The organism is Citrobacter sp. wls829 (genome assembly GCF_005280825.1).
GTDB lineage: Bacteria > Pseudomonadota > Gammaproteobacteria > Enterobacterales > Enterobacteriaceae > Citrobacter > Citrobacter gillenii.
Genome location: NZ_SZWP01000052.1, coordinates 115,343 through 215,942 on the forward strand (window position 1 = coordinate 115,343; position 100,600 = coordinate 215,942).

General features: G+C 51.2%; 88 protein-coding genes, 1 tRNA gene and 1 pseudogene (1 of these 90 only partly in view). 59 read left to right on the forward strand and 31 right to left on the reverse strand.

Features of this window, described 5'->3' with window-relative positions:
- Nucleotides 1-473, reverse strand: partial view of a thioredoxin-disulfide reductase gene (trxB, locus tag FDW88_RS08375; RefSeq protein WP_096757696.1) — the start only. It extends 496 nt beyond the left edge of the window; only the first 473 of its 969 coding nucleotides appear in the window; its start codon is at nt 471-473; the stop codon falls past the left edge of the window.
- A gap of 584 nt (nt 474-1,057) precedes the next feature.
- On the opposite strand from trxB, the gene lrp reads away from it, so the two are divergent.
- The 10 genes from lrp (at nt 1,058) to FDW88_RS08425 (ending at nt 16,270) form a co-directional block, all read left to right on the forward strand.
- Nucleotides 1,058-1,552: a leucine-responsive transcriptional regulator Lrp gene (lrp, locus tag FDW88_RS08380; RefSeq protein ID WP_000228473.1), complete on the forward strand. Its 495-nt coding sequence runs from the start codon at nt 1,058-1,060 to the stop codon at nt 1,550-1,552.
- Between the two features lie 134 nt (nt 1,553-1,686).
- Nucleotides 1,687-5,577, forward strand: coding sequence for a DNA translocase FtsK (locus FDW88_RS08385; RefSeq protein ID WP_137362368.1), 3,891 nt, complete (start codon nt 1,687-1,689; stop codon nt 5,575-5,577).
- Nucleotides 5,578-5,688: 111 nt separating this feature from the next.
- On the forward strand, nt 5,689-6,300 hold the full coding sequence (gene lolA, locus FDW88_RS08390) for an outer membrane lipoprotein chaperone LolA (RefSeq protein WP_096757694.1): 612 nt from the start codon (nt 5,689-5,691) through the stop codon (nt 6,298-6,300).
- Nucleotides 6,301-6,310: 10 nt separating this feature from the next.
- Nucleotides 6,311-7,654, forward strand: a complete 1,344-nt coding sequence (gene rarA, locus FDW88_RS08395) for a replication-associated recombination protein RarA (protein ID WP_096757693.1) — start codon at nt 6,311-6,313, stop codon at nt 7,652-7,654.
- Nucleotides 7,655-7,746: 92 nt separating this feature from the next.
- Entirely contained in the window at nt 7,747-9,039 is a 1,293-nt protein-coding gene (gene serS / locus FDW88_RS08400; protein WP_096757692.1) for a serine--tRNA ligase, read from the forward strand.
- A gap of 229 nt (nt 9,040-9,268) precedes the next feature.
- A complete protein-coding gene (dmsA, locus tag FDW88_RS08405; protein ID WP_117341707.1) occupies nt 9,269-11,713 on the forward strand; it encodes a dimethylsulfoxide reductase subunit A in 2,445 nt (814 codons plus the stop codon).
- 10 nt (nt 11,714-11,723) lie between these two features.
- The gene (dmsB, locus tag FDW88_RS08410; protein WP_137362369.1) at nt 11,724-12,341 is read left to right on the forward strand and encodes a dimethylsulfoxide reductase iron-sulfur subunit DmsB; all 618 of its coding nucleotides are present in this window, start codon (nt 11,724-11,726) and stop codon (nt 12,339-12,341) included.
- A 1-nt stretch (nt 12,342) separates the two neighbouring features.
- Nucleotides 12,343-13,206, forward strand: a complete 864-nt coding sequence (locus tag FDW88_RS08415; protein ID WP_115258946.1) for a dimethyl sulfoxide reductase anchor subunit family protein — start codon at nt 12,343-12,345, stop codon at nt 13,204-13,206.
- Nucleotides 13,207-13,486: 280 nt separating this feature from the next.
- Nucleotides 13,487-14,635 (forward strand): MFS transporter, encoded by a 1,149-nt coding sequence (locus FDW88_RS08420; protein WP_137362370.1) that lies wholly within the window; start codon nt 13,487-13,489, stop codon nt 14,633-14,635.
- 213 nt (nt 14,636-14,848) lie between these two features.
- A complete protein-coding gene (locus FDW88_RS08425; protein ID WP_096757687.1) occupies nt 14,849-16,270 on the forward strand; it encodes an APC family permease in 1,422 nt (473 codons plus the stop codon).
- Nucleotides 16,271-16,318: 48 nt separating this feature from the next.
- On the opposite strand, the gene FDW88_RS08430 is transcribed toward FDW88_RS08425, so the two are convergent.
- From FDW88_RS08430 to ycaO, 5 genes are all read right to left on the reverse strand, one after another.
- Nucleotides 16,319-17,110, reverse strand: coding sequence for a hypothetical protein (locus FDW88_RS08430; RefSeq protein WP_164496606.1), 792 nt, complete (start codon nt 17,108-17,110; stop codon nt 16,319-16,321).
- Between the two features lie 97 nt (nt 17,111-17,207).
- Nucleotides 17,208-17,948, reverse strand: a complete 741-nt coding sequence (gene pflA, locus FDW88_RS08435) for a pyruvate formate lyase 1-activating protein (RefSeq protein ID WP_096757686.1) — start codon at nt 17,946-17,948, stop codon at nt 17,208-17,210.
- Between the two features lie 190 nt (nt 17,949-18,138).
- On the reverse strand, nt 18,139-20,421 hold the full coding sequence (gene pflB / locus FDW88_RS08440) for a formate C-acetyltransferase (protein WP_096757685.1): 2,283 nt from the start codon (nt 20,419-20,421) through the stop codon (nt 18,139-18,141).
- A gap of 59 nt (nt 20,422-20,480) precedes the next feature.
- The gene (focA, locus tag FDW88_RS08445; RefSeq protein ID WP_135322512.1) at nt 20,481-21,338 is read right to left on the reverse strand and encodes a formate transporter FocA; all 858 of its coding nucleotides are present in this window, start codon (nt 21,336-21,338) and stop codon (nt 20,481-20,483) included.
- A gap of 404 nt (nt 21,339-21,742) precedes the next feature.
- The gene (ycaO, locus tag FDW88_RS08450; RefSeq protein WP_115258945.1) at nt 21,743-23,503 is read right to left on the reverse strand and encodes a 30S ribosomal protein S12 methylthiotransferase accessory factor YcaO; all 1,761 of its coding nucleotides are present in this window, start codon (nt 23,501-23,503) and stop codon (nt 21,743-21,745) included.
- Nucleotides 23,504-23,638: 135 nt separating this feature from the next.
- Here ycaO and FDW88_RS08455 point away from each other — a divergent pair, with 135 nt between their 5' ends.
- The 13 genes from FDW88_RS08455 (at nt 23,639) to FDW88_RS08515 (ending at nt 38,626) form a co-directional block, all read left to right on the forward strand.
- The gene (locus FDW88_RS08455; RefSeq protein WP_117341710.1) at nt 23,639-24,331 is read left to right on the forward strand and encodes a DUF421 domain-containing protein; all 693 of its coding nucleotides are present in this window, start codon (nt 23,639-23,641) and stop codon (nt 24,329-24,331) included.
- A gap of 214 nt (nt 24,332-24,545) precedes the next feature.
- On the forward strand, nt 24,546-25,634 hold the full coding sequence (gene serC, locus FDW88_RS08460) for a 3-phosphoserine/phosphohydroxythreonine transaminase (RefSeq protein ID WP_137362371.1): 1,089 nt from the start codon (nt 24,546-24,548) through the stop codon (nt 25,632-25,634).
- 70 nt (nt 25,635-25,704) lie between these two features.
- Nucleotides 25,705-26,988 (forward strand): 3-phosphoshikimate 1-carboxyvinyltransferase, encoded by a 1,284-nt coding sequence (gene aroA / locus FDW88_RS08465; protein WP_137362372.1) that lies wholly within the window; start codon nt 25,705-25,707, stop codon nt 26,986-26,988.
- Nucleotides 26,989-27,159: 171 nt separating this feature from the next.
- Nucleotides 27,160-27,843, forward strand: coding sequence for a (d)CMP kinase (cmk, locus tag FDW88_RS08470; protein WP_045441261.1), 684 nt, complete (start codon nt 27,160-27,162; stop codon nt 27,841-27,843).
- Nucleotides 27,844-27,956: 113 nt separating this feature from the next.
- Nucleotides 27,957-29,630 (forward strand): 30S ribosomal protein S1, encoded by a 1,674-nt coding sequence (rpsA, locus tag FDW88_RS08475; protein ID WP_096757679.1) that lies wholly within the window; start codon nt 27,957-27,959, stop codon nt 29,628-29,630.
- A 159-nt stretch (nt 29,631-29,789) separates the two neighbouring features.
- Nucleotides 29,790-30,074: an integration host factor subunit beta gene (gene ihfB, locus FDW88_RS08480; protein WP_003035780.1), complete on the forward strand. Its 285-nt coding sequence runs from the start codon at nt 29,790-29,792 to the stop codon at nt 30,072-30,074.
- Between the two features lie 206 nt (nt 30,075-30,280).
- Nucleotides 30,281-32,545 (forward strand): ComEC family protein, encoded by a 2,265-nt coding sequence (locus FDW88_RS08485; RefSeq protein WP_137362373.1) that lies wholly within the window; start codon nt 30,281-30,283, stop codon nt 32,543-32,545.
- Nucleotides 32,546-32,581: 36 nt separating this feature from the next.
- Nucleotides 32,582-34,330 (forward strand): lipid A ABC transporter ATP-binding protein/permease MsbA, encoded by a 1,749-nt coding sequence (gene msbA, locus FDW88_RS08490; RefSeq protein WP_117341713.1) that lies wholly within the window; start codon nt 32,582-32,584, stop codon nt 34,328-34,330.
- Nucleotides 34,327-35,304 (forward strand): tetraacyldisaccharide 4'-kinase, encoded by a 978-nt coding sequence (gene lpxK, locus FDW88_RS08495; RefSeq protein ID WP_137362374.1) that lies wholly within the window; start codon nt 34,327-34,329, stop codon nt 35,302-35,304. Before msbA ends, lpxK begins: the two co-directional genes overlap by 4 nt.
- Before the next feature lie 41 nt (nt 35,305-35,345).
- Nucleotides 35,346-36,578, forward strand: a complete 1,233-nt coding sequence (locus FDW88_RS08500) for a winged helix-turn-helix domain-containing protein (RefSeq protein WP_137362375.1) — start codon at nt 35,346-35,348, stop codon at nt 36,576-36,578.
- Nucleotides 36,579-36,629: 51 nt separating this feature from the next.
- Nucleotides 36,630-36,812 carry a protein YcaR gene (ycaR, locus tag FDW88_RS08505; RefSeq protein ID WP_096757674.1) on the forward strand — a complete coding sequence of 61 codons (183 nt, stop codon included), beginning with the start codon at nt 36,630-36,632 and terminating at the stop codon, nt 36,810-36,812.
- Complete coding sequence (kdsB, locus tag FDW88_RS08510; protein WP_117341716.1) at nt 36,809-37,555, forward strand: 3-deoxy-manno-octulosonate cytidylyltransferase; 747 nt, start codon at nt 36,809-36,811, stop codon at nt 37,553-37,555. Before ycaR ends, kdsB begins: the two co-directional genes overlap by 4 nt.
- A 177-nt stretch (nt 37,556-37,732) precedes the next feature.
- The gene (locus tag FDW88_RS08515) at nt 37,733-38,626 is read left to right on the forward strand and encodes a YcbJ family phosphotransferase (RefSeq protein WP_096757672.1); all 894 of its coding nucleotides are present in this window, start codon (nt 37,733-37,735) and stop codon (nt 38,624-38,626) included.
- Here FDW88_RS08515 and elyC read toward each other — a convergent pair.
- On the reverse strand, nt 38,603-39,382 hold the full coding sequence (gene elyC, locus FDW88_RS08520; RefSeq protein ID WP_137362376.1) for an envelope biogenesis factor ElyC: 780 nt from the start codon (nt 39,380-39,382) through the stop codon (nt 38,603-38,605). The genes FDW88_RS08515 and elyC overlap by 24 nt on opposite strands.
- A gap of 135 nt (nt 39,383-39,517) precedes the next feature.
- On the opposite strand from elyC, the gene cmoM reads away from it, so the two are divergent.
- From cmoM to FDW88_RS08555, 7 genes are all read left to right on the forward strand, one after another.
- Nucleotides 39,518-40,297, forward strand: a complete 780-nt coding sequence (gene cmoM / locus FDW88_RS08525; RefSeq protein ID WP_096757669.1) for a tRNA uridine 5-oxyacetic acid(34) methyltransferase CmoM — start codon at nt 39,518-39,520, stop codon at nt 40,295-40,297.
- A gap of 3 nt (nt 40,298-40,300) precedes the next feature.
- Nucleotides 40,301-41,623, forward strand: a complete 1,323-nt coding sequence (gene mukF, locus FDW88_RS08530) for a chromosome partition protein MukF (protein WP_137362377.1) — start codon at nt 40,301-40,303, stop codon at nt 41,621-41,623.
- Complete coding sequence (gene mukE, locus FDW88_RS08535; protein ID WP_137362378.1) at nt 41,604-42,308, forward strand: chromosome partition protein MukE; 705 nt, start codon at nt 41,604-41,606, stop codon at nt 42,306-42,308. The genes mukF and mukE overlap by 20 nt, the downstream gene beginning before the upstream one ends.
- Complete coding sequence (mukB, locus tag FDW88_RS08540; RefSeq protein WP_137362379.1) at nt 42,308-46,768, forward strand: chromosome partition protein MukB; 4,461 nt, start codon at nt 42,308-42,310, stop codon at nt 46,766-46,768. Before mukE ends, mukB begins: the two co-directional genes overlap by 1 nt.
- 259 nt (nt 46,769-47,027) lie before the next feature.
- Entirely contained in the window at nt 47,028-48,779 is a 1,752-nt protein-coding gene (gene ldtD / locus FDW88_RS08545; RefSeq protein ID WP_137362380.1) for a L,D-transpeptidase, read from the forward strand.
- A gap of 177 nt (nt 48,780-48,956) precedes the next feature.
- A complete protein-coding gene (locus tag FDW88_RS08550) occupies nt 48,957-49,505 on the forward strand; it encodes a YcbK family protein (RefSeq protein WP_096757664.1) in 549 nt (182 codons plus the stop codon).
- 27 nt (nt 49,506-49,532) lie between these two features.
- A complete protein-coding gene (locus FDW88_RS08555) occupies nt 49,533-50,180 on the forward strand; it encodes an MBL fold metallo-hydrolase (RefSeq protein WP_096757663.1) in 648 nt (215 codons plus the stop codon).
- Nucleotides 50,181-50,269: 89 nt separating this feature from the next.
- Here FDW88_RS08555 and aspC read toward each other — a convergent pair whose 3' ends face one another.
- The 4 genes from aspC to pncB form a co-directional block, all read right to left on the reverse strand.
- Nucleotides 50,270-51,460, reverse strand: coding sequence for an aspartate transaminase (gene aspC / locus FDW88_RS08560; protein WP_135912320.1), 1,191 nt, complete (start codon nt 51,458-51,460; stop codon nt 50,270-50,272).
- Between the two features lie 183 nt (nt 51,461-51,643).
- Complete coding sequence (gene ompF / locus FDW88_RS08565; protein WP_135912319.1) at nt 51,644-52,732, reverse strand: porin OmpF; 1,089 nt, start codon at nt 52,730-52,732, stop codon at nt 51,644-51,646.
- 616 nt (nt 52,733-53,348) lie between these two features.
- The gene (gene asnS / locus FDW88_RS08570; protein WP_117341721.1) at nt 53,349-54,749 is read right to left on the reverse strand and encodes an asparagine--tRNA ligase; all 1,401 of its coding nucleotides are present in this window, start codon (nt 54,747-54,749) and stop codon (nt 53,349-53,351) included.
- Between the two features lie 167 nt (nt 54,750-54,916).
- Nucleotides 54,917-56,119 carry a nicotinate phosphoribosyltransferase gene (gene pncB / locus FDW88_RS08575; protein ID WP_115258931.1) on the reverse strand — a complete coding sequence of 401 codons (1,203 nt, stop codon included), beginning with the start codon at nt 56,117-56,119 and terminating at the stop codon, nt 54,917-54,919.
- Nucleotides 56,120-56,384: 265 nt separating this feature from the next.
- Between pncB and pepN the strand changes: the two genes are divergently transcribed.
- Entirely contained in the window at nt 56,385-58,997 is a 2,613-nt protein-coding gene (gene pepN, locus FDW88_RS08580; protein ID WP_137362381.1) for an aminopeptidase N, read from the forward strand.
- A 104-nt stretch (nt 58,998-59,101) separates the two neighbouring features.
- Here the strand turns inward: pepN and ssuB are convergent, their stop codons facing one another.
- Genes ssuB through ssuE form a run of 5 tightly spaced genes read right to left on the reverse strand, consistent with a single transcriptional unit; the run spans nt 59,102 to nt 63,353 of the window.
- On the reverse strand, nt 59,102-59,869 hold the full coding sequence (gene ssuB, locus FDW88_RS08585; protein ID WP_137362382.1) for an aliphatic sulfonates ABC transporter ATP-binding protein: 768 nt from the start codon (nt 59,867-59,869) through the stop codon (nt 59,102-59,104).
- On the reverse strand, nt 59,866-60,657 hold the full coding sequence (gene ssuC / locus FDW88_RS08590; protein ID WP_137362383.1) for an aliphatic sulfonate ABC transporter permease SsuC: 792 nt from the start codon (nt 60,655-60,657) through the stop codon (nt 59,866-59,868). The genes ssuB and ssuC overlap by 4 nt, the downstream gene beginning before the upstream one ends.
- Before the next feature lie 11 nt (nt 60,658-60,668).
- Nucleotides 60,669-61,814: an FMNH2-dependent alkanesulfonate monooxygenase gene (gene ssuD, locus FDW88_RS08595; protein WP_137362384.1), complete on the reverse strand. Its 1,146-nt coding sequence runs from the start codon at nt 61,812-61,814 to the stop codon at nt 60,669-60,671.
- A complete protein-coding gene (locus FDW88_RS08600) occupies nt 61,811-62,785 on the reverse strand; it encodes a sulfonate ABC transporter substrate-binding protein (protein WP_137362385.1) in 975 nt (324 codons plus the stop codon). The genes ssuD and FDW88_RS08600 overlap by 4 nt, the downstream gene beginning before the upstream one ends.
- Nucleotides 62,778-63,353, reverse strand: coding sequence for an NADPH-dependent FMN reductase (gene ssuE, locus FDW88_RS08605; protein ID WP_115258925.1), 576 nt, complete (start codon nt 63,351-63,353; stop codon nt 62,778-62,780). The genes FDW88_RS08600 and ssuE overlap by 8 nt, the downstream gene beginning before the upstream one ends.
- Before the next feature lie 243 nt (nt 63,354-63,596).
- On the opposite strand from ssuE, the gene pyrD reads away from it, so the two are divergent.
- A complete protein-coding gene (pyrD, locus tag FDW88_RS08615; protein WP_096757651.1) occupies nt 63,597-64,607 on the forward strand; it encodes a quinone-dependent dihydroorotate dehydrogenase in 1,011 nt (336 codons plus the stop codon).
- Between the two features lie 165 nt (nt 64,608-64,772).
- Nucleotides 64,773-65,315: a cell division protein ZapC gene (zapC, locus tag FDW88_RS08620; protein ID WP_117341729.1), complete on the forward strand. Its 543-nt coding sequence runs from the start codon at nt 64,773-64,775 to the stop codon at nt 65,313-65,315.
- Here zapC and FDW88_RS08625 read toward each other — a convergent pair.
- Entirely contained in the window at nt 65,312-66,418 is a 1,107-nt protein-coding gene (locus FDW88_RS08625) for a YcbX family protein (RefSeq protein WP_137362386.1), read from the reverse strand. The genes zapC and FDW88_RS08625 overlap by 4 nt on opposite strands.
- A gap of 98 nt (nt 66,419-66,516) precedes the next feature.
- On the opposite strand from FDW88_RS08625, the gene rlmKL reads away from it, so the two are divergent.
- The 6 genes from rlmKL to rmf all read left to right on the forward strand — a co-directional run bounded on the left by rlmKL (nt 66,517) and on the right by rmf (nt 74,442).
- Nucleotides 66,517-68,625, forward strand: coding sequence for a bifunctional 23S rRNA (guanine(2069)-N(7))-methyltransferase RlmK/23S rRNA (guanine(2445)-N(2))-methyltransferase RlmL (gene rlmKL / locus FDW88_RS08630; RefSeq protein WP_117341731.1), 2,109 nt, complete (start codon nt 66,517-66,519; stop codon nt 68,623-68,625).
- Between the two features lie 12 nt (nt 68,626-68,637).
- Nucleotides 68,638-70,545 carry an ABC transporter ATP-binding protein gene (locus FDW88_RS08635; RefSeq protein ID WP_137362387.1) on the forward strand — a complete coding sequence of 636 codons (1,908 nt, stop codon included), beginning with the start codon at nt 68,638-68,640 and terminating at the stop codon, nt 70,543-70,545.
- Nucleotides 70,546-70,559: 14 nt separating this feature from the next.
- A complete protein-coding gene (gene pqiA, locus FDW88_RS08640; protein WP_096757646.1) occupies nt 70,560-71,813 on the forward strand; it encodes a membrane integrity-associated transporter subunit PqiA in 1,254 nt (417 codons plus the stop codon).
- Between the two features lie 4 nt (nt 71,814-71,817).
- The gene (gene pqiB / locus FDW88_RS08645; RefSeq protein WP_117341732.1) at nt 71,818-73,458 is read left to right on the forward strand and encodes an intermembrane transport protein PqiB; all 1,641 of its coding nucleotides are present in this window, start codon (nt 71,818-71,820) and stop codon (nt 73,456-73,458) included.
- Nucleotides 73,455-74,018: a membrane integrity-associated transporter subunit PqiC gene (gene pqiC / locus FDW88_RS08650; protein WP_096757644.1), complete on the forward strand. Its 564-nt coding sequence runs from the start codon at nt 73,455-73,457 to the stop codon at nt 74,016-74,018. The genes pqiB and pqiC overlap by 4 nt, the downstream gene beginning before the upstream one ends.
- Before the next feature lie 256 nt (nt 74,019-74,274).
- The gene (rmf, locus tag FDW88_RS08655) at nt 74,275-74,442 is read left to right on the forward strand and encodes a ribosome modulation factor (RefSeq protein ID WP_003035871.1); all 168 of its coding nucleotides are present in this window, start codon (nt 74,275-74,277) and stop codon (nt 74,440-74,442) included.
- Between the two features lie 85 nt (nt 74,443-74,527).
- Here the strand turns inward: rmf and fabA are convergent, their stop codons facing one another.
- Nucleotides 74,528-75,046 carry a bifunctional 3-hydroxydecanoyl-ACP dehydratase/trans-2-decenoyl-ACP isomerase gene (gene fabA / locus FDW88_RS08660; RefSeq protein ID WP_003035875.1) on the reverse strand — a complete coding sequence of 173 codons (519 nt, stop codon included), beginning with the start codon at nt 75,044-75,046 and terminating at the stop codon, nt 74,528-74,530.
- A gap of 68 nt (nt 75,047-75,114) precedes the next feature.
- A complete protein-coding gene (locus FDW88_RS08665; protein ID WP_137362388.1) occupies nt 75,115-76,875 on the reverse strand; it encodes a Lon protease family protein in 1,761 nt (586 codons plus the stop codon).
- Nucleotides 76,876-77,060: 185 nt separating this feature from the next.
- On the opposite strand from FDW88_RS08665, the gene matP reads away from it, so the two are divergent.
- Nucleotides 77,061-77,513, forward strand: coding sequence for a macrodomain Ter protein MatP (gene matP, locus FDW88_RS08670; protein ID WP_096757641.1), 453 nt, complete (start codon nt 77,061-77,063; stop codon nt 77,511-77,513).
- Nucleotides 77,514-77,612: 99 nt separating this feature from the next.
- On the opposite strand, the gene ompA is transcribed toward matP, so the two are convergent.
- The gene (gene ompA, locus FDW88_RS08675) at nt 77,613-78,671 is read right to left on the reverse strand and encodes a porin OmpA (RefSeq protein WP_117341964.1); all 1,059 of its coding nucleotides are present in this window, start codon (nt 78,669-78,671) and stop codon (nt 77,613-77,615) included.
- Nucleotides 78,672-79,026: 355 nt separating this feature from the next.
- A complete protein-coding gene (sulA, locus tag FDW88_RS08680; protein WP_096757640.1) occupies nt 79,027-79,536 on the reverse strand; it encodes an SOS-induced cell division inhibitor SulA in 510 nt (169 codons plus the stop codon).
- A gap of 216 nt (nt 79,537-79,752) precedes the next feature.
- Here sulA and FDW88_RS08685 point away from each other — a divergent pair, with 216 nt between their 5' ends.
- Entirely contained in the window at nt 79,753-80,367 is a 615-nt protein-coding gene (locus FDW88_RS08685; protein WP_117341734.1) for a TfoX/Sxy family DNA transformation protein, read from the forward strand.
- Here the strand turns inward: FDW88_RS08685 and yccS are convergent.
- Both yccS and FDW88_RS08695 read right to left on the reverse strand, forming a co-directional pair.
- A complete protein-coding gene (gene yccS / locus FDW88_RS08690) occupies nt 80,345-82,498 on the reverse strand; it encodes a YccS family putative transporter (RefSeq protein WP_096759437.1) in 2,154 nt (717 codons plus the stop codon). The genes FDW88_RS08685 and yccS overlap by 23 nt on opposite strands.
- A gap of 18 nt (nt 82,499-82,516) precedes the next feature.
- Nucleotides 82,517-82,963, reverse strand: a complete 447-nt coding sequence (locus FDW88_RS08695) for a YccF domain-containing protein (protein ID WP_137362389.1) — start codon at nt 82,961-82,963, stop codon at nt 82,517-82,519.
- A 125-nt stretch (nt 82,964-83,088) separates the two neighbouring features.
- Here FDW88_RS08695 and helD point away from each other — a divergent pair, with 125 nt between their 5' ends.
- The gene (gene helD, locus FDW88_RS08700; RefSeq protein WP_137362390.1) at nt 83,089-85,143 is read left to right on the forward strand and encodes a DNA helicase IV; all 2,055 of its coding nucleotides are present in this window, start codon (nt 83,089-83,091) and stop codon (nt 85,141-85,143) included.
- A 31-nt stretch (nt 85,144-85,174) separates the two neighbouring features.
- On the opposite strand, the gene mgsA is transcribed toward helD, so the two are convergent.
- Both mgsA and FDW88_RS08710 read right to left on the reverse strand, forming a co-directional pair.
- Entirely contained in the window at nt 85,175-85,633 is a 459-nt protein-coding gene (gene mgsA / locus FDW88_RS08705) for a methylglyoxal synthase (RefSeq protein ID WP_137362391.1), read from the reverse strand.
- A gap of 93 nt (nt 85,634-85,726) precedes the next feature.
- Nucleotides 85,727-86,389 carry a DUF2057 family protein gene (locus tag FDW88_RS08710; protein WP_096757635.1) on the reverse strand — a complete coding sequence of 221 codons (663 nt, stop codon included), beginning with the start codon at nt 86,387-86,389 and terminating at the stop codon, nt 85,727-85,729.
- Between the two features lie 172 nt (nt 86,390-86,561).
- Between FDW88_RS08710 and FDW88_RS08715 the strand changes: the two genes are divergently transcribed.
- Nucleotides 86,562-86,975, forward strand: coding sequence for a CoA-binding protein (locus tag FDW88_RS08715; RefSeq protein ID WP_096757634.1), 414 nt, complete (start codon nt 86,562-86,564; stop codon nt 86,973-86,975).
- A gap of 49 nt (nt 86,976-87,024) precedes the next feature.
- On the opposite strand, the gene hspQ is transcribed toward FDW88_RS08715, so the two are convergent.
- Entirely contained in the window at nt 87,025-87,342 is a 318-nt protein-coding gene (gene hspQ, locus FDW88_RS08720; protein ID WP_005123508.1) for a heat shock protein HspQ, read from the reverse strand.
- Between the two features lie 57 nt (nt 87,343-87,399).
- Nucleotides 87,400-88,590 carry a 23S rRNA (cytosine(1962)-C(5))-methyltransferase RlmI gene (gene rlmI, locus FDW88_RS08725; protein ID WP_096757633.1) on the reverse strand — a complete coding sequence of 397 codons (1,191 nt, stop codon included), beginning with the start codon at nt 88,588-88,590 and terminating at the stop codon, nt 87,400-87,402.
- 94 nt (nt 88,591-88,684) lie between these two features.
- Here rlmI and yccX point away from each other — a divergent pair, with 94 nt between their 5' ends.
- Entirely contained in the window at nt 88,685-88,966 is a 282-nt protein-coding gene (gene yccX / locus FDW88_RS08730; protein WP_096757632.1) for an acylphosphatase, read from the forward strand.
- Here the strand turns inward: yccX and tusE are convergent.
- Nucleotides 88,963-89,292, reverse strand: a complete 330-nt coding sequence (tusE, locus tag FDW88_RS08735; RefSeq protein ID WP_096757631.1) for a sulfurtransferase TusE — start codon at nt 89,290-89,292, stop codon at nt 88,963-88,965. The genes yccX and tusE overlap by 4 nt on opposite strands.
- Before the next feature lie 88 nt (nt 89,293-89,380).
- The gene (yccA, locus tag FDW88_RS08740; RefSeq protein WP_096757630.1) at nt 89,381-90,040 is read right to left on the reverse strand and encodes an FtsH protease modulator YccA; all 660 of its coding nucleotides are present in this window, start codon (nt 90,038-90,040) and stop codon (nt 89,381-89,383) included.
- A gap of 271 nt (nt 90,041-90,311) precedes the next feature.
- Here yccA and FDW88_RS08745 point away from each other — a divergent pair, with 271 nt between their 5' ends.
- The 13 genes and pseudogenes from FDW88_RS08745 to FDW88_RS08805 form a co-directional block, all read left to right on the forward strand.
- The gene (locus FDW88_RS08745) at nt 90,312-91,940 is read left to right on the forward strand and encodes an ABC transporter substrate-binding protein (protein ID WP_137362392.1); all 1,629 of its coding nucleotides are present in this window, start codon (nt 90,312-90,314) and stop codon (nt 91,938-91,940) included.
- Between the two features lie 143 nt (nt 91,941-92,083).
- A tRNA-Ser gene (locus FDW88_RS08750) sits at nt 92,084-92,171 on the forward strand.
- 337 nt (nt 92,172-92,508) lie between these two features.
- Nucleotides 92,509-93,354, forward strand: coding sequence for a DUF6387 family protein (locus FDW88_RS08755; protein ID WP_137362393.1), 846 nt, complete (start codon nt 92,509-92,511; stop codon nt 93,352-93,354).
- Between the two features lie 169 nt (nt 93,355-93,523).
- A complete protein-coding gene (locus tag FDW88_RS08760; protein WP_137362394.1) occupies nt 93,524-93,736 on the forward strand; it encodes an AlpA family transcriptional regulator in 213 nt (70 codons plus the stop codon).
- Between the two features lie 19 nt (nt 93,737-93,755).
- The gene (locus FDW88_RS08765) at nt 93,756-94,073 is read left to right on the forward strand and encodes a hypothetical protein (RefSeq protein WP_137362395.1); all 318 of its coding nucleotides are present in this window, start codon (nt 93,756-93,758) and stop codon (nt 94,071-94,073) included.
- 85 nt (nt 94,074-94,158) lie between these two features.
- Nucleotides 94,159-94,455, forward strand: coding sequence for a hypothetical protein (locus FDW88_RS08770; RefSeq protein ID WP_137362396.1), 297 nt, complete (start codon nt 94,159-94,161; stop codon nt 94,453-94,455).
- A gap of 50 nt (nt 94,456-94,505) precedes the next feature.
- Nucleotides 94,506-94,742, forward strand: a complete 237-nt coding sequence (locus FDW88_RS08775; protein ID WP_137362397.1) for a hypothetical protein — start codon at nt 94,506-94,508, stop codon at nt 94,740-94,742.
- 54 nt (nt 94,743-94,796) lie between these two features.
- Nucleotides 94,797-95,162: a hypothetical protein gene (locus FDW88_RS08780; protein WP_137362398.1), complete on the forward strand. Its 366-nt coding sequence runs from the start codon at nt 94,797-94,799 to the stop codon at nt 95,160-95,162.
- A gap of 61 nt (nt 95,163-95,223) precedes the next feature.
- Nucleotides 95,224-95,523 (forward strand): DNA-binding protein, encoded by a 300-nt coding sequence (locus tag FDW88_RS08785; protein ID WP_249354880.1) that lies wholly within the window; start codon nt 95,224-95,226, stop codon nt 95,521-95,523.
- A gap of 45 nt (nt 95,524-95,568) precedes the next feature.
- Nucleotides 95,569-95,892: an antibiotic biosynthesis monooxygenase gene (locus FDW88_RS08790; RefSeq protein WP_137362399.1), complete on the forward strand. Its 324-nt coding sequence runs from the start codon at nt 95,569-95,571 to the stop codon at nt 95,890-95,892.
- Entirely contained in the window at nt 95,885-96,277 is a 393-nt protein-coding gene (locus FDW88_RS08795) for an amino acid-binding protein (RefSeq protein ID WP_137362400.1), read from the forward strand. Before FDW88_RS08790 ends, FDW88_RS08795 begins: the two co-directional genes overlap by 8 nt.
- A 1-nt stretch (nt 96,278) precedes the next feature.
- Entirely contained in the window at nt 96,279-96,980 is a 702-nt protein-coding gene (locus tag FDW88_RS08800; RefSeq protein WP_137362401.1) for a helix-turn-helix transcriptional regulator, read from the forward strand.
- A 51-nt stretch (nt 96,981-97,031) separates the two neighbouring features.
- A pseudogene (locus FDW88_RS08805) lies at nt 97,032-97,283 on the forward strand (GrpB family protein); the annotation flags it as partial.
- A gap of 1 nt (nt 97,284) precedes the next feature.
- Here the strand turns inward: FDW88_RS08805 and FDW88_RS22790 are convergent.
- On the reverse strand, nt 97,285-97,362 hold the full coding sequence (locus FDW88_RS22790) for a DUF4756 family protein (RefSeq protein WP_371414756.1): 78 nt from the start codon (nt 97,360-97,362) through the stop codon (nt 97,285-97,287).
- Nucleotides 97,363-97,506: 144 nt separating this feature from the next.
- Nucleotides 97,507-98,241, reverse strand: a complete 735-nt coding sequence (locus FDW88_RS08815) for a DNA-binding protein (RefSeq protein WP_137362402.1) — start codon at nt 98,239-98,241, stop codon at nt 97,507-97,509.
- Nucleotides 98,242-99,125: 884 nt separating this feature from the next.
- Between FDW88_RS08815 and FDW88_RS08820 the strand changes: the two genes are divergently transcribed.
- Both FDW88_RS08820 and FDW88_RS08825 read left to right on the forward strand, forming a co-directional pair.
- Entirely contained in the window at nt 99,126-99,458 is a 333-nt protein-coding gene (locus tag FDW88_RS08820; protein WP_004199736.1) for a hypothetical protein, read from the forward strand.
- Between the two features lie 505 nt (nt 99,459-99,963).
- Nucleotides 99,964-100,530 carry a hypothetical protein gene (locus tag FDW88_RS08825; RefSeq protein WP_137362403.1) on the forward strand — a complete coding sequence of 189 codons (567 nt, stop codon included), beginning with the start codon at nt 99,964-99,966 and terminating at the stop codon, nt 100,528-100,530.
- Nucleotides 100,531-100,600 lie beyond the last annotated feature (70 nt).

A 100,600-nucleotide genomic window follows, 5' to 3' on the forward strand; every position in this document is an offset into this window, starting at 1 on the left:
GCCGTGTTGCCACCGCCGATAACCGCTACCTTCTGGTTGCGATAGAAGAAACCGTCACAGGTCGCACAGGCAGAAACACCGCGACCTTTAAACGCTTCTTCAGACGGTAAGCCAAGGTAGCGAGCGGAAGCGCCGGTGGCGATAATCAACGCATCGCAGGTGTACTCGCCGCTGTCGCCGGTCAGACGGAACGGACGGTTCTGCAGATCAACCTTGCTGATGTGATCAAAAATGATTTCCGTCTCAAATTTTGTCGCATGCTCATGCATACGTTCCATCAGCAGTGGGCCCGTAAGATCGTGCGGGTCGCCAGGCCAGTTTTCGACTTCCGTCGTCGTGGTCAACTGACCCCCTTTTTCCATACCGGTAATCAGTACCGGTTGCAGGTTTGCGCGTGCAGCATAGACCGCAGCGGTATACCCGGCAGGGCCTGAACCCAGAATAAGAAGTTTACTGTGTTTGGTCGTGCCCATGAGATCCCCATAGTTGTTGGCAGGCAATGAACTGGATTGTAGGGAATTTGCAGGCGTAAAAAAAGAGTATGGAAATTTTGTTAACAATTTGTGCAATAGCGGGAGTCGATGATCGGTCAGACAGGCGGCACGGACGTCAACCAACGCACAGGTAACATGAAGTATGACGGGACATAACGATTTCTACTTAAAATCGGCCAGTTATAAGGCGATAAAATGACGATTTTCCATCACTCCCAATGAATAACTGGCATGTTGTACTAAAAATCGATGTTTTGCTTTGACAATCCCCTGCTGTTTTGCGAAAACATTCAAGGAAGAAAAAAACTGTGTCGTGTGTGTGCTGCATAATCATGCATCCAGATACCATGTTTACCGAGTTAGCGAAATCTACGCATGGTGTGGACAGATGCCATTCGTGATGTCGATAGCCGCCGACAGGCAACGGTCTTCTCACCATAAACCCAGACATTTCACACCGTAAATCCCTCTGGGTTTCGGGTATTGTGATGGGTAGCGACTCTGAACAGTGATGTTAGAAGGGTCAGGCAGGAGTAGGGAAGGAATACAGAGAGACAATAATAATGGTAGATAGTAAGAAGCGCCCTGGCAAAGATCTCGACCGTATCGATCGTAACATTCTTAATGAGCTGCAAAAGGATGGGCGTATTTCTAACGTCGAGCTTTCTAAACGAGTGGGACTTTCACCAACGCCCTGCCTTGAGCGTGTGCGTCGGTTAGAAAGACAGGGATTTATTCAGGGCTATACGGCGCTGTTAAACCCGCATTATCTGGATGCATCACTTCTGGTTTTTGTTGAGATTACTCTGAATCGTGGCGCACCGGATGTCTTTGAGCAGTTCAACACTGCAGTGCAAAAACTTGAAGAAATTCAAGAGTGTCATTTGGTTTCCGGTGATTTCGACTACCTGCTGAAAACACGCGTACCGGATATGTCAGCATACCGCAAGCTATTGGGGGAAACCCTGCTGCGTCTGCCTGGCGTGAATGACACACGTACTTACGTGGTAATGGAAGAAGTTAAACAGAGCAATCGTCTGGTAATTAAGACGCGCTAACACGGAACAGGTGCAAAATCGACGTAGTTTGATTACACTCCTGTTAATCCATACAGCAACAGTGCCGGGGCAACCCGGTGCTGTTGTCCGTTTTAGCATCGGGCAGGAAAAGCCTGAAACCTGGAGAGCCGTTTTTGAGCCAGGAATACACTGAAGACAAAGACGTCACATTGACGAAGTTAAGCAGCGGGCGCCGACTTCTGGAAGCGCTACTGATCCTTATTGCCCTTTTTGCCGTCTGGTTGATGGCTGCCTTACTCAGCTTTAACCCTTCGGATCCCAGCTGGTCGCAAACCGCGTGGCACGAGCCTATCCACAATCTTGGGGGAATACCCGGAGCATGGTTGGCGGACACGCTGTTCTTTATTTTTGGCATCATGGCCTACACCCTGCCTGTGATCATTGTTGGGGGCTGTTGGTTTACCTGGCGACATCAGGCCAGTGACGAGTACGTTGACTATTTCGCCGTATCGCTGCGCATCATTGGCGTTCTGGCGCTCATTCTCACCTCTTGCGGACTGGCGGCAATCAATGCCGATGATATCTGGTATTTCGCGTCTGGCGGCGTGATTGGCAGTCTGCTCAGTACCACGCTACAACCTCTGCTGCATAGCAGCGGGGGAACACTCACACTATTGTGCATCTGGGCGGCAGGTCTGACGTTGTTTACCGGTTGGTCATGGGTGAGCATTGCGGAAAAACTGGGCGGCTGGTTACTCAATATCCTGACCTTTGCCAGTAACCGCACTCGTCGTGACGATACCTGGGTCGATGACGAAGAATATGAAGACGATGAAGAGTCCGTCGACATCGCCGAAGGAAAACCGCATGAATCACGCCGGGCGCGTATTCTTCGTGGGGCATTAGCACGTCGTAAGCGGCTGGCCGAGAAGTTTACCAATCCGCTTGGTCGTCATACCGATGCTGCGCTGTTCTCCGGTAAACGGATGGATGACGAAGATGAAATTGAATACAGCGCCCGTGGTGTTGCCGCCGATCCGAATGATGTTCTGTTCTCGGGTAATCGCGCGACGCTGCCTGAATATGATGAGTTCGACCCGCTGCTAAGTGGTCACTCGGTGACTGAGCCTGTGACAGCCGCCGCAGCAGCCACGGCGACCGCGCAGGCCTGGAGTGCGCCAGCCGATCCTTTAATGCAAGCTCCGCTGGTTTCCGGTGGCATTCCTGTTCAGCCTGCACCGACTGCTGCATGGCAACCTGTGCCAGCGCCACAGGTGGCTGAGCCGGTTGTGACTCCTGCCTACGAAGGTTATCCGCAGCCTGCACAATATACTCAACCGACGGCACAGCCTTATGAGCCGTGGCAGCAGCCCGCACCGGTTGAGCCTCAGCCGCAATATGCTGTGCCGCCCGTTGTCGAACCTCAATACCAACAGCCGGTAGCTCCGCAGCCGCAAATGCAGCCGCAGTGGCAGCCGCCTGTTCCAGAACAAAGCTGGCAGCAACAGCCGGTACAGCAGCCGGTTCCTTCACCGGATCCTGTTTATCACCCGCAGCCGGCTTACCAGCAGGAATCCACATTCCAGCCGCCTGCGTATCAGCAGCCGCCTGCTTTCGTGCAGGAGCCTGTTGTTGAGCAACCGCCGGTTGTCGAGCCTGAACCGGTTGCGGAAGAGACGAAACCGGCGCGTCCGCCACTCTATTACTTTGAAGAGGTGGAAGAAAAGCGCGCGCGTGAGCGTGAACAGCTCGCGGCCTGGTATCAGCCCATTCCTGAACCACTGCAGGAACCTGAGCGAATTAAACCGTCAATGCCATCAATGCCAACTGCCGCATCTATACCGCCGGTTGAATCCGTCGCGGCCGTCGCGCCGCTGGCTGCCGGAGTGAAAAACGCCGCAATGGGCGCTGGGGCCGCTGCTGTTGCTGCACCTGTGTTTAGTCTGGCGGGTAGCGGTGCGCCGCGTCCACAGGTGAAAGAAGGCATTGGTCCGCAGTTGCCGCGTCCAAATCGCGTCCGTGTGCCAACGCGTCGTGAGCTGGCTTCATATGGTATCAAACTACCGTCGCAACGTATGGCCGAAGAGAAAGCGCGAGAAGAGCAGCTTGATACGGATTATACCGACGATGAAATTGAAGCGATGCAACAGGATGAGCTGGCGCGTCAGTTCGCCCAGTCGCAGCAGCATCGTTATGGTGAAGAGTATCAGGACAATACGCATCAGATTGAGGACGAAGAGTCTGCAGCAGAAGCGGAGTTGGCCCGTCAGTTTGCCTCTTCCCAGCAGCAGCGCTATTCCGGCGAACAGCCTGCGGGCGCTAATACGTTCTCGTTAGATGACTTTGCTTTCTCGCCGATGAAAGCACTGGTGGATGATGGCCCGCATGAGCCGCTGTTTACCCCGAGCGTTATGCCTGAACCAGAACCTGTGCCGCAGCAGCATTATCAGCAGGCGCCACAGCCTGTTGCGCCGCAGCAGCATTATCAGCAGGCGCCACAACCTGTTGCGCCGCAGCCGCAGGATAGCCTGATCCATCCATTATTGATGCGCAATGGCGACAGCCGTCCTGTTCAGCGTCCAACCACGCTGCTGCCATCGCTGGATCTGCTCACCCCGCCACCGAGTGAAGTTGAACCGGTGGACACCTTCGCGCTGGAGCAAATGGCGCGACTGGTGGAAGCGCGCTTAGCAGATTTCCGTATTAAGGCTGATGTGGTGAACTATTCACCGGGCCCGGTGATAACCCGTTTTGAACTGAATTTGGCTCCGGGTGTTAAGGCTGCACGGATTTCTAACCTCTCCCGAGACCTGGCGCGTTCACTGTCGACCGCTGCGGTTCGTGTGGTGGAGGTTATTCCAGGTAAACCGTATGTTGGGTTGGAATTACCGAACAAAAAACGTCAGACCGTCTACCTGCGCGAAGTGCTGGATAACGCGAAATTCCGTGATAATCCTTCTCCGCTGACCGTAGTGCTCGGTAAAGATATTGCCGGCGAACCGGTTACGGCTGATTTGGCGAAGATGCCGCATCTGCTGGTGGCGGGTACCACGGGTTCCGGTAAGTCTGTTGGGGTCAATGCTATGATCCTCAGCATGCTGTATAAGGCACAGCCGGAAGATGTGCGATTCATTATGATCGACCCAAAAATGCTCGAGTTGTCGGTTTATGAGGGCATTCCGCATCTGTTGACGGAAGTGGTTACAGATATGAAGGATGCTGCCAACGCGTTGCGCTGGAGCGTCAATGAAATGGAACGCCGCTACAAACTGATGTCAGCGCTGGGCGTGCGTAATCTGGCGGGTTACAACGAGAAGATCGCAGAAGCGGATCGTATGGGGCGCCCGATCCCGGACCCGTACTGGAAACCGGGCGATAGCATGGATGTTACCCATCCGGTGCTGAAAAAAGAGCCTTATATCGTTGTCCTGGTCGATGAATTTGCTGACCTGATGATGACCGTCGGTAAAAAGGTGGAAGAACTGATCGCTCGTTTGGCGCAAAAAGCGCGTGCGGCGGGGATCCACCTGGTTCTGGCGACCCAGCGTCCGTCGGTTGATGTGATTACCGGGCTTATCAAAGCCAACATCCCGACCCGTATTGCCTTTACCGTGTCGAGTAAAATTGATTCGCGTACCATCCTTGATCAGTCAGGTGCTGAATCACTGTTAGGGATGGGGGATATGCTTTATTCCGCACCAAACTCGACAATTCCGGTGCGTGTACACGGTGCCTTTGTGCGTGATGAAGAAGTTCATGCCGTTGTTCAAGACTGGAAAGCGCGCGGCCGTCCGCAATATGTTGAGGGCATCACTTCTGATAGCGAAAGCGAAGGCGGCGGCGGTGGTTTTGACAATGGGGAAGAACTGGATCCGCTGTTTGATCAGGCGGTGAATTTTGTTACCCAAAAACGCAAAGCCTCCATCTCCGGCGTCCAGCGTCAGTTCCGCATCGGTTACAACCGCGCGGCACGTATCATCGAGCAGATGGAAGCGCAGGGGATTGTCAGTGAGCAAGGGCATAATGGTAATCGTGAAGTGCTGGCGCCGCCGCCCTTCGATTGATTGCAAAGTTAAGTAATTCAGTATTTTCTACTTTCCTCATGCTGATTTTTGGCCTGGAATGGATAGCAGAGGGATCTCCCCGTCGGGAGTGACGAATTTTGAGGAATAACGATGAAAAAGATCGCAATCACCTGTGCATTACTGTCGAGCTTTGTGGTGAGCAGCGTCTGGGCTGACGCCGCCAGTGACCTGAAAAGCCGTCTGGATAAAGTCAGTAGCTTCCATGCCAGCTTTACTCAGAAGGTGACCGATGGTAGCGGCGCAGCGGTACAGGAAGGTCAGGGCGACCTGTGGGTTAAACGTCCGAACCTGTTTAACTGGCATATGACACAGCCTGATGAAAGCATTCTGGTCTCCGACGGTAAAACGCTGTGGTTCTTTAATCCGTTTGTCGAGCAGGCCACGGCAACCTGGCTGAAAGATGCCACGGGTAATACGCCGTTTATGCTGATTGCGCGCAACCAGTCCAGCGACTGGCAGCAGTACAACATCAAGCAAAACGGTGATGACTTCGTGTTGACTCCGAAAACCAGCAGCGGCAATCTGAAGCAGTTCACCATCAATGTGGGACGCGACGGCACTATCCATCAGTTTAGCGCCGTCGAGCAGGACGATCAGCGCAGTAGCTATCAGCTGAAATCTCAGCAGAATGGCGCAATCGAACCATCCAAATTCACCTTTACCCCTCCGCAGGGTGTCACGGTAGACGATCAACGTAAGTAGAGGCGTGTGAGTGGGTAATCTGTCGCTCGATTTTTCTGATAATACCTTTCAGCCGCTGGCCGCGCGTATGCGGCCAGAAAATTTAGCGCAGTATATCGGCCAGCAGCATTTGCTGGCTGCAGGTAAGCCCTTGCCACGCGCCATCGAGGCCGGGCACCTGCACTCCATGATCTTATGGGGCCCTCCTGGCACGGGTAAAACGACTCTTGCTGAGGTGATTGCCCGCTACGCGAACGCAGACGTTGAACGCATTTCGGCCGTCACCTCGGGTGTGAAAGAAATTCGTGAAGCGATTGAACGTGCGCGTCAGAATCGTAACGCCGGTCGGCGCACTATATTGTTTGTGGATGAAGTCCACCGCTTTAATAAAAGTCAGCAGGACGCCTTTCTCCCTCATATTGAAGATGGCACCATTACGTTTATAGGCGCCACGACTGAAAACCCCTCGTTTGAACTGAACTCGGCATTACTGTCGCGTGCGCGCGTCTATCTGCTTAAATCGCTCACTACCGACGATATCGAGCAGGTACTGGATCAGGCGATGGCGGACAAAGCGCGAGGCTACGGCGGCCAGGATATTGTTCTGCCGAATGAAACCCGTCGGGCCATTGCCGAGCTGGTGAATGGCGATGCGCGTCGGGCACTAAATACGCTGGAAATGATGGCCGATATGGCGGAAGTCGACGCCAGCGGAAAACGCGTTTTACAACCCACATTGCTGACAGAGATTGCCGGAGAGCGTAGCGCACGCTTTGATAATAAAGGCGATCGTTTTTACGATCTTATCTCGGCATTACATAAATCAGTACGCGGAAGCGCGCCGGATGCGGCCCTCTACTGGTACGCACGCATCATTACGGCTGGGGGCGATCCGCTGTATGTTGCACGCCGCTGTCTGGCGATCGCTTCTGAAGACGTGGGTAATGCCGATCCCCGAGCCATGCAGGTGGCGATTTCGGCATGGGATTGTTTCACTCGCGTTGGACCTGCGGAAGGTGAGCGGGCGATTGCCCAGGCGATTGTTTATTTGGCCTGCGCGCCGAAGAGTAACGCGGTGTATACCGCCTATAAAGCGGCGTTGGCAGATGCACGCGATCGTCCGGATTACGACGTACCCGTGCATCTGCGTAATGCGCCGACGAAGTTAATGAAAGAAATGGGCTACGGCCAGGAATATCGCTACGCGCACGACGAGCCGAATGCGTATGCTGCCGGCGAAGAGTACTTCCCGCAGGAACTGGCACAAACACGCTATTATCGCCCGACAAACAGAGGTCTTGAGGGTAAGATTGGCGAAAAGCTCGCCTGGCTTGCCGGACAGGATCAAAATAGCCCTATAAAACGCTACCGTTAGCGCGATCGTTGCGGTAATGTTGGCAATGTATCCCTGTGACTGCAGGCTGTGGTCACTTTCTCCCATTTTAATTCGATAAGCACAGGATAAGCATGCTCGATCCCAATCTGCTGCGTAATGAGCCAGACGCAGTCGCTGAAAAACTGGCAAGCCGGGGCTTTAAGCTGGACGTAGATAAGCTGCGCGCTCTTGAAGAGCGTCGTAAAGTTCTGCAGGTACAAACTGAAAATCTGCAGGCAGAGCGTAACTCTCGATCGAAATCCATTGGCCAGGCAAAAGCGCGCGGGGAAGATATCGAGTCTTTACGTCTGGAAGTGAACAAACTGGGCGAAGAGCTGGATGCCGCGAAAGCTGAACTTGATACCTTGCAGGCTGAGATTCGCGATATTGCGCTGACCATTCCTAACCTGCCAGCGGACGAAGTCCCGGTCGGTAAAGATGAAAATGACAACATCGAAGTCAGCCGCTGGGGCACGCCGCGTGAGTTTGATTTTGACGTTCGCGATCACGTTACGCTGGGCGAAATGCACGCGGGGCTCGATTTTGCCGCCGCTGTTAAGCTGACCGGCTCGCGTTTCGTGGTCATGAAAGGGCAGATTGCGCGTATGCACCGTGCGCTGTCCCAGTTCATGCTGGATCTGCATACTGAACAGCATGGCTACAGTGAAAACTACGTTCCGTATCTGGTTAACCATGACACGCTGTACGGTACGGGTCAGTTGCCGAAATTTGCCGGCGATCTGTTCCATACCCGTCCGCTGGACGAAGAAGCCGACAGCAGCAACTATGCGCTGATCCCAACGGCAGAAGTTCCGCTGACCAACCTGGTGCGCGATGAGATCATTGACGAAGATGCGCTGCCAATCAAAATGACTGCGCATACCCCATGCTTCCGTTCAGAAGCGGGATCTTATGGTCGTGACACCCGTGGTCTGATCCGTATGCACCAGTTCGATAAAGTTGAGATGGTGCAGATCGTTCGTCCTGAAGATTCGATGGACGCGCTGGAAGAAATGACCGGTCATGCCGAGAAAGTCCTTCAGTTGCTGGGTCTGCCGTACCGTAAGATCATTCTGTGTACTGGTGACATGGGCTTCGGCGCATGCAAAACCTACGATCTGGAAGTGTGGATCCCGGCGCAAAATACCTACCGTGAAATCTCTTCCTGCTCCAACGTGTGGGATTTCCAGGCGCGTCGCATGCAGGCACGTTGCCGCAGCAAGTCCGACAAGAAGACCCGTTTGGTGCATACGCTGAACGGCTCTGGTCTGGCGGTTGGTCGTACGCTGGTTGCCGTAATGGAAAACTACCAGCAGGCCGATGGCCGCATTCAGGTTCCGGAAGTACTTCGTCCGTATATGAATGGCCTGGAATACATCGGATAAGTTAGCTTTCCCTGCTAAAAAAGCGCCTGCGGGCGCTTTTTTTATGCCTGCTTGACGTCGAACAATAACCCTTACCCCATTAGTGGTAATACTACCTTCGAATGAAAGTCAGTATTTATCTCTGTCTTTACGCAAATTCACTATTTATCAGTCTGTATAACGATAATATCGATATATAAGTATCTATACAGCGTTTGTTTATTTATTGTGAGCAGCAGAGTGAGCCACTATGAAAACTAAGATCCCCGATGCCGTGCTGGCAGCTGAGGTGAGTCGTCGCGGTTTGGTCAAAACGACGGCGATAGGCGGGCTGGCGATGGCCAGCAGCGCGTTTACCCTGCCATTTACCCGTATTGCCAATGCTGCAGAAGCCATTAATCCGGCGCAGATCAATGAGAAAGTGATCTGGAGCGCCTGTACGGTGAACTGCGGTAGCCGCTGTCCGCTGCGTATGCACGTGGTGGACGGTGAAATCAAATATGTTGAAACCGACAACACCGGCGATGACAATTATGATGGCCTGCACCAGGTTAGAGCCTGCCTGCGCGGCCGCTCTATGCGCCGTCGTGTCTATAATCCGGATCGGCTGAAATACCCAATGAAGCGCGTGGGTAAGCGCGGTGAAGGTAAGTTTGAGCGCATCAGTTGGGATGAGGCCTATGACATCATCGCCACCAACATGCAGCGCCTGATCAAAGACTACGGCAACGAGTCTATCTACCTGAACTACGGCACCGGTACGCTGGGCGGAACCATGACACGCTCATGGCCACCGGGTAAAACGCTGGTCGCTCGTCTGATGAACTGCTGTGGTGGTTATCTGAACCACTACGGGGATTACTCTTCTGCACAAATCGCGGCTGGTTTGAACTATACCTACGGCGGCTGGGCGGACGGTAACAGTCCGTCTGATATCGAAAACAGTAAACTGGTTGTTCTGTTTGGTAATAACCCTGGTGAAACCCGCATGAGCGGTGGCGGGGTGACGTATTACCTTGAACAGGCACGGCAGAAATCCAATGCGCGAATGATTATTATCGATCCGCGCTACACGGACACCGGTGCGGGTCGTGAAGATGAATGGATCCCGATTCGTCCGGGCACCGATGCGGCACTGGTCAATGGCCTGGCGTACGTGTTGATTACCGAAAATATGGTTGATCAACCGTTCCTCGATAAATACTGCGTGGGGTATGACGAGAAAACTCTCCCGGCGAGCGCACCAAAGAATGGCCACTATAAGGCTTACATTTTAGGTCAGGGTAAAGACGGTATCGCGAAGACCCCGGAATGGGCCGCGCAGATAACCGGTATTCCTGCTGAACGCATCGTTAAGCTGGCACGTGAAATTGGCAGCGCCAAACCTGCCTACATCAGTCAGGGTTGGGGACCACAGCGTCACGCCAATGGTGAAATTGCCACCCGTGCTATTTCTATGTTGGCTATCCTGACCGGTAACGTCGGTATTAATGGTGGCAACAGCGGTGCGCGTGAAGGCTCTTACGATCTGCCGTTTGAACGTATGCCGACGCTGGAAAACCCGGTTGAAACCAGTATCTCGATGTTTATGTGGACGGACGCCATTGAGCGCGGCCCGGAAATGACGGCACTGCGTGACGGTGTTCGCGGTAAAGATAAGCTTGATGTGCCCATTAAGATGATCTGGAACTATGCTGGTAACTGTCTGATTAACCAGCACTCTGATATCAACCGCACGCATGAAATCCTGCAGGATGATAAGAAGTGCGAGATGATTGTCGTCATTGATTGCCACATGACGTCCTCGGCGAAATACGCGGATATTTTGCTGCCAGACTGCACAGCGTCTGAACAAATGGACTTCGCGCTGGATGCCTCCTGCGGGAATATGTCGTATGTGATTTTCACCGATCAGGCCATCAAACCTCGCTTTGAATGCAAGACCATCTACCAAATGACCAGCGAACTGGCGAAGCGCCTTGGCGTTGAGCAGCAGTTTACGGAAGGCCGTACTCAGGAAGAGTGGATGCGTCATTTGTATGAACAGTCGCGCAAAGCGATACCTGAACTGCCTACGTTTGAAGAGTTCCGCAAGCAGGGGATCTTTAAACAGCGCGATCCAGAAGGACATCATGTGGCGTACAAAGCGTTCCGTGAGGATCCTCAAGCCAACCCGCTCACAACGCCATCGGGCAAAATTGAAATTTATTCTCAGGCGCTGGCAGACATTGCGGCTACCTGGGAATTGCCTGAAGACGATGTGATCGATCCATTGCCAGTTTACGCCCCGGGCTTTGAAAGTTTAAGCGATCCGCTGGCGGATAAATTCCCACTGCAGTTGACGGGCTTCCACTACAAATCTCGCGTTCACTCGACCTATGGCAACGTGGATGTACTGAAAGCGTCCTGCCGCCAGGAAATGTGGATCAACCCGTTGGACGCGCAACGACGCGGTATTAGCAACGGCGACAAGGTACGCATCTTTAACGAGCGTGGCGAGGTGCATATCGAGGCGAAAGTGACGCCGCGTATGATGCCGGGCGTGGTAGCGCTAGGTGAGGGAGCCTGGTATGACCCGGATATGAAACGTGTGGATCAGGGCGGCTGCATCAACGTGCTGACGACCCAGCGTCCTTCTCCGCTCGCGAAGGGGAACCCGTCACATACGAACCTTGTTCAGGTTGAAAAGGTGTAAGGAGTAACCGATGACAACCCAGTATGGATTTTTTATTGATTCCAGCCGTTGCACCGGTTGCAAAACCTGCGAACTGGCCTGCAAAGACTACAAAGATTTAACCCCGGATGTCAGCTTCCGCCGTATTTACGAATATGTCGGTGGCGACTGGCAAGAAGACAACGGCGTTTGGCACCAGAACGTCTTTGCCTATTACCTGTCTATTGCGTGTAACCATTGTGAAGACCCGGCGTGTACCAAGGTATGTCCGAGTGGCGCGATGCACAAGCGTGAAGACGGTTTTGTGGTCGTCGATGAGGATGTGTGCATTGGCTGTCGTTATTGCCATATGGCCTGTCCTTACGGCGCGCCACAGTACAATGCGGCCAAAGGGCATATGACCAAGTGTGATGGCTGCCACGACCGTGTGGCCGAGGGCAAAAAGCCGATTTGCGTCGAATCATGTCCATTGCGCGCGCTGGATTTTGGTCCGATTGATGAACTGCGCAAAAAACACGGTGAGCTGGCGGCGGTTGCGCCACTACCGGGCGCACATTTCACCAAACCCAGCATTGTAATCAAACCTAATGCCAATAGCCGCCCGACCGGGGATACCACGGGTTATCTGGCTAATCCGAAGGAGGTGTAAGATGGGAAGTGGATGGCATGAGTGGCCGCTGATGATCTTCACGGTCTTCGGGCAGTGCGTGGTTGGCGGTTTTATTGTTCTGGCGCTGGCATTGATGAAAGGGGGCTTACGTCCCGACGCACAGCAGCGCGTCGTTGCCTGTATGTTGGGCCTGTGGGTGTTAATGGGCATCGGCTTTATTGCCTCCATGCTGCACCTGGGATCGCCGATGCGTGCTTTTAACTCCCTTAACCGCATCGGTGCCTCTGCACTGAGTAACGAAATTGCCAGCGGTTCGCTGTTCTTCGCGGTGGGCGGTATCGGCTGGCTGATGGCGACGTTGAAAAAAATGCCGTCTGCGTTACGTACTCTGTGGCTAATCGTCACTATGGTACTGGGCGTGGTTTTCGTTTGGATGATGGTGCGGGTGTATAACACTATTGATACGATCCCAACCTGGTACAGCCTCTGGACGCCGCTGGGCTTCTTCCTGACGCTGTTTTTGGGGGGGCCGCTGTTAGGTTATCTGCTGCTGCGCGTGGCTGGAGTAGACGGCTGGGCAATGCGCCTGCTGCCGGCGATTTCCATATTTGCGCTGGTGGTGAGTGCTATCATGGCGGTAATGCAGGGCACTGAACTGGCGACTATTCACAGTTCTGTTCAGCAGGCATCTGCATTGGTACCGGACTACGGCTCGCTGATGGCGTGGCGTATTGCGGCACTGGCTTTGGCGCTGTGCTGCTGGGTTGTGCCGCAGGTTAAAGGCTACCAACCGGCCGTACCGTTACTGTCAGTGGCGTTTATTTTGCTGCTTGTCGGTGAGCTGATCGGGCGCGGTGTGTTCTACGGTCTGCATATGACCGTGGGCATGGCGGTTGCCAGCTGACCTAAAGAATGCCGAATGGCGCAGCTAACGGCGCCATTCGGCAAATAAAAAATGCGATACATCCATGAAATATTTCGACTGAACGAAACGCGATAATTTTGTTTTAGATCAATTAAAACAAACAGATGTGTTTTCCTATTTTTTATCCATTCATATTAAGAATCAGTAATACGAATCGATCGTCATGAAAGCGCCTCAGGCCCCTGATTGCGCCGATTGACAATGTTTTTGGCAGTGGCATGATGCGCATGAAATTTGAACTTCCTCACGGTTTTTATTCATGTCTACCTATACCCGACCCGTTATGCTATTGCTGTGCGGGCTACTGCTGCTGACCCTGGCGATCGCCGTGTTAAACACGCTCGTCCCGCTTTGGCTCGCCCATGAAAATCTCCCGACCTGGCAGGTGGGTGTGGTCAGTTCGTCTTATTTCACCGGTAATCTGGTGGGGACGTTGCTGACCGGGTATTTAATCAGACATCTTGGCTTCAACCGCAGCTATTACATTGCCTCGTTTATCTTCGCCGTGGGGTGTATTGGGCTGGGTGTGATGGTGGGATTCTGGAGCTGGATGACCTGGCGTTTTATCGCCGGTGTCGGCTGTGCCATGATTTGGGTGGTGGTGGAAAGCGCGCTGATGTGCAGCGGGACCTCTCGTAACCGCGGACGCTTACTGGCTGCCTATATGATGGTCTATTACGTGGGAACGTTTTTAGGGCAGCTGTTAGTCAGTAAAGTCTCGACAGATCTCATGAGCGTTTTGCCGTGGGTTACTGGCACGATTCTGGCAGGCGTATTACCACTGCTCTTTACCCGCATTATGAATCAGCAAAGCGAGGAACAACATTTGACGCCGATAGCATCGATGTTGAGACTTCGTCAGGCGCGACTGGGCGTGAATGGCTGCATTATCTCCGGTATTGTGCTGGGCTCGTTGTATGGCTTGATGCCGCTGTACCTTAATCATCAGGGGGCCAGTAACGCCAGCATTGGTTTCTGGATGGCGGTGATGGTCAGCGCTGGTATTCTGGGACAATGGCCGATTGGTCGTCTGGCGGATAAATTAGGTCGCCTGCTGGTTTTACGCGTTCAGGTCTTTGTGGTGATCCTCGGTAGCATTGCGATGCTGAATCAGGCGGCAATGGCCCCTGCGTTGTTCATGTTAGGTGCGGCCGGTTTTACGCTCTATCCAGTGGCAATGGCCTGGGCCTGCGAAAAAGTGGAACATCATCAACTGGTTGCCATGAACCAGGCATTGTTATTAAGCTATACCGTGGGGAGCCTGCTGGGGCCGTCATTTACCGCGATGCTGATGCAGAACTTCTCAGATAGCCTGTTGTTTATCATGATCGCCAGCGTGTCGTTTATTTATTTACTGATGCTGCTGCGTAAAACAGGACACAAGCCCAATTCCGTGGCACATATCTGAAGCTATTTAACGATTACGGTGGGTTTCCATTCATACAAATTATGTATGTTTGGTGAGAATCCACCGTATTTAATTCCCCCTCATTTTTGCTGAAAAATAAACTGTGCAGAAGGTTATAGTTTTACATTCTGCCATTTCCGCCCGTTCATTTTACCGCGCATAATCCCTCGCCTTATTTATTGATATTTAAAATAACCCCACGAAGGATCGCGTATGGCCGGTGCACAGGAAAAACAGTTGCGATGGTACAACATCGCCTTGATGTCGTTTATTACCGTTTGGGGGTTTGGCAACGTTGTAAACAACTATGCTAATCAGGGATTAGTCGTTGTCTCCTCCTGGATTTTTATTTTTGCGCTCTATTTTATCCCTTACGCACTGATCGTCGGGCAGCTTGGCTCCACGTTTAAAGAGGGGAAAGGTGGCGTCAGTACCTGGATTAAACACACCATGGGGCCGGGGCTGGCTTACCTTGCCGCATGGACTTACTGGGTAGTGCATATTCCTTACCTGGCGCAGAAACCGCAGGCTATCCTGATTGCCCTGGGCTGGGCGCTGAAGGGGGATGGGTCACTCATTAAAGAATACACCGTCGTGGCGTTACAGGGGCTGACGCTGGCGCTGTTTGTCTTCTTCATGTGGGTTGCATCCCGTGGGATGAAGTCACTGAAAATTGTGGGTTCCGTGGCGGGAATTGCGATGTTTGTGATGTCGATTCTGTATGTCGTGATGGCGGTAACCGCGCCGGCAATTACGGATGTTGAGATCGCTACCACCAACATCACCTGGGAATCGTTCATTCCGCATATTGATTTTACCTATATCACGACGATTTCGATGCTGGTCTTCGCGGTGGGTGGCGCGGAAAAAATTTCACCTTACGTTAACCAGACCCGCAATCCAGGCAAAGAATTCCCGAAAGGGATGTTGATTCTGGCGATTATGGTGGCGGTATGTGCAATTCTCGGCTCGCTGGCAATGGGGATGATGTTTGACTCCCGGCATATTCCCGATGATTTAATGACCAATGGTCAATATTATGCTTTCCAGAAACTGGGCGAGTATTACGGGATGGGTAACACGCTGATGGTCATTTATGCGGTTGCCAACACGCTGGGGCAGATTGCTGCGTTGGTGTTTTCTATCGATGCGCCGCTTAAAGTCCTGCTGGGTGATGCGGACAGTCGATATATTCCTGCGCGTTTGTGCCGTACGAATGCGTCCGGCACACCGGTGAACGGTTATATATTGACGTTAGTATTAGTCGCGATTCTGATTATGTTGCCGACGCTGGGTATTGGTGACATGAATAATTTGTATAAATGGTTGCTGAATCTCAACTCAGTTGTTATGCCATTGCGTTATTTATGGGTGTTCGTGGCATTTATTGCCGTTATACGGCTGGCGCAGAAATATAAGTCAGAATATGTCTTTATTCGCAACAAAACGCTGGCATTAACCGTCGGAGGATGGTGTTTTGCCTTCACTGCATTTGCTTGTGTCACCGGGATTTTTCCAAAAATGGAAGCCTTTACCCCGGAGTGGACTTTCCAGCTGACGCTGAACATTGTGACACCGTTTGTACTGGTCGGATTGGGCTTAATTTTCCCGCTGCTGGCGAGAAGAAAGAGTTAAACGAGCGATAATAAGAAGGAGATAGCTAGGCTATCTCCTTCTGGCGGCTCAGGACAGCGGGGCAAGTTCGTCGGGAATGGTATATTGGTGACCGTCATAGCGCAGTAACCAGTTGGCTTTACCCGGTTTATCTTTCGCTGCGCATTGCTCATTGGCATCAACATAGCTCGTGGATGCCACGCTTTTCTCGGTTACCCGAATATCAACATACCCATTCTGCGAACCGGTATCCAGCGCCAGGCTGCGTTTACTGTCGCTGAAGGTTCCCTCGCAGTTGCCATCCCATTCTCCGCTGCTATTTTCCAGCACGATACCGTTTAGTATTGGCCGGAGCTGATTATTGTCGATGACATACAGCGAAAGTGCCGTTTCACTAAATGGATTGACCCGAGAACTGCCGGTGCGGGAGATACGCAAGCCGAATGCGGTCTGTTCAGGCGTAACCTTCCAGCGAGCGGTATCAAGTGCCAGGCCGGTGATGCGAATGGCATCGTCGCTCATTCTCTCTGGCAGGCGTAATCGTTGTTTTACGTCGAGTGTGGTGGAATCGAGCACCAGAAGCTCCATATCGCCGACGTTATCGTAATCGCTATACTGCTGTGTCATTAATGGTACAGCGGCCAGCGTCAGCTCAGGGTGCGCTGGCCAGATGCGGCAAATCGCGCTTTTGGGTGAATCACTGTGGGTGGTAATAACCCGGTTATCTTGAGTGATGGTGCCTTGCGACGTTGTCCTGGCATCCGGCCAGGCGTGCTGGATGATGGCATTAATATCGCAGTTGCTGGCGGCATTCGCGGCCTGAGCAGACAACAGTAACACTCCTGAGATGAATAACCGCATGACGTCCTTTCCTGTGTTGTGACCCGTTTGCCGAAGAGGTAAGTGCACATAACAAAACGGCCACCATGTTAGGCAGCCGTTTTACAAGGATGTAAACTCAATACATCACTTTATGACCATACTGTTCCAGGATACCTTTCACGCGATCCATGGTTTCTTTCTTCGGTGGCTTAACGCCATCCAGCTTATATTCTTCGCCCATCGCCACCCATTTGTGTTTACCCAACTCATGGTAAGGCAGTAATTCGATTTTTTCGACGTTGCCCATATCACGGGTAAACTCGCCCAGACGGTGTGCTGAGTCGTCATCGTCAGACCAGCCTGGTACGACGACGTAGCGGATCCACACCTTGATGTCTTTGTTAGACAGATAGCGTGCGAACTCCAGTGTACGATGGTTAGACACACCGACCAGGTTCTGGTGAATTTCGTCGTTCATCTGTTTGAGGTCGAGCATCACCAGATCGGTGACTTCCAGCAGTTCATCAATCACCGGATCGTAGCGGCGGACAAAACCGTTGGTGTCGAGACAGGTATGAATACCTTCTTTTCTACAGGCGCGGAACCAGTCACGAACGAATTCGGCCTGCAGAATAGCCTCACCACCGGATGCCGTTACTCCGCCACCGGAGGCGTTCATAAAGTGGCGATAGGTTACCACTTCTTTCATCAATTCTTCGACGGTGACTTCTTTACCACCGTGCGTGTCCCACGTATCACGGTTATGGCAATACAGGCAGCGCATCAGGCAGCCCTGGAAGAAGGTAATAAAGCGGATGCCCGGGCCGTCTACGGTGCCACAGGATTCAAAGGAGTGAATGCGACCAATAACTGACATTGCGGTGTATCTCCAGATGTGGCCCATCCGGGGCCAGAGTGAGTGCACAGTTATTAACTGTGTCGAGTCTGTTTTGGCAGTCATCCATAAGTATAGATAGCTGACGAAAGAGACTTAGTTGCTAAAAAGGCCCCACTTACGTGGAGCCTTTATTGTACGACATTTAACGCGTGATTTCAGTCAAAACCAATTACATGGTCTGAGTGAAAGTACGAGTAATAACATCCTGCTGCTGTTCTTTAGTCAGGGAGTTAAAACGTACTGCATAACCCGATACACGGATGGTCAGCTGAGGATATTTCTCAGGATGTTCCATCGCGTCCAGCAGCATTTCACGGTTCATGACGTTCACGTTCAGGTGCTGACCACCTTCGATGGACGCTTCGTGATGGAAGTAACCGTCCATCAGGCCTGCCAGGTTGGTCTTACGAACTTCGTCGTCTTTACCCAGTGCGTTCGGAACAATAGAGAAGGTGTAAGAGATACCATCTTTAGCGTAAGCAAACGGCAGTTTAGCAACGGAGGTCAGAGAGGCAACAGCACCTTTCTGGTCACGGCCGTGCATTGGGTTAGCACCCGGTCCGAACGGTGCGCCAGCACGACGACCATCTGGGGTATTACCCGTTTTCTTACCATACACAACGTTAGAGGTGATGGTCAGAACAGACTGAGTCGGGATAGCGTTACGGTAAGTAGTCAGTTTCTGAATTTTCTTCATGAAACGTTCTACCAGGTCAACCGCCATGTCATCAACGCGAGAGTCGTTGTTACCAAACTGCGGGTATTCGCCTTCGATTTCGAAGTCGATAGCCAGACCGTCTTCGTCACGAATCGGTTTAACTTTCGCATATTTGATTGCAGACAGGGAGTCAGCAGCAACGGACAGACCTGCGATACCACACGCCATGGTGCGAACAACGTCACGGTCGTGCAGCGCCATCAGAGCGGCTTCGTAGCTGTACTTGTCGTGCATGTAGTGGATGACGTTCAGTGCGGTGACGTACTGTTTGGCCAGCCAATCCATAAAGTGATCCATACGTTCCATCACTTCGTCGAAGTTCAGAACGTCACTTTTGATTGGTTCAGATTTCGGACCAACCTGGATTTTCAGTTTTTCATCAACGCCGCCGTTGATTGCGTACAGCATGGTTTTCGCCAGGTTTGCACGCGCACCGAAGAACTGCATTTGTTTACCAACAACCATCGGGCTTACGCAGCAAGCGATAGCGTAATCGTCGTTGTTGAAGTCCGGACGCATCAGGTCATCGTTCTCATACTGCAGAGAAGAGGTATCGATAGACACTTTAGCGGCGAATTTCTTGAAGTTCAGAGGCAGTTTTTCAGACCACAGAACGGTGATGTTCGGCTCCGGAGAAGGACCCATGGTGTACAGGGTGTTCAGGAAGCGGAAGCTGTTTTTGGTAACCAGAGTACGGCCGTCAACGCCCATACCGCCGATTGATTCAGTTGCCCAAATCGGGTCACCGGAGAACAGTTCATCATATTCAGGTGTACGCAGGAAACGAACCATACGCAGTTTCATGACCAGGTGGTCAATCATTTCCTGAGCGTCTTGCTCGGTGATTTTGCCTGCTTTGATATCACGTTCGATGTATGCATCCAGGAAGGTGGATACACGACCGAAGGACATTGCTGCACCGTTCTGAGACTTAACAGCGGCCAGGTAGCCGAAGTAGGTCCACTGGATAGCTTCCTGAGCGTTGGTAGCCGGACCAGAGATATCACAGCCATATTTAGCCGCCATTTCTTTGATCTGACCCAGTGCGCGGTGCTGTTCAGCAATTTCTTCACGCAGACGGATAGTTGCTTCCAGGTTTACGCCATTTTCCAGATCGGACTGCAGAGAGACGAACTGAGCGTACTTGTCTTTCATCAGGTAGTCGATACCGTACAGCGCAATGCGACGGTAGTCACCGATGATACGGCCACGGCCATACGCATCTGGCAGACCAGTCAGAATACCGGATTTACGGCAGTTCAGAATGTCTTTGGTATAAACATCGAATACGCCCTGGTTGTGGGTTTTGCGGTATTCGGTGAAGATTTTTTTCAGCATCGGGTCCAGTTCGCGATTGTACGCTTTGCAGGAACCTTCAACCATTTTGATGCCGCCAAACGGAATGATCGCACGTTTCAGTGGAGCTTCAGTCTGCAGACCAACGATTTTCTCAAGCTGCTTGTTGATGTAGCCAGCATCGTGAGAAGTGATGGTAGAAGCAACGGAGGTGTCAAAGTCAACAGGCGCGTGAGTACGGTTTTCCTGTTTAACGCCTTCCATCACGCTGTCCCACAGCTTGGTGGTCGCGTCAGTTGCGCCAGCCAGGAAGGACTCGTCACCCTCATACGGAGTGTAGTTTTTCTGAATGAAGTCACGGACGTTTACTTCATTCTGCCAATCACCTTTGGTAAAACCTTCCCAGGCTGTGGCTAACTTTTCATTAAGCTCGGACATGTAACACCTACCTTCTTAAGTGGATTTTTTATTTACTACGTGTAATGGGCATCAACAAATTAGTGATGATCGTTACCACGTAGGTAAATGACCCAGTATGTCAACCCGACTAACAAACCGCCGCCGATAATGTTACCGATCGTAACCGGAATCAGGTTATCGGTGATGAAATTCATCACGGTCAGGTGTGAAAAATTCTCCGGAGAAGAACCGACAGCGGTCCAGAATTCCGGTGTGGCGAAATCGCGTATTACGATACCCATAGGGATCATAAACATGTTTGCGATACTGTGCTCAAAACCGCTGGCAACAAACATTGCGACCGGCAATACCATGATAAACGCTTTGTCCATCAGGCTACGGCCTGAGTAGCTCATCCATACGGCCAGGCACACCATCAGGTTTGCCAGAATACCGAGGCTGACGGCTTCAACAAAGGTGTGATGCACTTTGTGATCGGCGGTTTGCAGGACATTTAGCCCCCATGCGCCGTTAGCGGTCATATATTCGCCGGAAAGCCACATCAGTAGCACAAAGAGCAAGCAACCTACCAGGTTGCCAACATAAACGTTGAGCCAGTTTTTTGCCAGTTGGCCCCAGGTAATACGTCCACTGGCCTTAGCGACGACAATCAGTACGGTTGAAGTAAAGAGGTCAGCGCCGCAGACAACACAAAGAATCAGTCCCAGGGAAAAGCAGATACCACCGATCAACTTGGCCATACCGAAAGGCATTGTTCCAGTACCGGTCGTGGCGGTGATATAGAAAACAAAGGCAATTGAAATGAACACACCGGCAGTAATTGCCAGATAGAACGTCTTAAGCGGATGTTTCGTTGCTTTATAGACGCCTGCTTCTTCGGCAACTTTGGCCATAGCAGCAGGAAGTATAAGATCAAAAGGGTTGTCAGCTTTCACACTAACTCTCTCTTTATTAAGTCGGCGACGAGATACTAACAAAGCATTATAGATGAGAATTTGATATAGATCATATCTCGCCTGGCTTATAGGCCCGTAAGACGCATGGTTTTTATGCGATTACGGAGTAACTTTTTGATTATTATAGTAAAAATAAATTTTAAAAATTATAAGGTGAGTTGAATTTTTTCCTTTCGCCTCCCGTTTAGCGGTTAATTAAAATGGAGTAATTGAGATAAAATGCAACACTATCAAGCTATTTTTTTTAATATCAACTACTAATTTTTAACCTTGTTTTTACATTTGTTTTTGATTAAGCAAAAATAAAAAAACGGGGCACAAAATGCGCCCCGTAATATAGCGTAGTCAATTGTTGAAGCCTACTCAGAGCAGGCTAATTGCCATTATTTTGACCAGTATGCTGCTTTTGCACGCTGCAGTTTTTCATAGGCTTTCAGCAGAGACTGATGCGCCGGGAAAGCCTGCAGATCGCTGTCGACGGACTGGAGGCCATAAAAAGGCGCTTCTCCGCTTAATGCCGCACTCGCCGCTTCAACCGCATCGGCACCGTACATACGGACAAAAGCGTTCAGATACTGCAGCGGCTGGCGATCGTCTTCCTGCGACAACAGCAGCAGCGTTTGCAGGCAACGGTAGTAGTTGGCGCGTTCGGCGCTAAAGACCGATGCGTTAAACTCCATTGTCCATTCGGTCCAAATCAGTGCCTGCTCCAGGTCACCGCCGGCCAGTGCCAGCATCACTTTCAGCTCACCAATACGCAGCGTAGACCAGCCGTTGTCTGAACCTGTTGCCAGACCCAGCAGCTCACGTACGCGGGTAAAGTCGTCAAAACCTTCTTCATCCAGTTGTTCGAGCAGGCTGAGATAGTCTTCTTTATCCCACTCGCTGCCCGGCAGAGAAAGAATGGTTTCACGCAGATGTGTGCCCATACCGTTGTTCGCTAACCACAGATCTTCAGCCGGATAGATATCAGACATCCCCGGAACGATGATGCGGCAGGCGTACACGCCCAGATGCTCGTAATCAGCGATATACACTTCTTTATCTTCGGTTTTGAAGATAGCCATCAGGGTGGCGAACTCTTCTTCCGTAGTGCCGGAGAAATTCCAGTCAACGAACGGATAATCGGCATCTTGCTTGAACAAATCCCAGGAGATCAGGCCGCTGGAATCGATGAAGTGGGTTTCGAGGTTGGTATGCTCAGCCACTTCTTCATCATCAAAGGTCGGGGGCATAAAGACATCAAGATCTTTCAGACCGCGGCCCTGCAACAGTTCAGTGACGGTTCGCTCCAGTGCCACGCCGAAGTCCGGGTGGGCGCCAAATGACGCAAAGCAGGTCCCGTTAGCCGGGTTAAACAGTACTACGCAGATAACCGGGTATTTGCCGCCCAGCGAGCCGTCATAGGCGAAAATTGGGAACCCTTCGGCTTCCAGTTTGGCGATGGACTCGACCACAGCCGGGTAACGCGCCAGCACGTCGGCTGGGATTTCCGGCAGACTGATGCTTTCTGCGATAATGCGGTTCTTCACATAACGTTCAAAGACTTCAGAAAGCCCCTGAACGCGTGCTTCATTTGGGGTGTTACCGGCAGACATTCCGTTGGAAACGTACAGGTTGCCAATGATATTCATCGGAATGTACACGGTTTGGTTATCAGACTGGCGGGTAAACGGCAGACCGCAAACGCCGCGTTCTTCATTGCCTGACTGCAGGTCGATCAGCATGCTGCCGGTCAGTTCATTTTCCGGATCGTAGAACGCGCGCAGACGGGCATCCAACAGACCTTCTGGAACGTCATCCTCTTCGGTTAACGGGAACCATTTTTCGTTCGGATAATGTACGAATGGACCGTTAGCGACAGTTTCACCCAGCCAGAAATCGGCAAAAAAGTAGTTGGTGGACAGACGCTCAAAATATTCGCCCAGCGCGGAAGCCAGAGCCGCTTTTTTCGTCGCGCCTTTACCGTTGGTGAAACACAGTGCGCACTCTTTATCGCGAATATGCACAGACCAAACGTTAGGAACGGGGTTTAACCATGAGGCTTCTTCAATCTGGAAACCAAGGTCGAGTAATTTTTGCTGGAAGCGGGCGATGGAATCTTCCAGCGCGGCATCTTTGCCGGGAATAAATGTTTGCGTCATGAAAATCACTTTTGTCGTACGGAAAGCGCGCAATGATACGGGTTTTATATGAATGGCGCTATCGCCGCCACTGCGGTGACGCAAATAAAAGCGTTGACTATGCTTTCACACGATAACCCACGTTAAGAGTACAAAATGAAAGCATTCGATTTACACCGTATGGCGCTGGATAAAGTGCCCATGGAGTTTCTGGGTGAGGTGGCGCTGCGCAGCTTGTATACCTTTATATTGGTTTTTCTGTTTTTAAAGCTCACGGGGCGGCGTGGTGTACGCCAGATGTCGCTTTTTGAAGTGTTGATTATCCTGACGCTGGGGTCGGCAGCGGGGGATGTGGCGTTTTATGACGATGTTCCGCTGCTACCGGTGCTGGTGGTATTCATTACCCTGGCGCTGCTGTATCGCTTAGTGATGTGGCTGATGGCACACAGTGAAAAGCTGGAGGATCTGCTGGAGGGTAAACCGCTGGTGATCATCGAAGACGGCGAACTGTCATGGTCGAAGCTCAATAACGCCAATATGACGGAATTCGAGTTTTTTATGGAATTGCGGTTGAACGGTGTGGAGCAATTAGGGCAGGTGAAGCTCGCTATTCTGGAGACAAACGGGCAAATCAGCGTCTATTTCTTTGCCGATGAAGACGTCAAACCCGGTCTCAGCATTCTGCCTAAACACTGTACGCAACGCTTTAAGGTGGTACCGGCGGCAGGGGATTATGCCTGCGTACGCTGTAGTGAGGTTATTCACATGCGCGCTGGGGATCATCAATTATGTCCGCGCTGTGCAAATCCAGAATGGACGAAGGCCAGTCGGGCAAAACGGGTCACCTGACAGCGAAAATATCGGTTTTGAGCCGTCAATCCGATAGATTCTGTTGTGTGACGAATGACACATTTTTCCCCTGACCCGTATTACCCATTGCGGCGCGTGTCGCTGAATGATAAAACCGATATCCACAGGAAAAACATATACCCAATGTCTGTCACAGGAATTATTGCCAACGACAGGATGTTGACCGGATAACAACACAACGTGGTGAGGGGAAATGACTCAGGTCTTCAATTTTAGTTCAGGCCCGGCAATGCTACCGGCGGACGTACTTAAACTGGCTCAACAGGATCTCCGCGACTGGAATGGTCTTGGCACGTCGGTGATGGAAATTAGCCACCGTGGTAAAGAGTTTATCCAGGTCGCAGAGGAAGCAGAGCAGGATTTTCGCGATCTCCTCAGCATTCCCTCCAACTACAAAGTGTTGTTCTGCCATGGCGGTGGTCGCGGTCAGTTCGCCGGGATCCCGCTCAATATTTTAGGCGATAAGACCACGGCAGATTACGTCGATGCTGGTTATTGGGCAGCCAGCGCCATTAAAGAAGCGAAGAAATACTGCACACCAAACGTGATTGATGCCAAAGTCACCGTTGACGGCCTGCGGGCGGTCACGCCAATGAGTGAATGGCAGCTTTCTGACAATGCGGCTTATCTGCACTATTGCCCGAACGAAACCATTGATGGTATTGCAATCGATGAGACGCCGAATTTTGCCAGTAACGTTGTGGTGACCGCTGACCTGTCTTCCACCATCTTGTCTGGACCGCTTGATGTTAGCCGCTATGGCGTAATCTACGCTGGCGCGCAGAAAAACATCGGCCCAGCGGGTCTGACGATCGTCATCGTACGTGAAGATTTACTCGGCAAAGCGCACGTGTCCTGCCCGTCGATCCTCGATTACACCGTCCTGAACGACAATGACTCGATGTTTAACACGCCGCCGACATTTGCCTGGTACCTCTCTGGTCTGGTCTTTAAGTGGCTGAAAGCACAAGGCGGCGTCAGCGCAATGGACAAAATTAACCAGCAAAAAGCGGAACTGTTGTACGGCGTCATTGATAACAGTGACTTCTATCGTAACGATGTTGCGAAGTCTAACCGCTCGCGCATGAACGTTCCTTTCCAGTTGGCTGACAGCTTACTGGATAAACTGTTCCTGGAAGAGTCTTTTGCTGCTGGTCTGCATGCGCTGAAAGGGCATCGTGTGGTCGGTGGGATGCGCGCGTCTATCTACAATGCAATGCCGCTTGAAGGCGTGAAAGCGTTGACCGATTTCATGATCGATTTCGAGCGTCGCCGCGGCTAATCTGCTGTTATTTTTCATCCCCACAGCCAGCCTGTGGGGTTTTTATATCTGTTTTTGAGAGTTAAGTTTCATGGAATCCCTGACGTTACAACCCATTGCGCGGGTAGATGGCACCATCAATCTGCCTGGTTCTAAAAGTGTTTCTAACCGCGCTTTGCTGCTGGCTGCATTAGCAAATGGCACCACTGTCCTGACCAACCTGCTGGACAGTGATGATGTCCGCCATATGCTTAACGCGCTGAATGCGTTAGGGATTAGTTATACCCTTTCTGCCGATCGTACCCGCTGCGAAATCATCGGTAACGGCGGCGCGTTACAGGCCGAAGGTGCAGTCGAACTGTTTCTTGGCAACGCCGGCACCGCGATGCGTCCGCTGGCGGCTGCGCTGTGTCTGGGGCGCAACGATATTGTACTGACGGGTGAACCGCGTATGAAAGAGCGCCCGATTGGCCATCTGGTCGACGCGTTACGCCAGGGGGGGGCAAACATTGATTACCTTGAGCAGCAAAACTATCCGCCTTTACGACTGCGCGGTGGTTTTATCGGTGGTCAGGTTGACGTGGACGGCAGCGTGTCCAGCCAGTTCCTCACCGCGTTGCTGATGACCGCGCCGCTGGCGCCGCAGGATACGACGATCGCAATTAAAGGCGAGCTGGTATCAAAACCTTACATCGATATTACGCTAAACCTGATGAAAACCTTTGGCGTTGAGATTGAGAACCAGAACTACCAACATTTTGTTGTCAAAGGTGGACAGCAGTACCAGTCCCCTGGCGCATACCTGGTGGAAGGGGATGCGTCGTCGGCCTCGTATTTCCTTGCAGCCGGAGCGATTAAAGGCGGTACGGTGAAAGTCACCGGGATTGGTCGCAACAGCATGCAGGGCGATATTCGCTTTGCCGATGTGCTGGAAAAAATGGGTGCGACCGTGACGTGGGGAGATGACTTCATTGCCTGTACGCACGGGGAATTACACGCCATTGATATGGATATGAACCACATTCCGGATGCGGCGATGACGATTGCTACCGCGGCGCTGTTTGCGAAAGGCACCACGACTCTTCGCAACATCTACAACTGGCGAGTCAAGGAGACAGACCGTTTATTTGCGATGGCGACGGAGCTGCGTAAGGTGGGCGCTGAAGTGGAAGAGGGGCATGATTTTATCCGTATCACGCCACCTGCTACGTTAACATTTGCTGATATTGCGACCTATAACGATCACCGCATGGCGATGTGTTTCTCGCTGGTGGCACTGTCTGACACGCCAGTCACTATTCTTGACCCTAAATGCACGGCCAAAACCTTCCCGGATTATTTCGAACAGTTGGCACGTATTAGTACACCTGCCTGATTTGATGGCCGCACTACCACGTGCGGCACATTCTGACATCCTCGATTGCCCATTTATTCTACACTCAGCTTCAATGATTCTGTATTTTTCACACAAAGATAACGATCGTTGACGTTGGCGCGTATAATGCGCGGCGTTTACGTTAACGTATGCCTGTTTAAGGAGAAAAAGATGACGGCAATTGCCCCGGTTATTACCATTGATGGCCCAAGCGGTGCAGGTAAAGGCACCTTGTGCAAAGCAATGGCGGAAGCATTGCAGTGGCATCTGTTAGATTCTGGCGCGATTTATCGTGTACTGGCGCTTGCGGCGTTACATCACCATGTTGATGTCGCCTCTGAAGATGCGCTGGTCCCGCTGGCGTCACATCTGGATGTGCGTTTTATCTCAACAGACGGCAATCTGGAAGTTATCCTTGAAGGTGAAGATGTTAGCGGTGAAATCCGCACTCAGGAAGTGGCAAACGCCGCCTCTCAGGTTGCCGCGTTTCCCCGTGTGCGTGAAGCGCTGTTGCGTCGTCAACGCGCCTTCCGTGAAGCGCCGGGATTAATCGCTGACGGACGCGACATGGGGACCGTGGTATTCCCTGACGCGCCGGTGAAAATTTTTCTGGACGCTTCCTCGCAAGAACGTGCGCATCGACGTATGCTACAGTTGCAGGAGAAGGGCTTTAGTGTTAACTTTGAACGCCTTTTGGCCGAGATCGAAGAACGCGACGACCGCGATCGAAACCGTGCGGTAGCGCCGTTAGTTCCTGCTGCTGATGCCTTAGTTTTGGATTCAACCCGATTAAGCATTGAGCAAGTGATTGAAAAAGCGTTACAATACGCGCGCCAAAAACTGGCACTCGCTTAAGTGCGACCGAATTTGCAGTACCCCCGTAGCAATGGAGTGTTAGCGGGTATGTTAAACAACCCCATCCGGCATGGAGCCAGGTGGACGTTAAATATGAAACCTGAAGATTAAACATGACAGAATCTTTTGCTCAACTATTTGAAGAATCCTTAAAAACAATTGAAACCCGTCCGGGTTCCATCGTCCGTGGTGTTGTTGTTGCTATCGACAAAGATATCGTACTGGTTGACGCCGGTCTGAAATCTGAGTCTGCCATTCCGGCAGAGCAGTTCAAAAACGCCCAGGGCGAGCTGGAAATCCAGGTTGGTGACGAAGTTGACGTTGCTCTGGATGCAGTAGAAGACGGCTTCGGTGAAACTCTGCTGTCCCGTGAAAAAGCTAAACGTCACGAAGCTTGGATCACGCTGGAAAAAGCTTACGAAGAAGCTGCGACCGTTACTGGTGTTATCAATGGCAAAGTCAAGGGTGGCTTCACTGTTGAGCTGAATGGTATTCGCGCGTTCCTGCCGGGTTCCCTGGTAGACGTTCGTCCGGTCCGCGACACGCTGCACCTGGAAGGCAAAGAGCTTGAATTCAAAGTAATCAAGCTGGATCAGAAACGTAACAACGTCGTTGTTTCCCGTCGTGCCGTTATCGAATCCGAAAACAGCGCAGAACGCGATCAGCTGCTGGAAAACCTGCAGGAAGGCATGGAAGTTAAAGGTATCGTTAAGAACCTCACTGACTACGGTGCATTCGTTGATCTGGGTGGCGTTGACGGCCTGCTGCACATCACCGACATGGCATGGAAACGCGTTAAGCATCCGAGCGAAATCGTAAACGTTGGCGACGAAATCACTGTTAAAGTGCTGAAGTTCGACCGCGAGCGTACTCGTGTATCTCTGGGCCTGAAACAGCTGGGCGAAGATCCATGGGTAGCTATCGCTAAGCGTTATCCGGAAGGTACCAAACTGACTGGTCGCGTGACCAACCTGACCGACTACGGCTGCTTCGTTGAAATCGAAGAAGGCGTTGAAGGCCTGGTTCACGTTTCCGAAATGGATTGGACCAACAAAAACATCCACCCGTCCAAAGTTGTTAACGTTGGCGACGTAGTGGAAGTTATGGTTCTGGATATCGACGAAGAACGTCGTCGTATCTCCCTGGGTCTGAAGCAGTGCAAAAACAACCCATGGCAGCAGTTCGCGGAAACCCACAACAAGGGTGACCGTGTTGAAGGTAAAATCAAGTCTATCACTGACTTCGGTATCTTCATCGGCCTGGACGGCGGCATCGACGGCCTGGTTCACCTGTCTGACATCTCCTGGAACGTTGCAGGCGAAGAAGCAGTTCGTGAATACAAAAAAGGCGACGAAATCGCAGCAGTTGTTCTGCAGGTTGACGCAGAACGTGAGCGTATCTCTCTGGGCGTTAAACAGCTCGCAGAAGATCCGTTCAACAACTGGGTTGCACTGAACAAGAAAGGCGCAATCGTAAACGGTAAAGTGACTGCAGTTGACGCTAAAGGCGCAACCGTAGAACTGGCTGACGGCGTTGAAGGTTACCTGCGCGCTTCTGAAGCTTCACGTGACCGCGTTGAAGATGCAACTCTGGTTCTGAGCGTAGGCGACGACGTTGAAGCTAAATTCACCGGCGTTGATCGTAAGAACCGTGCAATCAGCCTGTCTGTTCGTGCTAAAGACGAAGCTGATGAGAAAGATGCAATCGCAACTGTTAACAAACAGGAAGATGCAAACTTCTCTAACAACGCAATGGCTGAAGCTTTCAAAGCAGCTAAAGGCGAGTAATATCGAGTGCTTTAAATCCTTTGTGCTATTAACAGCACAAAGGGTAACGAGTAGCTTGACAGATTACAGGATTCGTCCTGTAATCAATGACAAAGGGCGGCTACGGCCGCCCTTAATCAATGCAGCAGCTAATTTTGCCTTTAAGGAACCGGAGGAATCATGACCAAGTCAGAATTGATCGAAAGACTTGCAACCCAGCAGCCTCACATTCCCGCGAAAGCGGTTGAAGACGCGGTAAAAGAGATGCTGGAACATATGGCCTCGACTCTGGCGCAGGGCGAGCGTATTGAAATCCGCGGTTTCGGTAGTTTTTCTCTGCATTACCGCGCACCACGTACCGGACGTAATCCGAAGACTGGCGATAAAGTGGATCTGGAAGGAAAATATGTTCCGCACTTTAAACCGGGTAAAGAGCTGCGCGATCGCGCCAATATTTACGGCTAAGTTTTTCACAAAACTTAACGTCGAGAAAAGCACCTGTAGGGGTGCTTTTTTCATTTCTGCTTGCCCATATTGGAACCCGCCTCTCAGTTAAATTGCACATTACATCCTTCGCGTAATAACAGCAGAACACACGCCGGAAAACGAAAAATTGCTGCCAGACAACCGCTGCGTTGTCCTGCACACTTCCTGTAACAGGGAGGTGTTTTGTGAAAATAACAACGGTCAGCTCGTGTGCATTGTGCGGTATTCTCCCGCTTACGGTATTACCCTCACTGCCCGAAATGCTGTACGTCAGCGGCCTGTTTTGCCTGGCGTGTGTGCTCTGTCTTATTCCGCACAAGTATCTGCATTATGCCGGGTTAACGCTGTTGTTCTTTCTCTGGGGAATACTGGCGGCGAAAGACGCTACCTGGGCGGGCAATACGCTCCCTGCTAACACTCAACAGGCCATAGTACAAATAACCGGCACTGACCATATGACCACGCACTATGGACAGATTACCCACCTGCAAGGGAGACGAATATTTCCGGCGCAGGGGATCGTACTGTATGGACAATACTTGCCTGGTGAGGTTTGTGCGGGTCAGAAATGGGCAATGACGCTTAAGGTTCGCGCGGTACACGGCCAATTAAATGAAGGGGGATTTGATAGCCAGCGCTATGCGTTAGCACAGCATCAACCGCTGACGGGACGCTTCCTGCAGGCAAGTGTCATTTCGCCACAGTGTAGCCTGCGTGCCCGTTATCTCTCTTCGTTGAATACAACGTTATCCGCTTATCCCTGGCAGCAGGTGATACTGGGCCTGGGAATGGGGGAGCGACTCTCTGTTTCGCAAGAGGTGAAAACCATTATGCGCGACACCGGAACGGCGCATTTGATGGCTATTTCCGGGCTACATATTGCCTTTGCCGCGCTTTTAGCCGCCGGGCTAATTCGCGGTGGGCAATTTTTTATGCCAACCCGCTGGATCGCCTGGCAGGTTCCGCTGGTGGGCGGAATCGCCTGTGCGACGTTTTATGCATGGTTAACAGGGCTACAGCCTCCCGCATTACGCACCGTGGTTGCACTGATTGTCTGGGGTGCGCTTAAACTGAGCGGGCGGCAGTGGAGTGGGTGGGCTGTCTGGACATGCTGTCTGGCTGCAATTGTGATGGTTGATCCCGTTGCTGTTCTCTCACAAAGCCTGTGGTTGTCCGCGTTTGCCGTTGCGGCACTGATATTCTGGTATCAATGGTTTCCACTGCCCGAATGGTCACTCTCCCGTGTGGGACGCGTAGTTCTCGAGCTGGCGCATCTCCAGTTAGGTATCACGCTCCTGCTTCTGCCAGTGCAAATCGCCCTGTTTCACGGTATCAGCCTGACCTCATTTCTGGCCAATTTGTTTGCCGTACCGTTGGTCACGTTTGTTTCTGTCCCGCTGATACTCGCGGGTATGATTGTGCACTTAACCGGGCCGCTGGTTGTCGAGACCGGGTGCTGGTATCTGGCCGATCGTTCGCTGGCACTCTTATTCTGGGCGCTCAATAGTCTGCCAGAAGGTTGGATCAACATTGACCAACGCTGGCAATGGCTTTCGTTATCGCCTTGGGCGATGCTCGTTGCATGGCGACTGAATGCATGGCGTACCTTACCGGTGGTCTGCATTTCGGCAGTGCTTTTGTTGAGCTTGCCATTCTGGCGACCTGCGCGAACGCAAGTGTGGCAGGTGTATATGCTGGATGTTGGGCAAGGACTGGCAATGGTCATCACCCGTAATGGTAAAGCGATCCTCTACGATACCGGGCTGGCATGGCCTGGGGGTGATAGCGCACAGCAGTTGATCATCCCCTGGTTACGCTGGCACAACCTGACACCTGAAGGGATCGTGTTGAGCCATGAACATCTGGACCACCGGGGGGGAATGGACTCGTTACTGAAAACCTGGCCAGCATTGTGGGTGAGAAGCCCGCTAGGATGGAAAGGCCATTTACCCTGTTTTCGCGGCGAGAGCTGGCAATGGCAGGGATTAACGTTCAGCGCTCACTGGCCGCTCCGTGGGACTAACGATCGGGGGAATAACCATTCCTGTGTGGTGAGAGTTGACGACGGCAAGCGCAGTTTTCTGCTGACCGGTGATATTGAATCTCCTGCAGAACAAAAAATGCTAAGTCATTACTGGCAGCATCTGCAGTCCACTTTTATTCAGGTACCGCATCATGGCAGCAATACTTCATCGTCATTAGCGTTTGTTCAGCGGGTTGCTGGGCAGGTGGCGGTAGCCTCAGCTTCACGCTATAACGCCTGGCGTCTGCCTTCCTGGAAAGTGAAGCAACGCTATCAGCAGCAGAGTTACCAATGGCTGGACACGCCTCATCAGGGGCAGGTTACACTGGACTTTTTCCCGGAAAATTGGCGGATACGCAGTTTGCGGGATCAGATTTTACCTCGTTGGTATCATCAGTGGTTTGGCGTGCCGGAGGATAACGGGTAGAATATGCGGCTATTCTAACAAATGCTGGTTTTTTGAATGCATAACGATAAAGATCTCTCTACGTGGCAGACGTTTCGCCGACTATGGCCGACCATAGCGCCTTTTAAATCGGGTCTGATCGTGGCGGGTATAGCGTTAGTCCTGAACGCGGCCAGCGATACCTTCATGCTATCGCTCCTTAAACCATTACTGGATGATGGTTTTGGTAAAACAGATCGCTCGGTGCTGATGTGGATGCCACTGGTGGTCATTGGACTGATGGTAGTACGTGGCTTAACCAGCTATGTCTCCAGCTACTGTATTTCCTGGGTGTCAGGCAAAGTGGTGATGACCATGCGCCGCCGCCTGTTTGGTCATATGATGGGCATGCCCGTCGCCTTTTTTGATAAACAGTCAACCGGTACGTTACTGTCTCGTATTACCTATGATTCAGAACAGGTTGCGTCATCGTCTTCGGGCGCACTGATCACCGTAGTGCGTGAAGGGGCCTCGATTATTGGCCTGTTTATCATGATGTTTTATTACAGCTGGCAGCTGTCATTAATTCTGATTGTGCTGGCACCCATTGTGTCGATTGCGATCCGCGTGGTTTCCAAGCGTTTCCGTAGCATCAGCAAGAATATGCAAAACACTATGGGGCAAGTGACGACCAGTGCGGAGCAGATGCTGAAAGGCCACAAAGAAGTCTTGATTTTTGGTGGTCAGGAAGTCGAAACCAAACGTTTTGATAAAGTCAGTAACAAGATGCGTTTACAGGGCATGAAGATGGTTTCCGCGTCTTCTATCTCCGATCCAATCATTCAGTTGATTGCGTCGTTGGCGCTGGCTTTCGTATTGTATGCAGCCAGTTTCCCCAGCGTCATGGAAAACCTGACGGCAGGGACCATCACGGTGGTCTTCTCCTCAATGATCGCTCTGATGCGTCCACTGAAGTCTCTGACTAACGTCAACGCCCAGTTCCAACGTGGTATGGCGGCGTGCCAGACCTTGTTCACTATTCTGGATAGCGAACAGGAAAAAGACGAAGGTAAACGCGTTATCGAACGTGCGACCGGCGATTTAGAGTTCCGTAACGTCACCTTTACCTATCCGGGTCGTGAAGTGCCTGCACTGCGTAACATCAACCTGCATATTCCGGCAGGAAAAACCGTTGCGCTGGTTGGGCGTTCAGGTTCAGGTAAATCCACCATCGCCAGTCTGATTACGCGCTTCTATGACATTGATGAAGGGCAAATTCTGATGGATGGACACGATCTGCGTGAATATACCCTGGCGTCCTTGCGCGATCAGGTTGCGCTGGTCTCGCAGAACGTGCACCTGTTTAACGACACGGTTGCCAATAACATCGCTTACGCACGTACGGATATCTACAGCCGCGAACAGATTGAAGAAGCGGCGCGTATGGCCTACGCCATGGACTTCATCAACAAGATGGATGATGGTCTGGATACGGTCATCGGCGAGAACGGCGTGTTGCTTTCCGGCGGTCAGCGCCAGCGTATTGCTATCGCCCGAGCCTTACTACGCGACAGCCCGATTCTGATCCTGGATGAAGCGACGTCGGCGCTGGATACCGAATCCGAACGCGCTATCCAGGCGGCTCTTGATGAACTGCAGAAAAACCGCACCTCGCTGGTCATTGCGCACCGTCTTTCGACCATCGAACAGGCGGACGAGATTGTCGTTGTGGAAGATGGGCTGATTGTTGAGCGCGGCACCCATAGTGAACTGCTCGAACAGCGCGGTGTGTATGCGCAATTACACAAAATGCAATTTGGTCAATGATCGCGCGTATCTGGTCCGGTGAATCGCCGCTGTGGCGGTTGTTACTTCCGCTCTCCTGGCTATATGGTCTGGTGAGCGGGGTGATCCGCTTATGCTATACGCTTGGGCTTAAACGTGCATGGCGCGCACCGGTGCCGGTTGTAGTAGTTGGAAACCTTACAGCTGGCGGCAATGGTAAAACGCCAGTCGTTATTTGGTTGGTTGAACACCTGCAGCAACGCGGCATTCGTGTGGGCGTAGTTTCTCGCGGCTATGGCGGAAAAGCGCAGGCGTACCCGCTGTTGCTGACGGCGGACACCACGACGGCAGAAGCGGGCGATGAACCGGTACTGATCTTCCAGCGTACCGGCGTGCCGGTTGCTGTTTCTCCGGTAAGAGCCGATGCGGTAAAAGCCATTCTTGCTCATCATGACGTGCAGATTATCGTCACGGACGATGGTCTGCAGCATTATGCCCTGGCGCGCGATGTTGAAATCGTGGTGATTGACGGTGAACGTCGGTTTGGCAACGGCTGGTGGCTTCCCGCGGGGCCTATGCGGGAGCGAGCGGATCGGCTTAAATCGGTGGATGCGGCTATCGTCAACGGTGGTATTCCACAGGCGGGAGAAATTCCGATGCGCCTTGAGCCGGGGCTGGCCGTTAATTTACGCACCGGCGAGCGCTGCGACGTTGCGCTGTTACCCAATATTGTTGCTATGGCTGGGATTGGCCATCCCCCGCGTTTCTTTGCCACCCTGGCGGCATGCGGGGCTAACCCACAGAAATGTGTCCCATTGGCAGACCATCAGTCTCTGACCTACAGTGACGTCAGTGCATTATTAGTTGCCGGACAAACGCTGGTGATGACGGAAAAAGACGCGGTGAAATGTCGCGCCTTTGCCGAGGATAACTGGTGGTACCTCCCTGTTGATGCGCATCTGTCGGGTGACCAGCCTGACGTATTACTTGATAGATTAACCTCGCTGGCTCGTTAACGGTTTCACGCTGCGGCAGCGACTGATTGATGAGGTTATCCATGTCGTTGCCGCACCTTTCCCTGACGGATGCTCGTCATCTTCACCTGGCAGCACAGGGCCTGCTGAAAAAAACACGTCGTCGGGCGACCCCGGCAGATATTCTCGCGACCATTACGCGCATGTCTTTACTGCAAATAGACACCATTAATATTGTCGCGCGTAGCCCTTATCTGGTGCTGTTCAGTCGCCTGGGCGACTATTCCCCGCAGTGGCTGGATGACTCGCTACTACGTGGCGAGTTGATGGAATATTGGGCGCATGAGGCGTGCTTCTTACCGCGCAGCGACTTTATGCTGATTCGCCATCGTATGCTTGCCCCAGAGAATATGGGCTGGAAGTACAAAGCCGCCTGGATGCATGAGCATGTCCATGAGATTGAACAATTGCTTCATCACATTCAGCAAAATGGACCGGTGCGTTCAGCCGATTTTGAGCATCCGCGCAAGGGAACCAGCGGGTGGTGGGAATGGAAGCCGCAGAAACGTCATCTTGAAGGACTGTTCACCGCCGGTAGGGTGATGGTGGTGGAGCGGCGTAATTTCCAGCGGGTCTATGATGTAACGCATCGGGTTATGCCGTACTGGGATGATGAACGAGACTTGCTTTCGCAGACGCAAGCGGAAACGGCCATGCTGGACAACAGTGCGCGCAGCCTCGGTATTTTCCGCGAACCGTGGCTGGCGGACTACTATCGATTGAAGCGTCCAGAACTCAAAAACTGGCGTGATGTGCGCGCAGAGCAACGGAAAATCATCCCTGTCGATGTCGAAAGGTTGGGGCCTATGTGGCTCCATAGCGATCTTCTACCATTGCTTGAACAGGCAAAGGCGGGCAAATTAACAGCCACCCACAGTGCTGTGTTATCTCCCTTTGACCCGGTGGTCTGGGATCGTAAACGCGCGGAGCAGTTGTTTGATTTTAACTATCGGCTGGAGTGCTATACGCCAGCGCCGAAACGGCAGTACGGCTATTTTGTTTTGCCTTTGCTGCATCGTGGGCAACTGGTGGGCCGTATGGATGCTAAAATGCACCGTAAAACGGGCGTGCTGGAGATTATCTCACTATGGTTGCAGGATGGCGTCAAATCGGGAATTACCCTGCAAAGGGGCGTGTTCCAGGCCATCGATGATTTTGCGCGCTGGCAACAGGCGACACGCGTTACGCTGGGACGCTATCCTGACAGTTTATTTGTCGACTACCGTGATGGCTGGGAAATAGCCCCAGCCCGCTAAACGAATATGTTAATATTTACGGATTCACAATCCGGTCCATCTGGAGGAACTATGGATCATCGTCTGCTTGAAATTATTGCCTGCCCGGTATGCAATGGAAAACTCTGGTACAACCAGGAAAAACAGGAACTTATTTGTAAGCCGGATAACCTGGCGTTCCCACTGCGAGACGGTATTCCCGTGTTGCTGGAAACGGAAGCTCGCGCCCTGACGGCGGATGAGAGTAAATCATGAGTTTTGTGGTCATTATTCCCGCGCGCTATGCGTCTACGCGCCTGCCCGGTAAGCCACTGCTGGATATCAACGGCAAACCGATGATCGTGCATGTTCTGGAGCGTGCGCGCGAGTCCGGTGCCGATCGCATTATTGTTGCTACCGATCATGAAGATGTTGCTCGCGCAGTCGAAGCGGTGGGTGGAGAAGTGTGCATGACGCGCGCCGATCACCAGTCCGGAACGGAGCGCCTGGCGGAAGTCGTCGAGAAATGTGGTTTTAGCGACGATACCGTTATTGTGAACGTGCAGGGTGATGAGCCGATGATCCCGGCGGTCATTATTCGGCAGGTAGCAGAGAACCTGGCGCAGCGGCAGGTCGGTATGGCAACGCTTGCCGCGCCGATCCACACCACGGAAGAAGCCTTTAATCCTAATGCGGTAAAAGTGGTACTGGATTCGGAAGGTTATGCGCTCTATTTCTCACGGGCAACTATTCCCTGGGATCGCGATCGTTTTGCCAAAAGTCTTGAAACCGTCGGTGATACTTTCCTGCGTCACCTGGGGATTTATGGCTATCGCGCCGGTTTTATCCGTCGCTATGTTAATTGGCAGCCGAGCCCGCTTGAGCATATTGAAATGCTGGAGCAGCTCCGCGTGCTGTGGTACGGCGAAAAAATTCACGTTGCTGTGGCAAAAGAAGTACCCGGCACAGGTGTTGATACCGCCGAAGATCTCGAGCGCGTTCGCGCCGAAATGCGTTAGTTTTTCTAATCACACTCCCCTCACTACAGATTGATATCTGACGAGTATTAGTGGGAGGAGTGTCGTATCTTGATTCTTTTCTTCCACTTTTCTGTTCATCAATTGATCTCATCCGGGTGACATCCGTCTGCACGACGCTCATTATGAAAGCAGTCGCATTTATGAGGGCCATCTGAAATGGAACAGTTGCGTGCCGAACTCAGTCATTTACTGGGTGAAAAACTCAGTCGTATAGAATGCGTGAATGAAAAAGCGGATACAGCGCTGTGGGCATTGTATGACAGCCAGGGAAACCCGATGCCGCTGATGGCGAGAAGTTTCACTACGCCGGGTATGGCACAGCAGCTGGCATGGAAAACGTCCATGCTGGCGCGCAGTGGTACGGTACGTATGCCGGTCATTTATGGTGTCCTGACGCACGAGGAACATCCTGGCCCGGACGTGCTGCTACTTGAGCGCTTACGCGGCGTGCCGGTGGAAGCACCTGCCAGAACGCCCGAGCGTTGGGAACATTTAAAAGATCAGATTGTAGAAGGTATGCTGTCATGGCATCGCCAGGACAGTCGCGGATGTGTTGGTGAGGTGGATAATACCCAGGAAAATTTCTGGCCATCCTGGTATCGTCAACGTGTGGAGGTGTTGTGGAGCACCCTCAACCAGTTCAGCAATACCGGGTTAACGATGCAGGACAAACGGATTTTGTTTCGTACCCGAGAGTGCCTGCCCAGCCTGTTCGAAGGTTTTAACGATAACTGCGTTCTGATCCACGGCAATTTCAGTTTGCGCAGTATGCTCAAAGATGCTCGTAGCGATCAGCTCCTGGCAATGGTCGGGCCGGGGTTAATGCTCTGGGCGCCAAGAGAGTTTGAGCTGTTCCGGCTGATGGATAATGCGCTGGCGGAAAGCCTGTTGTGGCAATATCTGCAACGCGCGCCCGTGGCGGAGTCGTTCATCTGGCGACGCTGGCTGTATGTGTTGTGGGATGAAGTCGCCCAGTTGGTCAATACCGGGCGTTTCAGTCGGTCTAACTTTGATCTGGCAACCAAATCACTGTTGCCCTGGCTCGCCTGATGAGCCCTTCAACCACTGCCAGATCCTTCCCAGCGTTTCGTAGCCGACGCGATCGCTGTGCATCAGCCAGACGGGGGACGGAATGGCGCGCTCCCACGGGTTCAGCGGAGAGTCTATCGCCAGTTGATTAGCGGGTGCTGGTAGCGGATGCAGTCCGGCCAGCTGGAAGAAGATCATCGCGCGCGGTAAATGTGATGCGGAGGTCACCAGCAGGAATGGCGCGTCACCGATTGTTTTTTTCACTGCGGCGGCTTCTTCTTCGGTATCTTTAGGTTCATCCAGGGTAATTATCTCACTGCGGGGAACCCCCAGCGACCGCGCCACGCGGGCACCAACTTCCGCAGCGCTGACGGTATTGGTTTTTGCCACGCCGCCGGTGAAGATCAGCTTCGATCCCGGATTAGCTCGCCACAGGCGCAGACCTTCATTGAGGCGCGGAAGGCTATTATTGATTAGATTTGAACTCGGCGCCCATTGCGGGTTCCAGGTATAACCTCCGCCCAGTACCACAACGAACTCGACTTTCTGCGTATCCTGCCAGGTGGGATAGGTATCCTCAATCGGTTTTAGCAGACTATCGGCGACGGGCTGCAAGCTGAGCAGCAAAAGTGCCAGCCAGCTAAGGCTAATACACACTTTCCCTGTTTTCTGAAAGCGACTAAACCACACTAGCGCCAGCCCTATCCCCATCACCAGCAGCATCAACGGAAGCGGCAGCATCATACCGCCAATCACTTTCTTCAGTGTAAAAAGCATCCTTTTTGGTTCCTTTTTTAACCATACAGCAGAAGATCAGCAGGGATATTACACCAGAAAGGTTCATTCTCGGCGTGGGTGTGACAAAATAGCGGTTTTACTTAGTCACCCTTAAGCCAGCATGTGGAGCGAGCGATGCGGGATCGCAATTTTGATGATATTGCCGAGAAGTTTTCCCGTAACATTTACGGTACCACCAAAGGTCAGCTTCGTCAGACGATCCTCTGGCAGGATCTGGACACGCTGCTTGCCGACTACGCGGGCCAAACGTTGCGTGTGCTTGATGCGGGTGGCGGAGAAGGGCAGACAGCCATTCTGATGGCGCAGCGGGGCCATCACGTCACCTTGTGCGATCTTTCTGCTGAAATGGTGGCGCGAGCGCAACGGGCGGCAGAAGAGCAAGGTGTGAGCGACAACATGCATTTTATACATTGTGCCGCTCAGGACATTCCGCAGCATTTGGATTCTCAGGTTGATCTGATATTGTTTCATGCTGTGCTGGAATGGGTGGCTGACCCGCAAGCTGTCTTAAAAACACTGTGGTCGATGTTACGCCCGGGCGGTGCTTTATCGCTGATGTTCTACAATGCAAACGGTCTGTTGATGCGTAATGTGTTGGTCGGTAATTTCGGCTATGTACAGCAGGGAATGTATAAAAAGAAACGGCGCACGTTGTCTCCCGATTTCCCGCGCGACCCTCAGCAAGTCTATGGCTGGCTGGAGGAGATCGGCTGGGAGATAACCGGTAAAACGGGCGTAAGGGTGTTTCATGATTATCTGCGTGATAAACAAAAACAGCATGACTGTTTTGACGCTTTAACAGAAATAGAAACGCGCTATTGTCGCCAGGAGCCGTTTATCAGCCTTGGGCGTTATATTCATGTCACCGCGCGCAAACCGCAGATGCAAGGATAACCTATGAGTGAATTTTCCCAGACAGTCCCCGAACTGGTTGCCTGGGCCAGAAAAAATGACTTTTCCATCTCTCTGCCGGTAGACAGACTTTCTTTTCTGCTGGCTGTGGCTACGCTGAACGGTGAGCGGCTTGACGGTGAGATGAGTGAAGGCGAACTGGTGGATGCATTCCGCCATGTCAGTGATGCGTTTGAGCAAACCAGCGAAACCATCGGCGTGCGCGCCAACAACGCGATCAACGATATGGTGCGTCAACGTCTGCTGAACCGCTTTACCAGCGAGCAGGCTGAAGGAAACGCCATTTATCGTCTGACGCCATTGGGGATGGGCATCACCGATTATTACATCCGCCAGCGTGAGTTCTCGACGCTGCGCCTTTCCATGCAGCTCTCAATTGTGGCTGGGGAACTGAAGCGCGCGGCAGATGCGGCCGAAGAAGGCGGCGATGAGTTCCACTGGCACCGCAATGTGTACGCACCGCTGAAATATTCGGTGGCGGAAATCTTCGACAGCATCGACCTGACGCAGCGCATTATGGATGAGCAGCAGCAGCAGGTGAAAGACGACATTGCCCAATTGCTGAATAAAGACTGGCGGGCGGCGATTTCCAGCTGCGAAATGCTGCTGTCTGAAACCTCCGGCACGCTGCGTGAACTGCAGGACACGCTGGAAGCAGCGGGGGATAAGCTACAGGCTAACCTGCTGCGTATTCAGGACTCCACCATGACCCATGACGATCTGCATTTCGTTGACCGTCTGGTGTTCGACTTACAGAGCAAGCTTGACCGTATTATAAGCTGGGGTCAGCAATCCATCGATCTGTGGATCGGCTACGATCGCCACGTGCATAAATTCATCCGTACCGCGATTGATATGGATAAAAACCGCGTCTTTGCTCAGCGTTTGCGCCAGTCTGTCCAGACTTACTTTGACGATCCGTGGGCGTTGACCTATGCCAATGCCGATCGTCTGCTGGACATGCGTGACGAAGAGATGGTGTTGCGTGATGAAGAGGTCACTGGGGAACTGCCGCCGGACCTTGAGTATGAAGAATTTAACGAGATCCGTGAACAGCTGGCAGCGATCATCGAAGAACAGTTGGCTATCTATAAATCCAGACAAACGCCACTGGATCTCGGTTTGGTAGTGCGCGAGTATCTGGCGCAATATCCGCGCGCGCGTCACTTCGACGTTGCGCGTATTGTTATCGATCAGGCGGTACGCCTTGGCGTAGCGCAAGCAGATTTCACCGGACTGCCAGCCAAATGGCAGCCGATTAATGATTACGGAGCCAAGGTACAGGCGCATGTCATTGACAAATATTGAAAAAGTGATGCCGGTTAAGCTGGCGCAGGCGCTGGCGAATCCGTTATTTCCGGCGCTGGACAGCGCATTACGTTCGGGCCGACATATCGGGCTGGATGAGCTGGATAATCATGCCTTCCTGATGGACTTTCAGGAATATTTTGAAGAATTTTACAGCCGCTATAACGTGGAGCTCATTCGCGCCCCGGAGGGTTTTTTCTACCTTCGTCCGCGCTCGACCACGCTTATTCCGCGCTCAGTATTGTCTGAACTGGACATGATGGTTGGTAAAATTCTTTGCTATCTCTATCTCAGCCCGGAACGTCTGGCCAATGAAGGGATTTTTACCCAGCAAGAACTGTACGACGAACTGCTGACGTTGGCGGACGAAGCTAAATTGCTCAGGCTGGTGAATAACCGCTCCACCGGCTCGGACGTTGACCGTCAGAAGCTGCAGGAAAAAGTACGTTCTTCATTAAACCGCCTGCGCCGCTTAGGCATGGTGTGGTTTATGGGCCATGACAGTAGCAAATTCCGCATTACGGAATCGGTGTTCCGCTTTGGCGCGGATGTGCGCAGCGGTGACGATCCGCGCGAAGCGCAGCGTCGTTTAATTCGTGATGGTGAGGCGATGTCGGTCGAAAATAATCTGCAACTCAACGATGAGCCAGAAGAGAGTCAGCCGGACAGTGGAGAGGAAGAATAATGATTGAACGCGGTAAATTTCGCTCACTAACGCTGATCAACTGGAATGGTTTTTTTGCCCGCACGTTTGACCTGGATGAACTGGTTACCACGTTGTCCGGCGGGAACGGTGCCGGTAAATCCACCACTATGGCGGCATTTGTTACGGCACTGATTCCGGACTTAACCTTACTGCATTTCCGTAATACCACCGAAGCCGGTGCGACCAGCGGATCGCGTGATAAAGGCCTGCACGGTAAGCTCAAAGCGGGTGTCTGTTACTCGATGCTCGACGTCCTGAATTCGCGTCATCAACGCGTAGTGGTTGGCGTGCGCTTGCAACAGGTCGCCGGGCGCGATCGTAAAGTGGATATCAAACCGTTCGCCATTCAGGGGCTGCCGATGTCGGTGCAGCCAACCGAACTGGTCACAGAAACGTTGAACGAGCGTCAGGCGCGCGTCCTGTCTCTTGCAGAGCTGAAAGATAAGCTTGAGGAGATGGAAGGCGTCCAGTTTAAGCAATTCAACTCGATAACGGATTATCACTCGCTGATGTTCGATTTGGGCATCATCGCTCGTCGTCTGCGTTCCGCTTCCGATCGAAGCAAATTCTATCGTCTGATTGAAGCCTCGCTTTATGGCGGGATTTCCAGCGCCATCACTCGTTCGCTTCGTGACTACCTGCTGCCGGAAAACGGCGGGGTGCGTAAAGCGTTCCAGGATATGGAAGCCGCGCTGCGTGAAAACCGCATGACGCTGGAAGCCATACGCGTGACCCAGTCTGACCGCGACCTGTTTAAGCACCTGATCAGCGAAGCGACCAACTACGTGGCGGCGGATTATATGCGCCATGCCAACGAACGTCGTATTCACCTGGATAAAGCGCTGGAATATCGTCGTGAGCTGCACACGTCACGTAAACAACTGGCGGCAGAGCAGTATAAGCACGTGGATATGGCGCGTGAGCTGGGCGAGCATAATGGCGCCGAAGGCGACCTTGAAGCCGATTATCAGGCGGCCAGCGATCACCTGAATCTGGTGCAAACCGCGCTGCGTCAGCAGGAAAAAATTGAACGTTATGAAGCGGATCTCGAAGAGTTACAGATCCGTCTAGAAGAACAAAATGAAGTGGTGGCGGAAGCCGCCGATCGCCAGGAAGACAACGAAGCGCGGGCGGAAGCCGCCGAGCTGGAAGTGGATGAGCTGAAAAACCAGCTTGCCGATTATCAGCAGGCGCTGGACGTCCAGCAAACGCGTGCGATTCACTATACTCAGGCGATTCAGGCACTGAGCCGGGCCAAAGAGATCTGTCATTTACCGGATCTGACGCCAGACTCCGCAGCGGAGTGGCTGGAAACCTTCCAGGCGAAAGAGCAGGAAGCCACGGAAAAACTACTGACGCTCGAACAAAAAATGAGCGTGGCGCAAACCGCGCACAGCCAGTTCGAACAAGCCTATCAGCTGGTGGCGGCGATTAACGGCCCGCTGGCGCGCGGCGAAGCCTGGAGCGTGGCGCGTGAGCTGCTGCGTGAAGGCGTTGAGCAACGGCATCTGGCGGAGCAGGTTCAGCCGCTGCGCATGCGGCTGAGCGAGTTGGAACAGCGTCTGCGCGAACAGCAGGAGGCCGAGCGTTTGCTGGCTGAATTCTGTAAGCGTCAGGGTAAACACTTCGACATCGACGAGCTGGAAGCCCTGCACCAGGAGCTGGAAGCCCGCATCGCGTCCTTGTCTGATAGCGTGTCGTCTGCCAGCGAACAGCGTATGACTCTGCGTCAGGAGCAGGAACAGCTGCAATCCCGCATTCAGCATTTAATGCAGCGTGCCCCTGTCTGGCTGGCGGCGCAAAATAGCCTCAACCAGCTCAGCGAGCAGTGCGGTGAAGAGTTTACCTCCAGCCAGGAGGTCACCGAATATCTGCAACAACTGCTGGAGCGCGAACGCGAAGCCATTGTTGAGCGTGATGAAGTCGGCGCACGTAAAAACGCGGTAGATGAAGAGATAGAACGCTTAAGTCAGCCGGGGGGCGCAGAAGATCAGCGCCTCAACGCACTGGCCGAACGTTTTGGTGGCGTGCTGCTGTCAGAAATCTACGATGACGTCAGCCTTGAAGATGCTCCGTACTTCTCCGCGCTGTATGGCCCGTCGCGCCATGCCATCGTGGTCCCGGATCTGTCACTGGTCACCGAACAGCTGTCTGGACTGACGGATTGCCCGGAAGATCTCTATTTCATCGAAGGGGACCCGCAGTCGTTTGATGACAGCGTCTTCAGCGTGGATGAACTGGAAGGCGCGGTGGTGGTGAAAACCGCCGAGCGTCAGTGGCGTTATTCTCGCTTCCCGACGGTACCGATTTTTGGTCGCGCCGCGCGGGAAAGCCGCATAGAAACCCTGCATGCCGAACGTGAAGGGCTGTCCGAACGCTTCGCCACGCTCTCGTTTGACGTCCAGAAAACGCAACGTCTGCACCAGGCGTTTAGCCGCTTTATCGGCAGCCATCTGTCGGTGGCGTTTGAGTCCGATCCCGAGGCGGAAATTCGCCAACTGAACAGCCGCCGCGTTGAGCTGGAGCGTGCGCTGACCAATCATGAAAATGATAACCAGCAGCAACGCATGCAGTTTGAACAGGCGAAAGAGGGCGTCTCAGCCCTTAACCGCCTGTTGCCGCGTTTGAATCTGCTGGCCGACGACACCTTAGCTGATCGCGTGGACGAAATCCGCGAACGTCTGGATGAAGCCCAGGAGGCCGCGCGTTTCGTTCAGCAGCATGGTAATCAGCTTGCCAAACTGGAGCCAATGGTTTCGGTTCTGCAAAATGATCCCGAGCAGTTTGAACAGTTAAAAGAAGACTACGCATACTCGCAGCAAATGCAGCGTGACGCGCGTCAGCAGGCGTTTGCGCTGACTGAAGTCGTCCAGCGCCGCGCGCACTTTAGCTATTCCGACTCGGCAGAAATGCTCAGCGGTAACAGCGATCTGAACGAGAAGCTACGTGAACGTCTGGAGCACGCAGAAGCTGAACGTACCCGTGCTCGTGAAGCCTTGCGCAGTCATGCTGCACAGCTAAGTCAGTACAGCCAGGTAATGGCGTCGCTGAAAAGCTCGTATGACACCAAAAAAGAGCTGCTAAACGATTTACAGCGCGAGCTGCAGGATATTGGCGTTCGCGCCGACAGCGGAGCGGAAGAACGAGCGCGTATCCGTCGTGATGAGCTGCACGCGCAGCTCAGCAACAACCGTGCGCGCCGTAACCAGCTGGAAAAAGCACTGACCTTCTGCGAAGCGGAAATGGATAACCTGACCCGCAGGCTGCGTAAGCTGGAACGTGATTATTTTGAAATGCGTGAGCAGGTGGTCATGGCGAAAGCCGGATGGTGCGCCGTGATGCGCATGGTGAAAGACAATGGCGTTGAACGTCGTCTGCACCGTCGCGAGCTGGCTTATCTTTCCGGGGATGAATTACGTTCAATGTCGGATAAGGCGTTAGGTGCGCTACGTCTGGCGGTGGCGGATAACGAACACCTGCGTGACGTACTGCGCATGTCCGAAGATCCGAAGCGTCCGGAACGCAAAATCCAGTTCTTTGTGGCGGTCTACCAGCATCTGCGCGAACGTATTCGTCAGGATATTATCCGCACCGACGATCCGGTGGAAGCCATCGAGCAAATGGAAATTGAGCTTAGCCGCCTGACGGAAGAGTTAACCTCGCGTGAGCAGAAGCTGGCGATCAGCTCCCGCAGCGTGGCGAACATCATCCGTAAGACTATCCAGCGCGAGCAAAACCGTATTCGTATGCTGAACCAGGGTCTGCAAAACGTCTCCTTTGGTCAGGTTAACAGCGTTCGTCTGAACGTTAACGTGCGTGAAACCCACGCCACGTTGCTGGATGTCCTGTCCGAGCAGCACGAGCAGCACCAGGATCTGTTTAACAGTAACCGCCTGACCTTCTCGGAAGCGCTGGCGAAGCTGTATCAGCGTCTGAATCCGCAGATTGACATGGGGCAGCGCACGCCGCAAACCATTGGTGAAGAGCTACTGGACTACCGCAACTATCTGGAAATGGAAGTTGAAGTTAACCGTGGTTCAGACGGCTGGCTGCGTGCTGAGTCCGGTGCGCTGTCAACGGGTGAAGCGATCGGTACCGGGATGTCGATTCTGGTGATGGTGGTACAAAGCTGGGAGGATGAAGGACGTAGACTGCGTGGGAAAGATATTTCCCCGTGTCGTCTGCTGTTCCTTGATGAGGCCGCACGACTGGATGCACGCTCTATCGCGACCCTGTTTGAACTGTGCGAGCGTTTGCAGATGCAGCTTATTATCGCCGCGCCGGAGAACATCAGCCCGGAGAAAGGCACCACCTATAAACTGGTGCGTAAGGTCTTCCAGAATACTGAGCACGTTCATGTAGTGGGTCTGCGCGGGTTTGCACCGCAGCTTCCTGAACCGCTGCCCGGAACGGAAGATGCCTCATCGCAGGCAAGTTAAGTCAGGAAGGCGGCTAAAGGGCCGCCTTCTTCTTTTCTGAAAAGGACTCAATGCCTGGTGTAATTTCTTTATATTTCTTTACATTAGGTTAGGCAAAAACGATTTGATGTTTATATACTGAAGATAAGCCCGACGCGTCACCGGGCTTGCTCGTCATACTTCAGAGCGTATTGGCGTTTTACAGGCCCGCCCCGAGATAATCGGGAGAATACAGACGGCCTGGCTATTTAAGTATGATAAAGAAAACAGGGGGCAAGGGATGTTGCTTAATAAAATGTGTGGTCGTCGGCTGTCGGCAATCAGTTTGTGCCTGGCCGTAACATTCGCTCCGCTGTTCAATGCGCAGGCCGATGAGCCTGAAATGATCCCTGGCGACAGCTCAGCGACCGTCAGCGAGCAGCCAACCGCGTTATCGCAGCCGCAGGGACAATCTTTCGCCACAGCCGTGATGGCGGGTATTCAGGCGCTGCCGGATGGCGCGTCTGTGGATAATGCCCGCGCAGAATTACGTTCTCAACTTCCAGTAGGTTATACGCCGGTTTACATGAGCCAACTGGAGTTGCTGTACGCCGCCCGCGATATGAAACCGATGTGGGAAAATCGCGATGCGGTCAAAGCCTTTCAGCAACAGCTCGCCGAGGTGGCGATTGCCGGTTTTCAGCCGCAGTTCACTAATTGGGTGGCTTTATTGACCGACCCAGGCGTAACGGGCCTGGCGCGGGATGCCGTTCTTTCTGACGCGATGATGGGCTACCTTCACTTTATTGCCAATATCCCGGTCAAAGGTAATCGCTGGCTCTACAGCGACAAGCCTTACGCGCTGACTACGCCGCCCATTTCAGTGATTAATCAATGGCAGGTGGCATTGGATAACGGCCAGTTAACCCCCTTTATAGCCAGTCTGACGCCGCAGCACCCGCAGTACGCGGCGATGCATGAATCGCTGCTGAAGCTGGTGGGCGATTCACGTCCGTGGCCACAGTTAACCAGCACAGCCACGCTGCGCCCAGGTGAATGGAGTAATGATATTCCGGCCCTGCGCGAAATTTTGCAGCGTACCGGCATGCTGGATGCGACAGTCAGTACATCTGCCCGAGAAGGGCGTAGTGCTTACGACAGTGAACTGGTTGCGGCGGTAAAGCGTTTTCAGACGTGGCAGGGATTGGGGGCAGATGGTGCAATTGGTCCGGCAACGCGTGACTGGCTGAACGTGACGCCCGCGCAGCGCGCGGGTGTGCTGGCACTGAATATCCAGCGTTTACGCCTGCTGCCGGGTGAGATGTCTACCGGGATTATGGTTAATATTCCGGCTTACTCGCTGGTCTATTATCAAAACGGTAATCAGGTGCTGGATTCACGGGTTATTGTGGGACGTCCTGACCGTAAAACGCCGATGATGAGCAGCGCGCTGAATAACGTCGTCGTTAACCCACCGTGGAATGTTCCGCCGACGCTGGCGCGCAAAGACATTCTGCCTAAGGTATGGAACGATCCAGGCTATCTCGAACGTCACGGGTATACCGTGATGCGTGGCTGGAACAGCAAAGAAACTATCGATCCGTGGCAGGTGGACTGGGCGACGATTACGCCGTCAAATCTGCCGTTCCGCTTCCAGCAAGCGCCGGGTGCGCGCAACTCGTTGGGACGTTATAAATTCAATATGCCGAGTTCAGACGCTATTTATCTGCACGATACGCCGAATCATAATTTATTCCAGAAAGATACGCGGGCGCTTAGCTCCGGTTGTGTGCGCGTGAATAAGGCCTCGGAACTGGCGAATATGCTGCTACAGGATGCGGGCTGGAATGATTCGCGGATCTCGGATGCCCTGAAACAAGGGGATACGCGCTACGTGAATATTCGCCAAAATATTCCGGTTAATCTTTACTATCTGACCGCATTTGTTGGACCCGATGGGCGTACGCAATATCGTACAGATATTTACAATTACGATCTTACTGCGCGATCCAGTGCACAAATTGTGTCAAAAGTGGAACAATTAATCAGATAAATGAAGCAGTTCGAGGAAAATGATTGTCGTAAGTTATGTTGGAAACGGGGTGAAATGGCTACAGGCCCCGTATTTCCTGGGGTTGGGAGCCTTGACGCAGACTAGTTAGCCCGGTAAGGTTTCCCGCGTGCGCTAGAGCATACATACGATAACATTGACCTTGTAGACCTTAATACCATGGACAAATTTGACGCTAATCGCCGCAAACTGCTGGCGCTTGGTGGCGTTGCCCTCGGCGCCGCCATCCTGCCCACGCCTGCGTTTGCTACACTCTCCACCCCACGTCCGCGTATATTGACTCTGAATAACCTGCATACCGGTGAGTCAATTAAAGCTGAGTTTTTTGATGGCAGGGGCTATATTCAGGACGAATTAGCAAAACTTAACCACTTTTTCCGTGATTTTCGCGCGAATAAAGTCAAGTCCATCGATCCGGGATTGTTCGATCAACTCTTCCGTCTGCAAGGCCTCCTCGGCACGCGTAAACCCGTACAGCTGATCTCCGGCTATCGTTCTGTCGATACCAACAACGAATTACGCGCGCGCAGCCGTGGTGTGGCAAAGAAAAGTTACCACACCAAAGGGCAGGCCATGGATTTCCACATTGAAGGCGTTGCATTAAGTAATATTCGCAAAGCTGCGTTATCTATGCGCGCAGGTGGTGTAGGATACTACCCACGCAGTAACTTTGTGCATATTGACACCGGGCCTGCACGGCACTGGTGAGCCGTCGCTTAATGAAACAGGAGCTGTATGAACTATCGTATTATTCCGGTCACTGCATTCGCTCAGAACTGCTCGCTGATCTGGTGTGAACAAACGCGTCTTGCCGCGTTGGTCGATCCCGGCGGCGATGCCGAGAAAATCAAACAGGAAGTGGATGCCAGCGGTCTGACGCTTATGCAGATCCTGCTCACACATGGTCATCTTGACCACGTGGGCGCGGCGTCTGAACTGGCGCAACATTATGGTGTACCGGTTATCGGTCCGGAAAAAGAAGATGAGTTCTGGCTACAGGGACTGCCTTCGCAGAGCCGCATGTTTGGCTTGGGTGACTGCGAGCCGTTAACGCCCGATCGCTGGCTAAACGAAGGCGATCGCATCAGCGTTGGCAACGTGACGTTACAGGTGTTGCATTGTCCGGGCCACACGCCGGGGCACGTGGTCTTCTTTGATGAACAGTCAAAGCTGCTGATTTCAGGCGATGTGATTTTCAAAGGTGGAGTCGGACGCAGCGACTTCCCGCGCGGGGATCACAGCCAGCTGATCGACTCGATTAAACGCAAGTTATTACCCTTGGGCGATGACGTGACGTTTATTCCTGGTCACGGTCCGCTTTCAACGCTGGGGAATGAACGCCAGCACAATCCGTTCCTGCAGGATGAAATGCCGGTCTGGTAAATCCAGTCCGTCCGCCGGATAAGGCGCTAGCCGCTATCCGGCAAAAAAAAGCCCGCACGAATATGCGGGCTTTCTCTTTTCAGGTGAGCTTACAGCACGGCGACAATCGCTTCGCACAGCGGCGCCATGTTGTCAGGCGTCATACCCGCGACGTTCACGCGCCCGGAAGCGACAGCGTAAACGCCAAACTCCTCACGCAGACGCAGAACCTGTTCTTTCGTCAGACCGCTGAAGGAGAACATGCCGTTCTGTTTGATGATAAAGCTGAAGTCACGGTTTGCCCCTTTCTCCTGCAATGTATTCACAAACAGCAGACGCATACGCTGAATGCGCTGACGCATGTCGGTCAGTTCCTGCTCCCAGATTGCACGCAGGGCATCATTGCTCAGAATGGTGGCGACAACCGATGCACCGTGGGCCGGTGGGTTGGAATAGTTGGCACGAATGACGGACTTCATCTGGCTGAACGCACGGTCAACGGTGTCGGCATCGGCAGCAATCAGCGTACAGGCACCCACGCGCTCATTGTACAGGCCAAAGTTCTTGGAGTAAGAGCTGGCGACAATAAGCTCTTTGTGCAGCGCGGCGAATGCACGCAGGCCTTCGGCATCTTCTTCCAGACCACGAGCAAAGCCCTGATAAGCGAAGTCGAACAGTGGTAACCAGCCTTTTTCTACCGACAGCTGTGCCAGCGTTTGCCACTGCTCCAGCGTAGGGTCAATACCGGTAGGGTTATGGCAGCAACCGTGGAACAGTACCACGTCACCTGCCTGTGCTTCACTGAGGCTTGCCAGTAGCGCATCAAAGTCTAATGAATGGCTGGCCGCGTCGTAATAATTGTACTCACGAACTTCCAGACCGGCGGAGTTAAAGACGCTTTTATGGTTCGGCCAGCTTGGGTTACTTACCCATACGCGCTGCGTTGAGGTGTTTTTTGCCAGGAAATCTGCCGCCACACGCAATGCACCGGTACCACCAGGGGTTTGCGCGGTACGTGCGCGTTTGTCGTTAATCAGTGCGTGACCTTTACCAAACAGTAATTCCTGAGTGCAGCGACCAAACTCCGGAATACCGTCAATGCCAAGGTAGTTTTTGGTGGTTTCATTTTCCAGTATATATTGCTCGGCTTTTTTCACGCTGGTCAGCACCGGCGTTTTGCCTGTCTCATCTTTATATACACCGATCCCGAGGTTGATTTTCCCTGGGCGGTCATCGGCACGAAACAAATCAGCCAGGCCCAAAATTGGGTCGGCGGGAGCGGCGGTAATGTTCTCAAACATGACGAGGTTCCATTGTGGTTACAGAAGGGAAGTCCGCTATCAGGTTAACGGTAGATTTACAAAATGCCAACCGTTAGTGACGAAAAGATAGAGTGTTTTTTGAAGACGCAAGAATCCGCTGATGGACATAAAAAAACAGGACCGAAGTCCTGTTTTTTAGGCATTTAGCAAAGAGGTCTGCTATTAGAACTGGTAAACGATACCGAGTGCCACGGTGTCGTCAGAGTTCACGCCCAGTTTGTTGTCAGAATCGATCTGGTTGATCTGGTAGTCAACATAGGTGGACATGTTTTTGTTGAAGTAGTAGGTTGCGCCTACTTCGATGTAGTCCACCAGATCTTCGTTGCCGATACCTTCTACGTCTTTCGCTTTAGATTTGTTGTAGGAGATGGACGGACGCAGGCCGAAATCGAACTGGTACTGAGCGACAACAAAGAAATCTTGAGTTTTGTTGGCGAAGCCTGTGGTCTCGGTACCATTCAGGTTGGTCGTGAGGCGAGTAGCGTTACGGGTTTCGCCGTAGTTTGCTGCCAGGTAGATGTTGTTAGCGTCGTATTTCAGACCGGTCGCCCACTGCTCAGCTTTTTTGCCGCCGTTAGCGTAGGCAGAGTTTTCCTGTGCGTTGGTGCGGTCAGCTGCGCCGTAAGCACCGACGATACCGAAGCCATCCATTTCATAGCTTACAGAACCGCCCACACCGTCGCCGTTAGAGCGGCCGATGTTGCCAGCACGTTCATTTTTGCCCAGGTACTGAATGCCAAAATTCAGGCCGTCAACCAGACCGAAGAAGTTGGAGTTACGGTAAGTTGCAACGCCACCCACACGACCCACGAAGAAGTTGTCGCTGTATGCAGTATCACCACCAAACTCTGGCAGCATATCGGTGTAGCCCAGTGCATCGTAAACGATACCGTAGTTACGACCGTAATCGAAAGAACCTGCGTCGCCGTATTTCAGACCGGCAAATGACAGACGGGTTTTGTTGCCGTTCTGAGCGTCACTACCGCCTTCAGAATTGTTGCCGGCAAAGTTGTATTCCCACTGACCGTAACCGGTCAGTTGATCGTTAATCTGAGTTTCCCCTTTGAAACCAAGACGGGCATAAGTCTGATCGCCATCGTTATCAGCATTGTCAGAAAAATAGTGCAGACCAACGGTTTTACCGTACAGATCCAGCTTGTTGCCATCTTTGTTATAAACTTCTGCAGCGTTAGCTGCCCCGGCTACCAGCAGAGCAGGGATAACCACTGCCAGAATATTGCGCTTCATCATTATTTATTACCCTCATCGGTTTTTATATGACACCTGCCACTGCCGCCAATAAATTCCGTCAATCAAAATTTACGGAACTATTGATGAGAGTTTGGTGTCTTTATGTGTCTGACAGGCATCTTTCCATTCAAACAACCGTTTCGCTACCGTCAAAGTGCTACAAAGATAAAGATTTGGTTTCAAAAAGAAAAAATGTGTAACTAAATGTTATTTTTATGCAACTTTGTGAACAACTTCAAACTTCAGTTGTCTCCGCGCTAAAAAACAGCACTTTCATTTCTATTTATATGATTTTCTTATATTTAATTATCATAACGGCGTTTTTCTGTGCGAATAATGTAAAGTTCGATTTTTACAGTTGACTATTTTTAGCCATCCAGAATGCCATGCAAGTGGTTAAAAAATGGTCTATTTAATCAGAAAATGCTAATCCACAATAAAAAGGCTGATTATTTTTTGTGCATATGTATTGCAGAGAAACATTACGTAACAGGACAAATGGAGTAAGAGGTTGTATTCAGGGAGAATGGCGAGTCTGTCTAAAGTGAAAAACGGTGTATGGGTGATGGATATAAAAAAGGCCAGCAATGCTGGCCTTTGGCAGAATCATTCAGGATCAGAAGCTGGCGTTACGCGGTGTACGCGGGAACGGAATAACATCACGCACGTTTTGTACGCCAGTAACGTAGGCTATCAGACGTTCAAAGCCCAGACCGAAACCAGAATGCGGAACGGTGCCGTAGCGGCGCAGATCGCGATACCACCAGTAATCTTCTTTGTTCAGCCCCATCTCCAGCATACGCGCATCCAGCACGTCCAGACGTTCTTCACGCTGGGAACCACCGATGATCTCACCGATTCCTGGAGCAAGTACGTCCATTGCCGCGACGGTTTTACCGTCTTCGTTAAGGCGCATATAAAACGCTTTAATGTCTTTCGGGTAGTTTTTAACCACCACCGGCGCTTTAAAGTGCTCTTCCGCGAGGTAACGTTCATGCTCGGAAGACAGGTCCACGCCCCAGTAAACCGGGTTCTCGAACTTTTTACCGCAGTTTTCCAGAATGCTTACCGCGTCGGTGTAATCCACCTGCGCGAAGTCAGCCTCAATGAAACGCTCCAGGCGTGAAATCGCGTCTTTGTCGACACGTTCAGCGAAGAATTTCATGTCATCTGCACGCTCATTCAGTACGGCTTTGAACGCGTACTTCAGCATGGCTTCAGCCAGACCCGCAACATCGTTCAGATCGGCAAACGCAACTTCCGGCTCCAGCATCCAGAACTCAGCCAGGTGGCGGCTGGTATTGGAGTTTTCTGCACGGAAGGTCGGTCCAAAGGTATAGATTTTGGACAGGGCACAGGCGTAGGTTTCGCCGTTCAGCTGACCTGAAACGGTCAGGAACGCTTCTTTACCAAAGAAGTCTTTATCGAAATCGACTTTACCCTGATCGTTACGCGGCAGGTTTTCCAGATCCAGCGTTGAAACGCGGAACATTTCACCGGCGCCTTCGGTATCGGAGGCGGTGATCAGCGGAGTGGATACCCAGAAGAAACCCTGCTCGTGGAAGAATCGATGCAGCGCTTGCGCCAGCGTATGACGAACGCGCGCGACTGCACCAATCATGTTGGTGCGCGGACGCATATGCGCCACTTCACGCAGGTACTCAATGCTGTGACGTTTAGCGGCCATTGGGTAGGTATCAGGATCGTCAACCCAGCCGGTCACTTCAACTTCGGTTGCCTGGATTTCAAAGCTCTGTCCCTGTCCTGGAGACGCAACGACTTTACCCGTTACGATAACCGAGCAGCCCGTCGTCAGACGTAATACGTCTTGATTGTAATTGGGCAGAGAATTATTGATGACGGCCTGTACAGGATCAAAGCAGGAACCGTCATAAACGGCGAGGAAGGAGATGCCAGCTTTTGAATCTCGGCGGGTACGCACCCATCCGCGCACGGTGACTTCGCTGTCAACGGCTACGCGGCCCTGGAGTACGTCGGCTACAGGCACTACGCTCATAATAGTCTCTCTGTTAATAGTCGGATATATAAACACATGTCCACCCGTAAATGGGGGGGATACCTATGTTACCTGGCATCTGCAATCAGACAAGCAGAATTCGTAGCTGGAGTGAAAGATTTCGGAAATAAACGCGAAAAGGGAGTCGAAACGACTCCCTTGAGAGATTAACTGGCTTTTTTGATATGCGGAAGATCGAAGGCTTTGCGCAGCGCGCGGACAAACGCTTTATCATGGCAAATGGTTTTACCCGGGCTGTCGGACAACTTCGCCACCGGTTTGCCGTTGCATTCGACCAGCTTGATAACGATATTCAGCGGCTTGACCTGAGGAATATTGCAGGTTAAGCGCGTGCCAATCCCAAAACTCAGCTGCACGCGAGAAGAGAAGTGGCAATACAGTTCGATTGCTTTCTTCAAATCGAGATTATCGGAGAACACCAGCGTTTTGCTCAGTGGATCGATACCCAATTTCTCGTAATGCGCGATGGCTTTTTCACCCCATTCCAGCGGATCGCCAGAGTCATGGCGCAGACCCTGATAGCGGGTCGCAAACTCAACGCCGAAATCGCGTAAAAAGGCGTCCATGGTGATGCAATCGGTCAGCGCAATGCCGAGTTGATTAGGGTACTCGTGCAACCAGGCGGCAAGTGCGACGCGCTGACTGGTGGCAAGTTCAGGGCTAATTTGTTGATGAGCCTGGAACCATTCGTGTGCCTGAGTCCCCATTGGAGTTAATGACAGGCGGCGGGCGAGATCGTAGTTACTGGTGCCCACAAACCATGGCTCTTGCTGGAGACGTTTAACAATCGCCTGCTGCACGTCACGCGAAAAACGACGACGCGTGCCAAAATCCATCAGATGGAAGCGGGACATATCGACATCTTTCGTTAAAGCAGAGAATTCGACTAGTTTGCCTTCCAGTTCATCCAGCGCCTGCGGCACACCGACTTCTGGCGAACGGTAGCGGTGCACCAGCTCGCTAATCACTGCCAGCAGCGGGACTTCCCACATGATGACTTCACGCCACGGGCCGGTTAAACGAATATTCAGCTTACCGTTATCGTTGGTGATGCATACCTGCTGCGGGTTATAGCGGAAATCGCGAAGCCAGCTGAGGTAATCAGCTTTAAAGAAAGGCAGGCCGGAGAGCCACTGGTACTCGTCCTCCTGCAGTTGCAGGTGCTGCATAGCATTCACCTGCTCGCGAATAGAATCGGCATAAATACCGAGCAGGTCATCGCCACGGCAACGAAATTCAGCCGCTACTTGTACATCATAGTAGTGGTGAAAAACGGCTTGCTGCATATGCAACTTATAAGCATCTGTATCCAGCAGCGAGTGCAGAACAGGAGAAGCGAATTGTGTCATAGGTGCGCAGTAGCATCCTCTCACGGGAGCGTTTAGTACAATAAACAACTAAGAAAACCGCTGGAGTATACCCTGTTTAGCGATTTATTGAACCCCGATCACACCATAAGCTGACTTTCTGGTCGAGGGCAATTCGTGCCTCGTGTTATACAAATGTAGCAAAAAGGGTGTTTGTGCCTGAAAAGATGAACATTCTGCGTAGCGCGATTTACGCAACAGGAATAGACTGAACCCGAGACTCTACCATAGATGCTAAAGGTTTTTTATGACACAACAGCCACAAGCCAAATACCGCCACGACTACCGTGCGCCGGATTACCAGATTACTGATATTGATTTGACCTTTGACCTGGATGCTGAAAAAACCGTGGTCACTGCCGTGAGCCAGGCTGTCCGTCATGGTGCGTCTGATGCCCCTCTGCGCCTGAATGGCGAGGATCTGACCCTGGTGTCAATCCACGTGAATGGCGAACCGTGGACAGAGTATAAAGAAGAAGAGGGGGCGCTGGTCATCAGCCACCTGCCGGAACGTTTTACGCTGCGTATCGTGAATGAAATCAGTCCGGCGACGAATACCGCACTGGAAGGCCTGTATCAGTCCGGCGAAGCGCTGTGCACGCAGTGCGAAGCGGAAGGTTTCCGCCATATTACCTGGTATCTCGACCGTCCTGACGTGCTGGCACGGTTTACCACTAAAATTATCGCCGATAAAACCCGCTATCCGTTCCTGCTGTCTAACGGTAACCGTATTGCTCAGGGCGAGCTGGACAACGGTCGTCACTGGGTACAGTGGCAGGATCCGTTCCCGAAACCATGCTACCTGTTTGCCCTGGTAGCCGGTGATTTCGATGTTCTGAGTGACACCTTTACCACCCGTTCCGGGCGAGAAGTGGCGTTAGAGCTGTACGTCGACCGCGGCAATCTGGATCGCGCACCGTGGGCGATGACCTCGCTGAAAAATTCCATGAAGTGGGATGAAGAGCGTTTTGGCCTTGAGTATGACCTCGATATCTACATGATTGTCGCGGTGGACTTCTTTAATATGGGCGCGATGGAGAATAAAGGTCTGAACATCTTTAACTCCAAATACGTGCTGGCGCGTACCGATACCGCCACCGACAAAGATTACCTCGATATTGAGCGCGTGATCGGCCACGAATACTTCCACAACTGGACCGGCAACCGTGTGACCTGCCGCGACTGGTTCCAGTTGAGCCTGAAAGAAGGCTTAACCGTGTTCCGCGACCAGGAGTTTAGCTCCGACCTTGGCTCTCGTGCCGTTAATCGGATCAGCAACGTGCGTACCATGCGCGGTCTGCAGTTTGCCGAAGACGCCAGCCCGATGGCGCATCCTATCCGCCCGGATAGTGTCATTGAGATGAACAACTTCTATACCCTGACCGTGTACGAAAAGGGCGCAGAAGTGATCCGGATGATCCACACCCTGCTGGGTGAAGCGAATTTCCAGAAGGGGATGCAGCTCTATTTTGAGCGCCATGATGGCAGCGCAGCGACCTGTGATGATTTCGTGCAGGCGATGGAAGATGCGTCTAACGTCGATCTCTCGCATTTCCGCCGTTGGTACAGTCAGTCCGGTACGCCGATTGTGACTGTACGTGATGACTATAACCCGGCCACCGAACAGTACACGCTGACGATAAGCCAACGTACGCCGGCTACACCGGATCAGGCAGAAAAACTGCCACTGCATATTCCTTTTGCCATTGAGTTGTACGACAACGAAGGCAAAGTGATCCCGTTGCAAAAAGGCGGGCATCCGGTGAATTCTGTGCTCAACGTCACCCAGGCGGAACAAACCTTTGTCTTTGATAACGTCTACTTCCAGCCGGTTCCGGCGCTGCTGTGCGAATTCTCTGCACCGGTAAAACTGGAATATAAATGGAGCGATCAGCAGTTAACCTTCCTGATGCGTCACGCGCGTAACGATTTCTCTCGTTGGGATGCGGCGCAAAGCCTGTTGGCCACCTATATCAAGCTGAACGTTGCTCGCCATCAGCAAGGGCAACCGCTGTCGCTGCCGGTGCACGTGGCTGATGCGTTCCGTGCCATTTTGTTGGATGAGAAAATCGATCCGGCGCTGGCGGCAGAAATCCTGACGCTGCCTTCGGCGAATGAAATTGCCGAGCTGTTTGAGATTATCGATCCAGTGGCGATTACCGACGTGCGCGAGGCGTTAACCCGTACGCTGGCTGCCGAACTGGCAGATGAGTTCCTGGCCGTGTATAACGCCAACCATCTTGCAGAATACCGCGTTGAACATGGCGATATTGGCAAACGCACGCTGCGTAATGCTTGTCTGCGTTTCCTGGCTTTCGGCGAAACGCATCTGGCAGATACCCTGGTGAGCAAGCAGTACCGTGAAGCCAATAACATGACTGATGCGCTGGCGGCCCTGTCTGCGGCGGTAGCGGCGCAGTTGCCGTGTCGCGATGCGCTGATGCAGGCGTATGACGACAAGTGGCATCATGACGGTCTGGTGATGGATAAATGGTTTATCCTGCAATCCACCAGCCCGGCGGACAACGTGCTGGAAACGGTACGCGGCCTGTTGCAGCATCGTTCCTTTAGCATGAGCAACCCGAACCGTATTCGTTCTTTGATTGGCGCTTTCGCGGGCAGCAACCCGGCGGCGTTCCATGCGGAAGACGGTAGCGGTTATCAGTTCCTGGTCGACATGCTGACGGAGCTGAACAGCCGTAACCCGCAGGTGGCCTCACGTCTGATTGAGCCGCTGATCCGCTTGAAACGTTATGATGCCAAACGCCAGGCGAAGATGCGTGCGGCGCTTGAGCAACTGAAAGGTCTGGAGAATCTGTCCGGCGATCTGTTCGAGAAGATAACCAAAGCGTTAGCCTGAGACGTTGACCTGTCGTTTTGTAGGCCGGAGAAGGCGGTAAAGCCGCCATCCGGCAAAATGCCCGGTGGCTCAAACGCTTACCGGGCCTACAATGTCCTGAATGTTTATCCATGTAGTCGGATTGACTGTTGAGCCTCGCCACGCTGCATCACCCGATTCAACACTTCTGCTTCCAGTTCTGCCAGGCGCACTGAACCTGGTCGGCGTGGACGTGGAATATCTACCGTCAAATCCAGACCAATTTTTCCATCTTCAATCAGCAACACGCGATCGGCCATCGCCACCGCTTCGCTGACATCATGGGTGACCAGCAGTACGGTAAATCCCTGCTTTTGCCACAGCGAGACAATCAAATCTTGCATTTCCAGACGGGTTAACGCATCCAGCGCGCCCAGTGGTTCATCCAGCAACAGTAATCCGGGACGATGAATCAGTGCCCGTGCCAGCGCCACGCGCTGTTTTTGCCCACCGGAAAGGGCGGCAGGCCATTCCTGCGCCCGATTTTCCAGCCCAACAGACGTCAGCGCATCCCGGGCTGCATCTTGCCAGTGGCCATTAAGGCCCAGTCCTACGTTATCAATGACTGATTTCCACGGCAGCAGGCGTGCGTCCTGAAACATCATTCGCGTATCATGCTGAATATCTGCCAGCGGCGCGGTGCCGGCGAACAATTCCCCTGAGGTGGGCGATTCCAGACCGGCCAGCAGACGCAGCAGGGTACTTTTCCCGCCACCGCTGCGGCCCACCACGGCAACAAATTGCCCCGCTGGAACAGGCAAATCTAGCTGATTGAGCACCGTATTGGCGCCGTAGCGTTTTGTTACGCCGCTTAGCAGTAGCGGAATTCCCTGATTTAAACGCGTGGTATTCATACGGTGACCTCCTTCGCATGGTAAGCCGGGTTCCAGCGTAGCCAGCTACGTTCCAGTAGTTGCGCGCTGATGTCGGCCAACTTGCCGAGCAGGGCGTAGAGAATGATGGCCACCACGACCACATCCGTTTGCAGAAATTCGCGGGCATTCATTGCCAGGTAGCCGATGCCAGCGTTCGCTGAAATGGTTTCCGCCACGATAAGCGTCAGCCACATCAGCCCAAGGGAAAAACGTACGCCGACCATGATCGAGGGCAGAGCGCCGGGCAGGATCACATGGATAAACAGTGAAATACCGGATAACCCATAGCTGCGAGCCATTTCCACCAGCCCGCGATCGATATTGCGGATCCCGTGCCAGGTATTGATGTAAATAGGGAACAAGGTACCCAGTGCAACGAGAAAGATCTTGGCGGATTCATCAATACCGAACCACAAAATGACCAGAGGGATCAGCGCCAGATGCGGTATGTTACGCAGCATCTGCACCGAGGTGTCCAGCAACCGTTCCCCCCAGCGTGACAGGCCGCTTATCAGCCCCAGCGTCAGGCCAATCGATCCGCCAATAGAAAAGCCGATCGCTGCCCGCCAGGTGCTGATCGCCAGATGCTGCCAAAGCTCGCCGCTGACGGAAAGCGTCCAGAAAGCTTCTACTACACCTTCTGGAGAGGGCAGGATGCGGGTGGACAGCCAGCCCATGGATGATGCCAGCTGCCAGAGCGCCACCAGACCAATCGGTAAAAACCACGGAGCAAAGCGCAGTAACCACTTATTTTGCGGCGTTGCCATCATCGGGCTCCTTAGCGTTGCGCGACGCTACGCGGAATAAATTCGTTCGCCACGGCTTCACCTTGTTGATGCAGGCGTTGCGGCTGCGGTATTTCTGGGATCGAGACATCCAGATGCGGGAACAGTAGCTCGCCGACCTTGTACGCCTCTTCCAGATGTGGATACCCGGACAACACAAAGCTGTCGATACCCAGCGCGGCATACTCATTAATCCGTGCCGCCACTGTTGGACCATCCCCCACCAGTGCGGTCCCGGCCCCGCCACGTACCAGTCCAACGCCCGCCCACAAGTTCGGGCTAATTTCCAGTTGGTCGCGCTTGCCGTTGTGCAGCGCTGCCATTCGGTGCTGGCCCACAGAGTCGGTTCTGGCGAAAGCGGCCTGGGCTTTGGCAATGGTGTCATCATCCAGATGGGCAATCAGGCGATCCGCTGCCTGCCATGCCTCTGCGGTGGTTTCGCGCACAATCACGTGCAGGCGAATACCAAAGCGGATCTTACGCCCAAGCGCCGCTGCTTTTGCCCGTACTTGCTCTATCTTCTCTTTCACCAAGTCGGGCGGCTCACCCCAGGTCAGGTAGAGATCAACCTGCTCAGCGGCCAGTTCCTGCGCTATGTCGGAAGACCCGCCGAAGTACAGTGGCGGATGGGGTTGTTGCACGGGGGGGAAAAAGAGTTTTGCCCCACGGACGTGAACGTGTTTACCGTTAAAATCCACGGTGTCGCCCTGTAGCAAGCGTCGCCATACCTGGGTAAATTCAGCGGAGGCTTCATAACGCTCAGTGTGATCGAGAAAAACACCATCACCTGCTAACTCTTGTGGATCGCTGCCGGTTACCAGATTAAATAGCGACCGACCGTTGGACAGTCTGTCGAGCGTCGCCGCCTGGCGTGCCGCCACCGTGGGGGACGTCACGCTGGGGCGCAGCGCGACCAGAAATTTTAACCGCTGGGTGACCGGGATCATTGAGGCGGCAACCAACCAGGCATCTTCACAGGAGCGGCCTGTCGGGATCAGTACCCCGGTAAATCCCAGGCGGTCGGCCGTTTGCGCGATTTGTTGCAGATAACCATGATCGACTGGGCGTGCACCTTCTTCTGTTCCCAGATAATGGCCGTCACCGTGCGTGGGTAAAAACCAGAACATGTTCAGACTCATAATTTTGCTCCTGTCTGCTGAGTGGGTTGCCAGATACGCTGGCGAATGTCGATTTTTTTCGGCACCAGCCGATTGTCATAAAACAGATCGGCAGTTTGTTGCTGCAATGCGGCAACAGAAGCGCTGACGGGCGTAATGGAGGTTGGCGGGCGATGGTCCAGATAGGACGCTATGACCGGCTCAGGCAGCCCCATCGTTTTCGCCAACAGGGTAATGCTCTGCTGGCGTTGGCTGAGCGTTAAGGCATCGGCCTGGCTGAAGGTGTCCAGCACGCCAGGAATAAATGCGCTATTTTTCTCGGCATAAGGGCGTGCGGCGAGATAAAACGATCCGGTCTGTTTGAGGTCGGTACCGTCTTTGAGTACGCGTAAATCACCCTGCAGCAAGGCGGCGGAGTAGTAAGGGTCCCAAATTGCCCATGCATCCACATTCCCCTGTTGGAAAGCGGCACGCGCATCGGCGGGCGTCAGATAGGTGGCCTGGATATCGGTAAACTTCAACCCGGCCTGCTGCAGGGCCCTCAACAGCAGATTGTGCGCGCTGGAGCCTTTCTGGAAGGCGACCTTATGCCCTTTAAGCTCTGCGACGGTGTGGATGGGGCTGTCTTTCGGTACCAAAATCACTTCCGCATGCGGTTTTGGCGGTTCGACGCCGACATAGACCAGATCGGCCCCGGCGGCCTGAGCAAAAATCGGCGGGATATCACCAGTGCTGCCCAGATCGATGCTGCCGATATTGAGCGCCTCCAGCATTTGCGGGCCGGCTGGGAACTCTACCCAGGAGATTTTTGTTTGCGGGTAGCGTTTTTCCAGCAACTGATGGCTTTCAGCCAGCACCATGCTGACGCTGCCTTTCTGATAGCCAATGCGCAGGGCGTCTGGCGCGGTCTCTGCGGCGTGAACCAGCGTGGATAAAGACAGCAGTCCGGTCAGCGCCAGACACGGCGTATGGCGTTTGAGTAAATTAAGCATGGGCGGTACCCCGCAGCGTGTTCACGTGCACAAATTGGACATCACGACGCTGCAACGCCTGCCAAAAGGTCTCGAGTGCATTGTCCAGGCGTAATTGCAGGTTCGGCGTAAACTGCGGCTTATGTTGATAATCAATAACCTGCGAATCATCGGCGAAAACGCCGTGCAGGATCTCCTGGGCTTTCAGTGCGCTGAGTACCGGTTTCAGGGCGTAATCGACGGCCAGTAAATGTGCTACAGTGCCGCCGGTGGCCAGTGGCAACACGACTTTGCCTTCCAGTGCACGTTCGGGGAGCAGGTCAAGCAAGGTTTTCAATGCGCCGGAATAGGCCGCTTTGTAGACCGGCGTGGCGACAATCAGTCCGTCTGCATCCTGCAACTGTTCGATAAACGTCTTCAGTGCCGGACTGTCGAAGCGCGCATAGATCAGATCCTCAGGCTCAAAATTGTGCAGATTCCAGTGATAGACCTCGACATCCTGTCCATGCAGTTTTTCTCGCGCATATTCCAGTAGGGCGCTGGAGCGAGAGGGGAAGCGTGGGCTACCCGCCAGAGTGATAACGCGCATATTTATATTCTCTCCTTATAACCAAATATTCGTTTTTATTTAACATTGATAACAATTTGTGCAGTCTGGCAGAGAGATTTTGTTTATCGAAATGATTTATGCGGGATAGAAAAGCTGAAAACTGCATAAAAGGAGGAGAAGAAAGAAAACGTTTGCGTTTTATTGCCGCAGGTCAATTCCCTTTTTGTTCACGATCGCACATAATACGCCCCCGGTTTGCACACCGGGAATCCAGGAGAGTTCATGTACTACCCCTTCGTTCGTAAAGCCCTTTTTCAGCTCGATCCAGAGCGCGCTCATGAATTGACATTCCAGCAATTACGTCGCATTACGGGCACGCCGCTCGAAGCGCTTGTCCGCCAGAAAGTACCGGCAAAACCGGTGACCTGCATGGGGCTGACGTTTAAGAATCCGCTCGGTCTTGCCGCCGGGCTGGATAAAGACGGGGAGTGCATTGATGCACTCGGTGCAATGGGGTTCGGCTCAATTGAGATAGGCACCGTGACGCCACGTCCTCAATCGGGTAATGATAAGCCACGTCTTTTCCGTCTGGTTGACGCAGAAGGTTTGATCAACCGCATGGGCTTCAATAACCTGGGCGTTGATAACCTGGTAGAGAACGTTAAGAAATCGCATTTTGACGGCATTCTGGGGATCAATATTGGTAAGAACAAAGATACCCCGGTAGAGAATGGCAAAGATGACTATCTGATTTGTATGGAAAAAGTCTATGCTTATGCTGGCTATATTGCGATTAATATTTCCTCACCTAATACGCCAGGGTTACGCACGCTGCAATACGGCGAAGCGCTGGATGATTTGCTGACGGCAATTAAAAATAAGCAAAACGATCTCCAGGCGATCCACCATAAATATGTTCCGGTGGCGGTAAAGATCGCCCCGGATCTTTCTGAAGAAGAACTGATCCAGGTAGCCGACAGTTTAGTTCGCCATAATATTGATGGCGTCATTGCCACCAACACCACGCTCGATCGCTCCCTGGTACAGGGAATGAAAAATTGCGATCAAATGGGTGGCCTGAGTGGTCGACCGTTACAATTAAAAAGCACCGAAATTATTCGTATGTTGTCCCGGGAATTAAAAGGGCAACTGCCGATTATCGGGGTTGGCGGTATCGACTCAGTCATCGCTGCGCGTGAGAAAATAGCCGCAGGGGCTTCCCTGGTTCAGATTTATTCAGGCTTTATTTTTAAAGGCCCGCCGTTGATTAAAGAAATCATCACCAATATCTGAATACTACCTTAATCACAAACCAGGGCTTTATTTCTGGCCCTGGTTGTTTTATATTCCTTTACTGTTGCTTATTTAAACATTCTGAGCTTTTATTATTAGGGCAATAAACGAAGCGGCAAAAGGATACTGTCGTAACGACGATGATTAAGGAATGGAGAGATACTGATGCGAATTAAACCCGACGATAACTGGCGCTGGTATTATGATGAAGAGCACGATCGTATGATGCTCGATTTAGCCAATGGCATGTTATTTCGTTCGCGTTTTGCGCGCAAAATGCTCACACCCGATGCATTCTCTCCGTCCGGTTTTTGTGTTGATGATGCCGCGCTTTATTTTTCTTTTGAAGAAAAATGCCGTGATCTGGATTTAGCCAAAGAGCAAAAAGCGGAGCTGGTACTCAATGCGCTGGTGGCTATTCGTTATCTAAAACCGCAAATGCCAAAAAGCTGGCACTTTGTGGCGCACACTGTTAGTTGGTCACCGAGGATAGGTGACGCTGCCTGCGTGTATTTAAGCGATACCGAGGAACAGGTCAATCTGTTAGTGGTTGAGCCGGGGGAAAATGCGGCCCTGTGTCTGTTGGCACAGCCGGGCGTGGTTATTGCCGGGCGCACCATGCAGCTTGGCGACGCCATTAAAATTATGAATGACAGACTGAAACCGCAACTCCCTGTCGACAGTTTCAGCCTTGAGCAGGCCGTTTAACTCTCCAGCCTGACCGCTGTTTTTGGCACACAACTGCAGCAAAGAATCGTCCCGTCATCACCAATCGCTGATTTTTTCAGCGGACTGACTTCGCCCTCTACCAGCCGAATCCGGCAGCATCCGCAGATCCCCGCCCTGCACGAATAAGGAACCCGGATCCCCTGGTTTTCCAGTTGTTCCAGTAACACCTGTTGATTGTTGCCACGAAAGGTGTGCCCCTGCCAGTCGATAAGCACGCTGGCATCAGGCTGCTGCTGTGCAATAGTGTCATCGGAAGCCACCGCGCCGTAAGCTCGGGCGGGCCCGGTGGACAAAATTTCAACTTCATCGCCAACGCGGATCACGCCGCTGTTGCGGGCAATGAGATTCTGACCGAAATCGACATCGCCGTTATCCACCGCGCTGCGGAAGGTTTGCAGCGTTGCCAGCGGTTCACCGGACGGATGTTTCAGGCCTTTTTCAGGGCTGATAGTGGTGAAAATACAGCGGCTGCAGGGTTTTGCCACATCAAAGATGACCTCGCCAATGCGAATCACCTTCCAGGTGTCTTCCTCCCAGGCGCTAGCCCCTGAGACCACCAGGTTGGGGCGAAACTGCTCCATTCTGATACTGGCCGGGCAGCGTTGCTGCACATCGCGCAGTGAGGCTTCATTAGTCAGAAGGTAAGGAAAACCATCGGCGAACGAGAGCGGTACGCCGTCGTGGCGTTTGACCCGGCGGGTTAACTGTGGGCCAACCCAGCGTAACTGTACATCGCGCGAGAAAAAACCGCTGAGCCACTGATTGATAGCTGTTGGCGCGATACGTGCAGTAAAATGGTTTCCCCAGACTTCTGTTGGCGCATCCTGGGTGGCGAAGTCGGCAAAACGGACCAACGCACTGCTGCCGTCGGGTGCGGTTAAGTGCAACCCATCGTGTAAAGGGGAAGGGGTAAAACGGACCATCTGGGGGAACTGCCGGGCGGTGATGAACGTTCCGTCGGGTTCGGTAACCATAAAGATGCGGTCAAAGGCCAGACCGCTAACGTCTGCCAGGGCGTGCGTGAGCCCAATACCGCGCATTGATTTAACCGGATGAACAAAAAGTCGGGTTAACGTTACCACTGTACAGCCCCTCGAACGAAAATAAGCCTTCAACTTTATGACAAGGGCGCGAGATTAGCTATAATGCGCAGCAATTTTATTGGAGTAAAAGTGACATTATGAATTCTCTGTTTGCCAGTACGGCCCGTGGGCTGGAAGAGCTGTTAAAAACTGAACTGGAAAACCTCGGCGCCGCGGAGTGCCAGGTGGTTCAGGGTGGGGTCCATTTTAAGGGCGACACGCGGCTTGTTTACCAGAGCCTGATGTGGAGCCGCCTGGCCTCGCGCATTATCCTGCCGATGGGAGAGTGCAAGGTCTACAGCGATCTTGATCTGTACCTCGGTGTTCAGGCAATCGACTGGACAGAGATATTTAACCCAGGAGCGACGTTTGCCGTGCATTTTAGCGGCTTAAACGACACCATTCGTAACAGCCAGTACGGCGCATTAAAAGTAAAGGACGCGATTGTCGATTCCTTTACCCGTAAAAATATGGCCCGTCCGAATGTGGATCGCGAATCCCCGGATCTGCGTATTAACGTCTGGCTGAACAAAGATACCGCCAGCATTGCCCTCGATCTTAGCGGTGATGGTCTGCATCAGCGCGGCTATCGCGATCGTGCCGGTCAGGCGCCGATCAAAGAGACGCTGGCTGCGGCTATCGTGATGCGTTCTGGCTGGCAGCCGGGTACGCCGCTGCTCGATCCGATGTGTGGTTCCGGTACGCTGCTGATTGAAGCCGCGATGTGGGCAACCGATCGCGCACCCGGTCTGCACCGTGGCTACTGGGGCTTTAACGGTTGGGCGCAGCATGATGAAGCGGTCTGGCAAGAGGTGAAAGCGGAAGCGCAGGTTCGCGCGCGTAAAGGGCTGGCGGACTATACGTCGCACTTCTATGGCTCTGATAGCGACGCCCGAGTGATTGAGAAAGCGCGCAGCAACGCCCGCCGCGCTGGGATTGCCGATCTGGTGACATTTGACGTCAAAGACGTAGCGAAACTGAGTAACCCGCTACCGCAAGGTCCGTATGGTACCGTTATCAGCAACCCGCCGTACGGTGAACGTCTGGATAGCGAACCGGCGCTGATCGCACTGCACAGCCTGCTGGGCCGCACGATGAAAAACCAGTTTGGCGGCTGGAATCTGTCGCTTTTCAGCGCCTCACCGGATTTGCTCAGCAGTCTGCAATTGCGCGCTGACAAGCAGTTTAAAGCCAAAAACGGCCCGCTGGATTGCGTACAGAAAAACTATCACGTCGCGGAAACCACCGCAGACAGTAAGCCTGCCACGGTGGCGGAAGACTACGCCAACCGTCTGCGTAAAAATATCAAAAAGCTGGAAAAATGGGCGCGTCAGGAAGGCATTGAATGCTATCGCCTGTACGATGCTGACCTGCCAGAATACAACGTCGCGGTCGACCGCTACGGTGACTGGGTTGTGGTTCAGGAATACGCGCCGCCGAAGACGGTTGATGCCCAGAAGGCTCGCCAGCGTCTGTTTGACATCATTGCCGCCACGCTGTCGGTACTGGAGATTGCGCCGAATAAACTGGTGCTGAAAACCCGTGAACGACAGAAAGGGAAAAACCAGTATCAGAAGATGAATGAGAAGGGTGAATTCATTGAGGTGAGCGAGTACAACGCGCGCCTGTGGGTTAACCTGACCGACTATCTTGATACCGGTCTGTTCCTGGACCACCGTATAGCGCGCCGCATGCTGGGCCAGATGAGCAAGGGTAAAGATTTCCTCAATCTGTTCTCGTATACCGGCAGCGCCAGCGTACACGCCGGGCTTGGCGGTGCGCGCAGCACCACAACGGTCGATATGTCTCGTACTTATCTGGAGTGGGCGGAACGTAACCTGCGACTCAACGGGCTGAGCGGCCGCGCGCATCGTTTAATTCAGGCCGATTGCCTGGGCTGGCTGCGCGAAGCCAATGAACAGTTTGATCTGATCTTCATCGATCCACCGACCTTCTCTAACTCAAAACGTATGGAAGACTCGTTTGACGTGCAGCGCGATCATCTGGCGCTAATGAAAGATCTGAAGCGTCTGCTGCGTAAAGACGGCACGATCATGTTCTCTAACAACAAACGTGGATTCCGTATGGATCTCGACGGACTGGCTGAACTGGGATTGAAAGCACAAGAAATTACCCAAAAAACGCTTTCTCAGGACTTTGCCCGTAACCGTCAGATCCACAATTGCTGGCTGATTACAGCAGCCTGAAAGGAAAAATAAATGTCATTAATCAGTATGCATGGTGCATGGCTGTCGTTCAGCGATGCGCCGCTTCTTGATAATGCTGAACTGCATATCGAAGATAACGAGCGCGTTTGTCTGGTTGGCCGTAACGGCGCGGGCAAATCGACGCTGATGAAGATCCTCAACCGTGAACAGGGTCTTGACGACGGACGTATTATTTATGAACAGGATCTGGTTGTGGCACGTCTGCAGCAGGATCCGCCGCGTAACGTGCAGGGTACCGTCTACGATTTCGTTGCCGAAGGGATTGCAGAGCAGGCGGTGTATCTCAAGCGTTACCATGATATTTCGCATCTGGTGATCACCGATCCTAGTGATAAAAACCTGCAGGAACTGGCGAAGGTTCAGGAACAGCTGGATCACCACAATCTGTGGCAACTGGAAAACCGCATCAATGAAGTACTGGAACAGCTTGGGCTGGAGCCAGACATGGAACTGGCATCGCTTTCCGGCGGTTGGCTGCGTAAAGCCGCACTGGGCCGGGCGTTAGTCAGCAATCCACGCGTATTGTTGCTGGATGAACCGACCAACCATCTGGATATCGAAACCATCGACTGGCTGGAAGGGTTCCTGAAAACCTTCAATGGAACGATCATCTTCATTTCTCACGACCGTTCGTTTATTCGCAATATGGCAACGCGTATTGTCGATCTCGATCGCGGCAAGCTGGTGACCTATCCGGGTAATTACGATCAGTACCTGCTGGAGAAAGAAGAAGCGCTGCGTGTAGAAGAGCTTCAGAATGCGGAGTTTGACCGCAAACTGGCGCAGGAAGAGGTTTGGATCCGTCAGGGCATTAAAGCGCGCCGTACACGTAACGAAGGCCGCGTGCGTGCGCTGAAGGCGATGCGTCGTGAGCGTGGCGAGCGTCGTGAAGTGATGGGTACCGCGAAGATGCAGGTCGAAGAGGCGAGCCGTTCGGGTAAAATCGTCTTTGAAATGGAGAATGTTGATTACCAGATTAACGGTAAACAACTGGTGAAAGACTTCTCGGCGCAGGTACAGCGTAGTGACAAAATTGCGCTAATTGGACCTAACGGTTGCGGTAAAACAACGCTAATCAAGCTGATGTTGGGTCAGTTACAGGCTGACAGCGGTCGTATCCATGTCGGTACCAAGCTGGAAGTGGCTTATTTTGACCAACACCGCGCGGAGCTGGATCCGGATAAAACCGTCATGGATAACCTGTCGGAAGGTAAGCAAGAGGTGATGGTCAACGGTAAACCACGTCACGTGCTGGGCTACCTGCAGGACTTCCTGTTCCACCCTAAGCGTGCGATGACACCAGTGCGTGCGCTCTCCGGTGGGGAACGAAACCGTCTGTTACTGGCGCGTCTTTTTCTGAAGCCCAGCAATCTTTTGATTCTCGATGAACCAACGAACGATCTCGACGTCGAAACGCTGGAACTTCTCGAAGAGTTGATTGACGGTTATCAGGGAACCGTGTTGCTGGTCAGCCACGATCGTCAGTTTGTCGATAACACCGTTACCGAGTGTTGGATCTTTGAAGGCGGCGGCAAAATTGGTCGTTATGTAGGCGGTTACCATGACGCACGTGAGCAGCAGTCACAGTATGTGGCGTTTAAACAGCCTGTTGCCAAAAAAACAGAGGAAGTTGCTGCCCCTAAAGCAGAAATTGTAAAACGCGGCACCAGCAAACTAAGCTATAAACACCAGCGCGAACTGGAGCAGCTCCCTGCGCAGCTTGAAGAGCTGGAAGCTAAACTGGAAACGTTCCAGGCCCAGGTTGCTGATGCTTCTTTTTTCAGTCAGCCACATGAGCAAACGCAGCAGGTATTAGCTAATCTGAGCGAAGCGGAACAAGAACTTGAGCAAGCCTTTGAGCGCTGGGAGTATCTTGAGTCTTTGAAGAATGGCGCATAATTAAAGGAGCGCATATGTGCGAACATCACCATGCCGCGAAGCATATTTTGTGCTCGCAGTGTGACATGCTGGTGGCATTACCGAGCCTGACGCATGGTCAAAAAGCGGCATGTCCAAGATGTGGCACGACATTAACCGTTGCGTGGGACGCGCCAAGACAGCGTCCCACCGCGTATGTTATCGCAGCATTGTTCATGCTGCTTTTATCGAACCTTTTTCCCTTTGTGAACATGAATGTCGCAGGGGTGAGCAGCGAAGTCACGTTGCTGGAAATCCCCGGCGTTCTGTTTTCAGAAGACTACGCCAGTCTTGGCACCTTCTTTTTATTATTCGTGCAGTTGGTTCCTGCTTTTTGCCTGTTCACCATCTTATTGCTGGTGAACCGGGTTGAGATGCCCTGGCGGCTGAAAGCGTGGCTGGCGCGGATTCTGTTTCAGTTAAAAAGCTGGGGAATGGCAGAAATTTTCCTCGCAGGCGTGTTGGTGAGCTTTGTTAAGCTGATGGCCTATGGCGATATCGGCGTGGGGAGCAGCTTTATCCCGTGGTGCCTGTTTTGCGTTCTTCAGTTGCGTGCCTTTCAGTGTGTCGATCGTCGCTGGCTGTGGGATGATATCGCGCCAATGCCGGAGGTTAAGCAGGTCTTAAAACCCGGTGTACCCGGTATTCACCAGGGGTTGCGTTCCTGCTCCTGTTGTACCGCGATTCTTCCCGCTGACGAGCCGGTCTGCCCGCGCTGTCAGACAACGGGCTACGTGCGACGTAAAAACAGTCTGCAATGGACGCTGGCACTCCTGTTCACGTCGATCATGCTGTATCTGCCCGCCAATATTATGCCGATCATGATTACCGATTTGTTAGGGTCAAAACTGCCATCAACCATTATTGAAGGCGTTGTTTTAATCTGGAGCGAAGGTTCTTATCCGGTGGCAGCGGTCATCTTTATTGCCAGTATTCTGGTGCCGACGCTAAAAATGATCGCCATTGCCTGGCTGTGCTGGGATGCCAAAGGGCACGGCAAACGCGACAGTGAACGTATGCATTTCATTTATGAAGTTGTGGAATTTGTCGGTCGTTGGTCAATGATCGATGTTTTTGTTATTGCGGTACTCTCTGCGCTGGTGCGTATGGGAGGGTTGATGAACATTTATCCTGCAATGGGTGCATTGATGTTTGCTTTAGTCGTCATTATGACAATGTTTTCTGCGATGACGTTTGATCCACGTCTGTCGTGGGACCGTGAACCAGAACCAGGCCATGAGGAGTCCTGACAGCATGGAATCTAAAAGTGGGGAAGCCAAAGTGCAAAAGGTTAAAAACTGGTCGCCTGTGTGGATATTCCCAATCGTCACCGCACTCATCGGCGCGTGGGTCCTGTTTTATCACTACAGTCATCAGGGGCCGGTCGTCACGCTGATTACAACCAATGCTGAAGGTATTGAAGGTGGCAAAACCACGATCAAGAGCCGCAGCGTGGATGTCGGCGTCGTTGAGAGTGCCACGTTGACCGACGATTTGACGCATGTGGAAATTAAAGCACGTCTCAATTCTGGTATGGAAAAGCTGCTGCATAAAGACTCGGTCTTTTGGGTAGTGAAGCCGCAGGTGGGACGTGAAGGTATCAGTGGCTTAGGCACGCTGTTATCCGGGGCGTATATTGAACTGCAGCCGGGTAACAAAGGCAGCCAGCTCGCCAATTATCAGTTGCTGGACTCTCCACCGCTGGCACCGCCAGATGCGAAGGGGATCCGCGTGATTTTGGACAGCAAAAAAGCCGGTCAGCTTAGCCCGGGAGACCCGGTGTTGTTCCGCGGGTATCGTGTAGGGTCAGTTGAGACCAGCACCTTTGATGCGCAAAAACGCTCCATCAGCTATCAGCTTTTCATTAATGCGCCAAACGATCGCCTGGTCACCAGTAACGTACGTTTCTGGAAGGACAGCGGTATTGCCGTCGATCTCACCTCAGCGGGGATGCGCGTAGAAATGGGATCGCTAACCACGCTGTTTGGCGGTGGAGTCAGCTTTGATGTGCCGGAGGGGTTAGAACAAGGCCAGCCGGTTGCACAACAGGCTACGTTCAGCCTCTATGACGATCAAAAAAGTATTCAGGACTCGCTGTATACGGATCACATTGATTACCTGATGTTCTTTAAAGACTCGATTCGCGGGTTGCAGCCTGGTGCGCCGCTGGAGTTCCGTGGTATTCGCCTCGGTACGGTTAGCAAGGTGCCTTTCTTTGCCCCGAATATGCGTCAGGTGTTCAATGATGATTATCGTATTCCGGTGCTGGTGCGCATTGAACCAGAACGCCTTAAGGCGCAGCTGGGTGAAGATACTGATGTCGGTACCCATCTGGCCGAATTGCTCAAGCGTGGATTAAGAGGATCCCTGAAAACAGGGAATTTGGTCACCGGGGCGCTGTATGTCGATCTGGACTTCTATCCGAAGGATCCACCGATTACGGGCGTGCGCGAATTTAATGGTTACCAAATTATCCCGACCGTGAGCAGTGGTCTGGCGCAGATCCAGCAACGTTTGATGGAAGCATTGGATAAGATTAATAATCTGCCACTGAATCCGATGATTGTGCAGGCGACCACGACACTTTCAGAAAGCCAGCGCACGATGAAACATCTGCAAACGACGCTGGATAACATGAATAAGATTACCGGTAGCCAGTCGATGCAGCAGCTTCCTGCGGATATGCAGAATACACTGCGCGAACTGAATCGTAGCATGCAGGGCTTCCAGCCAGGTTCTGCGGCCTATAACAAGATGGTGGCAGATATGCAGCGTCTTGATCAGGTTCTGCGTGAGTTGCAGCCGGTATTGAAAACGTTGAACGATAAGAGTAACGCGCTGGTGTTTGAAGCGAAGGACAAAAAAGATCCAGAGCCGAAGAGGGCGAAACAATGAAAAAGTGGCTAGTGGTGATGATGGCGGTCTGGCTGACGTCATGTAGCTCCAGCGGAGAGAATAAAAGCTATTACCAGCTCCCTATCGCCCAAGGGGGCGTACAGAGTAGCGCTAACCAGGGTAACCGCCTGTTGTGGGTTGAGCAGGTGGCGGTACCGGATTACCTGGCAGGTAATGGCGTGGTGTACCAAACCAGTGATGTGAAGTACGTTATTGCCAACAGTAATCTGTGGGCCAGCCCGTTAGATCAGCAATTGCGTAACACTCTCGTCGCCAACCTGAGCACGCAGTTGCCAGGGTGGGTGGTTGCCTCTCAACCGTTGGGCAGTACGCAGGACACGCTCAATGTGACGGTAACCGGCTTCCATGGCCGCTACGATGGTAAAGTGATCGTCAGTGGTGAATGGTTGCTGAATCACCAGGGACAACTGATTAAGCGCCCGTTCCACATCGAAGCCATGCAGACGCAAGATGGCTATGATGAGATGGTGAAGGTACTGGCCAGCGCATGGAGTCAGGAGGCGACGGCTATCGCTCAAGAACTGAAACGCATTCCTTAAGCTTAAATAATTGTAAATTACACCGCCTTCGGCTCAGCGCCCTGGGCGGTTTTTTTTATTTTTTTCGCGACTGATATAACTGTTCTGACTCATGATTTTTGTATAGATGATTTACCGGGTAGCTCACAAATATGACACTGGCGTGAATTTTGCGCATTGACGAGTCTGATGTTTCGGGGTATTCGTTTAGTGTGATTGCACACTTAGTAATCACTGTTTTCTTTTCCACCAGACCCAAAGATGAGGGAAACGAGGCATGAAGAGACAAAAACGAGATCGCCTGGAACGGGCACATCAACGTGGATATCAGGCCGGCATCGCCGGACGCTCAAAAGAAATGTGTCCCTATCAGACGCTGAATCAAAGGTCATACTGGCTGGGAGGCTGGCGAGAAGCCATGGGGGATAGGGTGTTAATGGCCTGATTCTGTCTCTTTAGATAAAAGAAACCTCCGCATTGCGGAGGTTTCGCCTTTTGTAGCATCTTATCAGGCTAACAGATGTCCGCAATTAGAACGCAGACGTATCCTGGAAAAGGCCTACTTTCAGATCGTTCGCCGTGTAGATCAGACGACCATCAACCAGCACTTCACCATCTGCCAGGCCCATGATCAGGCGGCGGTTAACGATACGTTTGAAGTGAATGCGGTAAGTGACTTTCTTCGCGGTCGGCAGAACCTGACCGGTGAATTTCACTTCACCCACGCCCAGTGCACGGCCTTTACCTTCACCACCGAGCCAGCCGAGATAGAATCCAACCAGCTGCCACATGGCATCCAGACCCAGGCAGCCTGGCATCACCGGATCGCCAATAAAATGGCAACCGAAGAACCACAGGTCCGGGTTGATATCCAGTTCAGCTTCAACATAACCTTTGTCAAAGTTGCCACCGGTTTCGGTCATCTTGATGACACGGTCCATCATCAGCATGCTTGGTGCAGGCAGTTGTGGGCCTTTTGCGCCAAACAGCTCACCGCGACCAGAGGCAAGAAGGTCTTCTTTTGTATAGGATTCGCGTTTATCTACCATGTTCTCTGTAAGCCTTATCTTATTGAAGCACGCAGGATAGCTAACACGTGTACGCTGAACAAGTCCGATCAGTTCGGAATAATCCAGTTCAGCCAACGCAGCGGCCATGGAAAACGGTGACGACCTTCCTGTTGCGTTGCCGCAGCAATACGCTCCTGGATAGTTTGCATCAACGTTGTTTGGCCTTCGCCATCCCACACCAAATTTAACAACAGTGGTAACGCATCGGTCACGTCATCCACCGCCCAAATAGTGAACTTTTCTTCTTCAACGGCCTGTAACAGGGCTGGCGGTAGGCTCAGGTGCCTGACGTTGGCTGAAGGGATAATCACGCCCTGCGTACCGGTTAATTCACGCTGCTGGCAGATAGTGAAGAAACCTTCAATTTTCTCGTTCAGGCCACCGACAGGTTGCGCCCGGCCAAACTGATCGACAGAACCGGTAATCGCGATGCTTTGATTGACAGGAACATCGGCAAGGGCGCTAATTAATGCGCACAGTTCAGCCATGGATGCGCTGTCTCCATCTACTTCGCTGTAGGATTGCTCGAAGGTTAGCGAGGCAGAGAAGGGGATTTGCTGTTCGAGCTGCAGTTCCGACATCAGGAACGCCTGCATGATCATCATACCCTTGGCATGAATATTTCCGCCCAGTTCGGCTTTACGCTCAACATCGGTAAATTCGCCATCGCCAATATGCACAACGCAGCTGATACGAGAAGGTTCACCAAACGCGCGAGGATGCCCTGGAAACTCAATCACCGACAGCGCGTTTATTTGTCCAATTTGCTCGCCTTCCGTCTCGATAAGGATCTGCTCTTGCAGGATCTCATCCTGCATGCGTTCGGCCAGGAAACCTTCCCGCCATTCGCGTTGCGCCAGCATCAGACCCAGCTGTTCTGCGCTGCAGGTTTCGCCTTCACAAAGGGGGGCCACTTCCTTGAACTGGCGGATGATCCACAGCGGATTAAGCGGTAATGTCGCCTGATCGCCGGTATAACGAACGGCCTCACGCACCAGCGTTTGCCAGGCGTCAGGGGCGGGATAGGGAAGATTGTTGCGTATGGCGGTATGCGTGACCCACTGACACCACAGGGTCATGGTTTCAGCATCCACTATCTGCAGATTATCTTCAAACTCGCTGTAAATTGCCTGTTCAGCTAATTCTGGTTCCATTTCCTGGAAATCGGCCAGCGACTCACGCTCACCGACTAACACCACTTTCAGTTTCAGCGGCATAGACGGTACGGAGACAGGAAGTGGACGAGATTCGTCGAAAGCTACCCAGTCAAAGCGCTCGTGGCTGACAATGGCTTTCAGGCGCATCCACAGCAGGGGTTGAGCCAATAGGGTGCGTAATGAGATAACCAGCACGCCCCCGTTTGCCTGATGCACCAGTCCCGGTTGCAGCGTAATTTCACCATTGAACTGACGCAAACAGCCAAACAGTTGTTCGGCTTCAACCCAGTCAGCATTGACTACCTGAGTTAAGGTCGCAAAATTGTCTTCTGCGTGCTGTGCTGCACGGTAATGGATCTTGTGCCCAGAGATGTCGTAATGACCTCCGGTTAAGCTTCCGGCATCCGTATGTAATGAGCGCGCAGCCGTGGCGATAAGATTGAGATACTCAAGCTCTTCCGGCGCTTTCACCAGCATAAAGGAGGGCGTCGCCCATTGCTGAAGCAGTTGCTCAAGCGCAAATTGTAAGCGTGGTTGAGTATCACTGAGTAAGGTATCGGTTTCGTCAGTGACGTGCGGCTGTGCAAATATTTCCTGATAACTGTCAGTATCAGGAACCAGATCACGCCATGCAAGTTTCGTAATGGTCAAAGTTGATGTTTTTTAGTCTGTTGTAAAAAACGAGATTATACCGTAACCGTCAGCACTGCACACGTGGAATGCACCGCTAAACGGGGATGATGACGCGCGACAGTTCACAGGCTGGATATTCTTTTCTTCAGATGCCCAAAAAGCTGATATTCTGATAAGAGTTACACGGTAACATTGAGATCGCAATGAAATATCAACAACTTGAAAATCTTGAAAGCGGCTGGAAATGGAAGTATCTGGTGAAAAAGCATCGTGAAGGGGAGTTGATTACCCGTTACGTGGAAGCCAGCGCTGCCGAAGAAGCCGTTGATTTATTGCTAACCCTCGAAAATGAACCGGTTCGGGTGAATACCTGGATTGAAGAACACATGAATGCCGCGCTGCAAAATCGTATGAAGCAAACCATACGCGCGAGGCGTAAGCGGCATTTTAATGCAGAGCATCAGCATACGCGTAAGAAATCTATCGATCTGGAGTTCATGGTCTGGCAGCGCTTAGCAGGGCTTGCGCAGCGGCGTGGAAAAACGCTTTCTGAAACCATCGTGCAGCTGATTGAAGACGCCGAGCATAAAGAGAAGTACGCGAACAAAATGTCCACATTGAAACAGGATTTACAAGCGCTGCTGGGAAAAGAATAGCCTGATGTCGGCCTCGGTGCGCTGAGCACCCACGTTTTTATGGTGAACCACAGGTGAAAAAAAACCCCGCATCGCGGGGTTTTTTTATTAGACGAGAACTTAAGCCTGAGGCTGAGTTACAACGTCTTTGATGCCTTTAACTTCGATCTCAACACGACGATCCGGAGCCAGGCAGTCGATCAGTGCAGCGCGAGCTTTCACGTTGTCACAGGTGTTGCCAGTAACTGGGTTAGATTCGCCCATGCCACGTGCAGAGATTTTGTCAGAAGGAATACCTTTAGAGATCAGGTAATCAACAACGGACTGAGCACGTTTCTCAGACAGGCTCTGGTTGTAAGCGTCAGAACCGATACGGTCAGTGAAGCCCAGAACCACAACGGAACCGTCTTTCGGATCCAGGTTGCTCAGCTGGCTGTACATCTGATCCAGAGCCTGCTGGCCTTCTGGTTTCAGAGTCGCTTTGTTGAAGTTGAACAGAACGTCAGACTTCAGAGTGAAGTGCTTGGTCTGGACTTCTGGAGCCGGAGCCGGAGCTACAACTACTGGAGCTGCTTCTTCCTGCTGGCCGAAACGGTAAGAAACACCAACGCTCAACAGACCGTTATCCGGACGACCACCAACGGTGTTCGCATCACCGATGTTGTTGGTCCACTGGTATTCCAGACGGGTAGCGATTTCAGGAGTAATTGCATACTCTACGCCGCCAGCGAATACTGGGGATACGCCAGTGTCGTGGTCTTTGAAGCCATTGCTGCTTTTAGCGTCTGCACGCCAAACCATACCACCCAGACGGGTATAAACGTCCAGATCGTCAGTGATTGGGTAACCCAGTTTAGCGGTCAGCTGAACGCCCTGAGCTTTGAAAGCGCCGTTTTGATTAGTAGCGTCGGCAGTGCCTTTGTACGGCATACGACCTAACCAGTCGTAACCCATTTCAAAACCAACGTACGGGTTAACCTGATAACCACCGAACGCACCAGCACCCAGTTGGCTTTCGTGGGTCGGGCCGGTGTTGTTGATCTGGTTGTTGCCTACGTCATGGAACTGAGACCAGCCCATTTTAGCACCAGCGTACCAGGTGTTATCTTTCGGAGCGGCCTGCGCCACGGTAGCGAAACCAGCCAGTGCCACTGCAATTGCGATAGCTGTCTTTTTCATTTTTTGCGCCTCGTTATCATCCAAAATTCGCCATGACTATCTCCAGAGAGATAACACGGTTAAATCCTTCACCCGGGGATCAGTTCAATAGTTACTCTACCGATATCTGCGGCTTAAGCCGAGCACCCCTGGCGATGTAAAGTCTACAACGTAGTTGAAAACTTACAAGTGTGAACTCTGTCAGGCATATGAAAAAAAAAGGCTTGTATACACAATATTTAACATTTATGGCTGATAAATTGAACGGAAAACTTCTCTACAACCGCTTCTGACAGGCGTTCACACAAAATATGCGTTATATCTCAATGGCTGATTGAGGGATGAAAAAAAATTCCAGGATTAATCCTAATTTTACTTAATGATACAAATTCGAGTGAATTTTTAGCCCGGAATGCTGTCTCCCCGCAAGTGCCTGAGCGCGAACAGGACGCATAATAAATCCCATTGCATTCCCTTCATCTGCAGCTTTCACCAGTTCTGCATGTTCATCTTCTGTTAATTCTTCAGTCAGCCAGCCGATAACCACGCTGTAATTGCCGGTGCGCAGCGCGCGAACCATCGATTCTAACGTGTGGCAGGGAGAGAGTTGACTAATTTGCATAACTTTCGTTAATGGAAGCCCCGCTGATTGCACCCATTCACGGCTCAGCTTTTGTTGTGGCGTAAGCCAGAGCTGCCAGCGTGATTGCTGTCCTAACTGCTGAAGCAGGGGTAATAGCAGTAATTGCGTCATCATGGGCTGGTCCTCGCGATAGACCACTTCACTGATAAGCCCGGCAGTCGCATTTTCTGAAGAAACGCGCGCACTATTGCTTGATGTTGAAGAGAACGACGAAGAACGATTTGCGTAGCCTGAAGTGTACATAATCAATCCAGCCCTGTGAGTTACTGTATGGATATACAGTAACCCTGCTATCACTAAAGATCAACCTTATTTTCGGAAACAGACTCGCAATTTTTAGCCGTCGTGGCGGGAAATATAAAATTCATCTTGCCCCTTGGGGCTAAGTTGCCTATCGTCGTCATTAACGGATCTGTTACTGGAAATCATTCCATTATCTTATGATTTAAAAGGACTTTTATGAAAAACCTCTCTTATGCCAGGATCTATAAATCACAAGAATACTTGGCCTCTTTAGGTACAATTAGCTACCGCTCTTTATTTGGCAGTTATAGCCTGACGGTGGGCGATACGGTCTTTGCAATGGTTGCCGACGGTGAGTTATACCTGCGGGCCTGTGAGCAAAGCGTACAGTACTGTGTCAAACATTCCCCGGTCTGGTTGACGTTTATGAAGCGGGGACGTCCCGTGATACTCAACTATTATCAAGTTAATGATGCGCTGTGGCGAAACCATCCGCAGTTGGTGTCTTTATCACGATATTCGCTGGATGCCGCAGTAAAAGAAAAGCAGACGCGTGTTTCGCAACACCGGTTACGGGAACTGCCGAACATTTCCTTTCATCTGGAGACCCTACTGAGTGAAGCCGGGATTAACGATGAGAGTACATTACGCACCCTGGGTGCTCAAATGTGTTGGCTAAAGCTTTTGCAAATTAACCCATCGCTGACAGTGAAAATTCTTTATGCGCTTGAGGGTGCAATCAGTGGGATACATGAAGCTGCACTCCCGACGGTTCGCCGCCGGGAGTTGGTTGAGTGGGTGAGTTCACTTAAGCCTGAACCGGGTTACTAATGGGTAATGCCGCGATTTGTTGCTGTAACCGACTGATTTCTGGTAACAGCGCAATCAATAATCCAACCTGTTGTACGACCAGCGGTTCTTTGGTGTCCTGGCTCGGTTCAAGATGTTGAATCCGTTGTTTAAGACTTTCCAGAGCCTGGTATACGCGCTGCTCGTCAGCGGGTTGATGATGAAGCGCATCATCAACATAGCAGACCGCGTCGTCCAGTAATGCCAGGACTTCCGGGTTAGTCAGCTGTTCCCGGTGAGCGCCGAGAGCGGAAATATAGCTGGTGAAGGTATGGTTGAGGCACAGCAAACGGAATGCCATTTCGCGCGTTTGGGCTGTAACATCTGGTTCACTCGACATGTTCGACACCACGGAAGCAAGCTCCGCATCACGGTTATGTGCATCACGGCGGGCAATTCGGTATGCCAGACGGTTATCACGGCCCTGATGATATTGCTCAAGGATAGCGTCCAGATAGCGGCAGTTAGCATCCGTTGCTCGTTCGATGACCCGTGGTAAATTACGAAAACGCCAGTCTGGCCAAATAAAACTGACGGCAGCCCAGGCAATCGCACAGCCGATCAGCGTATCGATGACTCGCGGCAGTGCGACCTCGAACCCTTCTCCCAGCAGGTTAAAGCATAATAATACCAGCAAGGTGATAAATATGGTCGCATGGGCATACTGTACGTTGCGAAAGGCGAAAAAGAGCACGCCGGTAATCACCAACAGGATGAGCTGCCCTTCCAGAGAGGGGACGAACCACAAAATGGGTAAACCAATCGCTATTCCGACTAAGGTACCAATAATTCTCAGGGCCAGGCGATGTCGGGTGGCGTTGTAGTTTGGCTGACAGACAAACAGACTGGTTAGCAGGATCCAGTATCCATGGTTCATACCGGTTATCTGGATGATGGCGTATCCGACACAGAGCACCAACGACATGCGGATAGCATGGCGAAATAGGGCTGACTCGGGGGTGAAGTTACGGCTCAGACGCAACCAGATATCGCTGAACCCATGTGGGCTGTCATCGGCAAGCTGATTTTCGGACTCATTGCGCGAAATGACCTGCGCCTGCTCGGACTCAATTGTTGCCAATTGCGCGTCGATAGCACGCAGGTTAGCGAGCAAAAATCCCAATGTTTTAAGCAAGTCTGCAGGCGCACCATTAACACGCATGCGCTCAAGTGCGGCATCGATATGGGTGAAAACGCGCTCAAAATGTGGGTCATGTTGGTAGGGTGTGCGCAATAAAATACAGCGTGACAGCTGCATACAGGCTTGCCCCTGCATAGACATCAGGCGCTGGAAGCGAAACATCACGTCGCTGTGACGGAAGTGATCGCGTAGCGTTTGGTATTGAATATGCGAAGAGCTTGCGCGTTCGTGTATATCCTGCGCCACAAAATAGTAGTGTAACGTGCGACGTGTTCCCCGTTGCCCACGGTCACCGCGCAGGCGGGTCAGCAACGACACTTTGGTTTGGTTTAGCGTCGCCATCAGTTGCCCGTTGGCCAGCGCTAAATCGTAGAGCGGTGCCTGGCTTTCATCTTCAATGTCGGGATCAAACAGACGGGATTTCAGCTCCAGATAGTGCGCTAACTGCTCATAGCTGCGCGCCAAATTATCCTGCAATGGACGGATTGGGAACAGGAGATGTCCGGTCAATGTCAGCAGGTTGTACCAGATAGCCCCGGCGAGCAGTAGTATCGGCTGCTGATACCACTGATCGTACAGTGACGTGCCCAGCATGGTGTAAATAGCGATAAGCAATGCGCCGAAGGCGATCGTCGCATAGCGCTGGCCTAATCCGCCAAGCAGAATAAAGCCGCTGGTTGAAAGCGTTAATCCAATGGCAAACAGCCACGGCCATGGGAAGAGAAGCTCGACGGACGCTGAGGCAATAAAAAAACAGATCAGCGTAATGATCAAATTGCGCAAGCGACCAGCTAGACGATCGTCGAGGTCGGTTAACGCGGCGGCCACCATGCCCAGCGTCAGCGGGATAGTCAGCTTGACGTCGCCCAGCCACCAGGGCAGCGCGGTGGTGCCACAAAGTGCAATAAAAATTCGCACGTAGTACAGCCAGGTGCTGTTCCAGGTATAGCGTTTGAGCAGAGGACTTAACATAAAGGCCATCAGTCCTGGTTATTCAAAGCGGCGACGCGCATTGGTTTCACGTGCTGCGCGGGCAGTTTCTACCGAGACCACGCGGCGACCGACGGGCCAGAGTGCAATTGCGGCAATCTTAAAGTTAGCAATCCCCACCGGAATACCAATAATCGTGATGCACTGGGCAATACCGGAGACAATATGCATCAGGCACAGCCACCAGCCGAAGAAAATCAGCCAAAAAATATTCAGTAATGTTCCGCCGGTGTTCAGAAGAACATTTTTACCTGCCGGGTTGAGTTCATCAACATGAATGGCTTCGTTGCCATAGGGAAACAGAGAAAGGCGCGTTATCTCCCAGCATGAGCGGGTTAATGGCAGGGTAAAAATAAGCACGATACTGACCAGCGTTGCCAGTAACCAGGCTAAGGTGGTGGCGAACCCCCCGAGCACAAAATTTAAAATATTCAGAACTGTACGCATAAACTCTCGGTTAACTCTGGTTTTTGGTGAATTCGGCAATTGTAACGTTTTTTTGGGCTGGAGCACGTTTTCTCTGGCGGTTACACTGATAAGTAAACCTCTTCGTGTGGATCCGCTTAAGCCTTATGGAACTGAAAGCTACTTCTATTGGAAAACGTCTGGCGCAACACCCGTACGATCGGGCCGTTATTCTTAATGCCGGGATTAAAGTTTCCGGCGATCGTCACGAGTATCTTATTCCATTCAATCAATTACTGGCTATTCATTGCAAACGGGGCCTCGTATGGGGGGAACTCGAATTTGTGCTCCCGGGCGATAAGGTTGTGCGACTGCATGGGACGGAATGGGCAGAAACTCAGCGTTTTCATCGCCATCTCAATATGCTTTGGCAGCAGTGGAGCCAGGAAATGAGCGAGGTCGCCGCCACGGTTTTGCAGGAGCAGCTCGAGACGATTGCGGCCCGTACCCATGAAAATAAATGGCTGACACGCAACCAAACGGCAGGCCTGCAACAGCAAATCCGTCGCGCTTTCGCGGCGCTGCCGTTGCCGGTTGAAAGGCTGGAGGAGTTTGACAACTGTCGCGAGGCAATACGCCAGTGTCAGGCATGGTTGCAGGATATTGAAGCCTGCCGGTTACAGCATAATCAAGCCTATACCGACGCAATGCTGACAGAGCACGCCGAGTTCTTCCAGCAGATTGAATCTTCGCCGCTGAATCCGGCTCAGGCCCGAGCGGTGGTTAACGGTGAGCAATCGTTACTCGTGCTTGCGGGCGCGGGAAGTGGCAAAACATCTGTGCTGGTGGCACGTGCAGGTTGGCTACTGGCAAAGGGAGACGCGGTGGCCGAACAAATTCTGCTTCTGGCGTTTGGTCGCAAAGCGGCCGAGGAAATGGATGAGCGGATTCGTGAGCGACTGCATACAGAAGACATCACCGCCCGGACGTTCCACTCGCTGGCGCTTCACATCATTCAGCAGGGCAGTAAAAAGGTCCCAACGGTAAGCAAGCTTGAAAACGATACCCCCGCGCGCCATAAACTTTTTATTACCGCCTGGCGTCAGCAGTGTAGTGAGAAAAAGGCGCAGGCCAAAGGCTGGCGGCAATGGTTAGAAGAAGAGATGCAGTGGTCAGTACCTGAAGGTAATTTTTGGGATGATGAAAAACTGCAGCGTCGCCTGGCCTCGAGACTGGATCGTTGGGTTAGCCTGATGCGTATGCACGGGGGGGCGCAAGCGGAAATGATTGCCAATGCGCCGGAGGACATTCGCGATCTATTCAGTAAACGTATCAAGCTCATGGCGCCGTTGCTTAAGGCATGGAAGAGCGCCCTGAAAGAAGAAAACGCCGTTGATTTTTCCGGGCTAATTCATCAGGCCATCGTCATTCTGGAAAAGGGGCGTTTTATCAGCCCGTGGAAACATATTCTGGTTGATGAGTTTCAGGACATTTCCCCCCAGCGTGCAGCGTTGCTGGCTGCGTTGCGACAGCAAAATTCACAGACCACCTTGTTTGCTGTAGGAGACGATTGGCAGGCTATTTATCGCTTTAGTGGCGCACAGCTTTCGTTAACTACTGCCTTCCATCACACCTTTGGCGAGGGCGATCGCTGCGATTTGGATACCACTTACCGCTTCAATAGCCGTATTGGAGAGGTAGCCAACGGTTTTATTCAGCAAAACCCGCATCAGCTTGCAAAACCGCTTAACAGCCTGACGGTTGGTGACAAAAAAGCGGTGACGCTGTTGGATGAAAGCCAGCTGGATGCGCTGCTGGATAAGCTGTCTGGTTTTGCGAAAGCCGAGGAGCGAATTCTGGTACTGGCGCGCTATCATCATCTGAAACCTGCCAGCCTGGAGAAGGCGACGACCCGTTGGCCCAAGCTACAGCTTGAGTTTATGACTATCCATGCCAGTAAAGGGCAGCAGGCGGATTACGTCATTATTGTCGGGCTTCATGACGGTAATGATGGTTTCCCGGCACCGGCCCGCGAGTCAATTATGGAGGAGGCGCTGCTGCCGGCGGTAGAAGATTTTCCTGATGCAGAAGAGAGACGCTTGCTTTACGTGGCGCTTACGCGTGCACGGCATCGGGTATGGCTGCTGTTTAATAAAGACGCGCCGTCGTGTTTTGTCGATGAGCTTAAACAGCGGGATGTGCCAGTTAGCCGTAAACCTTGAAAGCAGGCGGCGACAGCCGCCTGTCAGGCTATTATTTGAGGCGCTCAGCCAGGTAGCGAGGGTAATCGGGGATTAGGATCTCCGTCTCGTCGCTGAAATTCGGCGACTGGATAATAAAGTCGGCCGTCGACACGTTGGTCGCTACCGGAATATTCCACACCGTTGCCAGGCGCAGAAGGGCTTTGACATCAGGATCGTGAGGCACGGCATTGAGCGGATCCCAAAAGAAGATCAGCACATCAATTTTCCCTTCAGAGATCAGCGCTCCCACCTGCTGGTCGCCGCCCATCGGGCCGCTCAGCATAGCGTTAACGTCCATACCGGTCGCGCGCTGGATTAAATTACCCGTTGTGCCTGTCGCATAGAGAACGTGTTGTTCCAGCAGTGGCTGGTGGCGTTCAACCCAGTTCATCAACATCTTTTTACAGTGATCGTGTGCAACCAGCGCAATATGCTTGCGCGCTGGTAATGTGCGAGTCGTCAATTCCATAGTACCGCTCCCAAGTTAACCTTGCTACAGAGTACTGGAAGCACTTGACGCTGCAAGAGAAAGACAAAAAAAATGCGTACGTGGACATAAATGTCATGAGGGGGGCTGCTTCTCTGCCCATTGCAGGAAGTTACTTCGTGTTTGCGCGTCGGCCTGCTGAAACCAATATTTTAACCTCTGCTCGGTGAGCGCTTGCGATTGAGGCGGCACCCGATCCAGTTCAGAAACCCCGGAGAGTAACGAACTGTCATCGGCCATCATGGTGGCAAATTGTGGTAATGAAGCATGCTTAGCCGCTTTGTTGTAGCGTTCGGTCTCCAGTTCATAATCAACGGTTTTCGCGGTGGATGTGATGGTCATCACATCCAGCTTGACCGGAATCGGCATGGCGTCACCATCCAACAGTTCTACGCGCGGGGTTTCATCGAAATGTGCCGCGTCACGCTCATTGCCCAAACGCGGAAGATGAAAATTAACCTGACTGACTAATTGGGTATCGAAGCTGATGACCAACGGGGGAGAGATATACAGCCGTTCTTCATGGCTGGACAAGCGAATGGTTTTCTCGACGCGAAAAACCAGCTGATGCCGACCATTTTCCAGCTCAATGCTTTCGGCACCGCGTAACAATGAGCTGGAGACTTTTTTTCCGTCCAGTACCAGCAGGTCAATGTCGCTTGACAGACGCAGTGAGGTCGCATAAACGGATACCGGCAAACACAGGGCAATCAAGGCTGTCACAATGCCGGCTCTCATAGGGTTCTCCTGTCCAGAAAATACCTGAGTAAGATGTATCAAAAGTTTTCGACAATCATGTTTACTAACATATAGACATAATTTCCAGTTTAGCTCTCATGCGCTGGTATGGGATGAATGGTTGCAACGTCAGGTTTGTCGTACACTTTGCAAAACAGCCTGGAGGAAGATGATGAAAGAGACCGATATTGCTGGCATTTTGACATCCACCCGCACGATTGCTTTGGTAGGGGCAAGCGATAAACCCGACCGCCCCAGCTATCGCGTGATGAAATATTTGCTCGATCAGGGCTATCACGTTATTCCTGTTTCCCCCAAGGTTGCCGGGAAAACGTTACTGGGACAGCAAGGGTATGCGACGCTGGCGGATGTGCCGGAGAAGGTGGATATGGTGGATGTCTTCCGTAATTCAGAAGCGGCCTGGGGTGTTGCGCAGGAGGCGATTGCCATCGGGGCAAAGACATTATGGATGCAGTTGGGCGTGATCAATGAGCCGGCGGCGGTGCTGGCGCGTGATGCGGGTCTGGCTGTGGTGATGGATCGCTGCCCGGCTATCGAGATCCCGAGACTGGGGCTGGCGAAATAAGAATGAGCCGTTGCCGGATGAGTTTATCGTCATCCGGCAACGGCTAAAGTCAGTTGCGCAGGCGTGGAGCCTGAAGCTGTTTACGGATGGTCCGTGCCAGTTCATCCATCGATGGTTGCTCTGGATGTTCTTCCTGTAGCTCACTGCTCAACTGTGCTTCCGCCAGATACGTATGCACTGGCAGGCCATTATCGTCTTCCATCACCACGTGATACCAGGGAGCGGCGCGAAGTTCGTCGTTAACCGCCAACTCATCAGGTGACGGGTCATCAAGCGAATATTCCGGGTCGATATCCACGACCACTCCGAGGTAACCTAACAGGGAATGGCGGACCTGCTGGCCGATACCGAATTTGCTGGCAATCATAGTCACCTCCCGGGAAATAGATACCCTCTATGTAAGGGCAATATTCCACTTTTCAAGTTACATGATGCGACAGGCAAACCCTTTCAGATACAGCCCTTCCGGGTAGGTAGCGATCACCGGATGATCGGCGGCCTGACGGAACTGCTCTATAAATTGTACATCACGACCCGCATCTAATGCGGCATCAGCGATGATTTTCTGAAATAAATCGGTCGTCATCAGTCCGGAGCACGAGAACGTCAGCAGTACACCGCCAGGATTCAGTAGCTGGATAGCCAGCATATTGATGTCCTTATAGCCACGACAGGCGCCCATTAGCTGGCTTTTGTTTTCCACAAACTTCGGCGGATCCATCACGATGACATCAAACTTCTCACCGCGATCGCGATAGGCGCGCAGCAGTTTAAAGACGTCATCGCGCACAAATTCAGCTTTGCTCAGATCCAGCTTATTCAGTTCGACGTTTTGTCTGGCGATGTCGAGCGCTTCCTGCGAGGTATCAACGCTGACGACCTGGCTGCATCCACCCATCAGCGCAGATACCGCGAAACCGCCGGTATAGGAGAAACAGTTCAGGACACGTTTGTCTTGTACATAACGACGCGTGGCCAGACGGCTGTCACGCTGATCCAGGTAGTAACCTGTCTTATGACCGTGCTGAATATCGACCAACAGCTTCATGCCGTGTTCTTCAATCGGCAGCAGGGCCGGAGGCAGTTCGCCCGTGACGGGCCCCTGGGTCAGCTCCATACCTTCTTTTTTGCGCACTGCAACATCGCTGCGATCATAAATGGCGCATTCAGGGAACACCGTTTGCAGGGCGCTAATCAGCGCGGCACGCTGATATTCAGCCCCGGCGCTGAGCAGTTGCAGGACGAGGAAACGGCCAAAACGGTCAATGGTGATACCCGGCAGGCCATCGGATTCTCCGGCGATCAGACGGTAGCTGTCCAGGCCGTCTTTCTTCGCCAGCCAGTCGCGCCATGTCTTTGCTTGCTGCAAACGGCGGGTGAAGAAGTCAATATCAATGGATTCGGACTTGTCGAATGTCCAGACGCGTGCACGGATCTGCGACGCCGGTGACCAGGCTCCGCGTGCTAACCATTTACCCTGATGGTCAACAATATCGATGGTTTCACCCAGGCTGGCTTTACCTTCCATACGGGCGACTGCACCGGAAAATACCCACGGATGGCGGCGAAGTAATGATTTTTCGCGCCCTTTGGCTAACACTAAACGTACACTCATAATTTGCTATTCTGTCGATTCAAAGAAATGGGCGCCATTGTCCTGAGTTTTTCGAGGATTTGCAACGCGCAACGCGATGATAAGGAGAACCGCTATGTCTAAAGTCTGCATCATTGCCTGGGTTCACGGCCGGGTACAGGGCGTGGGTTTTCGCTACACCACTCAGCATGAAGCACAACGGTTGGGATTAACCGGATACGCAAAGAACATGGATGACGGTAGCGTAGAGATTGTCGCCTGCGGCGAAAGCGACCAGGTGGAACAACTGATGAGGTGGTTAAAGGCTGGGGGCCCGCGTAGCGCCAGGGTAGACAGAATTCTCAGCGAACCCCACCGTCCTGGCGATGATTTAAAGGGATTTAGTATCCGCTATTAAATACATTTTACCGGTTTAGGCAGGCCCGCGATTTTGGTTGCCTGTTTAGCCGGACCTTTCGGAAACAGACGGTAAAGATAACGGCTGTTACCTTTGTCTTCGCCAAACTTGTTGGCCATCGCTTTTACCAGCATGCGGATTGCCGGAGACGTATTAAACTCCAGATAAAACTCGCGTACAAAGCGCACCACTTCCCAATGCTCGGGCGTCAGGGTAATACCTTCGTTTTCGGCAATGGCAGCGGCCAGCGGCTCACTCCACTCGGTAGTGTCTTTTAAATAGCCTTCGCTGTCGGTACTGATTTCTCTACCTTCAAAGATCAACATAATCCTTCACTACGTTAGTCAAACTGGCGGCAGTTTAGCAAAAAAGAAAGCCCCGCATAAGCGGGGCTGGATAATGCGAGTTGACAACTTAGTCGCGGCTGGCGAAGCCCAGAATGCTCAGCAGGCTGACGAAGATGTTGTACAGCGACACATACAGGCTGACCGTTGCACGGATGTAGTTGGTTTCACCGCCACGGATGATATTGCTGGTTTCGAACAGGATAGCGCCTGAAGAAATCAGAATAAACACCGCGCTGATAGCCAGATGCAGAGCCGGCAGCTGGAGGAAAATATTGGCAACCATACCAATCAGCACCACCACGATACCCGCCATCAGCATACCGCCGAGGAAGGACATGTCTTTACGGGTGGTCAGCACGTAGGCGGAACAGCTGAAGAAGACCAGCGCGGTACCGCCCAGCGCCATACCGATGACATCACCCATGCCCGCAGACAGGTAGGCATTCAGCATCGGTCCCAGAATGTAGCCCAGGAAGCCGGTGAAGGCGAAAGCTGACAGAATACCGACCGGCTTATCTGCCGTTTTATAGGTCAGGAACATCAGGCCATACATACCGACCAGCGTCAGGATAAGACCCGGGGATGGCAGCATCAGCACGGTGCTAGCCGTTGCGGTGATGGCAGAAAACGCCAGCGTCAGGCTCAGCAGAAAATAGGTATTACGCAGCACTTTATGCGTGCTGAGTAGCGATGTACGGTCGCGCGATGAACTAATAATACGATCCATGAGTCACTCTCTTATGACAGATGTAATTAATGACGGAGGATAATGAAATCGCGGGTAATGACACAGCGGTTTTACCCATCTTTACGCATTTTAACCCGCCAGACTTAAGCATTTTATTTCAGCAAAAGTGCCTGAATCAGATGTTACCACTTAATGTTTGAAAATGTCAGATCGATATCTGATAGGTAACTGAAAAATATTGCGTTATCCCCTACATCCCTTTAAGAGTGACTGCGGTGTCATCATAAAACAGAACAATAAGGTGCAGGGAATGACTCAACAAAAATCGAAGGTATTTACGTTTTCGCTGTTGACCGCCTGTTTGATATCGATAAACAGTGCGGTATGGGCTGCCAATGTTCCTGTAGGAACAACATTGGCCGAAAAACAGGAACTGGTGAGAAATAACGGGAGTGAACCTGCATCGTTGGATCCGCATAAAGTTGAAAGCAACGTTGAATTTACTTTAATCAGCGATATGTTCGACGGTCTGGTTGCCGTCAGTCAGGATGGGGCTATCGAGCCTCGACTGGCGGCATCCTGGGAGAATAAAGATAACACCATCTGGACCTTTCATTTACGACCGGGTATTACCTGGTCTGATGGCTCTGCCATTACCGCACAGGATGTTGTCTGGAGCTGGCAGCGTCTGGTTTCACCGCAAACAGCTTCACCGTATGCCTCTTACCCTGGCAACATGCATGTGGCCAACGCTGTCGATATCGCACAGGGGAAAAAAGACCCCACCACGCTGGGTGTAAAAGCACTGAATGATACCACGCTGGAAATTACCCTGACGCAACCGACGGCGGCGTTTCTGGCTATGCTGGCGCACCCGTCACTGGTACCGCTGGATAAGGTACTGATTGGCCGTTATGGCGACAAGTGGACCCGACCAGAGCATTTTGTCAGCAGTGGGCCGTACGAACTGTCGCAGTGGGTGGTGAACGAGCGAATTGTCGCGGTGCGCAATACGCACTACTGGGATAACGCGCACACGGTCATTGATAAAGTCACTTATCTGCCTATTAGCTCAGAAGCGGCAGATGTTAACCGCTACAAGGCCGGTGAAATCGATATTGTTTTGAGCGTGCCGGTGAATCAGTTTGCCCAGTTGAAAAAAACAATGGGTAATGAGCTTCACGTCTCACCGTTGTTATCAACCTATTACTACCAGTTTAATACGACCCGGGCGCCGTTTAACGACTCGCGCGTGCGTCGGGCGCTGAATATGGCGCTGGATAAAGACATCATTGCCCAAAAGGTGATGGGGCAGGGGCAGCGGGAAGCCTGGGTTATCAGCCAGCCTGAAATTGGCGGGGTGACGTTATCCGCGCCAGAATACGCGTCGTGGCCGCGGGATAAACGTATTGCGGAAGCGAAAAAACTACTGGCAGAAGCCGGTTTTGGCCCTGAACATCCGCTTTCATTAAATTTGCTCTACAACACCTTCGAAACGCATCAGCGGATTGCGATTGCGGCATCGTCGATGTGGAAGAAAAATTTGGGTGTCGAGGTGACGCTGCAAAACCAGGAGTGGAAAACGATGCTGGACACCATGCACACCGGTAATTTTGATGTGGTGCGCTATGCGTGGATCGCTGATTACGATGATGCTTCAAGCTTCCTGAATATTTTCCGTACCGGCGATAGTGAGAACACGACCCAGTACAGCAACCCTGCCTATGATGAGGCGATGAGTCATGCGGCGAAAGCAGGTTCAGTGGAAGAACGTGGCAAGTATTATCAGCAGGCGGAAGCGCTTTTGGCTGAGGACGTGCCAGCCATTCCGATTTATCACTATGTTCGCGCACATCTGGTGAAGCCGTGGGTAGGGGGATTTGCGCCGGATAACCGGGGCTATTACTACACCAAAGATATGTTCATCAAAAAACACTAAGTGGCAGAAGAGCATATTTGTGCTGAATAAACGTTCAATCTGTTGTTATTTCAGTCGATTAACAACATTTTGACTGTTTTTCAGGCAAACGAACACATTGGTGCTTTACAGGTCCGTTCGGGATGTTTATAGTGCGCCTCATTGGAAGCGTGGCCGAGCGGTTGAAGGCACCGGTCTTGAAAACCGGCGACCCGAAAGGGTTCTAGAGTTCGAATCTCTACGCTTCCGCCAATTTCTTAACAAAATCAATAGCTTAGTTGTTAGTTCTGATTTTGTACTGCATAAAGTATTGCATTAAAAGCCCGTGTAAACGGGCTTTTTTTGTATCTAAAATCCCTGTTTTTCATCAAAAAACTTATCCAGTCTTCATCCCTTCCTATACAACTAAATCCTTTAAAAGCAGTAATCCGAGAGCAGGAAGCCTCTGGAAATTTAGTAATCGATGGATGATTTCACACCAATCTTAAGAACCTACCAGCAATAAGCTCAGCTGAACTACGCCATTACTGGACAACCTATTGTTCTGTCAGTTAAAACAACTAAAAATGGTAAAATGGACAGCACAGCAATGAAACGAAGCGAACTCAGGAAAGTATTGGAAGAATGGTTTGACGTTGAACGATATGAAGCGATAAAGAAACTCACCCTACAGCAATTTTATGTTGAGGTTGAGCGGCGTATCTTGGCCTACAAGATGTTGCTGAGAAGGGATACGTTACCGCCTTTGAACAGATTCTTATTGGATGATTACCGCTATAAGATCCTAAGAGGAGAAATTTTGTTTAGCGGCGACACATCCACGCAGGGACATGGGCTTGCCAGAACCTATGCAGTGGTCCCCGTAACCCGGAGCAACGCACAATTATATGCGAAAAGTTTAACACTGATTGGAACACATCCTGAAACATCCCAGATAAGTCAGTCTGAATACATGTCGGAGTATCTGAAGGAATCTGGGATCAAAAGTCTGTCCTCAATTACCGTCGATATCTTCCTGCAAGAGGCTTCAACCGAAGACATCATCGAACACCTGAAGGTGCTCATACCCCAATGGAAAAAACAGCTAAAAATGAACGATCCGGGTGTTCGGAAGTATCGTTTTGGCAAAAGCACGTTGAGAAAAATCATCGACTATCGACTCATCCCGATGATGGATCTCATTTTTTGGGGAGCAGATAATAATGACACCAAAATCTCACTTTCACTGATGTCATCGCTTCTGCATGAGAACAGCGAGAAGGATAGGGATGAGGGAATGCTTAAGGTGACTGACTATCCGCTGGCAATGGCGTTGCTGACAGACGAGAACTATCTGAAATCGTTTGAAGATTACATGATGGAAAACAATGTCTTAAAAGACACAAAGATTGTAGATCACGTCAAAGACGAGAAGAAGACGAAAGAAGACAAGTAAAAAAGGGTTACGTTCGCCGTGAGCGAACGTGATCACATCCATCCTCAACCATTTTTTTTCTGTTCACATACCCCCATTTTTTTTGAAAAACTCTTTTGCCAACATCCCTAAAACGCCATAAGCGAATTCGCTATTATTGTCCTCGTTGAAACAACAGAGGAAAAAACAAATGAGAAATGAAATCGCAGGTAAAAGATTAATCCGTGTTCCAGAAGTTCTGAGAAGAGTCGGATTTAGTCGAACCACAATGTATGAGCTTATCAAGGAAGGACGATTCCCGGATAAGGTAATCATAGGGGCAAGATCTGTAGCCTTTGTGGACAGTGAGATTGATGCATGGATTGAAAATACTATTTCCGATTCACGCAGAAATAATAAATAACATAAAATAGGAAGCGAAAATGAAAGTTCAAAAAATAGAAATAAATGTTAGTAATGATGATACGAAATACTTTGTTCTGAAAAGTGGCGAAGACTATGACTACTATTTACGATGTATGCATGAGTATATGGGGGAAAGATTCTATCATAACCTTGAAGACGATGGTTATATGGAAGGTGTTTTAAAATCAATAATAGAGAACGGTAAGAAAGATTTTAATGAGTTCTTGAAAAAATATAAATATAAAGCATCGATTAAAAAAGTATATTTTGATGAAGTGCTTGTCAACCTGAGGCAGATACATCATGTGATGAGTCACTATATTTTACATACATAATCGCTGTCGTCATCTATTCGGCCCCGCAAGGGGCTAATATAAAACGAAATGAATAAAATAAGCATTTAATTATGAGGGTATAAGTATGTCTAAAGAAACTGTTATTGAAAATAAATCAACAGAACTGTTTTATGATCTTGCTTGTAGATCGTTTACAGCAAGCTGGAATCTGTTCATGGAAGTGAATGGTGATGGAGATGCCAATGACTATCTGGATGATCCGGATTTTATGAGTCCATTTATTATTTATGTGATTGACCATATTCAGAATAACTTTGAGAGATTTACCACACAAGAAGGAAACTGCGGTGATATTCATGAGGTTAACTTTGAACAAGTCGCAGCTCTGCTGGTAGGGTATTCAGAAAACTTTAGAAAGTAAGAACTAATCTTGCCCCGGAAGGGGCCAACTATAAACAAAAGGAAAAACAGATGAAGAATGATATGACAGTAATCGTAAGTATGTTATGTGAAAAAAAACCTGAAGTGATGAGTCTTATCCAAGAAAGCTTGGATATATTTATCGCATTAAGAGGTAGCTCTGTCGAAGAAATCATGAATGATAAGACCTTGTTAGATGATTTAAATCGTTATGTAAATGAGACACTGTATGATGAGATGGATCTGGAATATGGTTCTGTAATCATCAAGATAGTATCTAATAAATAGTATTAATACCTTCTCGATATTTATCTAATATTTAACTTAATAAAAGGAATCAGTATGAAAGAGATTATTTTAAATGAAAGTAATAAAATGGTAGTGAATCTTATCTCAAATGTATTACAGGGATATTGCGAAACGATTTATAGCATCTCTGAAAAACAGCCTGAAACAGCCATGAATATTTTAACAGGGGAAATGTTATCAGAGATACTTTATGATGTTTTGATTACCTGTGAAGTTGAAGATTATGTTAAAAGAGGACGAGGCAAAGATGTATCTGAGATCAATATAGATGAGTTAAAGGAAACGATTTTATACTGGCATAAAGAGCATGTCATTGAGCTTGTATTGAAAAACATAAAACCGGATGATGCAGATGAGCATATTTACTGGAAGTTAAAAATGACTGTGAATCAGTATTGAAAATGGCAATATTCCCTCGTGCAGAGGGAAATAATCCTGTAATGAAACGGAGATAACCAATATGATTGATGAATTCCATGTTATGTATATGTATAAAAAAATCCAAGCTGAAGCTGCTACTACCGACATCAAAACACTGGAACAGCTTTTGAAGAAGTTCCGCAAAGTTGTTGCGGAGCGTCGGGAAGAATACTATCAGGAGATTGGTGAGAAGAAAGCACAAAATTTGAGGGCTAAGAGATTACAACAGTTGCTTGAGAAAATGGTGCGTGACCGTGTATCGCCGGAGGATCTTTATCACTGCCACAGGTGTTATCGACGACATCCATATTTCGCCCTCCATCGAAGTGTTCAGCGCTGAAAACGGTACAATCATACCCGTGTCTAATACATAGAGGGTAGGAATGTGATCGCAGTGCTTTTTGAAGCAGATGTTATTCCCATACAACAAGAGCGTTATCTCCAGCTCGCTGCTGAATTGAAACCGCTATTAGCCGATATTGATGGTTTTATTTCTATCGAGCGTTTCCAAAGTCTGACAACAGCGGGAAACATACTGTCATTGTCTTGGTGGCGGGATGAAGAAGCAGTATTGCTATGGAAACAAAACGTTTTGCATAAGGCGGCTCAGGCTGAAGGGCGTCAATCTATCTTCTCTTTTTATCGCATCCGTATTGCCCATGTGCTCAGAGACTATTCATCAGAAACAAGAGGTCAGGCCGATGTATGACATCCATGTTGTTTTAAATAATGCGCCGGGCGAACTGGCGGCACTGGGGACAGTATTGGGTCAAAATGGTATTGGCCTTGAAGGTGGTGGCGTATTTACTGTCGGAGACAAAGCACATGCACATTTTCTTGTTGAGAAGGGGGATGAGGCTAAAGTTGTGCTTGAAAAAGCAGGATTTCAGGTTGAAAGTGTATGCAGGCCACTGATCCGCAAACTTAAGCAAGAGCGACCCGGCGAGTTAGGAGAGATAGCAGCAGCGCTGGCTGAGAAGGGAATTAACATCCTGTGCCAATATAGCGACCATGCAAACCACCTGATCCTTGTGACTGATAATGATATGGTTGCCAGCAAAGCAACCGAGAAATGGGCTGTTGTGCCTGAGTAAAATGTTAAAACACGCCAATTCAACAGACAGCAGTGATGCTCTGGAACATTCAATGGCGGCCTTAGCTGCTGCCATGTCCGATCCGTCCCGTATAAAAATGCTTTGCGCCTTGATGGATGGACGAGCATGGACAGCGACAGAGTTAGGGGCGGTCGCTGATATCGCGGCGTCAACTGCCAGTGCACATCTTTCCCGGTTGGTTGGCGAGGGGCTGATTACCTGCCTTTCGCAGGGACGTCATCGTTATTACCGTCTGGCTGGAACAGACATTGCCGGGCTGATTGAAAATCTGATGGGCGTATCATGGCGCTCAACGTCATCAGCTAAAATCAGCACACCTTCCTCATTACGTGTTTCCCGGACATGTTATGACCATTTAGCTGGTGAGATCGCAGTGCATATCTATGATTTCATGGTTGCTGAAGGTTGGGTTACGTCAGATGGCTCGTCAATGACGCCATCAGGACAAGAACAGTTCCGGGAATTAGGTATCATGTCCAAGCCAAAGACACGACGTAAAACGTGCTGTGGCTGCCTTGACTGGAGTGAACGGCGATTTCATCTTGGTGGTGAGGCCGGTGCTGTCTTTTTTGCGCATTGTGAACAAAAAGGATGGTTAACCAGAATACCGGGGTTTAGAGAAGTAACTATTACCAACAGTGGTAAGCTGGCATTTAAAAAATTATTCGGGCTGTATAAATAATTGATATAACGCGATAACTGTAAGATAGCAGGGAAAGGAGAATGTATAAATATGCGGCAATTAACGATTGTTCCTTATGATGAACTGTAGCCCTGTTTATTTGAAGCTGAAAGCGTGCTATTAAAGATAACGCTTGGTCAGGTTATTTCACGGATTCACCATGTGGGCAGTACGGCGGTACCGGGATTGGCAGCAAAACCCGTCATCGACATATTGTTAGAGGTCGTTGATTTGAATGCACTGGACGAATTAAACGCTGCAATGGAGGATGCGGGGTATACTGTACGTGGTGAGAATGGTATTTTTATGGATGATTTTTGAGTTCTTCAACTGTATTAAAATATGCTAATAAATCACTGTTGTCTAATTGTACTTTTCTCATATATACCTCGTTAATAAATAGTGGATATATTTATATGTTAAGGTATATAGAGAAGGTGTCAAATTAATGAGGGGGTAAATATTTTATTTCTGCTTTCATAGTATAAAAGTATTAAGGATGTTTATTACTTATTATTGTCCTGTTTTAGGATGCAGCTTTTAAATAGTTATCAATATCAGCCACGTCTTTTCTTGCTTCCTCATTTTCTTTTGTTCTTTTATATATTTTTCTTGGTTTATCGATCTGGATACTGTTTTTAGCATTAGGAACAGCATTATTCTTTTTCTTTTTACTAAAAACAAAAGCATCTGTGTAGATCTCTTTATTTTCAGTTTCCAAAGATAAGTTTCGTCTTTCTTTCTGTGAAAGATCTGCATAATACTCTGGATATTGTTCAATATCAGCATGGAGGCTTTTAGCATTACTCAAATGCTCTTTACGTTTCTCATCAAGTTGATGACTCATACCCTTGGCAAAAATATTCGAGTTGATATACAGGTGTCCATGATGTTCAACAAGAATACCTTTTTGTTTCAGCTTTTTGAATATGTTTGACATATTACCGGATGCGATATTCAACGCTTTACAGAGTGATGACTGTGAGAGGTTGATTAGGTTTCCAAACTCCATGTGTTCTAAGATATAAGTCAACACGCGGAATTCATTCTTAGATATATCCAGATCAGAAAAAACACGAAAGTTGGAAGTAAAAGCAAAAACATAAGGCTGTGCAAATGAGATCGCTTTATCTTCTTCTGTTGCAATGACTGTCGTTGATTTTATATCTTTGTTCTGCAGCAAGTGTTTTGCGATATCAATCTTTTGCTCAGTGGTTAATGTTTCAAATAAGCGGAGTAGTTCAGTGTCATTAGTATTCATATTATTCTCTCTTATAGTTTTTATTATGCCTATTTTAATACTATGCAGAAAAATGAAAGTCAATAGTTAAACTATAAATAAAATAGAACTTTTATTATTATGATGTTGTTATATGTTAAAAAAACTATGTTTAAACATAGATTTCGCTATGTTTAAACATAGGGCGGTTCTATGTTTAAACATAGGTATCCGCTATGTTTAAACATAGGAAAAAAAGGTGTGAAGCCTTGGTTTTATTGGGCTGGGACAGTGCTTATAATTAAATAATTAGTAAGAAGTTAAGAGAGTCTAGTTTTCCTTTTATCTTATGTGCAGAGAGTTTTACGTAAAAACATGTGGTTTTCTTGGGATGTATTTTCAGCGAAGTGATTGTTTCGTACAATCACGCAGCGCTGCTGATGTTTCAGGAATACTGCAATTGTTTTACCTTTATTTTATTGGCGGCTGTCGCCGTAATTCATTATGGATAAATCCATCATTAACAGGGATGAACCCTGTTTCAGCAATGTGATTGTCTTGAACAATCACTAAGTGCTGCTTCTATGAATATAGATTTCCTATGCGTTTAAGAGCAAATGCTATATGTTTTAGTGCTAATACTGTTATGAAATATAGGATCATATATATCTTATTATGATTAAAAGAACAAAAATTGATCATTTTAGGTTTTCCCTCAAACATAGCAAATACCATTGTCAAATCGTTAAATATATTTTACAGCGTCAGGGCGTAGCCGTGCGTCAGCACATGAGCTTTAGCTCATAAGATCAATATCATTTCAAAAGAATAATAAAAAACAGGTAAATAGTTTATTAACAATAGTTAAATTTGATTTTTACCAATTTAAAATGGTATTAAATAATAAAAAAGAAGGAAAATAAAGGATGAACAACATTAAGATTATTACGCTCTTTCATACAAATAAAAAAATACCATTTATGACTTGTATTGTTAAAGATGTTGAAGAAAATGAACAAGGAATAAAACTCACTTTGCAAAATGGTGATAATATCCATGTCAAAGATTATGACTATTTCTTCTTATCCGAATCAGCAAATGAGTGTGATCAGGAACGAATGATTAATACATACAGAAGATTGATTTCTGAACTGAGCCAAGTTAGCGAAGAAACAATAGAGTCCTTAGTTCCGAAGATATCGAATAATATGAAAACCAATTTCCCGGCAAGCGGTGTGAGTGCTTTGGAAGATGATTGAAAAATCTGAATGGTAGCTTCCATTCCATATGAAACAGCATATTAAAACATGCGTTGCATACAGGTTTTTACAACACTATATCTGAAGATAGCTACGTTACCTGAGATCTAACAATCCCTGTCTGCGTAATGGTCGACAGGGTGTCACCTGTTCCGACCTATACCTTTCTATCTCCATCCATGTGCAAACAGCTACTGACATGGCTCTTCGTGCACATTACACCACTTATTTATCGGTATAAAAGATCAATAAATTATATTTGATAGATTTTAACTATCAAATAAGCGTCAATTGATCGGTGTATCAATTGCCTATATCGATCGATTATAAATATACGATAGTTTTAATCTATCAAATGATTTGAATTCGATCGATACAAACGATATGACGAACAGAAAAATAAATTGAATCCTATCAATTGATTAATGCTTCTTTACAGCCCAGAGAGACCAACCTATGGGTAGGGCTGTCTTTGACATAAAGTTTCCACACATTGGGGATAGATATGAAATTACGGATAGTGATGCCACTGGTTCTGTCTGCTGCCGCACTGACAGGATGCCAACAGCTCAACGAAGGTGTGAATAAGGTTAATGGAGCAATCAGCTCGTCGTTGTCTTCAGTAGGTAAAGCGCTGGGGGGAACTGCCACCCCTCAAAGTCTTGGCCCGGTATCATCTGTTTCTGGTCTTGGTGCTGTTTGTAAAGACTATGAAGAAAATGCAATGGCAGCAGAAAAGAAATGGACTGGCAAAAGGATCGCTATCACCAATGCCACTGTTCTGGAAGTTACGAAGGGCAGAAGTGCCAGCGATATGATGACGGGAATGCCCAAATCAGCCCCTAACTATTACCTTTTATTTAAAACCTCTGATACGAGCTACTGCGGCGGGATGGTCTGGCTGGACTACTACTCTGGTATTGATGATGCCGTTCTTACTTACAAGAAAGGCCAGAAAGTCAGCGTCACCGGAACGGTAAACAATTTCGAAGTCCGTGGGTTCGCTACCGTCAACAACGCAGATATGCCAGTTCGTCTGGTTGTTCTGAGAAGCGGAACTATCAACAAATAAATCTGGGATAACATTTATGCGTAAAATTTTACTCGCTGCAGGGGTAATCCCCCCGAAAAACCGGTGTGTT

Bases quoted from the DNA above. Each gene is read 5' to 3' on its own strand.
- FDW88_RS08765 (WP_137362395.1), top strand. From the start codon at position 93,756: ATGAAAGTTCAAAAAATAGAAATAAATGTTAGTAATGATGATACGAAA.
- mukF (WP_137362377.1), top strand. From the start codon at position 40,301: ATGAGTGAATTTTCCCAGACAGTCCCCGAACTGGTTGCCTGGGCCAGA.
- FDW88_RS08785 (WP_249354880.1), top strand. From the start codon at position 95,224: ATGATTGATGAATTCCATGTTATGTATATGTATAAAAAAATCCAAGCT.
- kdsB (WP_117341716.1), top strand. From the start codon at position 36,809: ATGAGTTTTGTGGTCATTATTCCCGCGCGCTATGCGTCTACGCGCCTG.
- aspC (WP_135912320.1), bottom strand. From the start codon at position 51,460: ATGTTTGAGAACATTACCGCCGCTCCCGCCGACCCAATTTTGGGCCTG.
- FDW88_RS08760 (WP_137362394.1), top strand. From the start codon at position 93,524: ATGAGAAATGAAATCGCAGGTAAAAGATTAATCCGTGTTCCAGAAGTT.
- ssuB (WP_137362382.1), bottom strand. From the start codon at position 59,869: ATGAATACCACGCGTTTAAATCAGGGAATTCCGCTACTGCTAAGCGGC.
- FDW88_RS08685 (WP_117341734.1), top strand. From the start codon at position 79,753: ATGAAAAACCTCTCTTATGCCAGGATCTATAAATCACAAGAATACTTG.
- yccX (WP_096757632.1), top strand. From the start codon at position 88,685: ATGTCTAAAGTCTGCATCATTGCCTGGGTTCACGGCCGGGTACAGGGC.
- mukB (WP_137362379.1), top strand. From the start codon at position 42,308: ATGATTGAACGCGGTAAATTTCGCTCACTAACGCTGATCAACTGGAAT.
- FDW88_RS22790 (WP_371414756.1), bottom strand. From the start codon at position 97,362: ATGAGAAAAGTACAATTAGACAACAGTGATTTATTAGCATATTTTAAT.
- asnS (WP_117341721.1), bottom strand. From the start codon at position 54,749: ATGAGCGTAGTGCCTGTAGCCGACGTACTCCAGGGCCGCGTAGCCGTT.
- pqiC (WP_096757644.1), top strand. From the start codon at position 73,455: ATGAAAAAGTGGCTAGTGGTGATGATGGCGGTCTGGCTGACGTCATGT.
- elyC (WP_137362376.1), bottom strand. From the start codon at position 39,382: ATGCTTTTTACACTGAAGAAAGTGATTGGCGGTATGATGCTGCCGCTT.
- FDW88_RS08415 (WP_115258946.1), top strand. From the start codon at position 12,343: ATGGGAAGTGGATGGCATGAGTGGCCGCTGATGATCTTCACGGTCTTC.
- mgsA (WP_137362391.1), bottom strand. From the start codon at position 85,633: ATGGAATTGACGACTCGCACATTACCAGCGCGCAAGCATATTGCGCTG.
- rmf (WP_003035871.1), top strand. From the start codon at position 74,275: ATGAAGAGACAAAAACGAGATCGCCTGGAACGGGCACATCAACGTGGA.
- rpsA (WP_096757679.1), top strand. From the start codon at position 27,957: ATGACAGAATCTTTTGCTCAACTATTTGAAGAATCCTTAAAAACAATT.
- FDW88_RS08515 (WP_096757672.1), top strand. From the start codon at position 37,733: ATGGAACAGTTGCGTGCCGAACTCAGTCATTTACTGGGTGAAAAACTC.
- pflB (WP_096757685.1), bottom strand. From the start codon at position 20,421: ATGTCCGAGCTTAATGAAAAGTTAGCCACAGCCTGGGAAGGTTTTACC.
- FDW88_RS08550 (WP_096757664.1), top strand. From the start codon at position 48,957: ATGGACAAATTTGACGCTAATCGCCGCAAACTGCTGGCGCTTGGTGGC.
- ycaR (WP_096757674.1), top strand. From the start codon at position 36,630: ATGGATCATCGTCTGCTTGAAATTATTGCCTGCCCGGTATGCAATGGA.
- cmoM (WP_096757669.1), top strand. From the start codon at position 39,518: ATGCGGGATCGCAATTTTGATGATATTGCCGAGAAGTTTTCCCGTAAC.
- FDW88_RS08755 (WP_137362393.1), top strand. From the start codon at position 92,509: ATGAAACGAAGCGAACTCAGGAAAGTATTGGAAGAATGGTTTGACGTT.
- dmsB (WP_137362369.1), top strand. From the start codon at position 11,724: ATGACAACCCAGTATGGATTTTTTATTGATTCCAGCCGTTGCACCGGT.
- FDW88_RS08780 (WP_137362398.1), top strand. From the start codon at position 94,797: ATGAAAGAGATTATTTTAAATGAAAGTAATAAAATGGTAGTGAATCTT.
- rlmKL (WP_117341731.1), top strand. From the start codon at position 66,517: ATGAATTCTCTGTTTGCCAGTACGGCCCGTGGGCTGGAAGAGCTGTTA.
- pepN (WP_137362381.1), top strand. From the start codon at position 56,385: ATGACACAACAGCCACAAGCCAAATACCGCCACGACTACCGTGCGCCG.
- dmsA (WP_117341707.1), top strand. From the start codon at position 9,269: ATGAAAACTAAGATCCCCGATGCCGTGCTGGCAGCTGAGGTGAGTCGT.
- FDW88_RS08600 (WP_137362385.1), bottom strand. From the start codon at position 62,785: ATGCTTAATTTACTCAAACGCCATACGCCGTGTCTGGCGCTGACCGGA.
- lolA (WP_096757694.1), top strand. From the start codon at position 5,689: ATGAAAAAGATCGCAATCACCTGTGCATTACTGTCGAGCTTTGTGGTG.
- lpxK (WP_137362374.1), top strand. From the start codon at position 34,327: ATGATCGCGCGTATCTGGTCCGGTGAATCGCCGCTGTGGCGGTTGTTA.
- lrp (WP_000228473.1), top strand. From the start codon at position 1,058: ATGGTAGATAGTAAGAAGCGCCCTGGCAAAGATCTCGACCGTATCGAT.
- FDW88_RS08745 (WP_137362392.1), top strand. From the start codon at position 90,312: ATGACTCAACAAAAATCGAAGGTATTTACGTTTTCGCTGTTGACCGCC.
- FDW88_RS08555 (WP_096757663.1), top strand. From the start codon at position 49,533: ATGAACTATCGTATTATTCCGGTCACTGCATTCGCTCAGAACTGCTCG.
- msbA (WP_117341713.1), top strand. From the start codon at position 32,582: ATGCATAACGATAAAGATCTCTCTACGTGGCAGACGTTTCGCCGACTA.
- pqiA (WP_096757646.1), top strand. From the start codon at position 70,560: ATGTGCGAACATCACCATGCCGCGAAGCATATTTTGTGCTCGCAGTGT.
- FDW88_RS08825 (WP_137362403.1), top strand. From the start codon at position 99,964: ATGAAATTACGGATAGTGATGCCACTGGTTCTGTCTGCTGCCGCACTG.
- aroA (WP_137362372.1), top strand. From the start codon at position 25,705: ATGGAATCCCTGACGTTACAACCCATTGCGCGGGTAGATGGCACCATC.
- hspQ (WP_005123508.1), bottom strand. From the start codon at position 87,342: ATGATTGCCAGCAAATTCGGTATCGGCCAGCAGGTCCGCCATTCCCTG.
- rlmI (WP_096757633.1), bottom strand. From the start codon at position 88,590: ATGAGTGTACGTTTAGTGTTAGCCAAAGGGCGCGAAAAATCATTACTT.
- yccA (WP_096757630.1), bottom strand. From the start codon at position 90,040: ATGGATCGTATTATTAGTTCATCGCGCGACCGTACATCGCTACTCAGC.
- FDW88_RS08635 (WP_137362387.1), top strand. From the start codon at position 68,638: ATGTCATTAATCAGTATGCATGGTGCATGGCTGTCGTTCAGCGATGCG.
- FDW88_RS08500 (WP_137362375.1), top strand. From the start codon at position 35,346: ATGTCGTTGCCGCACCTTTCCCTGACGGATGCTCGTCATCTTCACCTG.
- zapC (WP_117341729.1), top strand. From the start codon at position 64,773: ATGCGAATTAAACCCGACGATAACTGGCGCTGGTATTATGATGAAGAG.
- FDW88_RS08420 (WP_137362370.1), top strand. From the start codon at position 13,487: ATGTCTACCTATACCCGACCCGTTATGCTATTGCTGTGCGGGCTACTG.
- serS (WP_096757692.1), top strand. From the start codon at position 7,747: ATGCTCGATCCCAATCTGCTGCGTAATGAGCCAGACGCAGTCGCTGAA.
- FDW88_RS08710 (WP_096757635.1), bottom strand. From the start codon at position 86,389: ATGAGAGCCGGCATTGTGACAGCCTTGATTGCCCTGTGTTTGCCGGTA.
- helD (WP_137362390.1), top strand. From the start codon at position 83,089: ATGGAACTGAAAGCTACTTCTATTGGAAAACGTCTGGCGCAACACCCG.
- fabA (WP_003035875.1), bottom strand. From the start codon at position 75,046: ATGGTAGATAAACGCGAATCCTATACAAAAGAAGACCTTCTTGCCTCT.
- ompA (WP_117341964.1), bottom strand. From the start codon at position 78,671: ATGAAAAAGACAGCTATCGCAATTGCAGTGGCACTGGCTGGTTTCGCT.
- pflA (WP_096757686.1), bottom strand. From the start codon at position 17,948: ATGTCAGTTATTGGTCGCATTCACTCCTTTGAATCCTGTGGCACCGTA.
- serC (WP_137362371.1), top strand. From the start codon at position 24,546: ATGACTCAGGTCTTCAATTTTAGTTCAGGCCCGGCAATGCTACCGGCG.
- FDW88_RS08715 (WP_096757634.1), top strand. From the start codon at position 86,562: ATGAAAGAGACCGATATTGCTGGCATTTTGACATCCACCCGCACGATT.
- ldtD (WP_137362380.1), top strand. From the start codon at position 47,028: ATGTTGCTTAATAAAATGTGTGGTCGTCGGCTGTCGGCAATCAGTTTG.
- FDW88_RS08455 (WP_117341710.1), top strand. From the start codon at position 23,639: ATGAAAGCATTCGATTTACACCGTATGGCGCTGGATAAAGTGCCCATG.
- FDW88_RS08800 (WP_137362401.1), top strand. From the start codon at position 96,279: ATGTTAAAACACGCCAATTCAACAGACAGCAGTGATGCTCTGGAACAT.
- FDW88_RS08770 (WP_137362396.1), top strand. From the start codon at position 94,159: ATGTCTAAAGAAACTGTTATTGAAAATAAATCAACAGAACTGTTTTAT.
- yccS (WP_096759437.1), bottom strand. From the start codon at position 82,498: ATGTTAAGTCCTCTGCTCAAACGCTATACCTGGAACAGCACCTGGCTG.
- FDW88_RS08795 (WP_137362400.1), top strand. From the start codon at position 95,885: ATGTATGACATCCATGTTGTTTTAAATAATGCGCCGGGCGAACTGGCG.
- pqiB (WP_117341732.1), top strand. From the start codon at position 71,818: ATGGAATCTAAAAGTGGGGAAGCCAAAGTGCAAAAGGTTAAAAACTGG.
- ssuE (WP_115258925.1), bottom strand. From the start codon at position 63,353: ATGCGCGTTATCACTCTGGCGGGTAGCCCACGCTTCCCCTCTCGCTCC.
- tusE (WP_096757631.1), bottom strand. From the start codon at position 89,292: ATGTTGATCTTTGAAGGTAGAGAAATCAGTACCGACAGCGAAGGCTAT.
- mukE (WP_137362378.1), top strand. From the start codon at position 41,604: ATGTCATTGACAAATATTGAAAAAGTGATGCCGGTTAAGCTGGCGCAG.
- FDW88_RS08430 (WP_164496606.1), bottom strand. From the start codon at position 17,110: ATGCGGTTATTCATCTCAGGAGTGTTACTGTTGTCTGCTCAGGCCGCG.
- ssuD (WP_137362384.1), bottom strand. From the start codon at position 61,814: ATGAGTCTGAACATGTTCTGGTTTTTACCCACGCACGGTGACGGCCAT.
- ompF (WP_135912319.1), bottom strand. From the start codon at position 52,732: ATGATGAAGCGCAATATTCTGGCAGTGGTTATCCCTGCTCTGCTGGTA.
- cmk (WP_045441261.1), top strand. From the start codon at position 27,160: ATGACGGCAATTGCCCCGGTTATTACCATTGATGGCCCAAGCGGTGCA.
- ihfB (WP_003035780.1), top strand. From the start codon at position 29,790: ATGACCAAGTCAGAATTGATCGAAAGACTTGCAACCCAGCAGCCTCAC.
- pyrD (WP_096757651.1), top strand. From the start codon at position 63,597: ATGTACTACCCCTTCGTTCGTAAAGCCCTTTTTCAGCTCGATCCAGAG.
- FDW88_RS08695 (WP_137362389.1), bottom strand. From the start codon at position 82,963: ATGCGTACAGTTCTGAATATTTTAAATTTTGTGCTCGGGGGGTTCGCC.
- ycaO (WP_115258945.1), bottom strand. From the start codon at position 23,503: ATGACGCAAACATTTATTCCCGGCAAAGATGCCGCGCTGGAAGATTCC.
- FDW88_RS08815 (WP_137362402.1), bottom strand. From the start codon at position 98,241: ATGAATACTAATGACACTGAACTACTCCGCTTATTTGAAACATTAACC.
- FDW88_RS08775 (WP_137362397.1), top strand. From the start codon at position 94,506: ATGAAGAATGATATGACAGTAATCGTAAGTATGTTATGTGAAAAAAAA.
- sulA (WP_096757640.1), bottom strand. From the start codon at position 79,536: ATGTACACTTCAGGCTACGCAAATCGTTCTTCGTCGTTCTCTTCAACA.
- ssuC (WP_137362383.1), bottom strand. From the start codon at position 60,657: ATGGCAACGCCGCAAAATAAGTGGTTACTGCGCTTTGCTCCGTGGTTT.
- pncB (WP_115258931.1), bottom strand. From the start codon at position 56,119: ATGACACAATTCGCTTCTCCTGTTCTGCACTCGCTGCTGGATACAGAT.
- matP (WP_096757641.1), top strand. From the start codon at position 77,061: ATGAAATATCAACAACTTGAAAATCTTGAAAGCGGCTGGAAATGGAAG.
- FDW88_RS08425 (WP_096757687.1), top strand. From the start codon at position 14,849: ATGGCCGGTGCACAGGAAAAACAGTTGCGATGGTACAACATCGCCTTG.
- FDW88_RS08820 (WP_004199736.1), top strand. From the start codon at position 99,126: ATGAACAACATTAAGATTATTACGCTCTTTCATACAAATAAAAAAATA.